At 45.4% G+C, this 114,491-nt stretch carries 120 protein-coding genes, 2 tRNA genes, 3 pseudogenes and 2 riboswitches (1 of these 127 running past the window's edge); of the genes and pseudogenes, 91 read left to right on the top strand and 34 right to left on the bottom strand.

Features of this window, described 5'->3' with window-relative positions:
• A protein-coding gene (locus tag LNN34_RS14355) for a peptide MFS transporter (RefSeq protein WP_044161897.1) crosses the window boundary here: on the bottom strand, positions 1–967 show its 5' portion. It extends 512 nt beyond the left edge of the window; only the first 967 of its 1,479 coding nucleotides appear in the window; the start codon lies at positions 965–967; its stop codon lies off the left edge, out of view.
• A gap of 279 nt (positions 968–1,246) precedes the next feature.
• On the opposite strand from LNN34_RS14355, the gene LNN34_RS14350 reads away from it, so the two are divergent.
• Entirely contained in the window at positions 1,247–3,001 is a 1,755-nt protein-coding gene (locus LNN34_RS14350) for a right-handed parallel beta-helix repeat-containing protein (protein WP_083244553.1), read from the top strand.
• 16 nt (positions 3,002–3,017) lie between these two features.
• On the opposite strand, the gene LNN34_RS14345 is transcribed toward LNN34_RS14350, so the two are convergent.
• Positions 3,018–3,239 carry a hypothetical protein gene (locus tag LNN34_RS14345; protein WP_044161896.1) on the bottom strand — a complete coding sequence of 74 codons (222 nt, stop codon included), beginning with the start codon at positions 3,237–3,239 and terminating at the stop codon, positions 3,018–3,020.
• Positions 3,240–3,365: 126 nt separating this feature from the next.
• On the opposite strand from LNN34_RS14345, the gene gerKA reads away from it, so the two are divergent.
• From gerKA to LNN34_RS14330, 3 genes are read left to right on the top strand one after another with little or no spacing between them, the layout of a single operon-like run.
• Complete coding sequence (gerKA, locus tag LNN34_RS14340) at positions 3,366–4,994, top strand: spore germination protein GerKA (RefSeq protein WP_059291965.1); 1,629 nt, start codon at positions 3,366–3,368, stop codon at positions 4,992–4,994.
• Positions 4,984–6,207, top strand: coding sequence for a Ger(x)C family spore germination protein (locus LNN34_RS14335; RefSeq protein WP_044161892.1), 1,224 nt, complete (start codon positions 4,984–4,986; stop codon positions 6,205–6,207). Before gerKA ends, LNN34_RS14335 begins: the two co-directional genes overlap by 11 nt.
• A gap of 22 nt (positions 6,208–6,229) precedes the next feature.
• A complete protein-coding gene (locus tag LNN34_RS14330; protein ID WP_059334486.1) occupies positions 6,230–7,354 on the top strand; it encodes a GerAB/ArcD/ProY family transporter in 1,125 nt (374 codons plus the stop codon).
• Positions 7,355–7,456: 102 nt separating this feature from the next.
• On the opposite strand, the gene LNN34_RS14325 is transcribed toward LNN34_RS14330, so the two are convergent.
• Together LNN34_RS14325 and LNN34_RS14320 are read right to left on the bottom strand one after the other, a co-directional pair.
• Complete coding sequence (locus LNN34_RS14325; protein WP_229043683.1) at positions 7,457–8,137, bottom strand: ABC transporter ATP-binding protein; 681 nt, start codon at positions 8,135–8,137, stop codon at positions 7,457–7,459.
• 15 nt (positions 8,138–8,152) lie between these two features.
• Positions 8,153–9,607 (bottom strand): ABC transporter permease, encoded by a 1,455-nt coding sequence (locus LNN34_RS14320; RefSeq protein WP_229043682.1) that lies wholly within the window; start codon positions 9,605–9,607, stop codon positions 8,153–8,155.
• Positions 9,608–9,819: 212 nt separating this feature from the next.
• On the opposite strand from LNN34_RS14320, the gene yclJ reads away from it, so the two are divergent.
• From yclJ to LNN34_RS14300, 4 genes are all read left to right on the top strand, one after another.
• Complete coding sequence (gene yclJ, locus LNN34_RS14315; protein ID WP_024120210.1) at positions 9,820–10,503, top strand: two-component system response regulator YclJ; 684 nt, start codon at positions 9,820–9,822, stop codon at positions 10,501–10,503.
• Positions 10,490–11,899 carry a sensor histidine kinase gene (locus LNN34_RS14310; RefSeq protein WP_082687805.1) on the top strand — a complete coding sequence of 470 codons (1,410 nt, stop codon included), beginning with the start codon at positions 10,490–10,492 and terminating at the stop codon, positions 11,897–11,899. The genes yclJ and LNN34_RS14310 overlap by 14 nt, the downstream gene beginning before the upstream one ends.
• A gap of 186 nt (positions 11,900–12,085) precedes the next feature.
• Positions 12,086–13,234, top strand: a complete 1,149-nt coding sequence (gene rapC, locus LNN34_RS14305) for a response regulator aspartate phosphatase RapC (protein ID WP_044161883.1) — start codon at positions 12,086–12,088, stop codon at positions 13,232–13,234.
• On the top strand, positions 13,218–13,340 hold the full coding sequence (locus LNN34_RS14300; protein ID WP_010333023.1) for a PhrC/PhrF family phosphatase-inhibitory pheromone: 123 nt from the start codon (positions 13,218–13,220) through the stop codon (positions 13,338–13,340). The genes rapC and LNN34_RS14300 overlap by 17 nt, the downstream gene beginning before the upstream one ends.
• 104 nt (positions 13,341–13,444) lie before the next feature.
• On the opposite strand, the gene LNN34_RS14295 is transcribed toward LNN34_RS14300, so the two are convergent.
• From LNN34_RS14295 to LNN34_RS14285, 3 genes are all read right to left on the bottom strand, one after another.
• Complete coding sequence (locus LNN34_RS14295) at positions 13,445–13,537, bottom strand: YjcZ family sporulation protein (RefSeq protein ID WP_024120214.1); 93 nt, start codon at positions 13,535–13,537, stop codon at positions 13,445–13,447.
• A 146-nt stretch (positions 13,538–13,683) separates the two neighbouring features.
• Positions 13,684–13,794, bottom strand: a complete 111-nt coding sequence (locus LNN34_RS14290) for a YjcZ family sporulation protein (protein WP_024120215.1) — start codon at positions 13,792–13,794, stop codon at positions 13,684–13,686.
• Between the two features lie 152 nt (positions 13,795–13,946).
• Complete coding sequence (locus LNN34_RS14285; RefSeq protein WP_069487496.1) at positions 13,947–15,311, bottom strand: aspartate kinase; 1,365 nt, start codon at positions 15,309–15,311, stop codon at positions 13,947–13,949.
• A 385-nt stretch (positions 15,312–15,696) separates the two neighbouring features.
• On the opposite strand from LNN34_RS14285, the gene yclN reads away from it, so the two are divergent.
• From yclN to LNN34_RS14265, 4 genes are read left to right on the top strand one after another with little or no spacing between them, the layout of a single operon-like run.
• Positions 15,697–16,647, top strand: coding sequence for a petrobactin ABC transporter permease YclN (gene yclN / locus LNN34_RS14280; protein WP_099043690.1), 951 nt, complete (start codon positions 15,697–15,699; stop codon positions 16,645–16,647).
• Positions 16,640–17,587 (top strand): petrobactin ABC transporter permease YclO, encoded by a 948-nt coding sequence (gene yclO, locus LNN34_RS14275; RefSeq protein WP_229043681.1) that lies wholly within the window; start codon positions 16,640–16,642, stop codon positions 17,585–17,587. The genes yclN and yclO overlap by 8 nt, the downstream gene beginning before the upstream one ends.
• On the top strand, positions 17,581–18,339 hold the full coding sequence (gene yclP / locus LNN34_RS14270) for a petrobactin ABC transporter ATP-binding protein YclP (protein WP_024120218.1): 759 nt from the start codon (positions 17,581–17,583) through the stop codon (positions 18,337–18,339). Before yclO ends, yclP begins: the two co-directional genes overlap by 7 nt.
• Positions 18,340–18,360: 21 nt before the next feature.
• Positions 18,361–19,314: a siderophore ABC transporter substrate-binding protein gene (locus LNN34_RS14265; protein ID WP_215510863.1), complete on the top strand. Its 954-nt coding sequence runs from the start codon at positions 18,361–18,363 to the stop codon at positions 19,312–19,314.
• A 48-nt stretch (positions 19,315–19,362) separates the two neighbouring features.
• Here LNN34_RS14265 and LNN34_RS14260 read toward each other — a convergent pair whose 3' ends face one another.
• From LNN34_RS14260 to LNN34_RS14245, 4 genes are all read right to left on the bottom strand, one after another.
• Positions 19,363–20,781: an MDR family MFS transporter gene (locus LNN34_RS14260; protein ID WP_044161878.1), complete on the bottom strand. Its 1,419-nt coding sequence runs from the start codon at positions 20,779–20,781 to the stop codon at positions 19,363–19,365.
• Positions 20,782–20,799: 18 nt separating this feature from the next.
• Entirely contained in the window at positions 20,800–21,678 is an 879-nt protein-coding gene (locus tag LNN34_RS14255) for a TetR/AcrR family transcriptional regulator (protein WP_069487498.1), read from the bottom strand.
• A gap of 162 nt (positions 21,679–21,840) precedes the next feature.
• Entirely contained in the window at positions 21,841–22,590 is a 750-nt protein-coding gene (locus LNN34_RS14250) for an NADPH-dependent oxidoreductase (RefSeq protein ID WP_044161874.1), read from the bottom strand.
• A gap of 16 nt (positions 22,591–22,606) precedes the next feature.
• Positions 22,607–22,894, bottom strand: a complete 288-nt coding sequence (locus tag LNN34_RS14245) for a putative quinol monooxygenase (RefSeq protein WP_044161872.1) — start codon at positions 22,892–22,894, stop codon at positions 22,607–22,609.
• A gap of 140 nt (positions 22,895–23,034) precedes the next feature.
• Between LNN34_RS14245 and LNN34_RS14240 the strand changes: the two genes are divergently transcribed.
• The gene (locus tag LNN34_RS14240; protein ID WP_069487499.1) at positions 23,035–23,349 is read left to right on the top strand and encodes an ArsR/SmtB family transcription factor; all 315 of its coding nucleotides are present in this window, start codon (positions 23,035–23,037) and stop codon (positions 23,347–23,349) included.
• A 1-nt stretch (position 23,350) separates the two neighbouring features.
• Here LNN34_RS14240 and LNN34_RS14235 read toward each other — a convergent pair whose 3' ends face one another.
• Positions 23,351–24,790, bottom strand: a complete 1,440-nt coding sequence (locus LNN34_RS14235; protein WP_229043680.1) for a PLP-dependent aminotransferase family protein — start codon at positions 24,788–24,790, stop codon at positions 23,351–23,353.
• 105 nt (positions 24,791–24,895) lie between these two features.
• Here LNN34_RS14235 and gabT point away from each other — a divergent pair, with 105 nt between their 5' ends.
• The 4 genes from gabT (at position 24,896) to gdh (ending at position 29,461) form a co-directional block, all read left to right on the top strand.
• Positions 24,896–26,209, top strand: a complete 1,314-nt coding sequence (gene gabT / locus LNN34_RS14230) for a 4-aminobutyrate--2-oxoglutarate transaminase (protein WP_099043695.1) — start codon at positions 24,896–24,898, stop codon at positions 26,207–26,209.
• A 70-nt stretch (positions 26,210–26,279) separates the two neighbouring features.
• Positions 26,280–27,668 carry a succinate-semialdehyde dehydrogenase gene (gene gabD / locus LNN34_RS14225; protein WP_229043679.1) on the top strand — a complete coding sequence of 463 codons (1,389 nt, stop codon included), beginning with the start codon at positions 26,280–26,282 and terminating at the stop codon, positions 27,666–27,668.
• 125 nt (positions 27,669–27,793) lie between these two features.
• A complete protein-coding gene (gene glcU / locus LNN34_RS14220; RefSeq protein WP_024120228.1) occupies positions 27,794–28,657 on the top strand; it encodes a glucose uptake protein GlcU in 864 nt (287 codons plus the stop codon).
• Positions 28,658–28,675: 18 nt separating this feature from the next.
• Entirely contained in the window at positions 28,676–29,461 is a 786-nt protein-coding gene (gene gdh, locus LNN34_RS14215; protein ID WP_044161863.1) for a glucose 1-dehydrogenase, read from the top strand.
• A gap of 42 nt (positions 29,462–29,503) precedes the next feature.
• Here the strand turns inward: gdh and LNN34_RS14210 are convergent, their stop codons facing one another.
• Genes LNN34_RS14210 through LNN34_RS14200 form a run of 3 tightly spaced genes read right to left on the bottom strand, consistent with a single transcriptional unit; the run spans position 29,504 to position 32,370 of the window.
• Positions 29,504–30,124, bottom strand: a complete 621-nt coding sequence (locus LNN34_RS14210; RefSeq protein ID WP_044161857.1) for a YcnI family protein — start codon at positions 30,122–30,124, stop codon at positions 29,504–29,506.
• Positions 30,125–30,137: 13 nt separating this feature from the next.
• Positions 30,138–31,763: a copper resistance CopC/CopD family protein gene (locus tag LNN34_RS14205; protein WP_229043678.1), complete on the bottom strand. Its 1,626-nt coding sequence runs from the start codon at positions 31,761–31,763 to the stop codon at positions 30,138–30,140.
• 34 nt (positions 31,764–31,797) lie between these two features.
• Complete coding sequence (locus tag LNN34_RS14200; protein WP_229043677.1) at positions 31,798–32,370, bottom strand: DeoR family transcriptional regulator; 573 nt, start codon at positions 32,368–32,370, stop codon at positions 31,798–31,800.
• Between the two features lie 162 nt (positions 32,371–32,532).
• Between LNN34_RS14200 and LNN34_RS14195 the strand changes: the two genes are divergently transcribed.
• The 5 genes from LNN34_RS14195 to LNN34_RS14175 all read left to right on the top strand — a co-directional run bounded on the left by LNN34_RS14195 (position 32,533) and on the right by LNN34_RS14175 (position 37,219).
• Positions 32,533–32,886: a hypothetical protein gene (locus tag LNN34_RS14195; protein WP_044161850.1), complete on the top strand. Its 354-nt coding sequence runs from the start codon at positions 32,533–32,535 to the stop codon at positions 32,884–32,886.
• Positions 32,887–33,053: 167 nt separating this feature from the next.
• Complete coding sequence (locus LNN34_RS14190) at positions 33,054–34,487, top strand: PTS mannitol transporter subunit IICB (protein ID WP_193660111.1); 1,434 nt, start codon at positions 33,054–33,056, stop codon at positions 34,485–34,487.
• A 24-nt stretch (positions 34,488–34,511) separates the two neighbouring features.
• Positions 34,512–34,943 carry a PTS sugar transporter subunit IIA gene (locus tag LNN34_RS14185; protein WP_229043676.1) on the top strand — a complete coding sequence of 144 codons (432 nt, stop codon included), beginning with the start codon at positions 34,512–34,514 and terminating at the stop codon, positions 34,941–34,943.
• 1 nt (position 34,944) lies between these two features.
• Complete coding sequence (locus LNN34_RS14180; protein WP_044161844.1) at positions 34,945–36,066, top strand: mannitol-1-phosphate 5-dehydrogenase; 1,122 nt, start codon at positions 34,945–34,947, stop codon at positions 36,064–36,066.
• Positions 36,067–36,154: 88 nt separating this feature from the next.
• Positions 36,155–37,219, top strand: a complete 1,065-nt coding sequence (locus LNN34_RS14175) for a tartrate dehydrogenase (RefSeq protein WP_082687806.1) — start codon at positions 36,155–36,157, stop codon at positions 37,217–37,219.
• Here LNN34_RS14175 and LNN34_RS14170 read toward each other — a convergent pair.
• Positions 37,205–37,813 carry a dienelactone hydrolase family protein gene (locus tag LNN34_RS14170; protein WP_229043675.1) on the bottom strand — a complete coding sequence of 203 codons (609 nt, stop codon included), beginning with the start codon at positions 37,811–37,813 and terminating at the stop codon, positions 37,205–37,207. The two genes, LNN34_RS14175 and LNN34_RS14170, sit on opposite strands and share 15 nt — an antisense overlap.
• Positions 37,814–37,898: 85 nt before the next feature.
• On the opposite strand from LNN34_RS14170, the gene LNN34_RS14165 reads away from it, so the two are divergent.
• A complete protein-coding gene (locus tag LNN34_RS14165) occupies positions 37,899–38,291 on the top strand; it encodes a 3-hydroxyacyl-ACP dehydratase FabZ family protein (protein WP_069487506.1) in 393 nt (130 codons plus the stop codon).
• A gap of 35 nt (positions 38,292–38,326) precedes the next feature.
• On the opposite strand, the gene LNN34_RS14160 is transcribed toward LNN34_RS14165, so the two are convergent.
• Positions 38,327–38,491: a hypothetical protein gene (locus tag LNN34_RS14160; RefSeq protein ID WP_024120240.1), complete on the bottom strand. Its 165-nt coding sequence runs from the start codon at positions 38,489–38,491 to the stop codon at positions 38,327–38,329.
• 131 nt (positions 38,492–38,622) lie between these two features.
• On the opposite strand from LNN34_RS14160, the gene LNN34_RS14155 reads away from it, so the two are divergent.
• The 9 genes from LNN34_RS14155 (at position 38,623) to LNN34_RS14115 (ending at position 46,045) form a co-directional block, all read left to right on the top strand.
• Positions 38,623–39,372: a Cof-type HAD-IIB family hydrolase gene (locus LNN34_RS14155; protein ID WP_024120241.1), complete on the top strand. Its 750-nt coding sequence runs from the start codon at positions 38,623–38,625 to the stop codon at positions 39,370–39,372.
• 206 nt (positions 39,373–39,578) lie between these two features.
• Positions 39,579–40,346: a 5-oxoprolinase subunit PxpA gene (locus LNN34_RS14150; RefSeq protein ID WP_059353108.1), complete on the top strand. Its 768-nt coding sequence runs from the start codon at positions 39,579–39,581 to the stop codon at positions 40,344–40,346.
• Between the two features lie 18 nt (positions 40,347–40,364).
• The gene (locus LNN34_RS14145; protein WP_044161836.1) at positions 40,365–41,579 is read left to right on the top strand and encodes an NRAMP family divalent metal transporter; all 1,215 of its coding nucleotides are present in this window, start codon (positions 40,365–40,367) and stop codon (positions 41,577–41,579) included.
• A gap of 5 nt (positions 41,580–41,584) precedes the next feature.
• Positions 41,585–42,376, top strand: a complete 792-nt coding sequence (locus LNN34_RS14140; protein WP_324251400.1) for a putative hydro-lyase — start codon at positions 41,585–41,587, stop codon at positions 42,374–42,376.
• Between the two features lie 44 nt (positions 42,377–42,420).
• Positions 42,421–43,143 carry a 5-oxoprolinase subunit PxpB gene (pxpB, locus tag LNN34_RS14135; protein WP_229043674.1) on the top strand — a complete coding sequence of 241 codons (723 nt, stop codon included), beginning with the start codon at positions 42,421–42,423 and terminating at the stop codon, positions 43,141–43,143.
• Between the two features lie 2 nt (positions 43,144–43,145).
• A complete protein-coding gene (locus LNN34_RS14130) occupies positions 43,146–44,153 on the top strand; it encodes a biotin-dependent carboxyltransferase family protein (RefSeq protein ID WP_229043745.1) in 1,008 nt (335 codons plus the stop codon).
• A gap of 16 nt (positions 44,154–44,169) precedes the next feature.
• Positions 44,170–44,922, top strand: coding sequence for an IclR family transcriptional regulator (locus LNN34_RS14125; protein WP_059334505.1), 753 nt, complete (start codon positions 44,170–44,172; stop codon positions 44,920–44,922).
• Positions 44,923–44,985: 63 nt separating this feature from the next.
• On the top strand, positions 44,986–45,627 hold the full coding sequence (locus LNN34_RS14120; RefSeq protein ID WP_202656681.1) for a GDSL-type esterase/lipase family protein: 642 nt from the start codon (positions 44,986–44,988) through the stop codon (positions 45,625–45,627).
• A 172-nt stretch (positions 45,628–45,799) separates the two neighbouring features.
• The gene (locus LNN34_RS14115; protein WP_010333057.1) at positions 45,800–46,045 is read left to right on the top strand and encodes a YczI family protein; all 246 of its coding nucleotides are present in this window, start codon (positions 45,800–45,802) and stop codon (positions 46,043–46,045) included.
• A 2-nt stretch (positions 46,046–46,047) separates the two neighbouring features.
• Here LNN34_RS14115 and LNN34_RS14110 read toward each other — a convergent pair whose 3' ends face one another.
• A complete protein-coding gene (locus tag LNN34_RS14110; protein ID WP_024120249.1) occupies positions 46,048–46,338 on the bottom strand; it encodes an antibiotic biosynthesis monooxygenase family protein in 291 nt (96 codons plus the stop codon).
• Positions 46,339–46,488: 150 nt separating this feature from the next.
• Here LNN34_RS14110 and LNN34_RS14105 point away from each other — a divergent pair, with 150 nt between their 5' ends.
• The 4 genes from LNN34_RS14105 to LNN34_RS14090 all read left to right on the top strand — a co-directional run bounded on the left by LNN34_RS14105 (position 46,489) and on the right by LNN34_RS14090 (position 53,492).
• Positions 46,489–48,495 carry a penicillin-binding transpeptidase domain-containing protein gene (locus LNN34_RS14105; protein WP_229043673.1) on the top strand — a complete coding sequence of 669 codons (2,007 nt, stop codon included), beginning with the start codon at positions 46,489–46,491 and terminating at the stop codon, positions 48,493–48,495.
• 97 nt (positions 48,496–48,592) lie between these two features.
• A complete protein-coding gene (locus LNN34_RS14100) occupies positions 48,593–49,495 on the top strand; it encodes an aldo/keto reductase (protein ID WP_044161818.1) in 903 nt (300 codons plus the stop codon).
• Between the two features lie 190 nt (positions 49,496–49,685).
• Positions 49,686–51,770: a BglG family transcription antiterminator gene (locus LNN34_RS14095; protein WP_199398648.1), complete on the top strand. Its 2,085-nt coding sequence runs from the start codon at positions 49,686–49,688 to the stop codon at positions 51,768–51,770.
• 210 nt (positions 51,771–51,980) lie between these two features.
• The gene (locus LNN34_RS14090) at positions 51,981–53,492 is read left to right on the top strand and encodes a class I adenylate-forming enzyme family protein (protein ID WP_044161813.1); all 1,512 of its coding nucleotides are present in this window, start codon (positions 51,981–51,983) and stop codon (positions 53,490–53,492) included.
• Between the two features lie 17 nt (positions 53,493–53,509).
• Here LNN34_RS14090 and LNN34_RS14085 read toward each other — a convergent pair whose 3' ends face one another.
• Complete coding sequence (locus tag LNN34_RS14085; RefSeq protein ID WP_229043672.1) at positions 53,510–54,106, bottom strand: class I SAM-dependent methyltransferase; 597 nt, start codon at positions 54,104–54,106, stop codon at positions 53,510–53,512.
• Between the two features lie 152 nt (positions 54,107–54,258).
• Here LNN34_RS14085 and LNN34_RS14080 point away from each other — a divergent pair, with 152 nt between their 5' ends.
• The 5 genes from LNN34_RS14080 to amj all read left to right on the top strand — a co-directional run bounded on the left by LNN34_RS14080 (position 54,259) and on the right by amj (position 58,100).
• Positions 54,259–55,119, top strand: a complete 861-nt coding sequence (locus LNN34_RS14080; RefSeq protein WP_215510851.1) for an SDR family oxidoreductase — start codon at positions 54,259–54,261, stop codon at positions 55,117–55,119.
• Positions 55,120–55,133: 14 nt separating this feature from the next.
• On the top strand, positions 55,134–55,637 hold the full coding sequence (gene lyxE / locus LNN34_RS14075) for a D-lyxose ketol-isomerase (RefSeq protein ID WP_044161808.1): 504 nt from the start codon (positions 55,134–55,136) through the stop codon (positions 55,635–55,637).
• Positions 55,638–55,727: 90 nt separating this feature from the next.
• Positions 55,728–56,279 carry a GNAT family N-acetyltransferase gene (locus tag LNN34_RS14070; RefSeq protein WP_229043671.1) on the top strand — a complete coding sequence of 184 codons (552 nt, stop codon included), beginning with the start codon at positions 55,728–55,730 and terminating at the stop codon, positions 56,277–56,279.
• A 77-nt stretch (positions 56,280–56,356) separates the two neighbouring features.
• Positions 56,357–56,779 (top strand): pyridoxamine 5'-phosphate oxidase family protein, encoded by a 423-nt coding sequence (locus tag LNN34_RS14065; protein WP_044161805.1) that lies wholly within the window; start codon positions 56,357–56,359, stop codon positions 56,777–56,779.
• Positions 56,780–57,290: 511 nt separating this feature from the next.
• The gene (amj, locus tag LNN34_RS14060; protein ID WP_024120260.1) at positions 57,291–58,100 is read left to right on the top strand and encodes a lipid II flippase Amj; all 810 of its coding nucleotides are present in this window, start codon (positions 57,291–57,293) and stop codon (positions 58,098–58,100) included.
• A 38-nt stretch (positions 58,101–58,138) separates the two neighbouring features.
• Here amj and LNN34_RS14055 read toward each other — a convergent pair.
• The 4 genes and pseudogenes from LNN34_RS14055 to LNN34_RS14040 form a co-directional block, all read right to left on the bottom strand.
• Positions 58,139–58,575 (bottom strand): annotated as a pseudogene (locus LNN34_RS14055) (carboxymuconolactone decarboxylase family protein).
• Positions 58,576–58,698: 123 nt separating this feature from the next.
• Positions 58,699–58,989, bottom strand: coding sequence for a DUF3817 domain-containing protein (locus LNN34_RS14050; RefSeq protein ID WP_229043670.1), 291 nt, complete (start codon positions 58,987–58,989; stop codon positions 58,699–58,701).
• Positions 58,990–59,091: 102 nt separating this feature from the next.
• Positions 59,092–59,556, bottom strand: coding sequence for a DUF6773 family protein (locus LNN34_RS14045; RefSeq protein WP_044161801.1), 465 nt, complete (start codon positions 59,554–59,556; stop codon positions 59,092–59,094).
• On the bottom strand, positions 59,553–59,753 hold the full coding sequence (locus LNN34_RS14040; RefSeq protein ID WP_044161799.1) for a helix-turn-helix transcriptional regulator: 201 nt from the start codon (positions 59,751–59,753) through the stop codon (positions 59,553–59,555). Before LNN34_RS14040 ends, LNN34_RS14045 begins: the two co-directional genes overlap by 4 nt.
• A gap of 150 nt (positions 59,754–59,903) precedes the next feature.
• Here LNN34_RS14040 and lrpC point away from each other — a divergent pair, with 150 nt between their 5' ends.
• The 10 genes from lrpC to LNN34_RS13990 all read left to right on the top strand — a co-directional run bounded on the left by lrpC (position 59,904) and on the right by LNN34_RS13990 (position 74,390).
• On the top strand, positions 59,904–60,338 hold the full coding sequence (gene lrpC / locus LNN34_RS14035; protein ID WP_044161797.1) for a transcriptional regulator LrpC: 435 nt from the start codon (positions 59,904–59,906) through the stop codon (positions 60,336–60,338).
• A gap of 64 nt (positions 60,339–60,402) precedes the next feature.
• A complete protein-coding gene (locus tag LNN34_RS14030) occupies positions 60,403–62,586 on the top strand; it encodes a DNA topoisomerase III (protein WP_229043669.1) in 2,184 nt (727 codons plus the stop codon).
• A 195-nt stretch (positions 62,587–62,781) separates the two neighbouring features.
• Positions 62,782–63,876 (top strand): lipoprotein YdaJ, encoded by a 1,095-nt coding sequence (locus LNN34_RS14025; RefSeq protein ID WP_059334512.1) that lies wholly within the window; start codon positions 62,782–62,784, stop codon positions 63,874–63,876.
• Complete coding sequence (locus tag LNN34_RS14020) at positions 63,857–64,708, top strand: diguanylate cyclase domain-containing protein (protein WP_069487517.1); 852 nt, start codon at positions 63,857–63,859, stop codon at positions 64,706–64,708. Before LNN34_RS14025 ends, LNN34_RS14020 begins: the two co-directional genes overlap by 20 nt.
• Positions 64,698–66,428, top strand: a complete 1,731-nt coding sequence (locus LNN34_RS14015) for a DUF2334 domain-containing protein (RefSeq protein ID WP_229043668.1) — start codon at positions 64,698–64,700, stop codon at positions 66,426–66,428. Before LNN34_RS14020 ends, LNN34_RS14015 begins: the two co-directional genes overlap by 11 nt.
• Positions 66,421–67,683 carry a glycosyltransferase family 2 protein gene (locus tag LNN34_RS14010; protein ID WP_103671946.1) on the top strand — a complete coding sequence of 421 codons (1,263 nt, stop codon included), beginning with the start codon at positions 66,421–66,423 and terminating at the stop codon, positions 67,681–67,683. The genes LNN34_RS14015 and LNN34_RS14010 overlap by 8 nt, the downstream gene beginning before the upstream one ends.
• Before the next feature lie 5 nt (positions 67,684–67,688).
• A complete protein-coding gene (locus LNN34_RS14005) occupies positions 67,689–69,800 on the top strand; it encodes a cellulose biosynthesis cyclic di-GMP-binding regulatory protein BcsB (RefSeq protein WP_229043667.1) in 2,112 nt (703 codons plus the stop codon).
• Positions 69,801–69,935: 135 nt separating this feature from the next.
• Positions 69,936–70,080: riboswitch (cyclic di-AMP (ydaO/yuaA leader) on the top strand.
• A gap of 189 nt (positions 70,081–70,269) precedes the next feature.
• Complete coding sequence (kimA, locus tag LNN34_RS14000; RefSeq protein WP_229043666.1) at positions 70,270–72,093, top strand: potassium transporter KimA; 1,824 nt, start codon at positions 70,270–70,272, stop codon at positions 72,091–72,093.
• A 56-nt stretch (positions 72,094–72,149) separates the two neighbouring features.
• Entirely contained in the window at positions 72,150–72,602 is a 453-nt protein-coding gene (locus LNN34_RS13995; RefSeq protein WP_044161780.1) for an NUDIX hydrolase, read from the top strand.
• Positions 72,603–72,665: 63 nt separating this feature from the next.
• Complete coding sequence (locus LNN34_RS13990) at positions 72,666–74,390, top strand: pyruvate oxidase (protein WP_202663608.1); 1,725 nt, start codon at positions 72,666–72,668, stop codon at positions 74,388–74,390.
• Between the two features lie 265 nt (positions 74,391–74,655).
• Here the strand turns inward: LNN34_RS13990 and LNN34_RS13985 are convergent, their stop codons facing one another.
• From LNN34_RS13985 to LNN34_RS13970, 4 genes are all read right to left on the bottom strand, one after another.
• Positions 74,656–74,925, bottom strand: a complete 270-nt coding sequence (locus LNN34_RS13985) for a hypothetical protein (protein WP_010333081.1) — start codon at positions 74,923–74,925, stop codon at positions 74,656–74,658.
• Positions 74,926–75,030: 105 nt separating this feature from the next.
• Positions 75,031–76,308 carry an Nramp family divalent metal transporter gene (locus LNN34_RS13980; protein ID WP_049809886.1) on the bottom strand — a complete coding sequence of 426 codons (1,278 nt, stop codon included), beginning with the start codon at positions 76,306–76,308 and terminating at the stop codon, positions 75,031–75,033.
• Between the two features lie 232 nt (positions 76,309–76,540).
• The gene (locus LNN34_RS13975) at positions 76,541–76,798 is read right to left on the bottom strand and encodes a GlsB/YeaQ/YmgE family stress response membrane protein (RefSeq protein WP_010333083.1); all 258 of its coding nucleotides are present in this window, start codon (positions 76,796–76,798) and stop codon (positions 76,541–76,543) included.
• A gap of 77 nt (positions 76,799–76,875) precedes the next feature.
• Positions 76,876–77,328, bottom strand: a complete 453-nt coding sequence (locus LNN34_RS13970; protein ID WP_229043665.1) for a DUF2188 domain-containing protein — start codon at positions 77,326–77,328, stop codon at positions 76,876–76,878.
• Positions 77,329–77,445: 117 nt separating this feature from the next.
• Between LNN34_RS13970 and LNN34_RS13965 the strand changes: the two genes are divergently transcribed.
• From LNN34_RS13965 to LNN34_RS13945, 5 genes are all read left to right on the top strand, one after another.
• Positions 77,446–78,264 carry an EcsC family protein gene (locus tag LNN34_RS13965; RefSeq protein ID WP_229043664.1) on the top strand — a complete coding sequence of 273 codons (819 nt, stop codon included), beginning with the start codon at positions 77,446–77,448 and terminating at the stop codon, positions 78,262–78,264.
• Positions 78,265–78,393: 129 nt separating this feature from the next.
• Entirely contained in the window at positions 78,394–78,765 is a 372-nt protein-coding gene (gene gsiB, locus LNN34_RS13960; protein WP_010333086.1) for a glucose starvation-inducible protein GsiB, read from the top strand.
• Between the two features lie 144 nt (positions 78,766–78,909).
• Positions 78,910–79,251, top strand: coding sequence for a cupin domain-containing protein (locus LNN34_RS13955; protein WP_059291923.1), 342 nt, complete (start codon positions 78,910–78,912; stop codon positions 79,249–79,251).
• Entirely contained in the window at positions 79,245–79,604 is a 360-nt protein-coding gene (locus LNN34_RS13950; RefSeq protein ID WP_229043663.1) for a YdbC family protein, read from the top strand. Before LNN34_RS13955 ends, LNN34_RS13950 begins: the two co-directional genes overlap by 7 nt.
• Positions 79,605–79,742: 138 nt before the next feature.
• Entirely contained in the window at positions 79,743–80,129 is a 387-nt protein-coding gene (locus LNN34_RS13945) for a VOC family protein (RefSeq protein ID WP_202656691.1), read from the top strand.
• 39 nt (positions 80,130–80,168) lie between these two features.
• Here the strand turns inward: LNN34_RS13945 and LNN34_RS13940 are convergent, their stop codons facing one another.
• Positions 80,169–80,990, bottom strand: a complete 822-nt coding sequence (locus LNN34_RS13940; protein ID WP_059334521.1) for a manganese catalase family protein — start codon at positions 80,988–80,990, stop codon at positions 80,169–80,171.
• Between the two features lie 85 nt (positions 80,991–81,075).
• Positions 81,076–82,128 (bottom strand): TRAP transporter substrate-binding protein, encoded by a 1,053-nt coding sequence (locus LNN34_RS13935; protein ID WP_044161763.1) that lies wholly within the window; start codon positions 82,126–82,128, stop codon positions 81,076–81,078.
• Between the two features lie 71 nt (positions 82,129–82,199).
• Between LNN34_RS13935 and dctS the strand changes: the two genes are divergently transcribed.
• The 9 genes from dctS to LNN34_RS13890 all read left to right on the top strand — a co-directional run bounded on the left by dctS (position 82,200) and on the right by LNN34_RS13890 (position 92,033).
• Positions 82,200–83,807, top strand: a complete 1,608-nt coding sequence (gene dctS, locus LNN34_RS13930) for a two-component system sensor histidine kinase DctS (RefSeq protein WP_229043662.1) — start codon at positions 82,200–82,202, stop codon at positions 83,805–83,807.
• A complete protein-coding gene (locus tag LNN34_RS13925; RefSeq protein WP_059291917.1) occupies positions 83,797–84,477 on the top strand; it encodes a response regulator in 681 nt (226 codons plus the stop codon). The genes dctS and LNN34_RS13925 overlap by 11 nt, the downstream gene beginning before the upstream one ends.
• A 119-nt stretch (positions 84,478–84,596) precedes the next feature.
• Entirely contained in the window at positions 84,597–85,862 is a 1,266-nt protein-coding gene (gene dctP / locus LNN34_RS13920) for a C4-dicarboxylate transporter DctP (protein WP_059353128.1), read from the top strand.
• A 149-nt stretch (positions 85,863–86,011) separates the two neighbouring features.
• Positions 86,012–87,064, top strand: coding sequence for an AI-2E family transporter (locus tag LNN34_RS13915; protein WP_229043661.1), 1,053 nt, complete (start codon positions 86,012–86,014; stop codon positions 87,062–87,064).
• A 48-nt stretch (positions 87,065–87,112) separates the two neighbouring features.
• Positions 87,113–87,243, top strand: a riboswitch (cyclic di-AMP (ydaO/yuaA leader).
• A 72-nt stretch (positions 87,244–87,315) separates the two neighbouring features.
• Positions 87,316–88,554: a dicarboxylate/amino acid:cation symporter gene (locus tag LNN34_RS13910; RefSeq protein ID WP_229043660.1), complete on the top strand. Its 1,239-nt coding sequence runs from the start codon at positions 87,316–87,318 to the stop codon at positions 88,552–88,554.
• A gap of 90 nt (positions 88,555–88,644) precedes the next feature.
• A complete protein-coding gene (locus LNN34_RS13905) occupies positions 88,645–89,571 on the top strand; it encodes an ABC transporter ATP-binding protein (protein WP_193660131.1) in 927 nt (308 codons plus the stop codon).
• A complete protein-coding gene (locus tag LNN34_RS13900; protein WP_059353130.1) occupies positions 89,564–90,331 on the top strand; it encodes an ABC transporter permease in 768 nt (255 codons plus the stop codon). Before LNN34_RS13905 ends, LNN34_RS13900 begins: the two co-directional genes overlap by 8 nt.
• A gap of 95 nt (positions 90,332–90,426) precedes the next feature.
• Entirely contained in the window at positions 90,427–90,762 is a 336-nt protein-coding gene (locus LNN34_RS13895) for a hypothetical protein (RefSeq protein WP_044161748.1), read from the top strand.
• Positions 90,763–90,890: 128 nt separating this feature from the next.
• Complete coding sequence (locus LNN34_RS13890; protein WP_059291913.1) at positions 90,891–92,033, top strand: acyl-CoA dehydrogenase family protein; 1,143 nt, start codon at positions 90,891–90,893, stop codon at positions 92,031–92,033.
• Positions 92,034–92,060: 27 nt separating this feature from the next.
• Here LNN34_RS13890 and fbpB read toward each other — a convergent pair whose 3' ends face one another.
• Both fbpB and LNN34_RS13880 read right to left on the bottom strand, forming a co-directional pair.
• The gene (gene fbpB / locus LNN34_RS13885; RefSeq protein WP_010333101.1) at positions 92,061–92,207 is read right to left on the bottom strand and encodes a Fur-regulated basic protein FbpB; all 147 of its coding nucleotides are present in this window, start codon (positions 92,205–92,207) and stop codon (positions 92,061–92,063) included.
• A pseudogene (locus LNN34_RS13880) lies at positions 92,194–92,359 on the bottom strand (Fur-regulated basic protein FbpA). The gene fbpB and the pseudogene LNN34_RS13880 overlap by 14 nt, the downstream one beginning before the upstream one ends.
• A 249-nt stretch (positions 92,360–92,608) precedes the next feature.
• On the opposite strand from LNN34_RS13880, the gene LNN34_RS13875 reads away from it, so the two are divergent.
• Positions 92,609–93,481 (top strand): cation diffusion facilitator family transporter, encoded by an 873-nt coding sequence (locus tag LNN34_RS13875; RefSeq protein WP_024120288.1) that lies wholly within the window; start codon positions 92,609–92,611, stop codon positions 93,479–93,481.
• A 14-nt stretch (positions 93,482–93,495) separates the two neighbouring features.
• Here the strand turns inward: LNN34_RS13875 and LNN34_RS13870 are convergent, their stop codons facing one another.
• Positions 93,496–93,816, bottom strand: coding sequence for a thioredoxin family protein (locus LNN34_RS13870; RefSeq protein WP_010333104.1), 321 nt, complete (start codon positions 93,814–93,816; stop codon positions 93,496–93,498).
• A gap of 153 nt (positions 93,817–93,969) precedes the next feature.
• Between LNN34_RS13870 and LNN34_RS13865 the strand changes: the two genes are divergently transcribed.
• The 5 genes from LNN34_RS13865 (at position 93,970) to LNN34_RS13845 (ending at position 100,545) form a co-directional block, all read left to right on the top strand.
• Positions 93,970–95,055, top strand: coding sequence for a D-alanine--D-alanine ligase (locus LNN34_RS13865; RefSeq protein ID WP_059334530.1), 1,086 nt, complete (start codon positions 93,970–93,972; stop codon positions 95,053–95,055).
• 74 nt (positions 95,056–95,129) lie between these two features.
• Positions 95,130–96,503, top strand: coding sequence for a UDP-N-acetylmuramoyl-tripeptide--D-alanyl-D-alanine ligase (locus tag LNN34_RS13860; protein WP_044161744.1), 1,374 nt, complete (start codon positions 95,130–95,132; stop codon positions 96,501–96,503).
• A 423-nt stretch (positions 96,504–96,926) separates the two neighbouring features.
• Positions 96,927–98,411: a degradosome RNA helicase CshA gene (gene cshA, locus LNN34_RS13855; RefSeq protein ID WP_229043659.1), complete on the top strand. Its 1,485-nt coding sequence runs from the start codon at positions 96,927–96,929 to the stop codon at positions 98,409–98,411.
• Positions 98,412–98,594: 183 nt separating this feature from the next.
• Positions 98,595–99,074 carry a PH domain-containing protein gene (locus tag LNN34_RS13850; RefSeq protein WP_044161741.1) on the top strand — a complete coding sequence of 160 codons (480 nt, stop codon included), beginning with the start codon at positions 98,595–98,597 and terminating at the stop codon, positions 99,072–99,074.
• The gene (locus LNN34_RS13845; protein ID WP_044161739.1) at positions 99,064–100,545 is read left to right on the top strand and encodes a PH domain-containing protein; all 1,482 of its coding nucleotides are present in this window, start codon (positions 99,064–99,066) and stop codon (positions 100,543–100,545) included. Before LNN34_RS13850 ends, LNN34_RS13845 begins: the two co-directional genes overlap by 11 nt.
• Here the strand turns inward: LNN34_RS13845 and LNN34_RS13840 are convergent.
• Positions 100,542–101,141 carry a rhomboid family intramembrane serine protease gene (locus LNN34_RS13840; RefSeq protein ID WP_044161737.1) on the bottom strand — a complete coding sequence of 200 codons (600 nt, stop codon included), beginning with the start codon at positions 101,139–101,141 and terminating at the stop codon, positions 100,542–100,544. The genes LNN34_RS13845 and LNN34_RS13840 overlap by 4 nt on opposite strands.
• 94 nt (positions 101,142–101,235) lie before the next feature.
• Between LNN34_RS13840 and acpS the strand changes: the two genes are divergently transcribed.
• The 17 genes and pseudogenes from acpS (at position 101,236) to LNN34_RS13755 (ending at position 113,436) form a co-directional block, all read left to right on the top strand.
• The gene (gene acpS / locus LNN34_RS13835) at positions 101,236–101,601 is read left to right on the top strand and encodes a holo-ACP synthase (RefSeq protein WP_229043658.1); all 366 of its coding nucleotides are present in this window, start codon (positions 101,236–101,238) and stop codon (positions 101,599–101,601) included.
• A 165-nt stretch (positions 101,602–101,766) separates the two neighbouring features.
• On the top strand, positions 101,767–102,783 hold the full coding sequence (locus tag LNN34_RS13830; protein WP_082687822.1) for a LolA family protein: 1,017 nt from the start codon (positions 101,767–101,769) through the stop codon (positions 102,781–102,783).
• A gap of 116 nt (positions 102,784–102,899) precedes the next feature.
• On the top strand, positions 102,900–104,069 hold the full coding sequence (alr, locus tag LNN34_RS13825; protein ID WP_229043657.1) for an alanine racemase: 1,170 nt from the start codon (positions 102,900–102,902) through the stop codon (positions 104,067–104,069).
• A gap of 115 nt (positions 104,070–104,184) precedes the next feature.
• Entirely contained in the window at positions 104,185–104,466 is a 282-nt protein-coding gene (gene endB / locus LNN34_RS13820; RefSeq protein ID WP_003225183.1) for a type II toxin-antitoxin system antitoxin EndoAI, read from the top strand.
• Positions 104,467–104,470: 4 nt separating this feature from the next.
• Positions 104,471–104,821, top strand: coding sequence for a type II toxin-antitoxin system endoribonuclease NdoA (ndoA, locus tag LNN34_RS13815; protein WP_003156187.1), 351 nt, complete (start codon positions 104,471–104,473; stop codon positions 104,819–104,821).
• Between the two features lie 115 nt (positions 104,822–104,936).
• Entirely contained in the window at positions 104,937–105,761 is an 825-nt protein-coding gene (rsbRA, locus tag LNN34_RS13810) for an RsbT co-antagonist protein RsbRA (protein ID WP_082687807.1), read from the top strand.
• 4 nt (positions 105,762–105,765) lie between these two features.
• Positions 105,766–106,131, top strand: coding sequence for an RsbT antagonist protein RsbS (gene rsbS / locus LNN34_RS13805; protein WP_003225190.1), 366 nt, complete (start codon positions 105,766–105,768; stop codon positions 106,129–106,131).
• 3 nt (positions 106,132–106,134) lie between these two features.
• Positions 106,135–106,536: a serine/threonine-protein kinase RsbT gene (rsbT, locus tag LNN34_RS13800; RefSeq protein ID WP_024714447.1), complete on the top strand. Its 402-nt coding sequence runs from the start codon at positions 106,135–106,137 to the stop codon at positions 106,534–106,536.
• An 11-nt stretch (positions 106,537–106,547) separates the two neighbouring features.
• Complete coding sequence (rsbU, locus tag LNN34_RS13795) at positions 106,548–107,555, top strand: phosphoserine phosphatase RsbU (RefSeq protein ID WP_229043656.1); 1,008 nt, start codon at positions 106,548–106,550, stop codon at positions 107,553–107,555.
• 60 nt (positions 107,556–107,615) lie between these two features.
• Positions 107,616–107,945, top strand: coding sequence for an anti-sigma factor antagonist RsbV (rsbV, locus tag LNN34_RS13790; RefSeq protein WP_024120301.1), 330 nt, complete (start codon positions 107,616–107,618; stop codon positions 107,943–107,945).
• Positions 107,942–108,424 carry an anti-sigma B factor RsbW gene (gene rsbW / locus LNN34_RS13785; RefSeq protein ID WP_024120302.1) on the top strand — a complete coding sequence of 161 codons (483 nt, stop codon included), beginning with the start codon at positions 107,942–107,944 and terminating at the stop codon, positions 108,422–108,424. The genes rsbV and rsbW overlap by 4 nt, the downstream gene beginning before the upstream one ends.
• Positions 108,390–109,178 (top strand): RNA polymerase sigma factor SigB, encoded by a 789-nt coding sequence (gene sigB / locus LNN34_RS13780; RefSeq protein WP_024120303.1) that lies wholly within the window; start codon positions 108,390–108,392, stop codon positions 109,176–109,178. The genes rsbW and sigB overlap by 35 nt, the downstream gene beginning before the upstream one ends.
• Positions 109,178–109,777 carry a phosphoserine phosphatase RsbX gene (gene rsbX / locus LNN34_RS13775; protein WP_044161719.1) on the top strand — a complete coding sequence of 200 codons (600 nt, stop codon included), beginning with the start codon at positions 109,178–109,180 and terminating at the stop codon, positions 109,775–109,777. The genes sigB and rsbX overlap by 1 nt, the downstream gene beginning before the upstream one ends.
• A 117-nt stretch (positions 109,778–109,894) precedes the next feature.
• Positions 109,895–110,320 (top strand): hypothetical protein, encoded by a 426-nt coding sequence (locus LNN34_RS13770; protein ID WP_199398634.1) that lies wholly within the window; start codon positions 109,895–109,897, stop codon positions 110,318–110,320.
• Positions 110,317–110,756: pseudogene (locus tag LNN34_RS13765) on the top strand (EVE domain-containing protein). Before LNN34_RS13770 ends, LNN34_RS13765 begins: the two are co-directional and overlap by 4 nt.
• Positions 110,740–111,183: a MarR family winged helix-turn-helix transcriptional regulator gene (locus LNN34_RS13760; protein ID WP_024120305.1), complete on the top strand. Its 444-nt coding sequence runs from the start codon at positions 110,740–110,742 to the stop codon at positions 111,181–111,183. The pseudogene LNN34_RS13765 and the gene LNN34_RS13760 overlap by 17 nt, the downstream one beginning before the upstream one ends.
• Positions 111,184–111,276: 93 nt before the next feature.
• Positions 111,277–113,436, top strand: a complete 2,160-nt coding sequence (locus LNN34_RS13755) for a Tex family protein (protein ID WP_229043655.1) — start codon at positions 111,277–111,279, stop codon at positions 113,434–113,436.
• Between the two features lie 9 nt (positions 113,437–113,445).
• Here LNN34_RS13755 and cmpA read toward each other — a convergent pair whose 3' ends face one another.
• Complete coding sequence (cmpA, locus tag LNN34_RS13750; protein ID WP_003225207.1) at positions 113,446–113,559, bottom strand: cortex morphogenetic protein CmpA; 114 nt, start codon at positions 113,557–113,559, stop codon at positions 113,446–113,448.
• A gap of 102 nt (positions 113,560–113,661) precedes the next feature.
• Here cmpA and LNN34_RS13745 point away from each other — a divergent pair, with 102 nt between their 5' ends.
• From LNN34_RS13745 to LNN34_RS13735, 3 genes are all read left to right on the top strand, one after another.
• A complete protein-coding gene (locus tag LNN34_RS13745) occupies positions 113,662–114,114 on the top strand; it encodes a SprT family protein (protein WP_059291906.1) in 453 nt (150 codons plus the stop codon).
• Between the two features lie 122 nt (positions 114,115–114,236).
• Positions 114,237–114,311, top strand: a tRNA-Asn gene (locus LNN34_RS13740).
• Positions 114,312–114,316: 5 nt separating this feature from the next.
• A tRNA-Ser gene (locus LNN34_RS13735) sits at positions 114,317–114,407 on the top strand.
• The last annotated feature ends 84 nt before the right edge of the window (positions 114,408–114,491 follow it).

Here is a 114,491-nt window from a genome sequence, read left to right as displayed (position 1 = left end):
AAAGTCTTATGCGTTCATCAGCGTATACCGCAAGAATGGTCGCTCCTTGTTCCTGAATGGCCCAGAACATGACAGCACCGATAAACAAAGGAACGTAAGCGGCAAGACGAGATTTTTCTGTTTTGTCCGCTTTTTTGCTTGTAAACATGATGATGAAATAAATAACAGGAATCAAAATACCGAGAATACTTACAAGGTCGATGAAACGGTTGATCGTCAGCACGCCTGTTTGTACAGAAATCATCACTGCGATCGCCACAATGATAACACCGATTCCGGTGCCGATTGCAGATTTTTTAGACAGCGGATTCGGCACATTTGAACCTGCAGGCCCGAGGTTTTTCTTTCTTGTCAAAGCAAATACGATAAGTCCAAGAAGCATTCCGACCGCGGCAGCTCCGAAGCCGAGATGATAGTTGTACTTCTGTCCGAGTGTTCCGACAATTAACGGCGCGAGTAAACCGCCGAGGTTAATCCCCATGTAGAAAATACTGAAACCTGAGTCGCGGCGCGGGTCTTCTTTCGTGTAAAGATCTCCAACGACGCTCGAAACGTTTGGTTTTAATAAGCCTGTTCCGATAATGATAAGCACCATGCTGATATAGAATGCTATCGCGCTGCCCGGATAGGCGAGTGCAATGTGGCCGAACATAATAAATATGCCGCCGTAAAACACGGTGTTTGCGGTTCCGAATACCCGATCAGCGAGCCATCCGCCAATAATAGTGGACATGTATACGAGTGATCCGTAAATCGACATAATGGCAACCGCAGTGCCTTTGTCAAAGCCAAGCCCTCCGTTTACCGTCTCTGTATACAAATAGTAAAGCAAGATTGCTCTCATTCCATAGTAAGAGAAACGCTCCCAAAATTCGGTGAAAAATAGTGTAAATAGTCCTCGCGGGTGACCAAAGAACCCTTTTTGCGGGACGCTTTTAATGATACTTTCGTTATCAATCGAAGCCATGTCAGCCAAACCCTTTCTTAAAAAAGTGTATTATAAAAATCATATTCTTATATAATACTTGTGTCAATATAAATTATACTCATTTCAAGAAGTTCCAGAATGGAAAAACTATAAAGGTAGAAAACAGTGAGTTTTTTCTGTTTCTTATGTCTCATATTGTTACATTTTCTAACGATAGTATTTCTTTATACTTTTTTAATAAAATTTTAGAGAAATGTACAAGCAGATCGGGCTGCCGCGAATATCATGGTAACAATCATGCGGGAGGAGGTTGGATCATTGGCTGAATTCATCTTGAATGCAGCAGATTTCGGTATTTCAGGGGACGGAAAAACGGATTCGACAGAACTGATTAATCAATGCCTCAGCGCGGCTGTTTCAAAGGGGTACCATACAGTCTGGTTCCCGAAAGGAACATATTTAATTGACGGGACGCTTGGAGGGGATGCGAATCAGGTGTTTCGCAACGCTGGGATTATTGTTCCTGGCAATCTTCATATTGTCATGGACTCTGAGTGTATCATCAAAGTCATTCCGAACAGCTCCTGGGGGTATTCTGCATTTTATGTAGGCAAGCAAGAGAATATAACCATTTCCGGTGGACAAATTATCGGCGAGCGCGACGAGCATACGTATGCGTCCGCGGGGATAAGGTCAACCCATGAATGGGGCTTCGGCATTTGTATTGAAGGGTGTTCAAATGTTGTCGTTGATGATGTCAACATTTCTGATTTTACCGGAGATGGGATCATTATCAGTCCGCGGGGCTTAAAGACAAATAACGATTATCGAACATCAGAGCACATTACCATCCGCCGCTGTAAGGTTCGGCGATCGAGGAGAAATAACATTTCGATTACCGGATGTGACACAGTTACGGTGGAGGGCTGCGTGATTGAAGATGCCGGAACGGGAAATGGAACAGCGCCGAAATTCGGAATTGACATTGAAGGATATGGTGAAGGAAATATTGATTATGAGGAACCGCTCAATGTCTCGATTCGAAATAACTATTTTAATGGAAACGTTTCAAGTTCTGTGACCAATTTTAACGGGTACGGCATTTCAATAGAAGGAAACCACTCAGACAATACGATCAGCTATGGGTACGGCACTCAAACGGTCATTAAGGGGAATATTCTTAGAAGGGCGGAAGACGCGGCTGCGGCGCCTAGAGTCGGGATTACCGGATTGGGTGTTTCACAGGGAAAAGAAAGCAGTGATGCAGTGATCGCCGGCAACCTCATTACCGGATTTTCAACCGGAATTGATGTCAGAGGAAAGAGCGTTCTTGTCACGAACAACAAAATCAGCAATTTTGAAAACACAGGGATATTGGTTTATCAGTCTTCCGACGTAAAGGTAGACGGCAACCAGATTGAAAACGGACTGTCTGAAACAAGGCGCAGTACCGGCCTTCGAGCGGTGCTGTCTGATGATACCGCATTTCTGAATAACTGTCTTATTCAAGTCATCGACGGGGTGAACATTTCAGGAGGCGATATGATCATTAAAGACAATGTGCTGAGAAAATTCAGCCGCGGCATTTGGATCGCTCAAGGAAGCGCGTTGATCGAAGGAAATACGCTTAACCCCGACGCGTTTGAAGCGGCCCTTGAATCGTATGCCGTTTCTGTCACAAACAATGCTGGCGCAATCATTAAAAACAATACATTTAAAAACTTTAAAAATTACCCGGTTTACTGTACGACAAGTGCAAAAACCTCTATTGTCGGAAACCATTTTGAAAGATCTCCTCTTCTAGTGACCATCTATATCAGCACCGGCGTTCATGACATTTTTGATAATACCATTTCAGTCAATAGAACAGCCGGCAGACCGATTGTGATTTATCTCAACGGCTCCTCAGGCTCTATCATTTCAGGAAACACCATCAATAACCTCTCCGCAAGCACGGCGGTGGCCATTCAAACGGACACCTCAACCAATTCCGCCATCATCGGAAATCGAATCATCAAAGGAACCATCACCAACAATAACGGAGATAAGGTAAACGGCAATATGATCGTCTGAACAAAAGCGCCTCGCTCTAGGGGCTCTTTTTGTTCGATTTATAGATCACGAATATCTCTCTCACCAATAGCAAAACAAAAAATAAAAGCATCATCCATTCCGCAAACGATGTCATCTTGAAGCTGGACATATTATTATAAATGGCTTTTCCTAAACTGAATCCTTGAAGCATGTCCATGAAAACTGAAATCACCAACAAACATATTAATAAAACAGCCGTCACGCCTAATATTTTCATCCTTCATCACCCTCCGCTTTTAGTGTCTATCTTTATGAGAGAGTTATACCCGCTCGCCAATCACATGCATAATCTTAAGGCTGACAGGAAGAATATGAGAAAACGATAAGGAAAGGTATTTTGTGTATGCCGTCATTTTTTAAGCAAAAGAAAAATACCGAAACGAAAGACAGCCAGAAACAAGAAGATAAGAATCAGCAGAAGAAAGAAGAAGGGCCGATTCTGGCTTCTTCAAGTTTGGCGAAAAATGTGGCGGACATGAAGAAGAAAGTCGGAAGCAGCTCTGATGTCATCATTCGGGAAGTGAAAGCAGGGGAACAGGATGATGTTCACCTGGCCATTATTTATATCGCGGGTCTGGTCGATAATAACACGATACATGAATCGTTAATCGAGCCTTTGATTCAGGACCAAACCATCCAAAACGCCCATGCGATAAAGCAGATCCTTGAAAAAACGCTTCCACTGGGCGGAGTAAAAGCTGAAAAGAGCTGGGACAAGCTGTTCACTGAATTGATGCTTGGAAATGCGCTGGTTTTTGCGGACGGTTCTGATGAGGCGCTTATCTGCAGCACCCAGGGGGGAGAGCACCGTTCCATACAAGAGCCGAGCACCCAGATGTCATTCCGGGGCCCGCGCCAAGGGTTTACAGAGTCTTTGCAAACCAATATTTCCATGATTCGGCGATACATTAAAAATCCCAATGTATGGGTCGAAAAAATGAAAATCGGTTCTGTAACAAATACGGATATCGCGCTGATGTACATTCACGGCATTTGTGATGAAAAGGTGCTGAAGGAAGTGAGGCAGCGCCTGAAAAAAATAGACATTGACAGTATTTTAGAATCCGGATACATCGAGCAGCTGATCGAAGACGAAACGTTTACGACGTTTCCGACCATGTATCACACGGAACGCCCTGACGTCGTCGCAGGAAATCTATTAGAAGGAAGATTTGCAATCGTTGTGGACGGAACACCGTTTGTTCTGATTGCCCCAGCCTTATTTATTCAATTTTTTCAGTCGGTTGAAGATTATTATTCACGCTTTGACATTGCGACAAGTATACGAATTCTGCGGATATTTATCTTTTTTATTTCACTTGTCGCACCTGCTGTTTATGTGGCAGCCACGACGTTTCATCAGGAAATGATTCCGACACAGCTGTTAATCGTCATTGCTGCCCAGCGGGAAATCGTTCCGTTTCCGGCCGTTGTTGAAGCCATCACAATGGAGGTTGCTTTTGAGATTCTCAGGGAAGCTGGGGTCAGACTGCCGAGGGTTGTAGGATCGGCTGTTTCGATTGTAGGCGCGCTAGTTATCGGCCAAGCTGCTGTTCAGGCTGGTATCGTGTCTCCGGCTATGGTCATCATCGTTGCCATAACGGCAATTGCCAGCTTTGCAACCCCGGCGTTTGCCATGGCGATATCTGCCCGCCTCATTCGGTTTATGTTTATCATTGCTTCTGCCGTAATGGGTTTTTACGGGCTGGTATTAGGGATTATTATGATGTTTGTTCATTTATGCAGTCTGCGTTCCTTTGGTGTTCCTTATATGTCGCCGCTTGCGCCCTTTTCTTCACAAGGCGTGAAGGACACGCTCTTCCGTGTTCCTTGGTGGGCCGACCAGAAAAGGCCCGAATCCATCAGCAAAAAAGATAAGGTCCGTCAGGGGAAAGACCAGCGTCCTCAGCCGGATGGTTCACGCGGAATGGTGAACAAAGAGTTGAGAGAAGGAGATCAAGATGATACGTAAACGTGTACTAGCCGTTATCATGCTTTTGAGCATCATTGTGCTGCCCGGCTGCTGGGATAAGCGTGAGCTGACAGATCTTGCGATTATTTCGGCAATCGGCATTGATCGGACAAATGAAGGGAATTACGTACTGCACTTTCAGATTATTAATCCCGGAAACGTCGCCGGAGGGCTTCAGGGCGGCGGTGCGGGAGACAGGCCGCCTGTATCCGTCTATTCCATAGTAGGCGACAACATGACGGAAGCGCTCAGAAAAGCCTCTATGAAAATATCCAGGCGGCTTTATTTTGCCCATACCAACCTGGTCGTGATCAGTGAAAAGCTGGCGAAAGAGGAAGGTTTGAATTTTGTGTTAGATAACCTTGACCGCGATACGGAATTCAGGACCACAGCAACGATTGTCATCGCCCATAAAACGAAAGCCGAAAATATCGTCAAAACGCTTACGCCGATTGATAAAATTCCTTCCAATAAAGTCAATAAAACACTCGACTTCACGCAAGCGCAATATGGGCGGGTGATTAAAACCAGTATCCAAGATGTCTTGAAAACACTTGCTATTACAACAGAAGCGCCGGTGATCCCCGGATACAGGATGATCGGGGATGATAAAAAAGGAGTCAGCCTGGAAAACACACAGGCGACTGACCCGCAAGCCATTCTTCAGGCGGACGGTTTGGCGGTATTCGATAAAAGAGGCCATTTAAAATATTGGATTGAAGATAAGGACAAAGTTGGGGTTGTCTGGCTTAAGAATCAAATCCAGCATACGTTTATTAATGCCGATTGGAAGAAGACAAAAGATGCGGTAAGCTTACAGGTCACGCATCAGACAACAAAGCTTAACCCGGAAATACGAAACGGCCGTCCCCGCATTCATGTTCACGTGACGGTTGAAGGCATAATAGACGCAGTAAAGTATCCATTTCATTTGTCTGACCCAAAGGTGTTAGCCGATATCGAAAAAGCACTCAATAAACAGCTGGAAAAGGAAATCAGCCATGCAGTTGAAAAGATAAAGGAACATAAAATCGACTTTATCGGATTCGGAGACACGATATACAGGAAGTATCCGAAGCAGTGGAAAAAAATGAGGGATACATGGGACAAAGAATATTTGCCTGATCTGCCTGTCGATATAAAGGCGGAGACGTATATCAGAAGAACGGGGCTGCGAAATAATCCGCTCAGAAACCAGCTTAATCATGAATAGGTCAAGAAAGGAGTAGTGACAGATGGAAAAAGCCAAAATCAGCATTAGGCAGCTGTTTGTCATGATGATCATTTTTGAGCTGGGCAGCTCCTTATTGATTACACCGGGAACGATGGCGGGCCGGGATGCCTGGATAGCAGTGCTGTTAGGCTGTGCAGTTGGTTTATTTCTTTTTTACTTGTATCAGGGGATCTATCAATGCTATCCGGAGTTCTCCCCGAAAGAATACATGGATGATATGCTCGGCAAAAAGCTGAGCTGGTTCTTTTCGTTTCTTTATATCTTATATTTTGCATATATTGCCGCCCGGGTGCTGCGTGATTTCGGAGAAATGCTGCTGACGTTTGCTTACCATGATACTCCGATTATCATCGTGAATGCTTTACTAATGGTGGTCAGCATATATGCCGTCAGAAAAGGAATTGAAGTGCTGGCGCGGGCGGGCGAGCTTCTCTTCGGGGCAATGTATCTATTGGGTGCGCTCGGTCTCGTGCTGATCATTGTATCGGGTTCCATAGATCTGAAAAATTTAAAACCGGTTTTAGCAGACGGGATTTTCCCTGTTATTCATTCTGTTTTTACACAAACCATGTACGTTCCGTTCGGTGAAATTGTTTTATTTGTAATGATTTTCCCTAATCTCAATGATCGCAAGAATGTCAAAAAAGTGGGGATGCTCGCTACGGTCATCAGCGGATTGATTGTGGCGCTTACCGTAGCGATTAATATCAGTGTGCTTGATGTTGATCTGACATTGCGATCGCAGTTTCCGCTTTTAAGTACGATTCAGACAATCAAAGTGGAAGAATTTCTGGATCGGCTTGATATCTTTTTTATGCTGGCACTGATTATCGGCGGCTTCTTCAAAGTCAGCCTCTATCTGTATGCGGTGGTGGTGGGTGCGTCCACTCTTTTTAAGGAAAAAAATCCTTCACAGTTGGCATATCCAATGGGACTGGGCATACTCATCCTCTCTATCGCAATTGCCACCAACTTTTCAGAGCATCTAAATGAAGGGCTGAAAGTAGTGCCGCTGTACATTCATTTGCCCTTTCAAGTGCTGTTTCCATTATTTCTGTTTATCCTCGCTGTTTGGAAAAAGAAGAGAAGAGAGAAGTCAAAGCAGGCTGAAAAACAGAAACAATAAAAAGAGCGGGGGGATGCAGCCGCCGCTCTTTTTACGTTCACTTCTATATAAAAGGGGGATATAGGTTGCGCCCCTGTCTGCACTGGCAGAGGCGCGTTTTTGTTAGACGACTGCGGCGTTTTCCGTCACAGTAAAGCTTCCTCGTGAAAGTCTGATGTTAGTGTCAGAGACCCTTGCAATTTGTTCATCATGCGTCACCATGATGATGCATTTATTTTCTTTGTGCGCCAAATCCTGAAAGAGCCGCACAATTTCTTTTGACGTATCCTCGTCAAGGTTTCCGGTCGGTTCATCGGCTACGATCAAGTCCGTGTCACAGCAAAACGCTCTTGTAATGGAAACACGCTGCTGCTGTCCGCCGCTTAATGTCAGCACCTTTTGCCGGGCTTGTTTTTCATTTATGCCGACCTTCTCCAGCATCTCCAACGCATATGCTTCTTTGTTCTTTTCCTTTGAACCTGTGATTTCCATGGCGGTTGTCACATTTTGCAGAGCTGTCATATATGGAAGCAGGTTGTACGCCTGAAAGACAATGGATACGTATTTATTTCTGAAATTCGTCAATCCGATTTTGGAAACAGCTTTTTCGTCATAAAGGATATGTCCTTCTTTAGGTGTGTCAAGTCCGCCTGCCAGAGACAGGAAGGTCGTTTTTCCTGTCCCTGATGTGCCGACAATTGTATAAAATTTACCTTTTTCAAAGCTGATATTGATATCCTGAAACAAGGGCTGGCTTTTGTCTTTATACCAGTAGCCGACTTGTTGAAATTCTAATAAGCTCATTCGTTTCGCCTCTTTCTATTCCTGTTTTGTCAATATCGTTTTCGGGTGGAGCCGCAGTACTGAAATAGACGGCAGCAGCGTTGCAATGACAGCGATTAACATTCCGATTCCGCCGAGAACAAGCATATCGTTCATCGAAACTGCCACATTCAGTGAATCAATGACGTCCGCGTTTGAAGAGCTTTGGCCGAACATTCCGTGGCCCATGCCGCCCCCGCCGCCGGGCATTTGGCCGCTTGCGGTTTGTGTTGAATCAGTTGATGAACTGATCTGCTGGGATAACAGCTGATTGCCGAGCTGGTTGGCGACCAGATTTCCAGTCACTGATGCAATGCCGATGGCCACAACAGCCACGATCAGAATCTCAGTTAAGAACTGGCCAATCAGCTTCCACCGTTTTTCACCGATCGCCATTAACACACCCATCTCATATTTGCGCTCTCTGATTGACATCATGACAATGAGGCCAAGAATGACAGCGCCTGCCACTGATACAAGGTACACAACGTTTTTAGAGAAAGAAGCTACATTTTCGATCGGACCGACCATTTGCTGGTAAAGCTGATCGTTTGTATTTAATGTAAACGTATCAAAGTCAATTGACGTTTTCTTCGCTGCTTTTACGAATGCATCAATATGTTCAGCATCGTCCATATCATAAACAGCTGAATCAATCGTGTTTTTATAATCGTCACCTTTCAGCGCCGCTGTTGCTGTGTAAGGCGTGTAAAGCTTATTGTAAGGATTTAAGAATGAGAAATTCTGGGCTTGGTCATCGCCTGAAGACGTTGTTTTATAAATACCGACAACCTTCAGTTTGACTGTTGTATCTTCGTCTGTTGCTGATTCAATTGTGATGGAATCCCCAACGCTTACATCATTTTCTTCTGCTAATGTTTCATTGATCACTGTGACGTTTTTGCCGACATCAGATTTTGTAATCGCGCGCCCGTCTGTGATTTTTGAATCTCCGTCAGAGAATTCCTCTAACAGCGACGTGCTGATGACGCCTTCAATCGAAAGATCGGCTTGAACCATTTGTTTTCCGCCTTGCATTGGAGCGCCTTTTGTATCGCTTGAGCTTGAGTCTGTGGTCGAATCACTAGAGCTTGAGCTTTCAATCGCATCGAAGTTTCCGGCGTTGGCTGAAGCTGATGTAATGAAGTTGTAGCTCTTCACATGATCAAGCGTTGTCAGCTTATTGGCATCAGACACTTTTATCGGTGTAGATTCGAAGCTGCGTTTTTCACCGCTGTCCTTCTGCTTCTCCATTTGTTTTTGCCGGTCAACTTGAAGCGTTACGGTTCCGCCCAGCTCCTGTCTGGCAAGGTCGCTGGATTTTTGAGCTGCTGACTGGATCGTGAGGCCAGACAGAACAAATATACAAATCACTGTAAACACAAATAACTGCAAAAACGTTTTTCCTTTTTTGGCCTTCATGTTCCAAAAAGCCCGTTTGATAAAATTCATTTATGTTCCCCCGTATAGGTATTTTTATGGATAACACCGCCTGTGAGACTGGCCCGCTTGTTGATAAATTTATAGTAGTCCAAAGGTATGAAAAAAATATGAACAATCTATTTCTAGTTGATGAAATAAAAACTAACAATTGTGAAACCTAAAATTCTCTGTATAAAATGGTGCTATTATATAGAAAAGCATCAAAACAATCGGAGGATCCAATGAAAATTTTAATGATAGAAGATAACGTTAGTGTTTGTACGATGACAGAGATGTTCTTTTTTAAGGAAGGTTTTGAAGCTGAATTTGTTCATGACGGTTTAGAGGGGTATCAGCGCTTTGCGGAAGAGAATTGGGATTTGGTGATTCTGGATATTATGCTTCCGTCTATGGACGGCGTAACCATCTGCAGAAAAATAAGAGAGACAAGCACGGTTCCGATTATCATGCTGACTGCCAGAGACACCGAATCAGATCAGGTGATCGGCTTTGAGATGGGTGCGGACGATTATGTGACGAAGCCATTCAGCCCGCTGACATTGGTTGCCCGCATCAAAGCCGTGAACAGAAGATATCAGGCGACGGGCAAGGCGGCAGCGGAAGAAGATACGATTGAATCGGAATGCTTTAAAATTAATAAAAAGACGAGAGAAGTATTTTTAAACGGGGAGCCTGTTGAAAACCTCACGCCTAAGGAATTTGACCTGCTTTATTACCTTGTGCAGAACCCGCGGCAGGTGTTTTCCAGAGAGCAGCTGCTTGAGCAGGTATGGGGCTATCAGTTTTACGGAGACGAACGGACTGTCGATGTTCATATTAAACGGCTGCGGAAAAAGCTTGCAAGTGAGGACAGGCCTTTCCTATATACTGTATGGGGAGTAGGGTATAAATTTGATGAGGATTAAATATTTGTATCAGCTGCTGCTGAGCCATGTCAGCATATTAATTTTAGCATTTGTTATCATTATTTCTCTTTTTTCTCACTTCGTGAAAGAGTTTGCCTACCAAAATAAAGTAGAGGAACTGACGTCATATGCGGTGCAGATTGCAAGCGAATTTCAAACCGGCCAGGTTGATATGCGCCGGCTGTACCCATATCAGGATATATTACGCACAAGAAAGACACAGTTTATTATCTTTAATGAAGCACAGCAGCCTTATTTTCACCCTGAAGACTTTCACCCACGGGAAAAGCTGAAGAAAGCGGAGTGGGAGAAGCTGAAAAAAGGGCAGGTGGTCATGAACAGAGCGGATGGCCGTTTTAACGATGAGGTTTCCCTTGTTGCACAGCCGATTTTTGTTAACAATGAATTTAAAGGCGCGGTACTGCTGATTTCTCCAATCAGCGGCGTAGAGCAAATGATTAACCAGGTCAACCTCTATATGTTTTACGCGATAATCAGCACGCTTGTCATTACCATTCTCGTCAGCTGGCTGCTTTCCAAATTCCATGTGAAACGCATTCAAAAGCTGAGAGAAGCAACGGATAAAGTAGCTTCCGGCGACTATGACATCCACTTGGAAAACGGCTACCGGGATGAAATCGGGGTGCTGGCGTCTGACTTTAATATCATGGCGAAAAAATTAAAGCAGTCGAGGGATGAAATCGATCGGCTTGAGAAGCGGAGAAGGCAGTTTATTGCCGATGTATCTCATGAATTAAGAACGCCGCTGACAACCATTAACGGTTTGGTTGAAGGGCTGGACAGCAATACGATTCCAGAGGAGAATAAAGAAAAATGCTTCTCGCTCATCAGTGAGGAAACGAAGCGAATGCTGCGGCTTGTAAAAGAAAATCTCGATTACGAAAAAATCAGATCACAGCAAATCACCCTGAACAAGCTTGACGTTCCGCTGATTGAGGTATTCGAAATCATGAAAGAGCACCTTGAACAGCAGGCGGAAGAAAAGCAAAATAAGCTGATGATTCAGGTGGAGGACAGCGTGATCGTTCATGCCGACTATGACCGGTTAATTCAAATCCTCGTGAACATTACAAAAAACAGCATCCAATTTACGCAGCACGGTGACATTTGGCTGCGGGGAACAGAAGGATATAAAGAGACCATTATCGAAATTGAAGATACGGGAATCGGCATTTCAAAAGAGGATATCGAGCATATTTGGGAGCGGTTCTACAAAGCTGATATTTCAAGAACGAACACGGCGTACGGAGAATACGGCCTCGGCCTCTCCATCGTCAAGCAGCTGGTAGAAATGCATCAAGGTACAATAGACATTAAGAGTGAACAAGGGAAAGGCACAACATTCATTATCCGCCTTCCTTTACCTGCAAAATAGCAATCAATCATGTAAGGCGGCGGAATATCGTCAGATGCTGCCGCCTTCTTCTTTCTAACATCGCTTCGGTATTCCTTTTTTTATTGCGTGCTCCCGAAATAAAGATTGCGTGTTTTTCGGGTTAGGACAGTCTTTAAACATGATAAAATATGACATAAACAGTTTTTGATGGGAGAGGGTGAAGGAATGAAGAGCGGGGTAATTCCTTCTTCAGCGGTCGGTCAAAAAATTAACGAGTGGTACAAATATATCCGGACCTTCAGCGTGCCGGATGCCGAGGTGCTAAAAGCTGAAATCCAGCAGGAACTGAAACACATGCAGCATGATTCCAACTTGCTGTTATATTACTCACTAATGGAATTTCGCCACCAGCTTATGCTTGATTATCTCGAGCCGCTGGAGAAATTAAATATCGAAGACCAGCCAAGCCTGTCAGAATTATCACGAAATATAGACAGCAACCAAGCTGATCTGAAAGGGCTTCTCGATTATTATGTGAATTTTTTCCGCGGAATGTATGAGTTTGATAAGCGGGAATTTATTTCTGCCATTACATATTATAAACAGGCGGAGAAAAAACTTTCTTTTGTTTCCGATCATATTGAACGGGCTGAATTTTATTTTAAAATCGCGGAAGCTTATTATTATATGAAGCAAACGTACTTTTCATTGATTCATATCAAAAATGCATATGAAATTTATGTAGAGCAGGAAACCTATAATGTTCGGATTATCCAATGCCATTTTGTGTTCGGGGTTAACCTCATGGATGAGAGAAATTTTGAACAAGCCGCACGGCATTTCAAATTGGCGCTGGAGATGGCGGAAGCGGAACAAAAAGCCCAATTGGTCGGAAGAGCATTTTATAATTTAGGGCTGTGTTATTACAATCAAGACCTCCTCGACCCTGCCATTGAACATTTTGAGAAAGCGGTTTCCACTTTTGAAAACAGCAGAATCACCAATTCTCTGCCTCAAGCATATTTTTTAATAACACTTATTTATTATAAACGCGGAAAACATGAGAAGGCCTCGGAATATCACAAGAGGGGCTATGAATATGCTAAAGAAACAGACGATACAGATTACGCGGTAAAATTTGAGTTTTTACAATCCCTATATCAGGCACAGCCCAATACAGAAGGAATCGAACGATGTTTCCGATATTTAAAAAATAAAAATATGTATGCTGATATAGAGGATTTAGGCCTAGAAGTAGCAAAATATTACTATGAACAAAAATGGTTTGAACTGTCTGCTTCCTACTTTCTTAGAGTTGAAGAGGCAAGAAAACAAATACAAAGGAGTGAAGGTTTGTATGAAATTGAAATCTAAGTTATTTGTTATTTGTTTGGCTGCAGCAGCTGTTTTTACAGCGGTTGGCGTCTCTGCACATGCTGAAGCATCCGACTTTCATGTCACAGAAAGAGGAATGACGTAAGAACCAGGCCCCTTCTCAATAAGAGAAGGGGTTTTCTTTTAAAGATACAGCAACGCAGGATATGGACCTTACGGCGCCGCCTGATTCATGGAGATTCCTTTTTCTTAGTAGCCTCCGTTAAAAAATGCAGTTCCCACGATAATTAAGAGGATAAATAACACAACAATCAAAGCAAAAGAGTTTCCGTAACCAGACATCTGTGCCACCTCCTTGTGAGATTACTTTATGATATGCTGCATAAACGCGGTGGACAGGGCTTTCAGGATATAGATTGAAAAATAAAGAAAACAACTAAAAAACGCCGCATGACAATGGTATTGTCTTACGGCGCTGTACTGCAGACTTAGAAGCCTCTTGTAAATGCAGTACCGACGATAATTAATAGAATAAACAATACAACGATCAAAGCGAAAGAACCGATGCCGTAACCGCCGCCGTTAGCGTATCCTGACATAAGGCTTCACCTCCCTATGATGGATACTGCAAAATATGCGGACATGGCCGGATTGATAGGGATAATAGTGGACAAGGCAAAAAAATGAACAATTCGGCTATCGCGGCGGGCAATATAAAAAGCGGGCCCTGCCGCCCGCTTTTATGTATAGATTAAGAGACCAGCACACCCGCGAAAAACTCCCGGTATAATGCTTGGACGGCTTTTCTTTCTTCGGCTTCCTTTACGCCGAACATCATGCTCACTTCAGAAGATCCTTGGTTAATCATTTCGATATTCACTTTCGCCTCTGATAAGGCTTTGGCCGCTCTTGCCGTTGTGCCGACATTATGGCGCATTGCTTCTCCTACAACCATAATCAGCGCCAGATTGTGCTCGACAATGACTTCATCGGCATGAAGGTTCTCTTTAATCTGCTTCATTACGCTTCGTTCGGCCGAAGCATCCATTTGGCCCTGTCTTAAGATGATCGTCATGTCATCAATTCCCGATGGAACATGCTCATACGTCAAACCGTGTTCTTCTAGGATTTGAAGGGCTCTGCGGCCAAACCCGATTTCTCTGTTCATTAAATACTTGCTGATGTAAATGCTGCAAAAGCCGGTATCGCTGGCAATGCCGACGACAGGACCGTTAGTGTTATCGCGTTTGCTGACGACACGAGTCCCGTTCGCCGACGGGTTGTTCGTATTTTTGATCTGCACGGGAATGCCCGCTCTGAAGGCCGGAATGAGCGCCTCATCGTGAAACACTGAAAAGCCTGCGTACGACAGCTCGCGCATCTCTCTATATGTCAGCTCGCTGATTTCCTTTGGATTCTCAACAAAAGACGGATTGACAGAGTACACAGCATCCACGTCCGTAAAGTTTTCGTACAAATCGGCTTGAAGTCCGTTGGCAAGAATCGAGCCTGTAATATCAGAACCGCTCCGTGAGAAAGTCATCACATCGCCATCCTTGCTGAACCCGAAAAAGCCGGGGAATATGATGAGGCCTTCACGCTCTCTCAGCTGAAAGAGATTTTGATACGATTCAGGCAGCACCTGCGCGTTGCCGGGTTCGTTTGTTACAAAAAGGCCGGCATCCTTTGGGTTCACATATTCCGCTTTCACGCCTTTGTGGCGGAAATAGGCGGCAATCAGCTTAGCGTTGTTATCCTCACCGCTTGCTTTGACTGCGTCCAAATATTGTACGGCATTGCTTTTATCTCCTTCTAAAAGCGTAAACAAATCATCACGGATTTTTTCTATAATACACGGCTCAAGCTGAAGCTCATTTGCGATCAGAGCATACCGTTCAATGACCGCTTCCGCCAGTTCAGGGGCGCTGCCGGATGATAAATACTGTTCAGCACATGCGATTAAGAGGTCAGTCACTTTCGTATCCTCGGAATAGCGTTTGCCCGGAGCCGAAACCACGACAGCTTTGCGCGCGGGATCTGAGGTTACGATTTGAAACACCTTTTCAAGCTGTGCGCCTGAAGCGAGTGAGCTGCCTCCGAATTTAACGACCTTCATGTTTACATCTCCTAATGTTTAAAATTTTCACACAAATTTAGTATTTATTATCCCTCTTTCAGTTCTGTAAATCAAGGAGAAATTTCTTTGTGGAATGAACATTTGTATTTATAGGGAGGAATTATGTCAGGTCTGATGACGAACTTGAAGCATAGTGAAGATAAATATGGTAAACAGACTAACGATTTGTGATGGAAAAGGGTTTGAATGATTAGTAAAATTGAATAGATAATGAAGTTAATATTTTTAAAGAATATTGACTAACACTAGAAAAATGGTAATATGTAAATGATAATGATAATCAATTACTATATGGCCATATCGTTTTGAGTCCTTGCGGAGTAGGAGATACGTTCTTTTTGCTGTGAGGATGTAAGGAGGCAGCATGAAGCTACGTTACTTATTTTTTCTGCTTATCATATTAGCAGTCACTTCTGTATTTATCGGCGTAGAAGATTTGTCGCCGCTTGATCTCTTTGATTTAAGCAAAGAAGAGGCGTCAACGCTCTTTGCCAGCCGTTTGCCGCGGCTGATCAGCATTCTGATCGCGGGCATGAGCATGAGCATCTGCGGCCTGATTATGCAGCAGATCACCAGAAACAAATTCGTGTCACCGACAACGGCCGGCACGATGGACTGGGCGAGGCTGGGAATCTTAATATCCTTGCTTCTGTTTACATCGGCAAGTCCTTTAATGAAAATGATGATTGCTTTTGTCTTTGCTTTAGTCGGCAATTTTCTGTTTATGAAAATTCTTGAAAAAATCAAGTTTAACGACACCATCTTTATTCCGCTTGTCGGTTTAATGCTCGGGAATATCGTCAGCTCAATCGCGACGTTTATCGCGTATAAATATGACCTGATCCAGAACGTGTCATCATGGCTTCAGGGGGATTTCTCCTTAGTTGTGAAAGGGAGATACGAGCTTCTTTATCTGAGTATTCCGCTTGTCATCATTGCCTATGTTTATGCGGATAAATTTACAGTGGCGGGTATGGGAGAAAGCTTTTCTGTCAACCTCGGCCTCAAGTATAAACGGGTTGTGAACATCGGGCTCATTATCGTATCCCTGATTACGTCACTTGTCATTTTGACTGTCGGTATGCTTCCGTTTCTCGGTTTAATCATCCCGAACATTGTATCGATTTACAGAGGAGACAACCTGAAAAACAGCCTGCCGCACACTGCGCTGCTGGGAGCGGTTTTTGTTCTGTTTTGCGATATATTGGGCAGAGTCATTATCTTCCCATATGAAATCTCGATTGGTCTGATGGTCGGAATCATCGGCAGCGGCATTTTCCTGTTTATGCTGTTAAGGAGAAAAGCGTATGCGTAACCAGATAAAAATTGCGTTGCTCGTTGGTATAGCCGTTGTATGTATCGGTTTGTTTCTGTTTTATGACTTAGGCAATTGGGATTACACACTGCCGAGAAGAATCAAAAAAGTCGCTGCCATTATGCTGACAGGCGGAGCGATTGCGTTTTCGACGATGATCTTCCAAACTATCTCGAATAACCGCATCCTGACGCCCAGCATTTTAGGCCTTGACTCTCTCTATATGCTGATTCAGACCGTCATCATCTTTTTGTTCGGTTCTATGAATATCGTAATCATGAATAAAAACATCAACTTCATCATCTCTGTTTTGCTGATGGTTCTGTTTTCTTTTGTTCTCTATCAGATCATGTTCAAAGGTGAGGGGAAAAATATCTTCTTTCTTCTGCTCATCGGAATCGTGTTCGGCACGCTGTTCAGCAGCCTGTCTTCCTTTATGCAGATGCTGATTGATCCGAATGAGTTTCAGGTTGTGCAGGACAAAATGTTTGCCAGCTTTAACAACATCAACACTGATTTGTTATGGCTCGCCTTCATCATCTTTCTGCTGACCGGTATCTATGTCTGGCGTTTCACGAAATTTTTTGACGTGCTGTCACTCGGCCGTGAACACGCCGTCAATTTGGGCATTAACTACGACAAAGTTGTCAAACAGATGCTGATCGTGATCGCGATCCTTGTTTCTGTTTCTACCGCGCTTGTCGGCCCGATTATGTTCTTGGGGCTTCTCGTCGTCAACCTGGCGAGAGAATTTCTGAAAACATATAAGCATTCATACTTAATCGCAGGTTCTGTTTTAATCAGCATTATTGCGTTAGTCGGGGGACAGTTTGTGGTTGAGAAAGTATTCACCTTCTCAACGACGCTGAGCGTTATTATTAATTTTGCCGGCGGGATTTATTTTATCTACTTGCTGTTAAAGGAGAATAAATCATGGTAGAGGTCAAAAATGTAAGCAAACAATATGGAGGCAAAGTTGTTCTTGAAGAGACGTCAGTCACGATTCAAAAAGGCAAAATCACCTCGTTTATCGGTCCTAACGGCGCCGGCAAAAGTACGCTGCTGTCTATTATGAGCCGCCTGACCAAAAAGGATTCCGGTGAGATTTTCATAGACGGAGAAGAGATCGGAACCTGCGACAGCAAAGAGCTTGCCAAAAAAATGAGTATATTAAAGCAGGCGAACCAAATCAATATCAGACTGACCATCAAAGACCTTGTCAGTTTTGGCAGATTCCCTTATTCACAGGGCCGGCTGACAGAGGAAGACTGGGTTCATATCAACCAGGCGCTCAGTTATATGAAGCTGGAGGAGATTCAGGATAAGTACTTGGATCAGCTGAGCGGCGGACAGTGCCAAAGGGCTTTTATCGCAATGGTCATTGCCCAGGACACGGATTACATTTTTCTGGATGAGCCGCTGAACAACCTGGATATGAAACATTCAGTTGAAATTATGAAACTGTTGAAACGGCTGGTAGAGGAGCTTGGAAAAACAATCGTGATCGTGATTCACGATATCAACTTTGCTTCCGTCTATTCCGATCATATCGTTGCTTTGAAAAACGGCCGAATCGTAAAAGAGGGGCCGCCGGAGGAGATGATTGAAACCTCTGTGCTCGAAGAAATCTACGATATGACCATCCCGATTCAGACGATTGATAACCAAAGAATAGGTGTTTATTTTTCTTAATATACAGAAGAGGTGAAGAGCATGAAAAAGTTTGCAATTCTATTCATCGCATTGGTGACGGCTGTTGTCATTTCCGCTTGCGGAAACCAAAGCTCAAGCAGCAAAGGTTCTGACACGAAGAAAGAACAAATGACGGTGAAACACCAGCTGGACAAAAACGGCACAAAAGTGACAAAGAACCCTAAAAAAGTCGTTGTATTTGATTTAGGAAGCTTAGACACATTAGATAAATTAGGTCTTGATGATAAAGTAGCGGGCCTGCCGAAACAAGCCCTTCCTAAATATCTGTCCAAATTCAAAGATGACAAATATGCTGATGTCGGAAGCTTAAAAGAGCCAGACTTTGAAAAAGTAGCGGAGTTAGACCCTGACCTGATCATTATCTCTGGCAGACAATCTGAGTCCTACAAAGAATTCTCTAATATTGCACCGACCATTTACCTTGGCGTAGATACAGCGAACTACATGGAATCATTTAAATCAGATGCAGAAACAATCGGTAAAATCTTTGATAAAGAAGATGAAGTAAAAGACGAGCTCGAAACAATTGATAACTCAATTGCGGATCTTAAGAAAACAGCTGAAAAGAAAAACAAAAACGGCCTTGTGATGATGGCGAACGACGGAAAAATCAGCGCCTTTGGTTCTAAATCAAGATACGGGCTGATCCACGACGTATTCGGCGTGACACCGGCTGATAAAAATATCAAAGCATCTACTCACGGACAAAGCGTTTCATATGAGTACATTTCAAAAACAAACCCTGATTACCTGTTTGTTATTGACCGCGGTACAGCAATCGGAGAAACATCATCTACAAAACAAGTCGTTGAAAACGACTATGTGAAAAACGTAAACGCCGTGAAAAATAATCATGTCGTTTACCTTGATTCAGCTACTTGGTACTTATCAGGAGGCGGACTTGAGTCAATGACGCAAATGATTAAAGAAGTGAAAGACGGGTTAGAGAAGTAAAACCAAAAAGAGCCTCCGCTCTCAAAGCGGGGCTCTTTTTTTATAGGATCAGCGTGCCGGCTGCTGTTCGGCAGGGCGCTGAGGTTTCTTTAATGTAAAGGATAGAAGTAAGCCGGCAAGCGCGATGCAGGCTGCCACAATAAAAGCGGCGTTCATGCCGTGCAGAGCGGCGTGTTTTACATTTGCGGTTCCTGCATGTGCTGCCTGGTTGCTCATCACGGATACCAGGAGAGCAGTTCCGATGGAGCCGCCGACTTGGCGAACCGTATTGTTCATCGCTGTTCCGTGCGGAATCAGGTGGCGCGGCAGCGCATTGATTCCGGCTGTTGTCACCGGCATCATAATCATCGCTGTCCCTAAGAGACGAACGGTATATAAAACGACAATCCAAGCCAGTGACGTATGGTCAGTCAGCTGCATAAACGGAAGTGACGTCAGGAAGATGATACAGAAACCTGCAATCGCCAGACCTCTTCCGCCGACACGGTCAAAAATTCTTCCGATAATCGGTGACATGAAGCCCATCACAATGGCTCCCGGCAGAAGCATAAGCCCTGTATCAAAGGCTGTGACGTCTCTGACGTTTTGTGTATACAGCGGCAGAATGGTTTCCGTACCAATTAATAAAGCAAAGACAAGGGTTCCCAGCAGGGTTGTTAAGCTGAAGATACCAAACGTAAATACGCGGAATTCCAGCATCGGTTTTTCGAGCTTCATCTGTCTTGTAATAAATAAGAGCAGCGCGATCACGCCCACAAGCAGTGAAATCAGAACCGTTGAGCTGGTCCATCCGTAAGAGCCGACGCTTGAGAAGCCATAGAGCAGCCCGCCAAATCCAAATGTCGACAGGATCACTGATAAAATATCAATCTGTGTTTTTCTTAATGTCGTCACGTTTTTCATAAGAATGATAGCGAGAAGCAAATCGATCACGGCAAACGGAAGAATGATATAAAACAATGATCTCCACGAGAAAGCTTCTACTGCCCATCCTGAAAGAGTCGGTCCGATCGCAGGCGCGAAGGAGATGACCAATCCGACCATACCCATAGCCTGGCCGCGCTTTTCAATCGGAAAGATCGTTAAAAATACTGTCTGCATGAGCGGCATCATAATACCGGCTCCGGCCGCCTGAATGATACGGGCCGTCAGCAGAACCGGAAAGTTCGGGGCAAACGTGCCGACGATTGTTCCAGCAGTGAAAATACTCATCGCCGTAATGAGAAGCGTACGGCTCGTGAATTTTTCAATTAAAAACGCAGTAATCGGAATTAAAATACCGTTCGTTAACATAAATGAAGTCGTCAGCCATTGGGCTTGGTTTGCATCTATATGAAAATCCCTCATGATATGGGGGAGAGCGGTAATTAACAGTGTCTGGTTCAAAATGGCGACAAACGCCCCGGCTAACAAAATGCCGACAATGACAGAACGGTTAAACGGTTTTTTTTCAATACTTGTGTCCAATAAGATCCCTTCTTTTCTTTAAGTAATTAACAGTGTTTTTAACATAGAAATTTGCTGTGTTAAAACACCGGTTTGTTCCAGATAGCCAATCAGTGATTTCAGTAAAAAGGCGCGGGGCTCTTCCTTTTTTGCTTCCTCTTCCAGCATGGCTGCAGCGGATGCCAACTCATCGATATCATAATCCGCGGCGGGCAGGGAAGAGATGCCTTTATGTAATTCTTTCAGGCTTTCTGATAACAGGAGTGATTTATCCTTTGGCTGGTAGGAGGACGCCGATTGGATATAAAGCTCGATGGTCTCAGGCGGAAGCAGGGACTGCCGTGTTTCTTTGTTTTTGACAATCTGATTGAGGGTGCTGATGATAAACGCTGCGATCGGGTCAAGATCAAGCGGTTTTTCCTCTATTTTGATCAGCATTAAAAACTCACGCATCATGCCGTGAAGAATGATCACCAAATCCCATACAAACGGGAGAATGGTTTCTCCATACGCCTGGATCAGCGAATCGCGGTGCCAGCAGATAATCGTTGATCTGGTCTGATGGATATGCTGTTTTACACGGTCATTGTGCAGCTTGGGGTTTCCGTAGGTCAGCATATTAAAAAACTGCTGATTCCGCCTGAATCCTTCCAGCTCCATTTTGACCTTTTGAATCAAACGCTCCTCCGGTGTCAGCGCGGTATTTTCCTGCAGTCTTGACGCCGCGGCCACCATTTGCTTCTGGTTAAACGTCAGCAGCTCCAAAAGCAAATCTTCCTTCGATTGAAACAGCTTATATATCGAAGCTTTTGATATCTTACATTCTTCTGCGATTGCCTGCATGGAAACCGACGTAAAATCCTTTTCAGAAAAAAGCTTCCGCGCGGCTAACAAGATCTCTGTTTTTTTATCAAGCATCTCTTGGCTTCCTTCTTTCTTGAACAATAGAAAACCCATTGGTTCACAGAAAACCAATGAGTAACATTGATAAAATTTTACCAAATAAACAAAATGAAAGTCAATGGATTTTATCCGGACAATAAAAGGGGCCTGCCGGAATTCCGACAGGCCGGGTGTGGCTTATTTTTCAACTTTAAATCCTTGTGTTTCGAGCATTTCACGAATATGCGGATAGTACAGGCGCTCATAGTATGAGGCGATGCCTTGTGACCAGTTTCGTGTTTCTTTTCCGTTGGTCCGGTTTTTCATGTATTCGGACATTTGTTCATCATATGACTGAATGTGTGATGTCAGCTCGTCCTGCTGCAGATACGTTTCTTTGTGATAAACCGCTGCCTTTGGAAGACGAGGTTTTTTCGCTGAACGATCGGCAGGATGGCCGATGACAAGACCCGATACAGGGAACACGTATTTCGGAAGCTGAAGCAGCTCGATCAGTTCATTTGGATTTCCGCGAACCGCGCCGATCGGAACAGTGCCAAGTCCGAGTGATTCAGCCGCTGCCGTCGCTGTGCCAAGTGCGATGCCGGCATCAACTGCGCCGACAAGAACGGATTCTAGCCCGTTTGTGATTTCCATGTTGAAGTCATGCAGATCTTCAAGCGCAATTTTTGCCCGATTGAAGTCTGCGCAGAAAAGCAAGAAAACCGGAGCTTGGTCAATCCAAGGCTGTCCGCCCGCCAGCTCGGAGATTTTCTTTTTGCGCTCTTTATCCTGAATCGCGATGACGGTTACTTGCTGCCCGTTGATAGAAGAAGGGGCTGATTGCACCGCTTGTATAATGTGGTCCAGCTGCTCTTCTGGCACCGGCTCGTCCGTATAGCTGCGGATGGAGCGGTGATCTGTTAATGATTTGATTACTTCGTTCATGTGAGACATCCTTTCCTTACTCGCTGAGCTCTGTGCGTACAACATCAAGAGGAGCGCTCAGCAGTTCTTTGGCATTTGCTACAAATGCTTGGAAATGCGCAGTGTCATTGTGTGATTTCATCGCCGCTTCATCTTTCCATTGTTCAAGCATCACGAATGTATTTTCTTCGCCTACTTTTTCAAAAAGGTCGTATTGGGCGTTGCCTTCCTCGGCTCTTGAATGTTGAACGAGCGATTGTGCCTCGCTCAAGAATTCTTCGCGTTTTTCGGGTTTTACTTTCATATAAGCTTGTAATACGATCATGTAAATCTCCTCCATTTGCCTTTAAAATTTATTGTTCGAATTTGATCGAACTAAATGTACCATGTAATCAAAATCAGGTAAAGGAAAAACCCTCAAATAGTAAAATTGTCATTCTAATTGTTGTGTGATACATTTGTGTCATGAACATTCCAAACCATCCACAAATAGAAACGTTGCAGCTGACAAAGGTTCTTCACGCACTGAGTGATCCGCTTCGTTTAGAGCTGGTGAAGCAATTGGCCGAAGCAAAAGAGAAAACGTGCAGCACCTGTGCTGATGTACAGGTTGCAAAGTCGACCTTGTCCCACCATTTTAAAGTATTAAGAGAATCGGGCATCGCTCAAGTACGCATAGAAGGAAAGCGCCGTTATTATTCGCTTCGCACAGAAGATCTTGAAAGGGCATTTCCGGGCCTGCTTGAAGCAGTGCTGAACGTGGACCAGGAGCGCTGGTAAATCAATCCCCTGAACCGGGGATTTTTTTATGTCCATAAACAGCGCGGCGAAGTCTTTGTACACCTTCCTGAATGTCCTCTTCCCTCAGCCGTGCAAAGCCGATAATAAGCGCGGGTTTGTCCGGCTGCGGACGGCTTTCTTTTAAGCGAAACCGGCTCATCCCGAAGATTTCAAGCTGCTGGGCGGCGGCATGCGCGAGGATCTCTTGTTCCGTGCGGCAGGTGTAAAATTCAGTGACGAAATGCAGTCCCGCATTTGCCCCTTTTACCGTAATCTCCCCTCCAAACTCTGATTCTAATGCGCGGATGAGGCGTTCTCTCTTTTCTTTATAATGCTGCTTCATTTTTTTTATATGCTTCTGATATTCTCCGGACTCGATAAATTCCTGCAGGGCGAGCTGGGTGAGCGACGAGCAGGTCTGCAGGTCATAGCCCCGCTTTTTGTATACCCGTAACAGCTTCGGCGGCAGCACCATGTAGCTGATCCGCAATCCGGGGAGAAGTGATTTTGAAAAGGTGCCCATATAGATGACGTTTTGAAAGCGGTCGAGGCTTTGGAGCGCCGGGATACTGTCTACATCATATTTAAATTCGCTGTCATAATCATCCTCAATAATATAGCGGCTCGGCTGCTCCGCTGCCCAGTTCAGCAGCTGAATTCTCCGGGACACAGGCATAATTGTCCCGGCCGGGAATTGATGCGAAGGGGTAGTGATTAATACATCAGGCTTCTGTCTGATGATTTCAGAAATGGATATCCCTTTTTCATCAAGCATAATCGTCTTCACTTGTTTTCCGGCATGTTGCAAAAACTGGTACATTCGCCTGTAACCAGGCTCCTCCATCGCATACACTGCATCCTGGGGCAAAAGCTCAGTCAGCAGCTGCATCAGCACCTGGGTGCCCGCCCCGATGACGATTTGTTCCGGCCGGCATTTCACGCCCCGCGTTAGAGAGATGAGCCTTGTAATGGCGGCTCTTACCTCATATATGCCTTGCGGATGAGACATGTCGCCGAGCGTGCGGTATGAGCGGGCAGCCGCTTTTTGCTCACAGCGAAACCAGCTTTTCATTGGAAAATGATCTGTATCGGCACTCATATGTGAAAAAGATATCCAATCGCTTTGATCGATATGAACCTCTTTCAGGTCATCCGGCAGTGAAAATGAGGGCTGTTCCTCAGTAGAAAATGTGTCCAGCTGTTCCACGAAAAAACCCTTTCTTTCTTCAGCGTACAAATACCCTTCGGCGAGCAGCTGCTGATAGGCTGAATTCACAGAGTTTACGCTGACCTTCAGCTTTTCAGCCAGCTCTCGTTTGGAGGGAACCTTCGAGTGGGGCAGCAGATTACGGCTGAGGATTTCGTTTTTCAGCTTTTGATAAATCTGCTGATAGATATAATCCGCTTTTTCTGAGCGATCGAGAGTGATTGTGATGTCCATTGCGGTGTCTCCTTCTGGTACCATCAAAAAGTTATAATTGGTACTTTTCATCATACCAAAAAGAAGTCAGAATGGTAAGAAAATAATGACATTGGGGGAATTCACATGAGCCAAACAACGGCATCAACTTTCACTACAGCAGAGTGGCAGCAAAAACGGGACCGATTTGTCTCAAAAGGTGTGAGCAACGGAAACCGCAGCCTGGCGGTAAAAGGAGAGGGAGCAGAGCTGTATGATTTGGACGGCCGGAGATTTATTGATTTTGCTGGCGCTATTGGAACTTTAAACGTCGGACACTCGCATCCGAAGGTGGTAGAAGCTGTGAAGCGGCAGGCGGAGGAGCTGATCCATCCGGGCTTTAACGTCATGATGTATCCGTCTTATATTGAATTAGCTGAAAAGCTTTGCGGCATTGCGCCGGGCACTCATGAGAAAAAAGCGATTTTCCTCAATTCCGGAGCGGAAGCGGTGGAAAACGCTGTGAAAATCGCCAGAAAGTATACCAAACGCCAAGGCGTTGTCTCGTTTACACGCGGGTTCCACGGACGCACGAATATGACAATGAGCATGACAAGCAAGGTAAAGCCGTACAAATTCGGTTTCGGCCCATTTGCATCAGAGGTATATCAGGCGCCGTTTCCGTATTATTATCAGAAGCCTGACGGACTGAGTGATGATGCATATGACGATATGGTCATTCAAGCGTTCAATGACTTCTTTATCGCAGCAGTTGCTCCTGAAACGGTAGCGTGTGTTGTGATGGAGCCGGTGCAGGGAGAAGGCGGATTCATTATTCCTTCTAAACGGTTTGTGCAGCACGTCGCTTCCTTCTGTAAAGAACACGGCATCGTCTTTGTAGCCGATGAAATTCAAACCGGATTTGCCAGAACGGGCACTTATTTCGCGATCGAGCACTTTGATGTCGTGCCAGACCTGATCACGGTTTCGAAATCTCTTGCGGCTGGGCTGCCGTTAAGCGGTGTGATCGGACGCGCGGAAATGCTTGATGCGGCGGCGCCCGGAGAGCTCGGCGGCACGTATGCGGGAAGTCCGCTTGGGTGCGCGGCGGCATTGGCTGTTTTGGACATTATTGAAGAAGAAGGCTTGAATGAACGTTCTGAGGAAATCGGCAGGATCATTGAAGAAAAAGCGCTTGAATGGCAAACAGAATACCCGTTTATCGGTGACATCCGCAGACTTGGGGCGATGGCAGCAATCGAGATCGTCAAAGACCCTGAAACACGTGAACCTGATAAAGCGAAAGCGGCAGCCATCGCAGCGTACGCGAATCAAAACGGATTGCTGCTGCTGACTGCCGGTATCAACGGCAATATCATCCGCTTCCTGACGCCGCTGGTTATTTCAGATGACCTTCTGAATGAAGGGCTCCACATTGTGGAAGCAGGTCTGCGAGCTTAATCATTGGAAAGAGAACACACGGGTCTGCTATCATTTTAAGTAAATCCAAGAATAGAAAGGAATGTTCAATATGCCAGATCAATTAACGGTCTACAACCCGGCTACAGGCGAGGCGATCAAAACGATTCCTCAGCAATCAGCCAAAGAAGTAGAAGAAGCCATTGAACGTTCACATCAAGCGTTTACATCATGGTCTAAAACATCAGCGAACGAAAGAGCGTCTCTTTTGAAAAAGTGGTATGAGCTAATCGTTGAACATAAAGAAGAACTTGCAGATTTAATTACGAAGGAAAACGGAAAACCGTACCAGGAAGCTGTCGGGGAGGTGCTGTACGGCGCCGGTTATATCGAATGGTTCGCGGAGGAAGCGAAGCGTGTGTACGGAAGAACCGTTCCGGCTCCGACAACCGGAAAACGAATTGTCGTGACGCGCCAGGCAGTCGGCCCAGTTGCCGCGATTACGCCTTGGAATTTCCCAAATGCGATGATTACACGTAAAGCGGCGCCTGCTCTTGCTGCCGGCTGTACGTTTATCATCAAGCCGGCGCCTGATACACCGCTGTCAGCTTATGAACTTGCACGCCTCGCATACGAAGCGGGTATTCCAAAAGACGTGCTTCAGGTTGTCATCGGTGATGGCGAGGAGATCGGAAACGTTTTTACAAGCAGTCCGAAAATCCGCAAAATCACCTTTACAGGATCAACACCTGTAGGGAAAATCCTGATGAAAAACAGCGCTGATACTGTGAAACACGTATCCATGGAGCTCGGCGGACATGCCCCGCTGATTGTGGATGAAGATGCAAACATTGATCTTGCTGTTGAACAGGCAATGGTGTCTAAATACCGAAACGCGGGCCAAACATGTGTATGCGCCAATCGGCTCATCGTCCATGAATCCATCAAAGATGAATTTGCTGCGAAACTGAGCGAGCAAGTATCGAAGCTGAAGGTTGGAAATGGACTTGAGGAAGGCATAAACGTCGGTCCGATTATCAACAAAAGGGGCTTTGAAAAAATCGTCAGCCAAATTGATGATGCGGTTGAAAAAGGAGCGAAGGTTGTCGCTGGGGGCACTTATGAACGAAACGATGATAAAGGCTGCTACTTTGTCAATCCGACAGTGCTCGCTGACGTCGATACGTCTATGAATATCATGCACGAGGAAACATTCGGCCCTGTTGCGCCAATCGTCACTTTTACAGATATTGATGAAGCAATTGAGCTCGCCAACGATACACCGTACGGCTTGGCTGCTTATTTCTTCACAGAAAATTACCGCCGCGGCATTTATATTTCCGAGAACCTTGATTACGGAATTATCGGCTGGAATGACGGAGGACCGTCCGCGGTTCAAGCTCCTTTCGGCGGAATGAAAGAAAGCGGAATCGGCCGTGAAGGCGGTTCAGAAGGTATTGAACCATACCTTGAAACAAAATATATGTCCATCGGTTTATAAACGAAACAATTTGCTCCTGAAGAGCTGCCGGAAGATCCGGCAGCTCTTTTTTTGTTTCAGCGAATAAACACATCAATTCCAGCCAAAATAACAGCAAATACATTTTGAAAGAAGGTTCCCCAACAATGGATTTATTTCTGGCTCTTCTCCCGGCTTTGTTTTGGGGGAGCATTGTTCTCTTCAATGTTAAATTAGGCGGCGGGCCGTACAGCCAAACACTGGGAACGACGATCGGGGCGTTAATTGTTTCTATCGTTATTTATTTGTTTGTCCAACCCGTCTTGTCCATGCGCATTTTTATCGTTGGAATTATATCCGGCTTATTTTGGTCACTTGGGCAGAGCAACCAGCTCAAAAGCATTCAGTTAATGGGTGTGTCCAAAACGATGCCGATTTCCACAGGGATGCAGCTTGTTTCCACCTCACTGTTCGGCGTCATTGTTTTCCGAGAGTGGTCAACACCGATTTCGATTACACTTGGAGTCCTCGCTCTTATCTTTATTATTGTCGGTATCGTTCTCACGTCATTAGAAGATAAGAAAGACAAAAAAGATGGAGAGCCGAGCAACTTAAAAAAGGGCATTTTAATCCTTCTGGTCTCGACATTAGGTTATTTGATTTATGTCGTTGTCGCAAGACTATTTAATGTATCTGGATGGTCCGCCCTGTTGCCGCAGGCGATCGGGATGGTCATTGGAGGGGTCATTTTAACCTATAAGCACAAGCCCTTCAACAAGTATGCCATCAGAAATATTCTCCCGGGCTTAATCTGGGCAGGGGGAAATATGTTTTTGTTTATTTCTCAACCGAAAGTCGGCGTTGCCACAAGCTTTTCTCTCTCTCAAATGGGAATTGTCATCTCGACGCTTGGCGGTATTTTCATCCTGCGTGAAAAGAAATCAAAACGCCAGCTGATTGCGATTGCGATCGGGATTGCACTGATTATTGCGGCTGCCGTATTTTTAGGAATCGCCAAAACGAATTCATAACAGCTAAGGAGGATGAATATGTATCCGGATTTAAAAGGAAAAGTCGTCGCTATCACAGGAGCTGCTTCAGGATTAGGAAAGGCAATGGCCATTCGCTTCGGCAAGGAGCAGGCGAAAGTGGTCATCAACTATTACAGTAATAAACAGGATCCAAACGAGGTAAAAGAAGAGGTCATCAAGGCGGGCGGTGAAGCCATTGTCGTCCAAGGAGACGTAACGAAAGAGGAAGATGTGAAAAATATCGTTCAAACAGCGATTAAAGAGTTCGGCACACTCGATATTATGATTAATAATGCCGGTCTTGAAAATCCCGTGCCGTCTCATGAAATGCCGCTCAAGGATTGGGAAAAAGTCATCAGCACGAACTTAACGGGCGCCTTTTTAGGAAGTCGTGAAGCGATTAAATATTTTGTTGAAAACGATATAAAAGGAAATGTCATTAATATGTCGAGCGTACATGAAGTGATTCCGTGGCCATTATTTGTTCACTATGCGGCAAGTAAAGGCGGAATCAAGCTGATGACGGAAACATTGGCATTGGAATATGCGCCGAAAGGCATTCGTGTCAACAATATCGGGCCAGGCGCGATCAACACGCCAATCAATGCTGAAAAATTTGCTGATCCTAAGCAGAGAGCAGATGTAGAAAGCATGATTCCGATGGGATATATCGGTGAACCGGAGGAAATTGCGGCAGTGGCAGCCTGGCTTGCTTCGAAGGAAGCCAGCTACGTCACAGGCATTACGTTATTCGCGGACGGCGGTATGACACAATACCCTTCCTTCCAGGCAGGACGCGGATAAAACAAAAAAAGCGACCCAGAACTCATCTGGATCGCTTTTTCTTTAGGCACGCTTTTTCTTTACTAGAGCTGCAACAGATAAAATAATGGCTGCCGCAGACAGCACAATCGCTGTGATATCAAGAGCCGATGAACCTGAGTCTGCAGAAGCAGAATCATCTTTCGTTTGAGTGGCGCCATGCTCATCTGTTACTTCTTTGGCTGCGGTGATTTTTGTAATGGCATGAGGCGTATCCGCATCTTCATCGCCTGTCCATTCAACTATGCTGCCGTCTTTGTAATATTGATAGGCATCCCAAGCGGCTTCCTCCGCTTTATCAGGGTTTTTGGCAACAAAGGTAAACTGCTGGAACTGGCCTTCCTGAATGCCTCCGTCAGTGGCCTCCCACGTCACGGACACTGATTTGTCGTCGTGTTTGGCAGTAGACACCTTCCAGCCAGGAACCGGTTCGTATTGCTGGAACTCAACATTCTTTGGCATTTTTAAAACAACCTTTGTTGTCGGCTGATTTTTTTCGGAAGGAACTTTCATTGTGTAGGTCTCCCATGATCCTGTGGCGGATTCAGCCGGTTTTACAGACACGTGCGCGCTGGCAGGCGCCGTAAAGAATAAAAGAGAGCCGATAACAGCTGGACATAGTGTGAATGCGATTTTTTTCAACAACTCAAACACTCCTTTAATTTGTCTTTGTAAACATGATATTGATTTCGTTAAAGTCGCCGGTCAGTCCGTGGACTTTGATCTTCCAGTTTCCCTTTTCATTAATGGACAGGTTTTCAGTCTGGAAGATGCCATCTGTTTTTTCCTTCAATTGAAACGTGCTTTTGTTTTTATTGCCTGACAGTCCCGTTTTATAAACGGCCAAGGTGATTTGCTGAATGTTTTTTACTGGGTCTCCGTTATGATCGGTAACCCTGAGTTCAAACTCGTTTTTGCCGGGCTGGTTCGGGCTGATGCTGAGAGAAACACTTTGCCCGTTTTCAATCGCTTTGGTTTGATAAAACGGTTCCGGTGCAGGCTCAGGCGGACTTGGCAGACTTGTAAATACGGCAGCTGTGATCAGGACAGCGATGCCGATTGCCCATTCCGCTTTTAGCGTGCGGGTGATTTTGGACCCCTGCCGTTTTCTGGTGAGCAGAAAATGAATACCGCCCAGAATCAGCATCAAAACAAACAGTCCGCTTTTGACTAACAAGGCTTGGCCATACGCCGTATGGAACAGTGAGTCCATTGACCGAATGATGAAAAATCCATTGAGCAAGCCCGAGAACAAAATGACACCGACTGCTGTGAGCGCCCATGGAGAGAACCGTTTCACCGTCTCCCAAGCAAGTGTTTTGTCCGGCTGTCTCCACTCCTGTGACAGCAGTAAAACGATGGCCGCTATTCCGCCGACCCAGATGGAGGCGGCCGATAAATGAAGGAAATCCATCAGGATACCGACTGTCTTTTCTTCAACAACAGCGGCATGTCCGGTAAACGCTTTGGCAAGCAGGAGGCCGAAAAAGAAAAGGAGCGGCGCCGTCCAATATGCGAAGGACGCAAAACGCTTTTTGCGTAACACTGGGACGGCAGACAGGACAAGCAGTACATACAGCACGGCCTGAATCATCCAAATTGTGCCTCCCGCGGTTTCAAACAGCGTCTCCTTCATGTACCCCGGCTGAAAGGCATTGCCCCAGCCGCCGCCTGCATTCGCTTTTGTCTGTATCGGAAGCTGAAGCAGGAGCGCCAGCCCCAGCACAGTGACTGAGATGACAAGCAAACGCTTTGTCCGTTTGGCGAGTTTTTTTCCGTCCCCTTTATACCAAAAGAGATGGAAGAAAATGGTCCCGATAAACAGAGAAAAGGCTGTATACAGAATGGCGCGGTCTGCAGCTGTTCCCGGATTCAGGGTTGAGCCTGATGTTTTCTGGCTGCTGAATCCTCCATCCGCTTTTCCGATGCTGAACGGGATGACGCCGGAAACAGGATGCCCGTCTGCCGAAACGGCATTCCATTCCGCTCTGTACACGTCATGAGGCAGATTCTTTTTCAGCTTCACGGTCATAATGTGATTGTTGTCTTTTTTGATTTCTGTTTTGTCCGTATCCACCCGGTCGCCGTCTGAATTATAGACTTTAATGTAGTGAAAGCCCTCTTCAACCGGTTCATTAAATTCAATTTCCACCTGTGCGGGAGCGCTTTTTAATTCACTGTTTTCTCCGGGTGAAGATTTGACAATATAGGCGTGAGCAAAGCTTGTTTTCGGCAGGAAAACAAGAAAAAGCAGAAGTATGATCCACCATCTGTTTCGTTGCATTACTCAGACACCACCTTCCGCTAATTATATTGTGTTATTTCTTGGTGCAGGTGCAGTGCTTTTTTCTGTCTCTCAGCATGTCTTCCAGCGCTTGATCGAAGGTGCGGACGGTTCCGCCAAAGCCTTTTTGAAAACGTTCAGCATGGTCAAGAGTCGCAAACGGTATGGCCTGCGGCTGGCAGCAGTGCAGATTTAATTCAGCGTTTACAACAAAATAAGCCGAAGCGGCACTGACCGTAGTTTGTAACAGAAAGTCTTTGCAAATCAAATGAGAAACCTCTTCCGTTTTATCTGCATACCGCAAAAACGCGCAATGCGCGCAGCACAGCTGTTCAATGTCTTGTGTCACCGTGATCAGCTGGACCGAATAAGCCTGATTGGCCGGCTTTAGGCAATAGCTGCACGTGTGATCAGCCTGAGGCGCACGGACTGGGAGCGTGATGCCGCCGGCCGTTTTTATCACCTGGTTTGATTGGACAAGCTGATTCACATCTCTGTATACTGTCATTTCTGACACACCGAACCGTTGACTGATATCAGAAATTCTGAGCGTGCCTTCTTTTTTCAGCCACTCAAGTATGTGCTGCTGTCTATTAATCGGAAGCATTCATACATCCCCTTCATTAAGATCTTCTTAAGCGTAGAGGATTTCAAAGACCGAGACAAGTATGCTGGTGATAAAAAATGTGAAAATGTGTTGAACAGTAACAAAACGAAACAGAAGGGTCTCTGGTATAATGGACATATGAATGGAGAGTGAAAATACCATATGAAAGAAACAGTATGCCCGAACTGCGGCAAACCTTTGACAGGCGACATGGTCAGATCGTCAAATGTCCCGTGCCAATTTCGCTGCGGTCACTGCCGGGAACGGCTTTACGAATATAAAGTATCAGCTCCGATTATGATTGTGTCTTTGGCACTCATCGTGCTGCTTATTTATCTTTTGATGCTCCTTCGCAATGCGGCAGGCTCAATGATTCCGGCCGTTCAGCATGTGCCGATGGCTGTTTTTGCGCTTGTGTGCGCCTATCCTGTATTTATTGTGAGTGAACGGATGATCGCGAAGTATGTGATTCAAAACGGAAAGATTATTTATAGAGGAAAGAGAAAAGGCTCCTAAAACAGGAGCCTTTTTATTTTTAAAAAATTGTCACACCCATGTGCCAAAGTCCTCTTTACTTTCAATTGTGCACATACTGTAAGCGTTTTAATATAGAGTCAAAGGGAAGCATCATTCTCTGACATTATCATTCTTTTAGCGACAAACAAAACAGGGAGGGTTTATATATGCAGCAAGAACAGCAGCAAGGCGGCATGAAAGTGAAAGTTCAGCGCTTTGGCAGTTATTTGAGCGGAATGATCATGCCGAATATCGGCGCGTTTATCGCGTGGGGCATCATTACCGCTTTGTTTATTCCGGCGGGATGGTTTCCGAATGAGCAGCTGAATACGCTGGTCAGCCCGATGATTACGTATTTACTGCCGCTTTTGATAGCGTATACAGGCGGAAAAATGATTTACGACCACCGCGGCGGAGTCGTCGGTGCGACGGCGGCAATCGGAGTAATTGTCGGGTCTGATATTCCGATGTTTCTAGGCGCGATGATAATGGGGCCGCTGGGCGGATATCTCATTAAGCAAACTGATAAATTATTCAAGGACAAAGTAAAACAAGGCTTTGAGATGCTGATTAACAACTTTACGGCAGGAATTGTCGGCGCGGCTTTAACGATTCTCGCGTTTTATGCGATCGGCCCAGTCGTTCTGACGTTAAATCAATTACTGGCGGCCGGTGTAGAGGTCATTGTACACGCTAACTTGCTGCCTGTTGCAAGCGTTTTCGTGGAACCGGCGAAGGTCTTGTTCTTAAATAACGCGATCAACCACGGTATCTTAAGCCCGATTGGAATCGAGCAGGCAGCCAATACCGGAAAGTCAATTCTGTTTTTAGTTGAAGCAAACCCTGGACCGGGGCTCGGCATTTTGCTCGCGTATATGTTCTTTGGAAAAGGATCTTCAAAATCAACGGCTCCTGGAGCGGCAATTATTCATTTCTTCGGGGGGATTCACGAAATTTACTTCCCGTACATTTTAATGAAGCCGGCATTGATTTTGGCAGCGATTGCAGGCGGAGCAAGCGGACTCCTAACGTTCTCTATCTTTAACGCCGGTCTGGTCGCAGCATCGTCACCAGGCAGCATTATCGCATTGATGGCTATGACGCCAAGAGGCGGATACTTCGGCGTATTGGCAGGCGTATTGGTTGCCGCAGCCGTTTCGTTCATCGTGTCAGCTGTGATCCTGAAGTCTTCGAAAGCAAGCGAAGAAGATCTCGCAGCGGCAACAGAAAAAATGCAGTCCATGAAGGGGAAGAAAAGCCAAGCTGCAGCTGCTTTAGAGGCAGAACAAGCAAAAGCTGAGGAAGCGTCTGAGCTGTCTCCTGAAAGCGTCAATAACATTATTTTCGCATGTGACGCCGGAATGGGCTCGAGCGCGATGGGGGCTTCGATTTTAAGAAACAAAGTCAAAAAAGCAGACCTGGATATCAGCGTGACCAACACGGCGATTAACAATCTGCCGAGCGATGCGGATATTGTCATTACCCACAAAGACTTAACAGATCGAGCAAAGGCAAAGCTGCCGAATGCGACGCACTTATCAGTGGATAACTTCTTAAACAGTCCGAAATATGACGAGCTTATTGAAAAGCTAAAAAAGTAATCTCATAGAAAGAGAGTGATACTCATGCAAGTACTCGCAAAAGAAAACATCAAACTCAATCAAACGGTTGCAACAAAAGAAGAAGCGATCAGATTGGCGGGCCAAACGCTGATTGACAACGGCTACGTGACAGACGATTATATTGAAAAAATTTTTGAACGGGAAGAAACATCTTCTACCTTTATGGGGAATTTTATTGCCATCCCCCATGGCACAGAAGATGCCAAAAGCGAAGTGCTTCACTCAGGGATTTCAATCATTCAAATTCCTGGCGGAGTAGAGTATGGAGAAGGAAACACAGCCAAAGTCGTATTCGGCATTGCCGGAAAAAATAACGAGCATTTAGACATTTTGTCTAGCATCGCCATCATCTGCTCAGAAGAAGAAAACATTGAACGCCTGATTTCTGCGAAAAGCGAAGAAGATTTGATCGCGATTTTCAACGAGGTGAACTAGCATGATTGCCTTACATTTCGGTGCGGGAAATATCGGGAGGGGCTTTATCGGTGCGCTGCTTCACCACTCCGGCTATGAAGTGGTGTTTGCGGATGTAAATGACACGATGGTCGGCCTCCTTAATGAAAAACGGGCATACACTGTTGAACTCGCAGAAGAAGGGCGTTCATCAGAGGTGATCGGCCCGGTCAGCGCCATCAACAGCGGCAGCCAGCCGGAGGAGCTGTATCGGCTGATCAATGAGGCGGCGCTCATCACGACGGCTGTCGGCCCGAATGTATTGAAGCTGATTGCCCCGTCTATCGCAGAAGGCTTAAGACGAAGAAGCTCTGCCGACACAATGAATATCATTGCCTGTGAAAATATGATTGGCGGAAGCAGCTTCTTAAAAAAAGAAGTATACAGCCACTTAACAGAGGCGGAGCAGGAGGCTGTCGGCAACACTGTCGGATTCCCGAATTCCGCGGTTGACCGGATCGTGCCGATTCAGCATCATGAAGATCCGCTCAAAGTGTCGGTTGAGCCGTTCTTTGAATGGGTCATCGACGAATCAGGCTTTATAGGGGAAACACCGGCAATAAAAGGGGCGCTGTTTGTTGATGATTTAACGCCGTACATCGAACGAAAGCTGTTTACCGTTAATACCGGCCATGCTGTAACGGCCTATGTCGGCTATCAGCGCGGATTAAAAACGATAAAAGAAGCGATCGATCATCCGGAAATCCGCCGTGTTGTTCACTCGGCGCTGCTTGAAACCGGTGATTATCTCATTAAAACGTATGGATTTAAGCAATCAGAACACGAGCAATATATTAAAAAGATCATCGGCCGCTTTGAAAATGAATTTATCACCGACGATGTGACCCGTGTGGCGAGATCGCCGCTCAGAAAGCTTGGAGAAAATGACAGGCTTGTAGGTCCGGCGAAGAAAATCAAAGAGCCGAATGCGCTGGCAGAAGGCATTGCTGCGGCGCTGCGATTCGACTTTGCCGGTGATCCGGAAGCGGTCGAGCTGCAAGCGCTGATCGCGGAAAAAGGATACAGCGGAGTGCTTCACGAGGTGTGCGGTATTCCGTCTCATGAACCGCTGCATGCCATCGTTTTAAAGAAATTGAATCAATAACCGGACCCGTGACTATACGTCACGGGCTTTTTTTACCATCTCGCAATCTAGTATAATAGAAAACGCTTACGATAACAGGGGGAGGAGAATGACGATGAAACAATTCGAGATTGCGGCAATACCGGGAGACGGAGTAGGAAAAGAGGTTGTAGCCGCTGCTGAGAAAGTGCTTCACACAGCAGCTGAGGTTCACGGAGGTTTGTCATTCTCATTTACGTCATTTCCATGGAGCTGTGACTATTATATGGAGCACGGCGAAATGATGCCTGAGAACGGAATACATACGCTCACTCAATTTGAAGCGGTTTTCTTGGGAGCGGTCGGAAATCCGAAACTGGTTCCCGACCATATTTCCTTATGGGGTCTGCTGCTGAAGATCAGGAGAGAGCTTGAGCTTTCCATTAATATGAGACCAGCCAAACAAATGGCCGGCATCACGTCGCCGCTGCGGCATCCGAACGATTTTGATCTAGTGGTGATTCGCGAGAACAGTGAAGGTGAATACAGTGAAGTCGGCGGACGCATTCACAGGGGTGACGATGAAATCGCCATCCAGAATGCCGTGTTTACGAGAAAAGCGACAGAACGTGTCATGCGTTTTGCCTTTGAATTGGCGAAAAAACGGCGCGGCCATGTGACAAGCGCGACAAAATCTAATGGCATTTATCACGCGATGCCGTTTTGGGATGAAGTCTTTCAGCAGACTGCGGCTGATTACAGCGGAATCGAAACGTCATCCCAGCATATTGATGCGTTGGCCGCTTTTTTTGTGACGCGTCCGGAAACGTTTGATGTCATTGTGGCAAGCAACCTGTTCGGTGATATTTTAACCGACATCAGCTCAAGCCTGATGGGAAGCATTGGCATTGCGCCGTCTGCGAACATTAACCCGTCCGGCAAGTACCCATCCATGTTCGAACCGGTTCATGGCTCAGCTCCGGATATTGCCGGCAAAGGCCTTGCCAACCCAATCGGCCAGATTTGGACAGCGAAGCTGATGCTTGACCATTTCGGAGAGGAAGAACTGGGGGCAAAGATCCTCAATGTGATGGAACGAGTCACGGCTGACGGCATTAAAACACGCGACATTGGCGGACAAAGCACGACGGAAGAGGTCACTGACGAAATTTGTGTGCGTTTAAGAAAACTTTGATAGAACAGAGCGGGGCAGACTTTCTGCCTCGTTTTTTATGATGGAAAGCGTTTTGAAGAAGATTGCCCTGTCAAAATAAACCGAATCAGGATTGGCAAAGCCGTGAAGAGCATCAAATTGATAAATCTCCAAATCGTGATGCTGTTTTTCCCGCAGTTTTTTGACGAGAAGAGCAACATCAAACGACGGTTCATATGAAGGGAAAAACAATAGAACCGGGCAGGAAGGAATGTGATCAAGGCAATCGCGTATCCGGGAACCGTAATAACATACAGCTCCGCTCACCTCAGGCATACTGCTGCATTTCCATGCGATCGTTGCACCTGCGCTGAACCCGATCACAAAAATGCGTCGTCCCGCGTTTTGCCTAATCAAGTTTTGAATGATGATTTCTCCTGTTTTCAGCCGTTCAAGTTTTGTAAACTGTTCGTATGCGGTTTTTTCCTCTTGCGGTCTGTAAACTTCACCATCACCGAGCAGGTTAGGTGTCATCACATCATATCCAGCCATTTTGATCAGGCGGACGATTTTTTTCATATGGCTGTTTACACCGTATATTTCGTGTGCGAGAATGACGAGCGGTTTTTGGGGCATAACGGTCTCCTTTTGTATTTTTTCCATTATATCCTATCGTTCAGCTTTAGGCTGATATATAATGGTCAAAAAAAGGAGAAATAGAATGAACTTATTATCTTTGCCTCACCGCTACCCATTTTTATTAATTGACGGCGTGACGGAAAGCGAGCCCGGCAAGCATGCAGCTGCTTATAAGCTGGTCAGTGAGAACGACTGGTTTATCACTGACACGCAAACAGAAATGCCTTTTTCACTTGTGATTGAAGCGCTTGCGCAAACCGCAGCTTTTACAGGGATTACAGATGAGAACAGCTTGGGCTTATTGTCATCCGTGAAGAAAGCGGAAAAGCTGGGCGCGGCCATACCCGGTGACCGGCTTGATCTTACGTTTGAAGTCACGCGCAACCGGCGCGGGTTTGTGTTTGGACATGCCAAGGCGTCAGTGGGCGGGCAGCCTATTGCTGAAGCTGAAATCGGCATCTATATTGAAAAATGAAAAAAACCCTTCACTACGATTTGTGAGGGGTTCTATTATTTCGTATCGTAATCCCGTTCGCTTTGTGAGTCATCTCGTTGCTGCCGCTTTTGTTTTTCATCATTCATGTTTTCCTTCAGCTCTTCATTCGGTATCGGATCGGTCAAGTCATTATGTTCGGGGTTTTCATTAGGGCGGTTCTGCTGTTTTCTCTCTTTCATATTTTTATCACCTCACCATTTGTTTTCCTCTAATGTCTCCACTTGAAACATGTAAATGGCTGTTTTGTTCCGCTGGGTATAATGTATTAGAATAGAACCAGAACAACTAAAAGATAAAGAGAGGTACATATATGTCTGTTCAAAGAGAAGATGTGAATATCAAGCTGATTGCTATTGATATGGACGGAACACTGCTGAATGACGAGCAGCTGATTTCAGACGAAAACCGCAACGCGATTCGTGAGGCGGAGGATAAAGGCGTCTACGTGGTCATCAGTACGGGCCGGACGCTGATGACGTGCCGGGAGCTGGCTGAGTCGCTGAAGCTGTCGTCTTTTTTAATCACGGCTAACGGAAGCGAAATCTGGGACTCCAATTTTAATTTAGTGGAACGCAAGCTCCTCCACACGGATCACATCAAAATGATGTGGGATTTGCGGAATAAGCACAACACTAATTTCTGGGCTTCAACTGTTAACAAAGTGTGGAGAGGCGAGTTCCCGGAAAACATCACTGATCATGAATGGCTTAAATTCGGATTTGACATAGAAGATGACGACATCCGAAACGAAGTGCTGGCGGAGCTCAGAAAAAATAAAGAGCTTGAAATCACAAACTCAAGCCCGACAAACATCGAGGTCAACGCGCTCGGCATCAACAAAGCCGCAGCCCTTGCGAAGGTTTCTGAAAAACTCGGCTTTACGATGGAAAATGTCATGGCGATGGGCGACAGCCTGAATGATATCGCGATGATCAAAGAAGCCGGGCTGGGCGTAGCGATGGGCAATGCCCAAGACGTCGTGAAGGAAACGGCTGATTGGATCACTGATACAAATATAGAAGATGGCGTCGCTAAAGCGATACGCCATTGGGTACTATAAGAAAAAAGAGTCCTGAGATAAGGACTCTTTTCTTTTTTATCAGGGAGATTTTCTTCTAGGACCATGGTAGGTTTTCTAACAAAGTTATTTCACAAACTGATATGATTGAATATAATGAAATAAAGTTCAAAAATTCGGAATAGTTGTTCCGAATTTCGGAACAATAAAATACATAAAGCAATCGTTTGCTTGGCAGGAGGGATTCTGTGTTTCAAGTTGATTTAAATTGTGATTTAGGGGAAAGCTTCGGAGCCTATACGATAGGTCTTGATCAAGATATTTTAGAGTTTGTCACTTCAGCGAATGTCGCATGCGGATTTCATGCAGGGGATCCAAGTGTCATGCGGAAAACAGTTGCCCTTGCTGCTGAAAAAGGCGTGAAAATCGGCGCTCACCCGGGACTCCCGGATTTGCTCGGCTTCGGCCGCCGAAATATAGCGATTTCTCCAGAGGAAGCATATGATCTTGTGGTTTATCAAATTGGCGCCTTGTCAGGGTTTTTAAAAGCGGAAGGACTTCACATGCAGCACGTCAAGCCGCACGGCGCTTTGTACAATATGGCCGCAGTCGATCAGAAGCTATCGGACGCCATTGCAAAAGCTGTCTGCAAGGTAGATCCAGGACTGATTCTTTTCGGCCTTGCTGAGAGCGAGCTTGTAAAAGCGGGAGAACGGATCGGGCTTCAAACAGCAAGTGAAGTGTTCGCCGACAGAACATACCAAGCGGACGGCACACTGACACCGCGTTCTCAGCCTGATGCGCTGATTGAAAGCGATAATGCCGCTGTCAGCCAGGTGATCAAAATGGTAAAAGAGGGAGCGGTCAAATCCCAGCAAGGGCATGATGTGTCCTTAAAAGCAGATACGGTTTGCATTCACGGAGACGGTGCCCATGCGCTGACGTTTGCGCAAAAAATACGAAAAGAGCTTAAAGCGTCCGGAATCGAAGTGACTGCTATTTCAGCGCAGAAGTAATCAGAAGGAGGAAAATAGATGGAGCAGCAGAAAAAAACAGCAGGGAAAAAAACGGGCAGCTGGTCGTTGCTGATGGGGGCCGCCTTTTTAATGGCGACATCAGCAATCGGCCCGGGATTCCTGACACAAACCGCAACATTCACAAACACACTCGCAGCAAGCTTCGGTTTTGTTATTTTCATTTCTATTATTTTGGATATCTTTGCTCAAACCAACGTATGGCGCATCATTGCGGTCTCAGGAAAAAGGGGCCAGGAGATTGCGAATATGGTGCTTCCCGGACTGGGATATTTTATCGCCATTCTCGTCGTGCTTGGCGGACTTGCCTTTAATATCGGGAATATCGGAGGGGCTGGGCTCGGACTTCAAGTCTTGTTCGGTATTACACCAGAAACAGGCGCCTTAATCAGCGCCGTCATCGCCATTCTGATTTTTGTCATCAAGGAAGCAGGAAAAGCGATGGACCGTTTTACGCAAATCGCGGGTTTTGTCATGATTATTTTAACTGTCTTTGTTGCGGTCACCACAGCGCCGCCGGTCGGACAGGCTGTGGCTAACACGTTTGTCCCTGAACATATCAGTATATTTGCAATTGTCACATTAGTCGGCGGAACCGTCGGGGGATATATCACATTTGCCGGCGGACATCGTTTGCTTGATGCAGGGATTAAAGGCAAGGAATCCATCCCCCAGGTGACAAAAAGCTCAGTTATCGGCATTTTAATTACATCTATCATGCGGATCGCCCTTTTCTTAGCTGTGCTCGGCGTTGTTTCAAAAGGCCTGCACATTGACGAAAGCAACCCGGCGGCCTCTGTGTTCCAGCTGGCAGCGGGAAATGTCGGTTATAAAATCTTCGGATTGATCATGTGGTCAGCGGCCATTACGTCTGTTATCGGGGCCGCTTATACATCTGTTTCGTTTTTTAAAACCTTTTCTCCAAAAATTGAAAAGAATTCACGCGGCATTATTATCGGATTTATTGTCGTTTCTACATTAGCCTTCGTCACCATCGGCCAGCCGGCGAAAATTCTCGTGCTTGTCGGATCTCTGAACGGTTTGATTCTGCCGATCGCGCTTGGAACGCTGCTTATTGCCGCGCATAAGAAAAACATTGTCGGTGATTATAAGCATCCGCTTTGGCTGACAGGCTCAGGTGCACTGGTTGTCATCGTCATGGCGATTATGGGCGTCTACACGTTATTTACACAACTTCCTCAATTGTGGGGCTGATAAGAGTGGATCATTTGAACAAGATGGCGCCAAGAGATGTGCGCGCCTTTATACGAGAGGGACAAATAAACGGGCCGACCGCCGGAATGTCCGGCGGCTATGCTCAAGCGAACCTTGTGATTTTGAAAAAAGATTTGGCATTTGACTTTCTGCTGTTTTGCCAGCGGAATCCAAAACCCTGTCCGGTGCTGGATGTGACGGAATCCGGTTCGCCTGTGGCGTCGCTTGCAGCGCCGGATGCGGATATCAGAACAGATTTTCCAAAATACCGTGTATACAGGCACGGTGTTTTGACAGATGAGGTATCTGATATTACGCCATACTGGGAGGACGATTTTGTCGGCTTTCTGATCGGATGCAGTTTCTCTTTTGAACAAGCGCTGATCAATAATGGAATACCCGTCAGACATATCGAAGAGGGGACGAACGTTCCGATGTACAAAACGAATATAGATTGTGTTCCGGCGGGGCCGTTTCATGGACAGATGGTTGTCAGTATGAGACCGGTTCCTGAACGGCTCGCTGTACGCGCCGCACAGGTGACATCGCGTTTTCCGGCTGTGCACGGAGGACCGATTCATATCGGCAATCCAAAAGCGATCGGCATACAGGATTTGAGCAATCCAGATTTCGGAGATGCCGTTTCTGTTCGTGAAGGCGAGGTTCCTCTATTTTGGGCATGCGGGGTAACTCCGCAAGCTGTGGCTATGAATGTAAAACCTGAAATAGTCATCACACATGCGCCGGGGCATATGCTCATCACAGATATTCGAGACGAGTCGCTTGCGGTGCTGTAACCTCTCGTCCTCCAGATGAACGAGAAATAAACGAGGTGAGAAAGATGACTGAACGATTACAAATCGAACAGCTCGGTGATTCTGCAATGATGATCCGATTTGGAGAAGAAATAAGCGAGAAAGTAAACGGTCTTGTCCATGCCGCTGCCGCTTATATAGAAGAACAGCCGTTTCCGGGATTCATTGAATGTATCCCGGCTTTTACGAGTCTTACCGTATTTTATGATATGTATGAAGTGTATAAGCATTTGCCTCAAGGCATCAGCTCGCCTTTTGAGAAGGTGAAACGTTATGTTCATGAGCGGCTCGGAGAATTAACGGCTGATTATGAAAGCAGCCGCCGCGTCGTTGAAATTCCCGTCTGCTATGGCGGTGAATTCGGGCCTGATTTAGAAGAGGTGGCGAAGATCAATCATCTGACACCCGAAGAGGTCATTGAGATTCATACAGGCGGTGAATATGCGGTGTATATGCTGGGCTTTGCACCAGGGTTTCCTTTCTTAGGCGGGATGTCCAAACGCATTGCAGCTCCAAGGAAATCATCGCCAAGACCATCGATTCCCGCCGGTTCAGTCGGAATTGCGGGACTGCAAACAGGCGTTTATCCGATTTCGACACCGGGCGGCTGGCAGCTGATCGGCAAAACGCCGCTGGCTCTATTCCGGCCGCAGGAAAACCCGCCAACGTTATTAAGAGCAGGAGATATTGTTACATTCGTCCGCATCTCAGAGGATGACTATCACGCCTATAAGGAGGAGTCCAATTGAGCATGAAAGTGTTAAAACCCGGACTGCTCACAACGGTTCAGGATATAGGCAGAACGGGGTATCAAAAATACGGCGTGCTGGCAAGCGGCGCCATGGACACGGTGTCGCTTCGAATTGCCAATCTGCTGATCGGTAACAGCGAAAAAGAAGCCGGCCTTGAAATTACGCTGATGGGTCCCGGCCCGTCGCTTTATGTGTCAGAACCAATGCTGATTGCCGTAACAGGAGCGGACTTTACCCTGCGTGTGAATGATGAGGAAGCGCCTCTTTGGAAACCTGTGCTCGTTAAGGGAAACAGCACGGTCACCTTCGGCCCCTGCAAACTCGGCAGCCGCGCTTATATAGCGACAGCCGGCGGCTTCAATGTACCTGCTGTGATGGGAAGCAAAAGCACGTATGTCAGAGCGGGCATCGGCGGATTTCGCGGAAGAGCGCTTCAGAAGGAAGATGAACTGCCGATCGGAGAGATGTCATCTCTTTCGAAAACCATCGTCTCCCGCTTGAGCCAGCACCTTGGTCAGCGAGGGTTTGCGGCGCCGAATTGGTCAGTCAGCCGATACAGATTTCTGCCGTTAAAAAAGAATCCGGTGATCCGAGTGCTGGAAGGAAAACAATTCTCTTTTTTCACAGAAGAATCGAAAACGCGGTTTTATGAAGAAACGTTTCGTGTCACTCCGCAGTCCGATCGTATGGGCTACAGGCTCAAAGGAGAACCGCTTGAATTGAAGGCGCCGCTTGAGATGGTGTCAGAGGCGGTTACATTTGGAACAGTTCAGGTGCCGCCTGACGGCAATCCGATTATCCTGCTTGCAGACCGGCAGACGACGGGAGGCTATCCGAGGATCGCTCACATCATTTCAGCTGATCTTCCGATTGCCTCGCAAATTATGCCGGGTGAGCACGTCCAATTTGAGCCTGTATCCCTTCAAGAAGCGGAAGCGCTTTTCATTGAACGGGAAGCGTATCTAAAAGAACTGAAAACAAGAATGAAAATGGAATGGCTGATATAACAAAGGGGGTGGAATGATGCAGAATAAAAACAAAACCGTAGTGAAATCTATGGCGCTGCTCAATTTGTTTTTGCATGAACCAAGCCTTACTTTAAGCGAACTCGTTTCCCTGTCAGGAATGCCGAAAACCTCTGTTCACCGAATGGTCAGCTCACTGGAAGAAATGGGATTCCTCAATCGAGACCCATACGGCGTTTATACGCTTGGCCTGGTGTTTTTGGAATTCGGACAGCTTGTCGCGGACAGACTCGATATCAGAAAAATAGCCAAGCCTGTGATGGAAGAGCTTTGCCGTGAAGTAGATGAAGCCGTTCATTTGATCATGAGGGACGGAAATGAAGCGATCTACGTGGAGAAGATTGAAGGGACACAGACCGTTCGCCTGTACACTGCAATCGGCCGGCGTTCTCCTCTGTATGCCGGGGCATGTGCCCGGAGTATTTTATCTTTTCTGCCCCGTGAAGAAATTGAAGCGTACATCAAACAGACAGAGCTCATTCCGATCGGTTCAGGGACCATTACAGAACCGTCAAAGCTTCTTGAGGCGATTGAGACCTCGGTGCAAAATGGCTATACCGTCAGCTATTCAGAACTCGAAAACTATACGGCCGCTATTGGCGCGCCGATTTTTAACCATCATCACCAGGTGGCGGCCGGCATCAGTATTGCAGGGTTTGAAGCGAGATTTACAGAAGACAGGCTGCCGTACTTAACGGAAAAGGTAAAACAAGCCGCTTTACAGATTTCCAGAAAAATAGGGTATCCATAAGTAGCCGATCTTTTCTCTGCTGCGTACATTAACGTATCGACGTTCATGAGTGGAGGAAAAATCATGGTGCTTCAGTATACAGCGCTCGGAGATTCTTTAACGACGGGGAGAGGCTCAGGGCTGTTTTCTGCAGGATTTGTCCAGCGCTTCAGAGACATGATGGAAGCCGATCTGAAATCAAAAACAGCCGTATCGGTTTTCGCCAAATCCGGCCTTGATACAGAGGAAATCCTCGGGCTCCTGTCATATCCTTATGTGCAAAAACAAATTCAAGCCGCTGATATGATTACGATCACAGGGTGCGGAAATGATCTCATTGAATCTGTATTATCCTATCAATCTTCTCAGGATGAAACGATTTTCAGACGTGCGTCCGCGCATTGTCATGAGAATTTTGAAAAGATGATTGCCCAAATCGCCAACATCAAAGGGTCAGATCCATCACCTTACGCCATCCGTGTTTTTAATTTATACAACCCGTTTCCCAGCATTGGCATTGCTGATCAATGGATTACTTCATTTAATTCACATTTGAAAACGCTGGCATCAGCGCCTCATGTGAAAATCGCTGACGTTTACAGTGTCTTTAAAGGGAAAGAGCAGGAATACCTGTCTTTCGACGGTGTCCATCCGAATAGCAATGGCTATCAGGCAATGGCCGAAGTGCTCCGAGGAATAGGTTATCGAGAATTATCAGTTTCATAGAAAACGCGCCTGATCACTGGCGCGTTTTTTTATATGAATTCAAATATTAAAAGAAACTTAAATTTCCCCGTCTCATGTTCTATATACAAAAAAAGTGCGCTAGAATAATGGAGGGCAAAGGCAAATATAGGCATAACGCTCAATATTTCGTATATAAGGAAGGATGGTCCTTTTGTTTCGCATTTTTAAAATGTCTTTTGCGGTTATCATTATCATACTGGCGCTTATCGCTTTTAACTATACGGAACACACCTCTGTTATCCAATCGGTCATGCTCGTTTTTCTGGGAGCTGTCATGTTTATTCAGGGGCTTGAAGAACGCAAAAAAGAAAACGACAGCTCAGGAGCATTTAACATCTATACTGCCGTTTTCGTTTGGTCTGTTTCTCTCATCGGTTTTACGCTTTATATGATATAAATCTATGATACATCCAGAAAATGCTCAACCGTCGGGAACGGCGTATAGAACCGATGCAGCAAGGCTTTCCACTCTTTGTACTCGGAAGACCCGCGAAAGCCTTCAGTGTGGTCCTCAAGCGTTTCCCACTCTACGAGCAGCAGGTACTTATGTGTTTCTTCCATACATTTTGATAAAGAATGTGTGATATAGCCCTTCATTCCGGCAATGATAGGCGCCGCCAGCCGGAACGCATCCTCAAATTCTTGTTCAAGCCCCTCTTTAATATGAAGCATAGCTGCTTCTCTGACCATGCGATCCCTTCTTTCCTCTTTTCAAATAGTTTACAGGAAACGAAAGGAGATTTCTGCAAAATCGATGAACCTTTTCCTTCATTTTCAAAAAAATCTTGCGCGTACTAATTCATTTAAGAGAAAATAACAAGTGGAAGGCAGGGGAAAGTCATGTGTAAAAAGTGTATTCTACTATTATTTCTATGTATCGGGCTGATCGGATTAATCGGATGCTCCAAAACAGATTCACCAGAGGATCGAATGGAAGCATTCGTAAAACAGTGGAACGATCAGCAATTCGATGACATGTATCAAAGCCTGACCAAAGATGTAAAAAAAGAAATCTCCAAAAAGGATTTCGTCAGCAGATATAAAACCATCTATGAGCAGGCAGGCGTAAAAAATCTGAAAATTACTGCGGGAAAAGTGGACGAGGATGATAAAGACAATAAAACGATGAAGCACATCCCATACAAAGTCAGCATGGACACAAATGCGGGCAAAGTCAGCTTTAAAAATACCGCTGTGCTGAAAAAAGAAAAAACAGATAACGAGGAGTCATGGAATATAGATTGGGACCCATCGTTTATTTTCAAGCAGCTGGCTGATGACAAAACCGTTCAAATCGCCAGCATTGAACCGAAACGCGGCCAAATCTACGATAAAAACGGGAAAGGCTTAGCCGTCAACACAGATGTTCCAGAAATCGGAATTATTCCCGGAGAACTTGGCGATAAAAAAGAAAAAGTCATAAAAGAGCTCGCGAAAAAACTGGATGTAACTGAAGATGACATCAACCAGAAGCTGAAACAAAGCTGGGTCAAAGATGATTCATTCGTGCCGGTCAAAAAAGTAAAACCGGACGAAGAAAAGTTAGTGTCTGAAGTGACGTCATTAAAAGGCGTCACAAGAACAAATGTCAGCTCGCGCTATTATCCGTATGGCGAAAAAACAGCCCATCTGACAGGCTACGTTCGCGCGATTACGGCGGAAGAACTGAAGAAAAAGAAAGACGGAACATACAGCGATACGTCAAACATCGGAATCGCAGGTCTTGAAAATGTGTATGAAGACAAGCTCAGAGGCACGACAGGATGGAAAATCTACGTTCCGCAAACCGGCGAAGTCATCGCTGAAACGAAAGCGAAAGACGGTGAGGATTTACATCTCACAATTGATATCAAAACGCAAACAAAGCTTTATGACGAACTGAGGGATGACAGCGGGGCGGCAGTCGCACTGCAGCCGCAGACAGGTGAAACACTGGCTCTTGTCAGCGCGCCTTCTTATGATCCAAACGGATTTATCTTCGGATGGAGCGATAAAGAATGGAAAAAACTAAACGAAGACAAAAACAACCCGTTTTCTGCGAAATTCAACAAAACATATGCACCAGGATCTACGATTAAACCGATCGCTGCTGCTATCGGCCTGAAAAACGGCACGCTTAAAGCCGCAGAGAAGAAAACAATCAAAGGGAAACAGTGGCAGAAAGATTCAAGCTGGGGTGGCTATTCTGTTACACGAGTGTCTGACAGCTTAGAGCAAGTGGATTTAGAACATGCCCTGATCACATCAGACAATATTTACTTTGCGCAAAACGCGCTCGATATGGGAGCGGACACCTTTACAAAAGGCATGAAAACATTTGGGTTTGCAGAGGATATCCCATTTGAATTCCCAGTCCAGCAATCGTCAATCGCAAACGACAAGCTTGACTCAGACATTTTGCTTGCGGATACAGGCTACGGACAGGGACAAATGCAAATGTCTCCGCTTCACTTAGCGGCAGCTTACACGCCATTTGTCGATAATGGAGACCTTGTGAAACCGACGCTTATCAAGAAAGACTCACAAACCGCTGATGTCTGGCACAAACAAGTGCTCACGAAAGAAGGAGCCGCCGATATTACAAAAGGATTGAAAGGTGTAGTCGAAGATGAGCGCGGGTCAGCGTATCAGCCTGTCGTAAAAGGAATTACTGTGGCTGGAAAAACGGGAACAGCCGAGCTGAAAAAATCAAAGGATGATAAAGACGGCACCGAAAATGGCTGGTTCGTCGGCTATGACTATAAAAACAAAGACCTGCTTGTCGCGATGATGATTCAAAATGTTCAAGATCACGGCGGCAGCCACTACGTAGTCGAAAAAGCAAAAAAGCAATTTCAATCGAAATAAAACCTTTTTAACGGGAGTGAAAGGGAAAAGAGCGTCTGAGGCCGAATGATCTAGTAAGGGGCAAAAACCCGGTTTATAAAGAAAAGAGGGATTTTGCATGCAGCGTATTCATTTGGCGGAGGATCTTCAATTTTCAAGAGTGATACACGGGCTTTGGCGTCTGAATGAATGGAACTATTCAGACGCTGAGCTGCTCAGTCTCATTGAGTGGTGTGTCGATCAAGGCATCACCACCTTTGATCATGCGGATATTTACGGGGGCTACACGTGCGAAAAAGGGTTTGGAAATGCTCTTGCCCTTTCACCCGGATTAAGGGAAAATATAGAGCTGGTCACAAAATGCGGCATCGTTCTTGAATCACCTGAACGCCCTGCCCACAGATCGCACCATTATAATACAAGCAAAACACACATTCTCGCGTCTGTTGAACAGTCGCTTTTGAATCTCAGAACGGATTATATCGATGTGCTGCTGATTCACAGACCGGACCCGCTCATGGACCCGGAAGGAGTGGCTGAGGCGTTTCATGCGCTGAAAAGCTCCGGCAAGGTCAGATATTTCGGTGTGTCGAACTTTAAAGGCCATCAATATCGGATGCTGGAATCGTATCTGCCTGAAAAGCTTGTCACCAATCAGATTGAGCTTTCCGCATATGAACTAGAAAATATTCAGGACGGCACATTGAACCTGTGTCAGGAAAAACGGATTTCTCCGATGGCCTGGTCGCCGCTTGCAGGCGGTAAAGTATTCGCCGGAAACACGGAAAAAGATCGGCGCATTCGCACGGCGCTTGAAACTGTTCAGGCTGAAATCGGTGCCGCCTCATTGGACGAGGTGATGTACGCATGGCTGTTCACGCATCCGGCCGGCATCATGCCGATTGTCGGAAGCGGAAAACGAGAGCGTATTTCCGCCGCGGTAAACGCCTTGGCGTATAAGCTTGATCAGGATCAGTGGTTCCGTATTTATACAGCCGTACAAGGCCGCGATATACCATAAAGAAAAAGCATCAGCATAACGGCTGATGCTTTTTCAATATTGTCACACCGCTTAGTGCCAAATTCCCATTTATAAGTGATTGAATCCTGTTTGAAAGCGTTTTATATTAATAAAGAAAACCTCTTTTTTTCCTCTTCCTATATCTCCATGCGACTTCATCCGCACATCACGAATGTCTGGAGGCCTTTTTATGTATATGACTGCAAGAGAACAAAAGCTTTTAAAGCATTTATTATTACTGAACCGGTATGTAACCGTAACGGAGCTGGCTGAGCTGATGGAAGTGAGCACCAGAACCATTCACAGGGAGCTGAAATCAATCAAGCCGCTGATGGAGACTATGGGGCTCAAGCTCGATAAACAGCCCGGCAAAGGTTTGAAGGCGGTAGGAAATCCCGAAGATAAACAAAAGCTGCTCACCGAGCTGTCACATGAACAGCATGAATACAGCGCCGACGAACGAAAACTGCTGATTCTCTGTTCGCTATTGGAGTCCCAAGAACCAGTGAAGCTGTACACGCTGGCTCATGATCTGCAAGTCACCAATGCTACGGTCAGCTACGATTTAGATGAGCTGGAGAAATGGATTTCTCCGTTCGGGTTGACACTGATCCGAAAAAGAGGCTTTGGCATCCAGCTGATGGGGCCGGAGAACGCGAAACGAAAGATTGTCGGCAATCTGATTGTGAACCGCCTCGATATCCAAATGTTTTTGGAAGCGGTTGAATTAAACATTAAAGGAAAAGCCGATTCCTCCGAGAAGATGTTCGGGGTTGTCAGCAAAGGCGAGCTGTTAAAAATGGAGCGGATTTTATTCCAGCTGAAAGAAAAAATCGCATTTTCTCTATCTGACAGCTCCTATATAGCGCTTGTCGTTCATCTGACGTTTGCGATCGAACGCATTAAACTGGGCGAAACGATCAGCATGGAAGAGAGCGATCTTGGTGAACTCAAGAGTGCAAAAGAATACAGCTCTGCTCTGGAAATCGCGGGCGAGCTTGAACGTGCTTTCGGCGTGACGATCCCGGAAGCGGAGGTCGGCTATATTACGATCCACCTGCGAAGCGCCAACCGCAAATACAAAACAGAATACAGAGCGCAGGAAATAGAGCTCGAAACAGCCTTGCAAACAAAACGGCTGATCGCTTTTATTTCAGAAAAAATCAGAATGGATCTGACGAAAAACTACTCTTTATATGAAGGATTGATTGCCCATTTGGAGCCGGCCATCAGCCGCATGAAAGAAAACATCGACATCTATAATCCAATGAAGGAACAGATCAAGCGAGATTATTTTCTGCTGTATATGGCGATAGAAGAGGGCGTAGAAAAATTCTTCCCGGACATGTCCTTTTCTGATGATGAAATCGCCTTTATCGTTCTTCACTTCGGTTCAGCGCTTGAAATCAAAAAAGAAGAAGCAAAAGTGAAAGCGCTTGTTGTCTGCTCAAGCGGAATCGGTTCTTCGAAAATGCTTGCTTCGAGATTGAAGAAAGAGCTGCCTGAAATTGAATCGTTTGATATGTCATCACTGATCGAGCTGAAGGACCGCGACACTCATGCCTATGATATGATTGTGTCCACTGTGCCGATCCCTTATCAAAACATCGATTATATTATGGTCAGCCCGCTTTTAAATGAGGAAGACGCAAACCAGGTGAAGCAGTATATCAAGCGGAAAATCCCGCTCATTCTTGAGAAAAAAAGAAGCCCGAAGGAAGAAACGCGGCAAGCCGACATCCCTGACATGCTGGCAGCGGCGGAGAGCGTGGGACGATACATGGCGGTGATTCAAGACGTCTTGCGCCATTTTTCACTCACTAAAATGAAAACAAAGCCGGATCACGGCATGCTGCTGTTTGAGCTTTTTCAACAGCTGAAAAAGGATGGCCTCATCCGAGATCCGAAAAAAGCGGCGGATTGCCTTGCAGAACGCGAAAAACAAGGGGGATTGGGCATACCGGGTACAAACATGGCGCTGTATCATCTCAAAAATGATCATATCGTCCTGCCTTTTTTCAAAATGTATGACCTCAGCACATCTTTTGAAGTCAATGGCATGGACGGAAATACCCTCGATATGACAAGAATTCTCGTCATGATGGCGCCGGCCACATTATCAGCTGAAGGATCAGAGATTTTGAGTGCGATCAGCTCTGCCATTATTGAAAGCGGAGAAAGCATGGCGGGCTTTCAGGAGGAAGGGGAACGAGAACTGTATCAGCGATTAAACCGCATCTTTTTCACATGGATGAAAGAAAAAAACATCCCGTAATCACCCATTTCACACGCCAAAAAAAGGCGTGTGTTTTTGTATGGATGCAGCACAAAATAAAAAAATGCGGGACTATTTTATCATTCTGTAATGGAATAATTCCAAAATGAAATAGTTTTACAAGTTATCTTTTTTGGGTTAAAATGGGTGAGGTAAGGAAGACAATCTAACAAATTATTGAAGATTCAAGAGAATATAGGAGATGACAATATGGAAACATTACAGCATCTGATTCTGCATGACATGCCGGATAGCGAAGATATAGAAGCTGTAAAAAGCGGAGCCCACACACTGACATATGCAGCATATCACAAACGGATCAATCAGCTGGCGAATGCTCTGCTTCAAAAAGGAATTCAAAAAGGCGACCGTGTGGCTTTGCTTTGCAAAAATGGCCACCCCGCATCAACCATTATGTTTGCCGCACTTGAAATCGGGGCCGTTGTAGTGCCCGTCAGCTGGCAGCTGAAACCATACGAGATGACAGGCATTTTAAAAGCAAGTGAACCGAAAGCATTGTTTTACGGAACGGAATTTAAAGAGATAATGGATGAAGTGCTGCCTGAGCTGTCTTCTGTGCGTTTGATCATGGAAACAGGAACAGCGTATGAGACGTCTCCAGTGTTTGAGGCGCTTTTTGCAGGCCCTGATCATTTGCCGGAAGCAGAAACGGTTTCTCCGGATGATACAGCGCTTCTGATGTTTACGTCAGGGACAACAGGAAATCCGAAAAGATGCATGATCACCCATGGCGGTATATACAATTACGTATCAAAGTCAAATAGCTCAAGCGCACGAATGAAAAATCTGCGTTTTCTTGCGTGCCACCCGATTTATCATACGAGCGCGCTTATTTGTATCATGCTTGGAACGTTTGCGGGAACCACGTTTATTTTTACAAAGGATCAAGATCCCGTTCGTATGCTGAAGGTTATTGAAGAAGAAAAAATTCAAACGATTATGGCCCTTCCTGTGTTTTACACTTATTTGCTTGAGGCGTGGGAAGAACATCAAACCGATCTGTCCTCGCTCATCATTTTAATGACAGGCGGAACAAAAGTGCCTAGCAGCCTGATTCAGCGGTATCTAGATATCGGAATCCAGCTCGCTCACGGTTACGGAAGCACAGAAGCTTGGGGGATCAGCACATGGGTTCCTGAAATGGGAATGGATAAAGCGGCCTCTGCCGGTAAACCCGTTGCTGATGTTCAAGTCAAGGTAGAAAATCCTGAGACGAGAGAAGAGCTGCCGCAAGGTGAAATCGGAGAAATCGTTGTCCACAGCCCATTCTTATTTAAAGGCTATGAGGAAAACCCTGAAGCGACAGCAAAAGTGCTGCAAAACGGCTGGTTCAGAACCGGAGATTCCGGCTACTTGGATGAGGACGGCTTTATCTTCATCACCGGACGCTACAAGGATGTCATTATTTACGGAGGCGACAATGTCTATCCTGATCAGGTGGAAGAAGTCATCCAGCAGATCCCGGGCATCCTTGAAACAGCAGTGGTCGGGATACCGGATCAGCTGTACGGAGAAAAACCAAAAGCCTTTATCGTCACTAACGGCACTCAGGAAATAACTGAAGCGGATGTCATTGCATTTTGTAAAGAACGCTTGTCCGCTTACAAAATTCCTGAAATCGAATTCGTAAAGGAACTTCCGAAAAATAATCTCGGCAAAGTGAAAAAAGACGTTTTGCGCAAGCAAGCCGTACATTCATAACAGAAAAAGCCCGTCATTTATGTGACGGGCTTTTTTGCGGTTGCACAGACTGAAAGCTCAGGTTTAATGTCTTTATATTGGATATCAATGTCTTTGAAGCCTGCCGCTTTCAGGTCAGCAAGCATCTGTTTTCCGAACGATTCAGTTTTCTCGGGACCGGCATCTGCTTCCCGGGGCTGCATCGTAATAGCTGCTTTGCCGCCGGATTTTAATGCTTGAAAAATCTGTTTGATGCCTTCTTGCTGGTCTTTCCAAATCGTGTAGTTGTTAACGGAAATGACTTTATCGTAATACGCGGCGGGGAGGGGGAACGTTTCAATGCTGCCCTGTATCAGGCTAACACGGTCTGTTTTTAATCTGTGTGCAGCCAGCTTCAGCATAGCCTCTGATACATCAATCCCATGAATATGAACGCTCTTTTCGCGTTTCAGCATCTGCTTTATGCAGTATCCCGGTCCAAAACCGACTTCTAGAATGCGGTCTCCACGTGTTAAGCCAAGCTGATCTATTGTCCACTGATTCAGTGTTTTATTTTCAGCAGCCATGATGTATCCGGCAAGTATGCCGAACATCCCCTTCGGTCTGCTGAATTTTTTAGAAAGCATGTTAATCATTCAGCAACCTCCTTTTCACATCATTTTCCTCCTTGCGTTTCATGTGAAACATTTTTCTGATAAAGCATTCCGAAGGTGCTCATCCATGTTTACCCAGAGTATGCACGAGGTACACAACAAATAGACATGAAAAACAAAGGAGGAGAATCATCATGGCAAACTATCCGAAAGATCTGCCGGCACAAACCCAAAATCGCCAGCCGGGAATCGAAAGCGAAATGAATCCAAGTCCGGTATATGAGTACGAACATTATAAAGGTGCGGATAAATTAAAAGGAAAAGTCGCACTCATTACAGGCGGTGACAGCGGAATCGGACGTGCGGTATCTGTCGCTTACGCAAAGGAAGGCGCTGACATCGCCATTGTATACAAGGATGAGCAGGGAGATGCTGAAGATACAAAAAAACGCGTGGAACAAGAAGGCGTGAAATGTCTCTTAATCTCCGGAGATGTAGGCGAAGAGGAGTTCTGTAATGAAGCGGTTGAAAAAACAGTCAATGAACTCGGCCGTCTGGATATCCTTGTGAACAATGCCGGTGAGCAGCATCCGAAGGAAAGCATCAAAGATATTTCAAGCGAACAGCTTCACCGCACATTCAAAACAAACTTTTATTCACAATTTTATTTGACTAAAAAAGCAATTGATTATATGAAACCAGGCAGCGCGATCATCAATACGACATCCATCAACCCGTACGTAGGGAACCCGACACTGATTGATTATACAGCGACAAAAGGGGCGATCAACGCCTTTACAAGAACAATGGCGCAGGCGCTTGTCAAAGACGGCATCCGTGTAAATGCGGTAGCGCCGGGACCAATCTGGACGCCGTTAATTCCGTCTACATTCTCAGAAGATACAGTCGCTCAATTTGGGCAAAATACGCCGATGGGCCGTCCGGGTCAGCCTGTTGAGCATGTCGGCTGCTATGTGCTGCTGGCATCAGATGAATCATCCTATATGACAGGACAAACGCTGCATGTAAACGGCGGAGGCTTTGTGACGACGTAAAAGGGAGTGAGGAAATGAGCATCACGAAAGAAGAAGTAAACAGCTACTATCAAAAAGCCGGTATTGTCTTAACGGATGATGAAGTAGAACAAATTCAGCTCATGGACTACGGCTTGGGAAAAGAACGAAAAGCCGGGCTCCAGCTCTTTGTCTATGTGAATACAGACCGTTATTGTTCAAAGGAACTGGTGCTGTTTCCGGGGCAGACTTGCCCGGAGCATCGCCATCCGCCGGTTGACGGGCAGGAAGGCAAGCAGGAGACCTTCCGCTGCCGCTACGGAAAAGTGTATCTATATGTTGAAGGAGAAAACACGCAGCTTCCAAAGGTTCTTCCTCCTCAAGAGGATAAAGAATACTATACAGTCTGGCATGAGATCGAGCTTGAACCCGGCGGGCAATATACAATTCCGCCGAACACGAAGCATTGGTTCCAGGCCGGGGAGGAAGGCGCTGTCGTAACGGAAATGTCTTCGACTAGCACAGACAAACATGACATCTTTACCGACCCTAGAATTTAAGGATGAGGCTTAAAAAGCCCATCCTTTTTTTATATTGAAAAAAACGGAAACACCGTTATAATGGGTAAAAAAGGAAAGAGGGCGAGGGAGATGTTCACCTGCAGTGTAAACGAGCACATTACCATCCGGTTATTGGAGCCAAAGGATGCGGATCGGCTGGCAGCGATCATTCATGAGAACCAACAGCGAATCAGCCAATGGCTATTCTGGGCTGAAAATCCAAGTGATGCCGAAACGTACAGGGAAACCCTTATTCCCGATTGGCGGCGTCAGTATGCTGACCTGAACGGAATCGAAGCGGGGATTCTGTATGACGGCAGCTTGTGCGGCATGATTGGCCTGCATAACCTTGACCAAGTGAATAAAAAAGCGGAAATTGGCTATTGGATTGACGGGGAATACGAAGGAAAAGGCATTATCACTGCCGCCTGCCGGGCACTCATCACATATGCTTTTCAGGACCTGGAATTGAATCGGGTTGCGATCTGCGCGGCTGCCGGAAATCACAAAAGCAGAGCGATCCCGGAGCGCCTCGGCTTTCAAGAGGAAAGAATAGCAAGGGAAGGCATATTCATTAAAGGCAAGTTCCACGATCTCGTCTATTACAGTCTGTTAAAGCGTGAATGGGAAGCAGAAAAATAAAGAGCGCATTTTCTTGTTTAAATCGTTCCCGGATGTGGAAAAGTAACAGCGGAGACGTTAAAAAGGAGTGATTCAAGATGAATCAGCAAGATATTAAACAAAAAGTGCTTGATGTTCTAGATCACCATAAAGTAGGTTCGCTCGCAACGGTTCAAAAGGGCAAACCGCATTCCCGCTACATGACTTTCTTCCATGACGGGCTGACGATTTATACACCGACAAGCAAAGAAACTCATAAAGCTGAAGAAATTGAGAATAACCCTAATGTGCACATTTTATTAGGTTATGATTGTGAAGGCTTTGGCGATGCGTATGTCGAAGTCACAGGAAAAGCAAAAATAAACAATTCATCAGAATTGAAAGACAAAATCTGGAGTTCTAAATTGGAGCGCTGGTTCGACGGCAAGGAAGACCCGAACCTGGTGATTCTTGAAATCGAACCGGAAGATATCAGACTAATGAATGCGGGAGAGAAAACACCAGTCTCACTCGAATTATAATAAAAGTTTGTATTTGCAGGGGCGATATGTTATCATGAATAGCTAAGCAAGAAAAATAAGCAAATAAAAAAGAAAGTAAACTTCTTTTTTCTGTTTTGAGAGAGAAGCTTTTACCGCTTCACAAGCAGCAAACCAGCTGCCCTTATTCTTTTCCTTCATAACAAATCGCCCCTAACGATGAGATGGAAAAAAGACTTTTTTGTTTTACAATTCACACCGGCGCGGCTTCGGAGCCGCAGTGACGATTGAGAGGTAGGGCTTTCGTTGTCTTGTGTTCAAGAAATTTCCATGGTGTTTACTTTCCAGAATGATTCTTCGGAACAATGCTACATGAATCGAACCCGCCCGAATCGGCGGATCATATAATCTTTATTTGCGTATAGAAAAGAATAAGACAAACCGCTCGGCGTAAGCCGGCGGTTTTTTATTGTGAAAAAAACAAATCACACATGAAACTTCTGGTTGTTTCCTTCAGTCTTATCACTAGGATGAAACTGGAGGAAAGAATACCGTGCATGTCATTACAACACAAGTCGTTTTTATTTTCTGTTTTTTGTTATTGATTCACTCAATAGAGACCCTTGCCTATGCCACAAGGCTTTCAGGGGCCCGGGTAGGGTTTATCGCGTCCGCGCTTTCCTTGTTTAATGTCATGGTAATCGTGTCAAGAATGTCAAACATGGTGCAGCAGCCCTTCACGGGGCGCTTAATTGACGATGCCGGAAAAAACGCGCTGGCACTCGTGGGCGAGCAATTCCGGTTCCTGATCTTTGGCTCGACGGTTGGGACTATTGTGGGCATTATCCTGCTCCCGTCGTTTGTCGCCCTGTTTTCACGTGCGATCATCCACTTGGCGGGCGGGGGCGGCTCCGTTTTACAAGTTTTTCGGAAAGGATTTTCTAAGAATGGATTTAAAAATGCCTGCTCCTATTTGCGTCTGCCGTCTGCTTCGTATTTGAAGGGATTTCACATGCGCTTGATTCCAAAACGGCTGTTTGTCATCAACATGCTGATCACGTCCATTTATACAATTGGCGTGCTCTCCGCATTGTACGCAGGGCTGCTAGCACCCGAGCGAAGCACGACGGCGGTTATGGCATCAGGCTTAATCAACGGGATTGCGACGATGCTGCTGGCCATTTTTGTTGACCCGAAAGTGTCAGTTCTTGCCGATGATGTGGCAAAAGGAAAACGAAGCTACGTTTATTTGAAATGGACCTCTGTGACAATGGTGACGTCAAGGGTGGCGGGCACGCTTCTTGCCCAGCTTATGTTTATCCCTGGCGCATATTATATCGCGTGGCTGACAAAATGGTTTTGATAGCGAAAAGCTGACCTGGTAAAAGGTCAGCTTTTTATTTATTCGGCGATGTTGCCCATAGAGATGGCGATTCGGTTCCAGCTGTTAATCTGATTAATGATGAGGATGAGATCAACATATTCTTTTTCATTATAAATTTACGCACCTCTTGATAAACATCATCAGGCACACGCTTGTTAGAAATAAAAGTGACATGCTCCGTCAGCAATAATGCTGCTTTTTCTTCAGGTGTATAAAAACTGCACTCTTCCCAAGCGTTTAATCCGTAAATGCGCTGTTCGGTTTCTCCCATTTTTCGGGCATCCTTCGTATGAATGTTAATGCAGTAGGCGCAGCCGTTTAATGGTGATGCTCTTATTTTCATTAGCTCTCTTGTTGTCCGGTTAATACCGGATGTTTTCGTGTATGCCTCCATATTCATCATGATATGTAATCCATCAGGTGCTATTTGGTCGTAGGGAATCCTCTTCGTCATCATTCCATCTCCTTTCACTACTGTATATTTTTTCATGATGATTGGGTTAAAAAAGAAAACAGCCTGAAGCAGATCCAAGCTGTTTTTCTTAACAGTGCGGCGCACAACATGCCGCTTTATCGTTTATTTAAAGTTTCTTAATCCGCGGTCGTACAAAAAGTTTCCGAATGGGACGAATGCGGCGACGAAACCGGCGGCTGACCATTTCAGCGACCATTTCACAGAGAATGTCACATAGGCCAACACAAGCAAATACAAAATAAACAATCCGCCGTGAACAGAACCGACAATTGTTACCGCAAGCGAAAGGCCTGCCCAATATTTGAGCGGCATGGCGATGAAAAGCAGGATTAAGAGTGACATTCCTTCAATAAAACCCATCGTGCGAAGTCTTCCGATCGGCGTTTGCAGCATAAATCGCCCTCCTTGTGGACACGTTTTCATCTATACTATAAACAATCCTACGGGCATATATGACAAGATTCAGAAAATGTTCGGAAAACATTCATATTTGGCTTACTCATCATCCAGCTCTTTGTTTTTTAGAAAAGATCTTCGGAGACTTAAAAAGTTGATGATAAAATAAAAGAAGAAAAACAGAATTGCGAACGTCAATGCGTCCAGCCACTCATGAAGAGTATGTGGACAGCCTGTAAACAGTATACTAATAATAAAAAACATTACACCTGTTGTAAGGCTCGCTGCCAATATTTCTTTTCTTTTTTTTCGGTAGGTCACTTCAGTCGCAATCTCAGGGTGCTCAAGACCTGATAGTAAATAGCGAATGAGGATATATCCTGCGAAAACAGCAAATCCCACACCGCTTACCATGTACTCCATAGGATCTCGTTGAAGAACAAAACCTCTAATAATGAGATCTATCAGCATTAAGGCAGCAAGTATAAATCCTGCTTCCCCATAAAACTGTTTCATTTTCTTTTCGACATATTCATCTTTAAAAACAAAAAATAAATGCTTCATTGGCAGTCCCCTTCCCAAAATAATTCATCCAGTGTCTTATCCAGCGCCTTCGCAATCGCGATGCATAGCTGCAGCGTTGGATTGTACCTGCCTTTTTCAATCAATCCGATAGTTTGCCTAGTCACTTGAACATATTGTGCCAATTGAGATTGGGTCCACCCCTTTTCCACCCGTGCGAGTTTTACGCGATTCGTCATGTTTGCACCTCTATGTAATTTATATATTGCATAATGTTAAATATATATTACTTTCCATCTGTTCGAAAGTCAATGAAATCTAAATCTTTACCTTGTCATTTACACAAATTCCCGAGATAATGTGAACAAAAATAAAAGAAGGATTCTGATATGAAACTTGACCAAATTGATTTGAATATCATTGCGGAATTGAAAAAAGACAGCCGTTTGTCCATGAGAGAGTTAGGAAGGAAAATTAAGCTGTCCCCGCCATCGGTCACCGAACGGGTGAGACAGCTGGAATCGTTTGGCATCATTAAGCAATATACGCTGGAGGTTGATCAGAAAAAAATTGGCCTTCCAGTTTCCTGTATTGTCGAAGCAACCGTCAAAAACGGGGATTACGATCGATTCAAAAGCTACATTCAAACGCTGCCTAATATTGAATTTTGCTATCGGATTGCAGGAGCGGCCTGCTATATACTGAAAATCAACGCGGAGAGCCTTGAAGCAGTAGAAGCTTTCATCAACAAAACAACGCCTTACGCCCAAACCGTCACTCACGTCATTTTCTCAGAAATTGACACGAAAAACGGGCGCGGTTAGAGAGTGATTGTTCAAGTCTGTTATAATAAAAGGATGAGCGTGAAAGAAAGAGAAGTGATCAAGCATGTCAAAAACAGTTGTATTAGCTGAAAAACCTTCAGTCGGCCGCGATTTGGCCCGGGTGCTGAAGTGCCATAAAAAAGGGAACGGTTATCTCGAAGGAGATCAATATATTGTCACATGGGCTTTAGGCCATTTGGTGACACTTGCTGATCCGGAAGGCTACGGAAAAGAATTTCAATCATGGCGGCTTGAGGATCTGCCGATTATCCCCGAACCGCTAAAGCTTGTTGTTATCAAAAAAACCGGAAAGCAGTTCAATGCAGTGAAAGCGCAGCTTACCCGCAAAGATGTCAATCAGATCGTCATCGCCACTGATGCCGGCCGGGAAGGTGAGCTCGTCGCACGCTGGATCATTGAAAAAGCGAACGTCCGCAAACCGATCAAGCGGCTGTGGATTTCATCTGTGACGGATAAAGCGATCAAGGAAGGTTTTCAAAAGCTGCGCAGCGGCAAAGAGTATGAAAATCTGTACCACTCAGCCGTTGCCAGAGCAGAAGCGGATTGGATTGTCGGCATTAACGCGACCCGTGCGCTCACCACAAAATTCAATGCCCAGCTTTCATGCGGACGTGTGCAGACGCCGACGCTAGCCATGATTGCCAAGCGCGAGGCGGACATCCAAGCCTTTAAGCCTGTTCCGTATTACGGCATTCGCGCAGCAGTCGATGGAATGACGCTGACGTGGCAGGACAAAAAATCGAAGCAGACGAGAACATTCGATCAAGGCGTGACAAGCCGTTTGTTAAAAGAACTTGATGGAAAACAGGCGGTGATCGCTGAACTGAAAAAAACAGCGAAAAAAAGCTTTGCTCCTGCGCTTTACGACTTGACGGAACTCCAGCGGGACGCCCACAAACGTTTCGGATTTTCCGCCAAAGAAACGCTCTCAGTTCTGCAGAAGCTGTATGAGCAGCACAAGCTTGTCACATATCCGCGGACAGACTCACGGTTTTTATCCAGTGACATTGTCCCAACCTTAAAAGACCGGCTGGAGGGCATGGAAGTGAAACCGTATGCCCAATATGTCACTCAAATTAAAAAGCGCGGCATCAAATCGCACAAAGGCTACGTCAATGATGCTAAGGTGTCAGACCACCATGCGATTATCCCGACTGAAGAGCCGCTTGTTCTCAGCAGTCTCAGCGATAAAGAACGCAAGCTGTATGACCTGATTGCCAAACGTTTCTTAGCTGTGCTGATGCCGGCTTTCGAATATGAAGAAACAAAGGTCATGGCAGAAATCGGCGGAGAAACCTTTACGGCGAAGGGAAAAACCGTACAGTCACAAGGCTGGAAAGCTGTTTATGATATGGCTGACGAGGATGACGAGCAGGAGGACGACAGAGATCAGACGCTGCCGGCTCTGCAAAAAGGCGCCTCGCTCACTGTCCGCACATTAACTGAAACAAGCGGCCAAACCAAACCGCCGGCCCGTTTTAATGAAGGGACGCTGCTGTCAGCGATGGAGAACCCAAGCGCCTTTATGCAGGGAGAAGAAAAAGACCTTGTGAAAACGCTCGGCGAAACAGGCGGTCTCGGCACGGTTGCAACGCGTGCCGATATTATTGAAAAACTGTTCAACAGCTTTTTAATTGAGAAAAAAGACAAAGACATTTTTATCACCTCAAAAGGAAAACAGCTCCTGCAGCTCGTTCCAGAGGATTTGAAATCACCTGCCTTAACGGCAGAGTGGGAACAAAAGCTGTCCGCCATTGCGGCCGGAAAATTAAAATCCGCTGTCTTTATTAAAGACATGAAGGCTTATGCTAAGCAAACAGTAACAGAAATCAAAAACAGCAGCCAAACCTTCAGACATGATAACATCACGGGAACGGCATGTCCGGAGTGCGGCAAAATGATGCTGAAGGTCAACGGCAAGCGCGGCACCATGCTCGTGTGCCAGGACCGGGAATGCGGAAGCAGAAAAACGATCGCCAGAAAAACAAACGCGCGCTGCCCGAACTGCCATAAAAGAATGGAGCTTCGCGGCCAAGGAGAAGGCCAGACCTTCGCGTGCGTTTGCGGGCACCGTGAGAAGCTTTCTGTATTTGAAAAACGGAAAAACAAAGACAAAGGGCGCGCTACAAAGCGGGACGTCTCTTCTTATATGAAAAAACAAAATAAGGACGAACCGATTAACAATGCGCTGGCGGAACAGCTGAAGAAACTCGGTTTGGATCAATAAAAAGAAACCTGTGCGATTCGCACAGGTTTTTTATTGGACTTAGGTCCTGTTTTTTAAAAGTTCAAAAAGGGGAAAAAAAGCTAGCAATCTTCGTTTTTTTCTTCTATAGTTAATATAATTTGTAACATGGCAGTAATAATTTCGTAATATATTGGTGCGTCTGATTCGCTTCGGACGACAAAGGGGGACTTGCCTGTGCGGCATGTGTTGGTCGCTGCTATCTTATTTTGCTTATCTATCGGACTTTCCGCAGGGTGTGCTGAAGCTGGGAATAAAACCCTATATCAGTCTGAGGCAGACATGAATACCCGCCCGCTTCAGCCGGCGGAGTATTTCATCTATCACAATCTTATGAATGAACAAGGGCTTATCAAAACAGATTTCTCAGATCAGCCCTCCTATTTATCAGAATCGATTGGCCTGTGGATGGAGTTTTTGGTCAGCAGACAAGACGCCTCGCATTTTCAGGAGCAATATCAGCATCTGTCGGATTCTTTTCTACTGAATCATCAGTTGGTGACATGGAAGATACAAAACGGTCAAGCGAGCGGGACAAACGCGCTCATTGATGATATGAGAATCATGGTGTCTCTCGATCAGGCAGCTGCTCTTTGGGGGAGCAGCCAATATGAAAAAACAGCCCGTGAGATCGGCACGGCTTTAAAGACATACAACATGTACAACGGGATGTTTACAGACTTTTACGATTCAGCCTCTCATGCCGCTTCAAAGGACGTGACGCTTTCGTATGTCATGCCCGATGCACTAGCTGTTTTGAAAAAGTATGGAATCATAGACGAAGAAACAGAACAGCGAAATGCCGATGTTCTCTATCTAGCCCCTTTAAAGAATGGTTTCCTGCCAAAGACGTACAGCGCAGAGTCGAAGCAGTACAAATATGACAGTGAAGTAAACGTCATCGACCAGCTGTACGCCGCATGGCATTTGCCGGAAAGGAATGAAACAGCCGCTGTGATAGCAGAGTGGGTCAAAAAGGAATTTCAGGCAAACGGAAAGCTGTACGGACGATATTCGGCAGATACGAAGGAGCCTGCCGTCCAATATGAGTCGCCGTCCGTATACGCGTTAGCTGCTTTATTTTTAACAAAACAGCATGAAGACAGCTCGGTCATCAAAGCGATTTATGATAGAATGAATGACTTTGAAATTCTTGATCCGGCGAAACCGTATTATGGGGGTTACATGAGCGGCTCCGACACGCACTCGTTCGACAATCTGCTGCCGCTGTTAGCCGAAAGGAAGCTTTTTAATGAAACGATCATTCAATGAATCACAAAAATTATATGCTTATCTTTCAGGGCTCATCGCAGCCCTGTCTCTGTTTATTTTTTATGTGTCCGCCGAGCACTCGGAGGGCTTTCTGATCATTTGCATCACATTTGTCGTGATCGGGGCCGGCATTTGGTTCGGTCCGATTTACGCGCTGGCGGTCACCTTAATCGTTCTCTTTGTTCTCGGCACGCTCATGATGTTTTTTCAGACTGGACAGGCTGTGATGTTTTCGGCTGAAGACGGGCTGCGCATGCTTATCGTGTGGGGAATTGCGCTTTTGCTGTTTTCCTTTATATCAGGAAGAATCCATGATATCGCAGCAGAGCTGCGCCGTTCAGTCAAACGTCTTCAATCTGAAATCAAAAGCTTCGTGGCTGTCGATAGAGTGACGGGCTTTGATAATAAGCAAAGAATGAAACTGGAACTGTCAGAGGAAATCAAACGGGCGGAGCGCTACGGCAATTCCTTTGTCTTTTTGCTGCTTCATATGCATTATTTCAAGGAATTTAAGTCTCTGTACGGGGAGAAAGAGACCGACCTTCTCTTTCAATTCGTCAGCCGGCAAATCAGGTCAAGCGTCCGGGAAACGGATAAAAAATTCCGCCCCTCTGACGAGCGCTTCGGCATTGTGCTGACACACACGCCGGCTGAACATATGCCGGCCGTCCTGACAAAGCTGAAAAAACAGCTGGACACGTATCAGCTGACAAACGGAAAGTATGTGTCGCTTACGTTCCATGTCTGTTATTTACCTTATCGAAGAGATATAAGGACGGCTGATCAATTTTTAGAAGAACTGGAAAACGAGATGATGATGAATGAACTTTAAAAGAATAACGCTACTCTGCGTGTCCGTTGTGATGCTGACAGCTATTGGTTCTATGCCTATTTCTGCCCAAGCGAAGGGGGAGGATTCCGGCATTCTCATCATCTATTCAACCTTGGACGGCAAAGAGTCGCCTCAAGTCAAAATGCTCGATTTATTGGCTGGCCATTTTTCAACTCATGTCACGGTCAGAAAAGATTCGGATGTTACAGCATCTGATGTGAAAGGCAAAGAACATGTCATCTATTACGGGCAAACGAAAAGAAAGCTCAGCAAAAAACTGGTGTCTCTTATCAGCGGCGTAAAAAAACCTGTCGTCGCCATCGGCTATAACGCCGGACAAATCAGCCAATTTTCCGGTCTTTCCTTAACCCGCAAAGAACATGTCTATCAGATTCACAGCAGCACGGAAAAAAACGATGTCTCCTTAGAGAGCGGGCTTAACGTGCTGAGCGTATCAGGCCTGAAAGGAAAGGGGCTGTATACCTTTAAATCTGATGACGGCAAAACGAGTCCGTTTATATGGAAAACGGATAAATCAAATGTGTACATCGGCTTAACCAATCTGTTAAATGACAATCTGATTGTGGCGAAAGAGCTTCGAGAAGCATTTGGAGAGAAGGCCGGAACCGCGCTTTTATATTTGCGGCTGGAGGATATCAGCCCGATGTCTGATGAAACATTGTTGCTTCAAGCCGGTACATATCTGTACAAGAGACATGTGCCTTTTATTCTGTCAGTCATTCCGGTGTATCTGAATCCGGAAACAGGCGATAAAGTGTATTTTTCTGATAAACCGAAGATGGTGAAGGTATTGAAAAAACTGCAAAGCATGGGCGGCAGTATCATTGTTCACGGCTACACACACGCCTATCGCCACAGTGAAACAGGAGAGGGCTTCGAATTTTGGGATGCCAAGGCGGACCAGCCGATCACTTCCGAAAATGCCGATGACACTCCGTCCATTTTGGAAAAGGAACAGGCTTTTCCGAACGAACAGGCCTACAAGAGCTATTTGAAGCCGTTTCAGGAAAAGGAAGAAACATATACAAGGCAAAAGCTGACGCACGCCATTGAGGATTTAACCTCGGCAGGGCTTTATCCGCTGGCATTTGAAGCCCCGCACTATACGATGTCTGAGTACGGCTATCAAATGGCTTCACAGTATTTCTCAAGCATTTTCGGGCAGGTGCAGCTCAGCGATACAACATGGAAAACTTCCGGCGCATCCCCTTTTTTGACCAAACCAGCTATGCTGCATGGGATGACGCTGTATCCGGAAACAATCGGTTTTGTCGATACATCAAAGCAAAACCCGCTCGGCGATATGGAGGAACACATTTCTCAAATGATTGATTTTGAAGGCGGAGTGGCCGGAGGGTTTTATCACCCGTATCTCGGGATGAAATATTTGCCGGAGCTCGTTGACCAGATGGAACGCATTCCGGACAGTGAATGGCTTGATTTGAAGAAAACGCAGCAAACCGTCAAAACGGACAAAGTGGAAATCCATACAAGCGGTGACGGAACGGTTCACGTAAAAAACAATGTAAGTGCCATTGGCGAGTTTTTCGACCACCATCGGCAAACCCCGCTGGAAAAGGCGTTATGGATTCTCTCCGCCGTTGTGCTCTTGTTTGTCGTGATGTTTGTCAGCTATACGTTTTACTTGAGAGCCACATTGAAAAAACGAATGTTTAAGGAGAGAAGAAGCCTTGGGTAATATGCTGTTCTTTATCTCGCTGAGTTTAATATGGGTCATGCTTCTCTATCACATGTTTCTCATGCAGGGCGGATTCCGCCACTACATGACCTTCGAGCGGAACATTCCGAAGTGGAGAGAAAACATGAAGGAATTGCCGAAGGTCAGTGTGCTCATCCCGGCCCATAATGAAGAAGTTGTCATTCGGCAGACGCTGAAGGCTATGGTGAATCTTTATTATCCGAAGGACCGGCTGGAGATTATTGTGGTAAACGATAATTCTTCAGACCGGACGGGTGATATCGTCAATGAATTTTCCGAGAAATACGATTTTATCAAAATGGTGATCACAAAACCGCCTAACGCCGGAAAAGGCAAATCCTCGGCGCTCAACTCCGGTTTTGCTGAATCGAACGGCGATGTCATTTGTGTATATGACGCCGACAACACGCCTGAAAAAATGGCCGTGTATTATCTTGTTCTCGGTCTGATGAATGACGAGAAGGCAGGCGCAGTGGTAGGGAAATTCCGCGTCATCAATGCGGCAAAAACGCTGCTGACGAAGTTTATCAATATTGAAACGATCTGTTTTCAGTGGATGGCCCAGGGGGGCAGATGGAAGTGGTTCAAAATCGCTACCATTCCCGGAACCAATTTCGCGATCCGCAGAAGCATTATTGAAAAGCTCGGGGGCTGGGATGATAAAGCGCTGGCTGAAGATACCGAGCTGACCATCCGGGTGTATAACCTCGGCTATCACATCCGCTTTTTCCCGGCAGCTATTACTTGGGAGCAGGAGCCGGAAACGTGGAAGGTGTGGTGGCGCCAGCGGACGAGATGGGCGCGCGGCAACCAATATGTCGTCCTGAAGTTTTTGGCGCAGTTTTTCAAACTGAAACGAAAACGGATTATCTTTGACTTGTTTTACTTTTTCTTTACGTATTTCCTGTTTTTCTTTGGCGTCATCATGTCAAACACGATATTTGTGGTCAATCTGTTTTATGATTTGCATTTGTCGGTCGGGTTTTTGGCTATGATCCTTTGGATTTTGGCGTTTTTCTTATTTATGACGGAGGTCATGATTACGTTAAGCATCGAAAAAACAGAAATGAACAGGCAAAACTTCTTTATCGTATTTCTTATGTACTTTACGTACTCGCAGGCATGGATTGTGCTCGTGATCTATTCTTTATTCGTAGAAATCAAGCACCGTTTATTCAAGCAAGAGGTCAAATGGTACAAAACAGAACGATACAATCAACATAAAAGCGGGTGACCTTTTTGAAACAACTACTTATTTTTCTTACAAGCTTTCTGCTCCTGGCAATGACCGGACAAGCGGCCTTCGCCCAAGAGATGCAGGTCGATGGCTCGCTTCTGGGCAAAAGCAGCCGTGAACAAGCCAAACAGCAGGTGCTGACAAACGATCTTATGACATTGTACGGATCAAAAGACAGCGCGGAACTGACGTATCAGATTCCGGCAGGCGCCTCTTCCGGCAGCCAGCAATTGGTGATTGAATATGAGGCATCAGATCTTTTAATTTCTCCTTCATCGTTAACGGCTGTAATTGACAATGAACCGGTAAAAACGTTAAAGCTAAACGGCGATCCAAAACGGAAAACACTGAAGCTGAACTTGAACAAAAGCCAGTCCGCCCCAGGCTATCACAGCGTATCACTGAAATTTTACGGCGTCTTGAAAGAGGGCGTCTGCGTCAGACAGGATACGTCCGGCAACTGGATCAAAATTTATCCGGACAGCCGCCTGACAATGGCGGACAGCAGCGAAGCGAAGGGAATGTCACTTGAACATTACCCATACCCATTTGCCCAATCGGGAAATACAGCGGAAGAGACTGCTATTGTCATTCCGGATAACCCGAGTTCGGCAGAAATTGAAGCGGCTGTCAAAACAGAAGATTACCTGAAAACTGCCGACAGCAGTGTCAGCATTTCATTTGTGAAGGAATCTGAAGTGAAGCAAATCGACAAGCCGACCATTTTCATCGGAGTGGATAAGCATTGGAACGGCAAGGTGAAGAAGCTGATCAAACAAGCCGGCTTACAGGCAAAAGGAGAAAAACTTCTGCTTGCGGAGCGCGTGCTGAAAGCACAGGGCAAGCAGCAGCCGGTTCTGTTTGCACAAGCGGCATCTGATGATGTGCTCTCAGAAAAAATCAGCGTCATCGCCGATCAGACTTACACCGGCCAGGTAAGCGGGGAAACACTTTCAATTGGCAAGCTTCTGAAGGCTGCAAAGCAGGAAAGCAATAAGCTGACCCTTGAGAAATTCGGGGCAGAAGATATGACAATCGGAGCTGACAAAACATCTTCAGCACATTATTTTTATCCGGCTTCTGCGGTGATAGATCAAAATCAATCAGCCAAGCTGTCGCTTAAACTAAAGAAATCGGAAACGATTCAAGCAGCCGCGGCAGAAAGCGGTTCAGCCTCTCAAGCAGCAGAGCTGAAGGTCCTCATCAACGGTCAGCCGCATTCAGTTCGCCTTGATGAATTAGGAAAAGAAGATAAAAACGGATACTATCATGTCACGCTGAAAGTAGACCCTGAGCTGCTGCAGAAAAACCGCTACATTGATATACAGTTTATCACCACGGGCTTAAAGGAAAACAACCCTTGCAACACAACGGACGAAGAGAAATGGGTCTTCATTGATAAAAGCAGCACATTGTCTTACACGATCAAAGGCACATCTCCGTCAGCCGATTTTCAAGAATGGCCGCTTCCATACGCCGGAAATCAGGAACAGGCAACATTGATTGTGCTCCCTGACAGCGTGAGCAAATCCAAGCTTAAGGAGCTTTCTCTCGTTACTGATTCCTTTGGAAGCGAAGCCCAGCAATCTTTCACAGTAAGGAAAGCATCTGAAGTTAAAGCTGAGGACGCAAAAGGCCGGAACTTAATTTTCATCGGCGGCATCAGCCAATTCTCTCTTTTGAAAGAGAAATCTTCTGATCTGCTCGTGCCTCAAGCGAAAAACGGCTCGTTTGACGTGTCGGGCTTTAAAATGCTGAACGAGACGACGAAACAAGTGGCATTTACCCAAGCGTCTTTATGGGATTCACATTATACGATGGCTGTTTTTGCGCCGCTGAAAGGAAATGGCGCGGCCGTCACAAAAGAAATCATCAGCTTTTTGAACAGCAATGATGACACGGCGACCGTCATCAATGAAACAAACAGCCAGCAGGTGTTTACAAACCACCAGCAGCTCAAATCGGAAACAAGCAATTCTGAAACAGAAAAAACAGCACAAGATCATGGGCAAAAACTGCTGTATATCGGCGTGCTGGCTCTCATGATGGTAATTGCGGCAGCCTTCATTTGGGTAACCGTTAGACGAAGAAAGAGAAAGACAGACAGAGAATAAGACAGAGGCTGATATCAGCCTCTGTTTTTTGTTTTTGGTTTAAATTTTCCATTTGTGGAACCTGTCATTTTATTTTTTTCTCCCGGCCGATAAGCCTCTTTACAACATACGTAAACGGGAGTATGATCTCTTTTAGAAAACAAATCGCTTAATCTGTAAACAGAGCGGGGGACCCATTTTGGCGGCATTTTGCCGCTTGGGGTGAATCCTTTTTAGGTAGGGCAAACTCTCATATGCCCGAATCCGTCAGCTAACCTCGTAAGCGTTCATGAGAGGAGATGAATGAAACCTGTGTTCGATGTTAAGGCACAGGGGCATCCGTTTGCCTCTGTGTTTTTTGCTGTTCAATTTTCAGGATGTAAATCGCATACAGAGACATCATAGCAGAAAGGACTATTACAAAATGTGAGAGCAGATGCGGATGTTTTATTGTTTTCATGAAAAATGAAATTAAAAGGGGAAGACATCGATGTATCATTCAATCAAACGTTTTTTGATTGGGAAACCGTTAAAATCACAAGCAGCAGGAGAACAAAAACTGACGAAATTAAAGGCGCTTGCCATGCTTTCCTCAGATGCTTTATCATCTGTCGCTTACGGAACGGAACAAATTCTTATCATATTGGCGGCGGTAAGCGCTGCGGCATTTTGGTATTCCATTCCGATAGCGATCGGCGTACTCATTTTGCTGCTCGCGCTGATTCTCTCATACAGGCAAATTATTTACGCTTATCCGCAGGGCGGCGGGGCGTATGTTGTATCAAAAGAAAACCTCGGCGAAAAGCCCGGGCTGATTGCAGGCGGTTCATTGCTTGTCGATTATATATTAACTGTAGCAGTAAGTATTTCCGCAGGGACGGACGCCATCACGTCGGCGTTCCCGGCACTGCATGATTATCATATACCCATTGCTGTTTTACTTGTTTTAGTGATTATGATTTTAAATCTGCGGGGGCTGTCAGAATCAGCATCGATTCTTGCCTACCCGGTCTACCTTTTTGTGGCGGCGCTTTTCATCCTGATTGCCGTCGGTCTTTTTAAGCTTATGACAGGACAAATTGATCAGCCTGTCCATCATACATCGATCGGCACTCCGGTAGCCGGCATTACGCTGTTTTTGCTGCTTAAGGCTTTTTCATCCGGCTGCTCCGCGCTCACCGGAGTTGAAGCGATCTCCAACGCGATTCCAGCCTTCAAAAACCCGCCTGCGCGAAACGCGGCGAGAACGTTGGCTATGATGGGGATCTTGCTTGCGGTTCTGTTTGCCGGCATTACGGTACTTGCATACGGTTACGGGACGGCTCCGAAACCGAATGAAACGGTCATTTCACAAATCGCGTCGGATACCTTCGGAAGAAATGTGTTTTACTATGTCATTCAGGGTGTGACATCGTTAATTTTGGTCCTTGCGGCGAATACGGGCTTTTCAGCCTTCCCGCAGCTTGCCTTCAACTTGGCGAGAGACCAATACATGCCGCGCATGTTTACAGTAAGAGGCGACCGCTTAGGCTTCTCAAACGGGATTATCTTTTTAGGCGTTGCCTCAATTGTGCTGATTCTGTTATTTGGAGGGCAGACGGAGCATCTAATCCCGCTGTACGCGGTCGGTGTGTTTATTCCATTTACCCTTTCACAAACAGGGATGTGCATCAAATGGATCAAACAAAAACCAAAAGGCTGGATTGGAAAAATGCTGATCAACGCCTGCGGCGCATTGATATCGTTTATGGTTCTGTCCATCCTGTTTGTCACGAAGTTTAATGTCGTATGGCCTGTTTTAATCTTTATGCCTATCGTCGTTTTTTTGTTTTTTGCGATTAAAAATCACTATACGGCTGTCGGTGAACAGCTTCGCATCGTAAACAAACAGCCGGAAGAAATCAAAGGTACGGTCGTGATTGTGCCTGTAGCCGGCGTCACAACCGTCGTGCAAAAATCCATTCAATATGCGAAATCACTGTCAGATCAGGTCATTGCCGTTCACGTGTCGTTTGACAGAGAACAGGAAAAGAAAGTGGAAAAACGCTGGGAAGAGCTGAATAATGGAGTGCGTCTCGTCACGCTTCACTCTTCGTACAGAAGCCTGGTCCATCCGTTTGATAAGTTTTTGGAAACTGTTGAAGCAAAAGCGAAGAAGAAACAGTTTTCTGTCATGGTGCTGTTCCCGCAATTTATCACAAAAAAACGCTGGCACACCATTCTGCACAACCAGTCAGCCTTCCTGCTCAGAGTCCGGCTGTTCTGGAAGAAGGACATAATCGTTGCCACATTGCCATATCATTTTAAAAAGTAAGCAGCTAAGACCAAGGGACATCTCCTTGGTCTTTTTTAATAAAGGGGAAATGGGCGATGTATACGGAAGGGGCATTTGTCATAGTGACAAACACAAAACGGCAGATTCTGCTGGTCAAACGAAAAGACGTTCCTTTATGGGATTTGCCGGGCGGACGGGTTGAATCAGGAGAGACCCCGGAGGCAGCGGCGGTCCGGGAGGTAATGGAAGAAACGGGATATCTGATAGAGCTTTCCGGGAAATTGGGTGTCTATCAAAGACCTAAGTTTCAAGACGAACAGCATGTGTATGCAGGAAACATAACAGGCGGACAAGCGATAGAAAACGGCATGGAAACGGCCGGGCTGAAGTGGTTTTCGCCGGAGCGATTGCCGCTTTTGATGGTGCCAAACCGGAAAATGCAAATCAGAGATTTTCTAAACGGCGCTGCGGGCATCCGGATAACCGTCAAGGACAATAGCTTTTTGGCGGCCTTAGACCTGTTCAGAAGGAAATACAGCAAGCGATAGTTGCCTCCGGGTTTTAAACGGCTCCCCCTGTGGTATTGAAAAAAGGAAAAAGGAGGATACGGCATGGCACACAAAACAGCAGGACAAGCAATGACAGAACTGCTTGAACAATGGGGAGTTGATCATGTTTACGGCATCCCCGGAGACAGCATTAACGAATTTATTGAGGAACTGAGACACGACAGAAATCAATTGGAATTCATCCAAACCCGCCATGAAGAGGTGGCAGCGCTGGCAGCCGCGGCTGAGGCAAAACTCACCGGCAAGATCGGTGTCTGCCTGTCAATTGCAGGGCCGGGTGCGGTGCACTTATTGAACGGTTTATACGATGCAAAAGCGGACGGCGCTCCTGTGCTTGCGATTGCAGGTCAGGTTTCTACAGGCGAAGTCGGACGGGACTACTTTCAGGAGATTAAGCTTGAGCAAATGTTTGAAGACGTGGCAGTGTTCAACAGGGAGGTACATAGTGCGGAATCACTGCCGGATCTGTTGAATCAGGCGATCCGCACCGCCTACAGCAAAAAAGGCGTTGCGGTATTAAGCGTGTCAGATGACTTGTTTGCGGAGAAAATCAAACGGGAACCCGTTTACACATCACCGGTATATATTGAAGGAAATCTTGAACCGAAGAAAGAACAGCTTGTGACATGCGCGCAATACATTAACAATGCGAAGAAGCCGATCATTTTGGCGGGACAGGGAATGAAAAAGGCGAAGCGGGAGCTGCTGGAATTTGCGGATAAAGCAGCGGCGCCGATCGTCGTCACGCTCCCCGCAAAAGGCGTTGTTCCCGATAGGCACCCGCACTTTCTCGGCAACCTTGGGCAGATTGGGACAAAGCCGGCCTATGAGGCAATGGAAGAATGCGATTTGTTAATTATGCTCGGCACCTCGTTCCCGTATCGTGATTACTTGCCGGAAGACACACCGGCAATCCAGCTTGATTCAGACCCGGCGAAAATCGGCAAACGCTATCCGGTAACAGCGGGGCTTGTCTGTGACTCGGCTCTCGGTCTGCGCGAATTGACGGAGTATATTGAACGGAAGGAAGACAGAAGATTCCTGAATGCCTGCACTGAACATATGCAGCATTGGTGGAACGAAATCGAAAAAGATGAAACTGAGGCGGCAACACCTCTAAAACCTCAGCAGGTCATCGCGCGTCTTCAGGAGGCAGCAGCCGAAGATGCGGTGCTGTCTGTAGATGTCGGCACTGTCACCGTCTGGATGGCGCGGCATTTCAAAATGAACGCGAACCAGGATTTCATCGTTTCCAGCTGGCTTGCGACAATGGGCTGCGGCCTGCCGGGAGCTATAGCGGCGAGCTTATCTGAACCGGAGCGCCAAGCCATCGCAGTCTGCGGTGACGGGGGCTTTTCCATGGTCATGCAGGATCTCCCGACCGCAGTCAAATATAAGCTCCCGATTACTGTTGTCATTTTAAACAATGAAAATCTCGGCATGATTGAATATGAACAGCAGGTCAAAGGGAACATCGACTATGTCACAAAACTTCAGAATGTCGACTATGCCGCATTTGCAGAAAGCTGCGGAGCAAAAGGCATCAAGGTGACGAGAGCGGAAGAACTTGCACCGGCTTTCCATGAGGCGCTTCACTCCAATCAGCCGGTCGTTGTCGACGTCATGATCGGAAACGAACCGCCGCTGCCCGGCAAAATCACCTACGGACAGGCAAAAGGCTTCAGCAAATATATGCTGAAAAACTTCTTCGAAAACCAAAAAATTGAAATGCCGTCATTGAAGAAAAGCTTAAAACGTTTATTCTAAAAAAACAGGGGCCCGTGAAGGCTCCTGTTTTTTGATTTTACGGGGTTGAGTCATAAAATCGGTTGTTTGAACCTTTAAAATGACTCGTATATTTATTGGGATCAGCAGGAATGATCTATGCAGCCTGTTATGATTTTCGCCGTGCCCAAAACAGACACAAGGACAAATGCATCTTCTTTCAAAGCAGAAAGATCAGCGCATTTGTCCTTGTCTGTTTCATCTGTTTAATCTTATCAAATCTTACAAAATGAATGTCTTTATAAGCTTATTTCCCTTTTTTCGAAAGGCCGAAAAAGAAAGGAAAAGCAGATCCAACTAATAAAGTGCCGAATAAAAACATTCCGCCGATAAACACGTGAAAATTAGCGCCTCCGGCCGTAAAAGCGGTAATCAAGGAAATGATACTGAGCACCACCATGGCGATGCCGGGCGCGATTCGCATTTTTTTACCTGTTGATTTATAAGCGATAACAGAACATAAAATTCCGATAACAATAGGGACAATCCATAAATAAAACAGAATAAATACTGACATTATCAAAACTCCGATTTTTCTACTATCATAACAAATTTCTGTAAAAAATGATATCAATGAGCTTTTAAGCCAAAATAAAAAACCGGCTCTTTCAGCCGGTTTTTTCTAACGGAACGTATCGACGATCAAAAACACATTCAAAGCAACAATCAGCACAGCGATCAGCCAAGAAACCACTGTTACCCATTTGGCATTGATCAGCGAACCCATAATCCGCTTGTTGCTTGTGAACATAATAAGCGGGATTAAAGCAAAGGCAATGCCGAAGGAAAGAACCACCTGGCTCAGCACAAGAGCCGACGTCGGATTGACTCCTGATGCGATGATCAAGATCGGCGGAATGATGGTGATGAACCGCCGTACATACAGCGGGATGCGGTAGTTGATAAATCCCTGCATAATCACATCGCCTGAAAGTGTTCCGACAGACGAGCTGGACAGACCCGCTACCAGCAGGCCGATTCCGAATAACGCGGCTGAAACAGGACTGACAAGATGACCGAACTGCTGAAACGCGACATCAAGGTCCTCGACAAACAGCCCGTTTTTGAAGAATAATGCGGCAGCCACAATCAGCATACTCGCATTAATAGCCCCTGCAATCAGCATCGCTATTAAAATATCAATAAATTCGAATCTGAAGATTTTCTTCCGTTCAGCATCTGTTTTGCCGACCACCCGCCGCTGTGTGAGGGCAGAGTGTAAATAAATGGCGTGCGGCATAACGGTTGCGCCGAGAATACCTGCTGCTAGAAGCACGCTGTCGGTGCCATGAAATGTCGGAACGAAAAGTCCTTTCATCACTGAGACGGCATCCGGCTTTGCAAAAAAGGTCTGCAGCGCAAAGGCGATGACCACTACAAACAGCATGCCGGCAATACCGGCTTCAAGTGATCGATAACCGCGGCGCTGAAGCTCCAAAATCGCGAAAGAGCCGATCGCCGCAATAATAGACGCTTCGAGCATCGGGATGCCGAACAGCAAATACAGTCCCAATGCCGCTCCGATAAATTCCGCCAGATCAGTCGCGATAATGACGAGCTCGCCTTGAATCCATAAGCCGATAGAGACGGGCTTAGGAAATTCCTCACGAGCGACCTCAGGCAGGTTTTTGCCGGTCGCGATACCGAGTTTGGCGGAGAGTGACTGGATCAAGAGCGCCATGATATTAGAAAATAAAATCACCCATAGCAGCATATATCCATATTTAGAGCCAGCTGATATATTTGTTGCGAAGTTACCGGGATCGATATAGGCAATGGCTGCAATAAACGCCGGGCCTAAAAAAGGCAGCAGTCCTCTGAATCCTCTGCTTTTCCCGTCAAGCGCATCTTGGACTGCTTTGGAACGGGGAGATTGTGCTGTGATGTCCTTATTCATCATGTACTCACCTGAATTCTAATTGTTTTTTGCCATACAACAAAGAGTTTCCTTAAACCAAATTATTTTATCTACATCATATGACCATCCTGATTTCTTGTCAACCAATGATGGTCAAAAATGACACTCAAATTTTTCCCTGTTATGTAACATGATATGTAGGGCATCTGATAAGGTCCATACATAAAAAGACATCGTTTCTGTATGAAACGATGCCTCCTGAATCATCTAATATCTAGGCTTCCTTGCGCAGTCCGCGGAATACGAGGCTCAGTAAGAATACGAAGATCGCTGCCCCGATAATTGCCGGAATAATGGCAAATCCTGCGAGGCTCGGTCCCCAAGTTCCGAGTAAGCCATGCCCGATCCATGCGCCGATCAGCCCTGCAATCATCGAACCGAAGATTCCTCCCGGCATGCGGTTGCCGACGATGGCGCTTCCGATTAGTCCAATTAAGATAGCAATAACTAATGAAACCAAAAAGCTAAGCATCATATTCACCTCTCCTTAATGATTTATATATCAATAACCGTTCCAGCCAGTCCCGAAACGTACAAAAGCATATTTGCTTATGATTCTGTTTTTATCTTTCTCTGCACACTGCCGTCAGCCAAATGAACAATGACGTCTGTGCCTTTATGTTCCGCAATTTCCTTCGCCCGTTCAATCGCTTCCTTTTTCGTCTCCTTGATTTCAGATACACGTTTGGCATCCTCAGCTTTGACGGCCCAGCCACTTTTATGCTTGATGACATGCTCCGCTTTATTCATTAGCTCCGGTCTGGCGTCATCGTTTGCCTCCTCATCGCGTTCTGTTTCATCATCATGTGTGAGAAAGTCGTCAATTTCCTTTTTTGAGGCGTTTTCCGCCCATTCCTTTGCTTTGCTCGTCGCAATCGGAATGGCGCGTCCGTCCTCATAGCCTTCATCAATCATGGCATTCGCAATGTCAATCGCCTTTTTCTTCACAGGCTTCTCGAGATTTTTCAGTGAAGCGGGGTAATCCTTCATAGACCAAGGCATTTCCATCACTCCTTCTGCTTTTATAAAAAGGGTACCCGCAGGTGAAAAATAAAAACGTTTTAGAGAAAAATGAAGGTATACTATATAGTAGAAAAACGGAAGGGAAGTGCGAGTTGGGTGACAGCAGAACTTAAAGAAGACTTACATCAGCAATTAAAAGAAATAGAAAAATGGGAAAAAGAGCAGCAAAAAGTCTGGTTTTGGGAAAAGCTCAGCCGTCTCCCGTTTCAGCTGCTGGACAAGCTGACGCCGGAATTCATTCAGAAAAAGATCGGCAAGCTTTTGGATGAGGTGGGCAGCTTTGTTCAAACTGGAGGACAGTACCTGACATCGGAAAAACAGATTATCAAAACATTTCAAAAGAAACTGCCCGAGCAAACCATTGAATCACTGGAGGACGTACAAAAAGCGCCTCTGGCTGTTATGGATGATGTTGCTGAAGCGATGGGCAAAAACCGAATCAACGCTGCAACCGTTCAGGGAGCGACCACGGGTGTGGGCGGCGTATTTACACTGGCGGCAGACATTCCGGCTGTGCTCGGTTTATCATTAAAAACACTGCAGGATATCGCAGTGGCCTATGGCTATGATCCAAAGGAGAAAAAAGAGCGGGTCTTTATCGTAAAATGTTTGCAGCTTACTTCAGCAGATGTTGTCGGTAAAAAATCCATTCTGAAAGAATTAAAAGATTATGATCAGGACCGTACATATAAGAATGTCGCTTCCCAAATCCAAGGCTGGAGGGAAGTGGTTTTAGGCTACCGTGACACCTTTGGCTGGAAAAAGCTTTTTCAAATGGTGCCGGTCGCGGGAATGGTCTTTGGCGCGGCGGCTAATCGCTCGACCTTAAATGACATTACCGAAACAGGCATGATGCTCTATAAAAAGCGCCGCATCCTTGAGCGGCTCATAGAAACAGAACAGAATCATGAATAGAAGAAAAGCAGACGGGCACCGCATTCCGTCTGCTTTTTTCAGTCAAAACACACTCAATGTGTTTTGTTTGTTTAAAAGAAATGACAGCGGGAATACAACAACCAACACCAATTAAAGGAGGAATTCAAAATGGCACAAGATAACAAAATGAGCAGAGAAGAAGCAGGTAGAAAAGGCGGAGAAACGACTAGCAAAAACCATGATAAAGAATTCTATCAAGAGATTGGTCAAAAAGGCGGAGAAGCCACTAGCAAAAACCATGACAAAGAATTCTATCAGGAAATCGGCGAAAAAGGCGGAGAAGCCACTAGCAAGAACCATGACAAAGAGTTCTATCAAGAAATCGGTGAAAAAGGCGGAGAAGCCACTAGCGAAAATCATGATAAAGAATTCTATCAAGAAATCGGCCGTAAAGGCGGAGAAGCGACAAGCAAAAATCATGATAAGGAATTCTATCAAGAAATCGGCTCAAAAGGCGGAAACGCCCGCGACAACGACTAACTAAGTAAAGCATAAAAGGCAGACAACCTGTAGATAAAAAGCGATCCGGCGCAGCAGCTGGATTGCTTTTTATGATGAAATGGAAAAAGTATACCTTCCAATGACGCTGCTGCGGTAGAATAGGTGAAAAAGGAGTTTTCACTTATGCCTGAGATGCAAAACCTGCTCGCCATTGCAAATGAAGTCAAAGAAAAGCACGCTAATTTCTCCATTTCAGAGGTCAATGACCATTGTGTACGGCTCGCTGTGTTTACAGGAGAATACGACTGGCACCATCACCCTGACACAGATGAATTATTTATCGTTCTTGAGGGAGAGCTGCTTATTGATTTTGAGGATCAAGAAACCGCGGTGTTAAAAGCGAATGACAGCCTGCTTGTCCCAAAAGGCACCATACACCGCACACGCTCTTACGTCAGGACCGTGAATCTCTGCGTCGAGCACATTCATGCGGAAACGGTTATAACAGAGGAATCAAAATGCTGATCAAAAAGATTGTATGTGGGGTGGACGCGGCAAACGCTGAAGCATTTTCGAAGGCGCAGTCACAGTGGGGAGCACTATCACATGTAAGTGGCTTCATCAAACAGGCCGGCGGATGGCGGAAAACAGCAGATGAGCTGTTCACCGCAGAAATCTTCAGCGTTTGGGAGAACAGAGCAGCTTATGATGCTTTCATGGAGAACGAACATGACGTTATCTATGAAGAAATCGGGCAAAAGGCTACGTTATCTTCAATAGAAGTGGCTATTACTCAGGTTGATGCAGAGGGGGCCGCTTGCTTATTAGAGAACCGGGAAATTGAATACGAGCCTGGATGGACCGTGACAAAAGCTTAGTTATGGGAAGTCGTCCTAAAAAAGATGATAAGCTGATTTTATCGCTCATAATAACAATAAAGATAGTCTCCTGTTATTTCGATTGAATTAGAATGAAGAAAATGGCATTCAGATGTGAAATCAGGGGGATTGATTCGGATGACTTTTCATTTTAATGAAATTGATCATATTCAGCTTGCGGCTCCTAAAGGCTGTGAAACTATTGCAAGACAATTTTACGGCGGGATATTAGGCTTTCGGGAAATTGAAAAACCTGATGATTTAAAAGCCCGGGGCGGGGTCTGGTTCACTTTTGGGAATAAACAATTGCATATCGGGATAGAAGAACCTTTTGTTCCCGCTAAAAAAGCACACCCTGCCTTTGAGGTTATGAATATAGAAGGTTTAAAAGAACATTTGAAATGCAATGGAATTGGAATAGTTGAGGACAATAAACTTCTGGGAGCGGACAGATTCTATATTTCAGATCCATTTGGCAATCGTCTGGAGATGCTTGAGCGGCAGAAAACGCACAAAAAAAGATAGATCACAGCTGGAGTGATCTATCTTTTTTATGATAGCCTCTTACTCACGCCCAGGAAGCGTATTATGAACAAAAGGAGGAGCTGGCTTCAATTCTGGCTTTTCTCCAAAAGCTTTCGCTTCGCTCACATATTCAAACGCTTCTCCGTCCGGGGCTTTCTCCTTCAGCCAGTTTTGCTCGGCGCTTTCTTCACCTTCAGAGAAATTGATTAGCTGATGAGAGAATTCCTGTTTCTCAAGTGCTTTCGGGAATGTACCCGGCACAACCGGACCTTCCTGTGCTTCTAATTCTTTAATGGCGGCCAGCCATTGGTTTTGGTGCATTGTGTCACGCGCCAGCAGGAAGCTGAGCATGTCCTTGACGCCTTTGTCATCCGTCATTTCAAACAGGCGTGCAACCTGTAGACGGCCTTGTGATTCTGCATTCAGATTGGCGCGGAAGTCTGCCAGCAGGTTTCCGCTCGCTACGATGTAGCCTCCGCTCCATGGTACGCCTGTACTGCTTTCGGGCATGGCGCCTAGTCCTGATACAATGGCATGGTGAGGATTCATGCCTCCCATGATGGAACCGATGACTGGATCATCAGCCGCTTTTTCCTGTTCATCAAGCGGGGCATCCTCAAGAAGTCTGGCGATCATGGTAGCGATCATTTCAACGTGCCCAATTTCTTCAGTTGCCGTATCCATCAGCAAATCCTTGTATTTTTCATTTCCTCTTGTATTCCAGCCTTGAAATAAGTACTGCATGGCAACAGAAATTTCTCCGAATTGCCCGCCTAAAATTTCTTGCATTTTTTTAGCGAATAATGGATCTGGACGATCTGGCTTAGCAGGATGCTGCAGCATTTTCGTATGTTTAAACATGTTCCCATCTCCTTTTTTCGTGTCTCTCTTTCTATATTTCCGATGGGAACAAAGATAAACGAAAAGCAGCGTATTGGGATGGGGGCTACGAATCCTTGCGCAGCTCCAGAAGCTCCTGAATCAGCTTCCGGCCGAAGATTGGCTCGTACTTCCGGTAAACAGGATCAAGGCGCTTCATCCATTCTTTTTTCTCTTTATCTGACAGCTCGTAGATTTTAATAGAAGAATGTTTTTTGATTTCTTCCAGCTGCTCCTTGTTCATTTCTTCGGCATACGTTTCATTCCACTCCGTTGTTTCCTTCATCGCTTCAGTCAGAATGCGTCTTGTTTCCGGGGTTTGCGCGTTCCAGAAATGCTCATCTGTCATCACAGCGTAGCCGAGGTAACCGTGGCTGCTTATTGTCAAATAGTCTTGAACATTATAAAATTTTTTAGAATAGATGTTTGAGATTGTATTTTCCTCGCCGTCTACTATATTGTTTTCTAACAGCTGAAAAGTAGAATTGAAAGATTCCTGGTGGGGTGCTGCACCAAGCAGCTTGAACTGGTCCTCTATTACATTACTTTGCATAATGCGCAGGTCTTGTCCCTTTAAATCATCCGGGGTTTTGACCGGGCCTTGATTCGTGGTGATTTGCTTAAAGCCGTTTGTCCAGTACGCCAGGCCCTTTAATTGGTTTTTCTTTAAAGAATCAAACAGCTGTGTTCCAATTGTTCCGTGCAGCCCTTTTTTAACCGCATCATAGTCTGTAAATGCATACGGAAGATCAAGAACTCCCCATTCAGGAGAGAGCATACCGAGCTTCGATGTGGAGGGGGCGATAAATTGCACGTCGCCATTTTGCAATGCTTCGATTTCTTCAATGTCCGAATACAGGCTTCCATTCGGGAACACTTCAATTTTCATTTTCCCGCCTGATTTCTCGTTTACGAGCTCGGCAAATTTGTTGGCGGCCAGCCCTTTTGGCGTGTTTTCAGCAACAACGTGGCTGAATTTGAATACGATTTGATCCTGTAAGCCTTCCTGATCGTCATCATACACAATCTCTTCGCCGTTTGAACGGTCATGGAATCCGATAAATAAAGCGGTTGCAATTCCGGCGATCATCAGACCGAGACATGCAAGCAAACTCTTCATGAAAAGCCCCCTCCCTTATGTTAAGAATAATGGGGCAGATGTGATTCGTAAAGACCTGAAAGGAGAAGCTGATGAACAAAAAAAAGCTCTCAATCCGCTGGAAAATCACGATCCTTTCCTACATACTCGTCATTTTCTCCTTTTTGATCGGCGGCATTGTGCTCATAGGCAATATTCAGCATACAGAGGAAAGGGAGCTGAAAAAACGGCTGATGAATACGGCTCGGACGGTGTCGGAGATGACCGAGGTGAAAGAGGCGTTATCGCGAAAAGAACAAACAGAAGCCGTCCGGCATGCGGTTGAGGAGATCCGGATGATCAATGAAGCAGACTACATTGTCGTCATGGACATGGATCACATTCGCTATACTCATCCTGTCACCACAAACATCGGAAAAAAGTCAAAGGGTGCAGATGAAGAAGCGGCGTTTGCGGAGCACATTTATTTCTCAGAAGCAGCGGGCGAGATCGGGACGGCTGTCCGGGCCTTTTATCCGGTAAAGGATCAGGATTTGAACCAGATCGGAGTAGTACTCGTCGGAAAAACACTGCCGGGGATGGCTGATATATTGTTTCATTTAAGAAGGGATATCGCCTTCATCGTCGTGCTGACACTCGGGTTCGGCCTGGCGGGTTCGTTCCTGCTTGCCCGCCATATCAAAAAACAAATGTTTCAGCTCGAGCCTCATGAGATTGTCAGAATGTATGAAGAGCGAACCGCTACCTTTCACTCTATGAACGAAGGCGTGATCGCCATTGACAGCCGGCATATCATCACAATATTTAATGAAAAAGCCAAACAGATTTTTGAGGTGCAGGGCGATCTGGTCGGAAAGGTGATTTGGGATGTACTCAAGGATTCGCGCCTGCCTGAAATCGTGGAACGGAACAAGGCGGTTTATAATGAAGAAATTCGTGTGAGCGGAAAGGTCATCATGAGCAGCAGGATTCCGATCGTCATGAAGAAAAAAGTCATCGGCGCCGTCGCGATTTTTCAGGACAGAACGGAAGCGGCCAAGATGGCAGAGGAATTGACGGGTGTCAAAAACTTTGTCGAAGCGCTCCGCGTCCAAAATCATGAGCATATGAACAAGCTCCATACCATCGCAGGCCTGATCCAGCTCGGGAAATCTGAAAAAGCGCTGCAGCTGGCGTTTCAGACTTCAACTGAGCAGGAAAACGTCACTGAGTTTCTGCATCGCTCCATTCAAAATGACGCCGCGGCGGGGCTTTTGTTAAGTAAAATCAGAAGGGGAAAAGAGCTCGGCATTGCTGTGCATATTGATGAAAACAGCAGCCTGCAGCAATTTCCCGAGCATGTCGACCAGCATGATATCGTTGTGCTTCTCGGCAACCTGATTGAAAATGCCTTCGGCTCGTTTGAAACCGTTCAGTCTGATGACAAACGAATTGACATCAGCATTGAACAAACGGAGGATATCCTTGCGATTTTAATAGAAGACAACGGATGCGGGATTCAACACACACATATGCCGTACCTTTACGAAAAAGGATTTACAGTGAATAAAACAGGCGGCACAGGCTATGGCCTCTATTTAGTCAAGCAAATAACAGACAAAGGATCGGGTGCGATAGAGGTTGATTCACACCCGGGACAGGGAACGTCTTTTTCAATCGTTTTTCCGATGAAGGGGGAGGAAGCGCAGCATGGCTCGTAAAGAAATCAAGGTTCTGCTCATTGAAGACGATCCGATGGTTCAGGAAGTCAATAAGGATTTCATAACAACCGTTAATGGCTTTACCGTCTGCGCGCAAGCGGGGAACGGGGACGAAGGCATCAAGCTGATCAAAGAAAATCAGCCCGAACTCGTGATTCTGGATGTGTACATGCCGAAAAAAGACGGGATCAAAACCTTGCAGGAGATCAGAAAGCAAAAGCTTGAGGTTGATGCCATCGTCGTATCCGCTGCAAAAGACAAGGAAACAATTGCTCTTATGCTGCAAAACGGGGCAGTTGACTATATTTTAAAACCGTTTAAGCTCGAACGCATGAGACAGGCGCTTGAAAAATATAAGCGGTATAAACAAAAAATAGAGGAAAACGACACGCTGTCCCAGGATCAGCTTGATGCCATCCTCAATATCCCGCAGCAGGCCGTACAGGATCTGCCGAAGGGGTTGAATCATTTTACGATGAATGAGCTCATTGCTTTTTTGAAGCAGCAAACGTCGCCTCTTTCTGCTGAAGAGGTAGCCAAGGCTCTCGGCATTGCCAGAGTGACAGCGAGACGCTATCTTGATTATCTCGAAAAGAACGGAACGATTCAGCTTGATGTTCAGTACGGAGGAGTCGGACGCCCCGTCAACCGCTACATATTTAAAGTGTAAACCCGAGACCAAAAAGACCAAAATGTCCGTTATGAACATAAACTTCCCCACCCCTAATGAAAACGCTATCATTCTAGTAAGAAAGACACAAAGGCGACTAGGACAGGGGGAGGAAGAATATGAAACTGTTTAAAAATTTAACAGTTCAAGTCATAACCGCGGTCATCATCGGGGTCATTGTCGGATTGGTTTGGCCGGATGTCGGCAAAGAAATGAAACCGCTTGGCGATACCTTTATCAACGCTGTGAAAATGGTGATCGCTCCAATCATTTTCTTCACAATCGTTCTCGGGATTGCAAAAATGGGCGATATGAAGAAGGTTGGAAAAGTAGGGGGAAAAGCATTTATTTATTTCGAGGTTGTTACGACCCTTGCACTCATTATCGGTTTATTTGTCGTCAATATTATGAAGCCGGGTGCGGGCCTCGATTACAGCAAGCTTGAAAAGGGAGATGTCTCACAATACACCCAAAATGGCGGTCAGGGGATCGACTGGGTTGAATTTGTCACACACATTGTACCGTCCAACATGGTTGATGCCTTCGCAAAAGGGGATATTTTGCAGGTCTTATTCTTTTCCATTCTTTTTGGAGTCGGTCTAGCGGCATTAGGTGAAAAAGGGAAAAGCGTCATTGATTTCTTTGATAAAGTTTCACATGTCTTTTTCAAAATTATCGGCTACGTTATGCGTGCCGCTCCAATCGGCGCATTCGGAGCGATGGCGTATACGATCGGGCACTTCGGACTCGATTCCATCAAACCGCTTGCCAGCTTAATGCTGTCCGTGTATATCACAATGTTCCTGTTCGTGTTTGTTGTTCTAAATATCATCTGCAAGCTATACGGATTCAGCCTGTGGAATTATCTGCGCTTCATCAAAGATGAGCTTCTCATCGTGCTCGGCACAAGCTCTTCAGAATCGGTTCTTCCGAGAATGATGGATAAAATGGAACGCTACGGCTGTTCAAAATCAGTCGTCGGGCTTGTTATTCCGACCGGCTATTCGTTTAACCTTGACGGAACATCCATTTATTTATCAATGGCGACTGTCTTTCTGGCTCAAGTGTTTGGAGTGGATCTCAGCATCGGCCAGCAAATTACGATTATCCTCGTTCTGATGCTGACTTCGAAGGGGGCAGCCGGTGTGACAGGAAGCGGATTTATCGTTCTTGCGTCAACGCTGTCAGCACTTCAGGTCATTCCGCTTGAGGGTCTTGCGCTTCTGCTTGGTGTCGACCGTTTCATGAGTGAAGGAAGAGCGATTGTGAACCTGATCGGAAACGGAATCGCCACAATCATCGTTGCAAAAAGCGAAAAAGAATTCGATGAAGCAAAAAGCGTGGAGGCTGTTGAAGGCATGAAAAAAATGAAAACAGCAGTCTGAAAAAAAGAACGGCCCATCCATGGGGCCGTTTTTTTAATTGTTTAAGAATAATTAAGGTGAGGACAGAGACCTCAGCATTTTTTTGTTATATAATTTACAAATGGATACTATATTGAATGAAGGACGTTTGTCCTAACAGGAGTGTATAAATGGCCGCTTTAGTAAAATTTTTTCAGCACCCGGGAGTAAGGCGTTTTTCCATCTTTGTCGTGTTAACTGGTGTGTTATATCTATTTAAGAGCATGATCAACTTAATATTGCTGACCTTCATTTTCACATTTCTTATGGATCGTTTGGAGCTTGTCGTCCGGCAGTTTTTAAGCCGGTTCTTCCGCGTGAGCCAGCGGGTTGTCATTACGTTTCTCTACATTTTGCTGGCCGTGCTGCTTACAGTCGGAGGGTTTGTGTTTTATCCGGTCGTTGCCGCACAGATTCAGCAACTGATCAAGCAGATTAAACATATTGCGTATCATCCAAGCAGCATTCCTTTCTTTGATGAGATCACAAGTGTTTTCGGAGATATTAATATCAGTTCGTATGTCAAAGAGGGTTTCAATGTACTTTATACGTATCTGGCCGATATCAGCACATTCGGCTTGCAGATCGTGATGGCGCTCATTCTCAGCATGTTCTTCTTATTCGAGAAAAAACGGCTGTCTGAATTTATGGAGCAGTTTAAAACGAGCAAGCTTGCTGTTTTTTATAATGAGATTGCTTTTTTCGGAGGTAAATTCGCGAGAACGTTCGGCAAGGTGCTCGAGGCACAATTTATCATCGCGCTCGTGAACTGCGTACTGACTTTTATTGCGCTCTGGATTATGCACTTCCCTCAGCTGTTGGGGCTGTCCATCATGGTTTTCTTTCTCGGATTGATCCCGGTAGCAGGCGTTGTCATCTCCCTGATTCCGCTTAGCATTATTGCATACAGCACAGGCGGCGGAATGTATGTGCTTTACATTGTGCTTGTCATTTTCGCCATTCATGCGATTGAGACATATTTCCTCAATCCGAAGCTGATGTCAGCGAAAACAGAGCTGCCGATCTTTTTCACATTTACAGTCCTGATTTTTTCTGAACACTTTCTCGGCATTTGGGGCTTAATTATCGGGATTCCGATCTTTGTATTTCTCCTTGATATTCTTGATGTAACCAACAAGGAAAATAGGCCTAAAAGACCTCGAGAGAAAAGTAACAAAAAATAGTTTACAAAATTGGATCTTTTCTGTATAAATAAAATAGATCATATAATAGTAAGCCACACGCTTAATCCTATAACAAGGAGTGGGGGACCCGATCTTTTGGGGTTCATTTTTCATCTGAAAAACGGACATCTCTTCGTCCGAACCCGGCAGCTAACCTCATCAGCGTGAAGAGAGAATCCTGTGGTTTTATGATACAGCCAAAGCCCGCGGGAGTCTCTCGCGGGCTTTTTTCAAAAGAGGGAGGAATGCGGATGAAGCTGGCTACAAAGATTATCATTGCATTGGTGCTGGGTGCTGTGACGGGGATTATTCTTAACGTAACATCACCTGAATTATTTGAAAATTTAAATAAGTTTGTATTTGGTCCTCTTGGCACCATCTTTTTAAACCTCATTAAAATGCTTGTCGTTCCGATTGTCTTTTTCTCACTGACGCTGGGAGTAGCCGGGCTGGGTGATCCTAAGAAGCTTGGCAGAATCGGCGTGAAAGCCATTTCTTATTTTCTCATCACGACTGCAGTCGCTATTACGATTGCCATCATTTTAGCTCTTGTCATCAAACCGGGAGAGTTCGGAACGTATGATACTTCATCTGCCGAATTCACTGCTGAAAAAGCCCCAAGCATTGCAGACACTCTGTTAAACATTATTCCGGCCAATCCTGTTCAAGCGATGACGGAAGGGAATATGCTTCAAATTATTGCTTTTGCCATTTTTGTCGGACTAGGGATTACAATGCTCGGAAAAAAAGCGGATATGCTTCTAAAAGTCGTTGAACAAGGAAATGAATTGATGATGTACTTGGTGAATCTTGTCATGAAGTTCGCTCCGTATGGTACATTCGGTCTGATTGCGACAGCTATCGGCAGCCAGGGATTCAGTGCAATAAAAGCGATGGGGCTGTACATGATTGTTGTTACGCTGTCTCTTGTCATACATGCAATCGTCACATACGGTTCAACAGTGGCTCTTTTAGCAAAAAGAAATCCGATTACGTTCTTTAAAGATTTCTCAGAAGTTATGGTCGTTGCGTTCAGTACCTCAAGCAGCAATGCAACGCTTCCGGTATCAATGGATGTAGCCCAGAAAAAACTAAAAGTGCCTGAGCCGATCAGCAGCTTCGTTCAGCCGCTCGGGGCGACGATTAACATGGACGGGACAGCCATTATGCAAGGGGTGGCCACCATCTTCATTGCACAGGTATTCGGACATGATCTTACATTTACGCAATTGCTGATGGTGATATTGACGGCTGTATTAGCAAGTGTGGGAACTGCGGGTGTTCCGGGAGTCGGTTTGATTATGCTCGCCATGGTGCTTCAATCAGTCGGCCTGCCTGTTGAGGGGATCGGATTGATCCTCGGAATAGACCGCTTGCTTGATATGCTTCGCACAGTGGTCAACACAACAGGAGACGCGGCCTGTGCCGTCATCATTACAGAAACAGAAAAGAACAAACAGCCGGAGCAAGCACCGACTCTATCGGTTTAACCAAACATTTGGAAACAACAAATGCTATAATACAAACAGTGCCTATTTTTAGGCACTGTTTATTTTTGTCGAAAAAAGGAGGAAGGCTTTATGGCTGAGCCGATTTTACATATTGAAGGCCTTGATAAAAAAATAGGGTCTAAACAGATTTTAAAACAGATCAGCATGGACGTCAGGCAGGGAGAGATTATCGGTCTTCTCGGTCCGAATGGTTCCGGAAAAACGACACTCATCCGCATCATCGTCGGACTGTTAAAACAAAACAGCGGAAGCGTGGCCATCAACGGATTCAAGCATGACACTGAGTTCGAACAAGCGATGGAAGCTGTCGGCGCGATCGTGGAAAACCCTGAGTTTTACCCGTACCTGTCAGGCTGGGAAAACCTCAAACACTTTGCAAATATGCACAAAAAAATAGATGATGAAAGACTGGACGAAGTGGTGGAACGAGTCGGGCTGACGTCAGCAATTGATGATAAGGTGAAAACCTACTCACTCGGCATGCGCCAGCGTCTCGGCATTGCTCAGGCGATTCTTCACCGGCCGAAGCTTCTCATTTTAGATGAGCCGACAAACGGTCTTGATCCTGCCGGTATGAAGGATTTTCGCGATCATATTAAGGAGCTCGCCAAAGAGGAAGGAACAGCGGTTTTATTCGCCACACATTTATTGCGTGAAGTTGAAGACCTGTGTGACCGTGTGATCATCATACAAAAAGGCGAGATCAAAGCAGAAGTAAGCCTGAATGGAGCCGGTCAGAAAACGGAGAAAGCCGTTATTGAAGTGCAGCCGGCGCAAAAAGCGCTCGATTGGCTGAGAGGCAACGGGTACACAGCTGAACGTAAAGACGGCTCCATCGTGGTGGATATAGCGAAAGAAAATATACCAGAGCTGAACCGCTCACTAGTCGGACAAGGACTGAACGTATTTTCAATTATGCCTTATACGCAGTCACTGGAAGACGAATTTATAAAAGCGACAACCGCTCATCAAGAGGAGGGAGAAGAGCTTGTCTAAATTAATATGGAATGAACATATGAAACTCTTTAATCGAAAAGTCACATTTGTTTCGCTTATATTGATGGCCGTTTTTCAATTTTTCATGGCGCTGATCATTAAACGGATCGTCATCAGTGCCGGAACTGACGAAAACTTCATCGGCTACTTTTCCTATACACCGACCCTGAATATCTTGCTGCAGGCGTTAACCATTGTCATTGCAGCGACGATTATTTCTAATGAATTTGATAAAAAGACAATCAAATTTCTGCTTATTCGCCCGGTCAAGCGGCAAAAGGTCTTTTGGTCGAAACTTATGACAGTTGTAATGGTCAGCTTCTATCTTTATCTGGCATACTACATTCTGGCTTTATTATTCGGTCTTGTCTTTTTTGGCACGTCCGTGACATCTGAATCAAAAACATTGTTCATCAACACATTGGAGCTAATCGGCACAAACTGGCTAGAAGCGGTGCTGATGGGATTATTCGGTTTGCTTTGTTCATCACTGTTCCGCAACAGTGCCATTTCAGTTGTTGTTTCTTTTGTCGTTTTATATGGAGCAAGTTCACTTGTGCAAATCATGAAGCTGTTTGAAAACAAATGGGGAAGCTTTTTGCTTTTTGCAAACACGGACTTCACTCAGTACAAAAGCGGACAAACGGCTCTGTTTTCAGGCATGACGCCATTGTTCTCTGTAGGGATTATTGTGATTCATGCTGTTTTCTTCATTGCCGTTGCCTGGTGGAGTTTCTGCAAACGGGATGTTCGAATCTAAAGGCAAGGAATGACATTTTTGTGAAAAAGCTCACGTAAATCAATATCATTCGATGTTTTGGTTTATACTAAAGGTACTGACGGAGGTGTCTCGAATTGAGGAACTTTATTACCGCTTTACCGATTGTATTGCTGCTTGGATTCTCATTTGTGTCATTCATGTTTCAGTTTGAACATCTTGTATATTTCAGGCTCGCGCTGGGATTGTTTTCTCTCGTGGGGCTGTACATGATATATAAAATGAAGACGGGTATCCGTTATTTTATCATTTATCTGTATGCAAGCTGGATTGTGCTTGCGGCAGTTACTGCCTTTGAAGAGCCGATTTTCTCAAGCTTTTTCTTCGGCGGATTGGTCATGACAATGGGTTACCTGACTTATATGCTCATTTATCTCGGTATGAAACAAGACCGGGATACAAATCCGGTTTAAACACGCTGTTCCCTCGGGAACGGCGTGTTTTTCTATCGTGAACAAATTGTTAACAGTTGCGGAATCATGGCTGGAAATCTATAATACATATTAAATTTATCGGAATTGAAAAAATGGGGGGCTGCCGGATGTCATTATTTGTACGGAACGAAAAACAGCGGCAATGGATAGAGAAAATAGGACAGCTAGCGGATGAATTTCAGCAAACAGCCGCTGAGGATGATGAACAGGGACGATTTCCTGCCGAAAAAATACAAAAACTGCGTGATTCGGGATATACGGCGATAACCGTGCCAAAATCCCATGGGGGAGCAGGAATGTCTGTTTACGACATGCTGCTTTTTCAAGAGCGGCTTGCACGGGGAGATGCTCCTGCAGCTCTGAGCATCGGCTGGCATTTAAGCGTGATGGGAGAGCTCGGAGAAGGAAACAGCTGGGATGAAGATGTGTTTGCGTTCATCGCAAAGGAAGTTCAAAACGGCGCCGTGATCAATAGAGCAGCGACAGAAGCGAAAACCGGGAGCCCGACCAGGGGAGGACGCCCCGGGACTGCCGCCGTCAAAAAGGACGGCAAATGGGTGGTGAATGGAAGGAAAACGTTTACGACAATGTCGCAAGCGCTTGATTATTTTTTAGTGACGGCATGGATTGAAGAAAAACAAACTACTGGTGTCGTGTTGGTTCATAAAAATGATCCTGGTGTATCAATTGAAGAAACATGGGATATGATGGCGATGCGGGCTACGGGCAGCCATGATCTTGTATTAAACGAGGTAACGCTCGAGGACAATAAACTGGTGGAGCTGCTTCAAGGGCCGCGGGGAGCTAAGCAAAATGGCTGGCTGCTCCATATTCCGGCGGTTTATCTTGGCGTGGCTCAAGCTGCTAGAGACTATGCGGTACGCTTTGCCTCCGAGTATTCTCCAAATAGTTTGAAGGGGCCGATCAAGGATGTCCCGGCCGTTCAGCAAAGAACAGGCGAAATGGAGCTTGAACTGCTGAATGCCAGACACTTTCTTTTTCATGCGGCTGAATTGTATGACGATCCGGAGCGCCGCCCTTACTTGAAGAGTGAGCTCGGTGCGGCAAAACATATCGTCACAAACGCCGCACTTTCTGTTGTAGACAAAGCGATGAGAATTGCAGGGGCCAAAAGCCTCGAACGCACCAATCCGCTTCAGCGCTATTACCGGGATGTGCGCGCCGGTCTCCATAACCCGCCGATGGACGACGCGGTCATTCAAAAGCTGGCCGCAGAAGCCTTTCATTAAATAAAAAAGAGCCTTTGCCGGCTCTTTTTATGTATTGTTTTGTTCCTGAAGATTCTTCTGATGCTTGCGGTCAATTCTGTCGTAAATGACGTTCATCAGCTTTGGATTGCCCATGATCGCCTCTTTGTTTTCCTGGATCAGCTGTTGGTAGGTTTTTATTTTACGCTTTGGCATGCCCTGGCGCCTCCTGACAATGTTTTGTATTCTCTTTCCAGCTCCATCAGCGACAATTCATACAAATGACGCTTTGCCTTTTTGTATATACCATTCTGTATTAACAGATGAATGAGATGCTTTTTTCTGATTTCTGCAGACTGAGGTGTCATTGTGTCACCAACCTCCAATCAAACGATATTGATAATCATTATCAATTAACCCCAGTATACAATGTCCGCCACAGCCTGTAAAGGTGAAAACAGTCCTATTCTTTCGTAAGTAAGCAAACCTTCAACATATCGACAAAAAGTTTCCCGGGCAATAATTTGCTGTCGAAATTTCCCTCCCCGTTGAGAACCGCTGCTGCTATTTTTCATGTTTTTAACCATACTATGTAATAGAATGGAGGCTGGTATTCAATGGGGAGGACAGATAATCTTAAAAAGGGAGAAAAAGGAGCACTCCTCAATATTTTGGCATATATCATTCTTGCTGCTGTGAAGCTGACAATCGGAATACTGTATCATTCTGAAGCGCTGAGAGCAGACGGGTTAAACAATGGGACAGATATTGTGGCGTCGATCGCGGTGCTGATCGGACTGCGTATTTCCCAAAGGCCGGCTGACAGTGACCACCCATATGGCCATTATCGGGCTGAAACAATTTCGTCCCTTATTGCGTCTTTTATTATGATGGCTGTTGGAATTGAAGTGTTAATTGGCGGAGGAAAAGCGATTGCGGGCGGCACATCAGAAACGCCAAGCCTTATCGCGGCGTGGACGGCTTTAGGCAGCGCAGTGTTTATGTACGGCATCTATTTATATAACAAAAGGCTCGCAGCATCCATTAAAAGCTCTGCACTTATGGCGGCGGCGAAGGACAGCAGGTCAGACGCATTTGTCAGTGCCGGAGCGTTTATCGGTGTTTTTTCGTCCCAGCTGCAGCTGGCCTGGATAGATCCGGTTACGGCTTTTATTATCGGAATCATCATTTGCAAGACAGCCTGGGATATCTTCAAAGACGCTTCGCATTCATTAACGGACGGGTTTCACTTGAAAGATCTTGAACCTTATAAACAGACTGTCGGCCGGATAGAAAATGTGCATCGTCTTAAGGACGTGAAAGCGCGATACTTGGGCAGCACAGTACATATAGAGATGGTCATTACAGTGGATCCGAAGCTGACAGTAGAGGAAGGCCATGGAGTCGCAGATGAGGTAGAAAACAAAATAAAACATGAACACGATGTCACTCATGTTCATGTTCACGTAGAGCCAGACGACATAAAATAGGGCTGCTTATCGAATTAGCTTATATGTTCTGATAAGAATTCAGTCACTTCTTCAGGCGTTTTGGCATTGGCGCTGTGAAGATGGCCTGTTTTTTCTCCGTTTTTGAAAATGAGCAGGCTTGGAATACCCATTACCTGATATGTTTCAGCCAGTTCAGGAAGCTCGTCCTTATTCAGTTCGTACCAATCGTTTTGATTGTACGTTTCCAAAATATCGCCGATGAACATATTCATGCGTGTGCAGTCAGGGCACCAATCAGCATAAAATTTTACAATGATTTCTTTATCAGATTGAATCAATTCATTAAATTGTTCTTTTGTTGTGATTTTTTTCATCTGTCACATCTCCTTTTCAATGCCATTTTAATATAAAATAAAAAGGAATTACATACAAATGCATTCAGCTTCAGCATGCCCAAAAATAATTAGATCATTTTCTTGTGAAAGTGATAAGATAGTAAAGATGAAATGTAGTGGGGGGAGTATCCATTGAAAACAAGTCTAGGATTAGTGTACGGCGGTAAGTCAGCCGAACATAATGTTTCGCTTCAGACAGCTCTGGCTGTAACAAAAGCGCTAAATACTGAGAAGTTTGATATACATCCAATTTATATAACTGAAAAAGGCGAATGGATAAGAGGCACACGTTTAACAGAGCCTGTTTCCAACGTAAAAATGCTTCAGCTTGAGCAGGGCGGAACTGCTTTTTCTCCATCTGCTCTCAACCAGGAGATGTTTCCGCAGGAAGTGTCACAGCAAAATGAAGCAATTGATGTCGTCTTCCCGCTCCTGCACGGCCCGAACGGAGAGGACGGAACGATCCAGGGAATGCTTGAACTTTTAAATATTCCTTATGTCGGCAACGGCGTGCTCGCTTCCTCAGCTGGCATGGATAAAGTTGTCATGAAGCATTTGTTTGCGCAAGCCGGCCTTGCACAGGCGAAATACACAGCCTTCCTTAAAAAAGACTGGACTCGTTCTCCGGAAGAAAGCTGCGAGCAAGTAGAACAAGAACTGGGCTACCCTTGCTTCGTGAAGCCGGCCAACCTTGGCTCAAGCGTCGGAATCAGCAAATGCCGAAACCGTGAAGAACTGCAAAAAGCGTTTGAGCTGGCGTTCCAATATGACCGGAAAGTCGTAGTCGAAGAAGGCATCAACGGCCGCGAAATTGAAATCGGCGTTCTCGGAAATGATGATCCTAAATGCTCTGCAGTTGGAGAAATCGCACCTAAGACAGATTTCTACGATTACAAAGCAAAATACGAGGATGGAGACACTGACCTGATTATTCCTGCGACTGTAACAGATGAGGAATACGCGAAAATCAGTGACATGGCGATCAGAGCGTTTAAATCAATTGACGGTTCAGGACTTGTCAGAGCGGACTTTTTCCTGACAGCTGACGGCGAAGTGCTGATCAATGAAGTAAACACGATGCCTGGTTTTACACCGTTCAGCATGTTCCCGCTTCTCTGGAAAGAAGCCGGAGTTGAATACGCTGACCTCATTGAACAGCTTGTAGAGCTGGCTAAAGAACGCCACGCTGAAAAACAATTGATCAAACATACATTCTAAATGAAGACGGACACTGCCGGTAAAAGGGCAGTGTCTTTTCCCGTATATCACCAAAAGAAAGAGAGGGACCTTACTTGATTAAGCGAACCGTAAAGAAAATTGCCGAAATGGTCAAAGGCACACTGACAAACCCGCAATATGAAAATACAGTCATTCATGGAGTTGCTACAGATACAAGAAAGCTGGAAAGCAATCAGCTTTTCATCCCGCTGAAAGGGGAGCATTTTAACGGCCACACTTTTGTGCCGCAGGCTTTTGAAGCTGGTGTGTCTGCCGTTCTGTGGAACCGCTCTGAACCAAATCCGCCCGAGAATCAAGCTGTGATTCTGGTGGAAGATACATTGTCTGCGCTCCAGCAGCTTGCAAAAGCTTATTTACAGGAGCTCGGCACACGTGTCATCGGAGTAACAGGAAGCAACGGCAAAACGACGACCAAAGACATGATTCACACTGTCCTGCAAACGCGGTACCGCGTCCATAAAACAGGAGGAAACTTCAACAACCATATCGGGCTGCCGCTTACAGTGTTAGCGATGCCAGAAGATACAGAAATTGCCGTACTGGAAATGGGAATGAGCGCAAAAGGAGAAATTGACCTCCTGAGCCGCCTGGCAAATCCGGATGCGGCAGTGATAACGAATATCGGCGAATCCCACATGCAGGATCTTGGTTCAAGAGAAGGCATTGCGGAAGCGAAACTGGAAATTATCAACGGCCTGAAAGAAGACGGTGTGCTGATTTATATCGGAGACGAACCGCTCTTGCAAAAAGACTACAGCTGCCAAACAAAAACGTATGGTACTGGGGCGCAAAACGATTATCAGCTGCAGGATGTCAGCCAGAGTGAAGCGGGAACCTATTTTACGATCAAAGGCATAGAAAAAACGTTTTTTATCCCTATTCTGGGCAAACATAATGTGATGAACGCCATGGCGGCAATCGCCGCAGGGGCTTATTTCGGCATCACGCCGGAGGATGCGGCAAAAGGATTAAGCGGCCTGAAGGTCACCGGCATGAGACTTGAATTGATGAAAACAGACAGCGGCATTTCTATTATTAATGACGCTTATAACGCGAGCCCGACGTCGATGAAGGCTGCAATCCAACTGACAGAAAGCCTTGAAGGATACGGGAAGAAAATAGTCGTGCTCGGAGACATGCTTGAACTCGGAGATCTTGAAGAAACGTTTCATAAAGAATGCGGCGCTGTGATCAGCCCGGACAAAATTGACCACGTCTTTACGTATGGAAAACTGGGGGCATTTATCGCCGAAGGTGCGATGGAACATTTTAGAGAAGAACGCATCAGCCACTTCAGCGACAAAAAAGATCTCACTCAAGCCCTGAAGAATAAAGCCTCAAAAGGAGATTTGGTTTTATTCAAGGCGTCAAGAGGTATGAAGCTTGAAGAAATCGTTAAAGATTTAATGGAGAGCCCGTTTTCTTAAAAAATCCTGCGAAAAAAAGCAGATTGCAATCATAAAATAAAAATGATGTGCAGACACTAATGTATGCCGGCCCGAAATAATTTATGTATGACCGGCTGAGGCTATGGTACAATAATGACAGGTTTATTTCGCGATACGAAAATATGTGTACGGACCGCCATCCGCTGACCTTAGGTTTTCCGCGGACACAAGGAGCGGGATTGGGCATCGTCCGGCATATTTGGTTAGCAGGTCAGCGAGCGCATTCAAAATGCTGATCTGCTTACCGCGTTATTGAAAAACAAGTAGTGTAATGGTAAGATAAAACTTAAAGTAATTCGGGCTTTGTATACGTAAGGATCCTGTCCTTTTTCCATGGAGGGCAGTTTTTAAGTGGTAAATCACGACATTACTGAAACAGCAATTAGAAGGAGTTTGAATAATTTGACTATAACGTTTCAAGATTTTCAATTAAGTTCTGATCTCATGAAGGCAATTAACCGTATGGGATTTGAAGAAGCAACGCCGATTCAGGCACAAACGATTCCGCTCGGACTTTCAAATAAAGATGTCATTGGACAAGCGCAAACAGGTACAGGTAAAACAGCTGCGTTTGGTATACCCCTTGTTGAGAAAATTAACCCCGAGTCTCCTAATATTCAAGCAATCGTAATCGCACCAACCCGTGAATTAGCCATTCAAGTATCTGAAGAATTATATAAAATCGGACAAGATAAACGTGCGAAAGTTCTTCCTATTTACGGTGGGCAGGATATTGGACGACAAATCCGGGCGTTAAAGAAAAATCCGCATATCATTGTCGGAACACCGGGACGTCTTCTTGACCACATTAACCGCCGCACGATTCGTTTAAACAATGTAAATACAGTTGTAATGGATGAAGCGGATGAAATGCTGAATATGGGATTCATCGACGACATCGAATCTATTCTTTCAAATGTGCCGAGCGAGCATCAGACGCTTCTGTTCTCAGCTACAATGCCAGCGCCGATCAAACGCATTGCAGAGCGTTTTATGACTGAGCCTGAACACGTAAAAGTAAAAGCAAAAGAAATGACTGTTTCTAACATTCAGCAGTTCTATTTGGAAGTGCAGGAGCGTAAAAAGTTCGACACATTGACTCGTCTTCTTGACATTCAGTCTCCTGAGCTTGCGATTGTATTCGGACGTACAAAACGCCGTGTTGATGAACTGGCAGAAGCCCTGAACCTTCGCGGATATGCAGCTGAAGGAATTCATGGTGATTTAACGCAGGCGAAACGTATGGTTGCGCTTCGCAAATTTAAAGAAGGTGCAATCGAAGTACTTGTTGCAACTGATGTTGCAGCTCGCGGACTCGATATCTCAGGTGTTACACACGTGTACAACTTCGACGTGCCTCAAGATCCTGAAAGCTATGTTCACCGTATCGGAAGAACAGGCCGCGCAGGTAAAACAGGTATGGCGATGACGTTTATCACACCGCGTGAGATAAGCATGCTTCGCGCAATTGAACAAACAACGAAACGCAAAATGGACCGCATGAAAGAGCCGACACTTGATGAAGCGTTAGAAGGCCAGCAGCAGGTTACAGTTGATCGTCTTCGTACGACAATCAGCGAAAACAACTTGAACTTCTACATGACAGCGGCAGCTGAGCTGCTTGAAGATCATGATGCAGTGACAGTGGTTGCAGCGGCTATCAAAATGGCTACAAAAGAGCCGGATAGCACACCAGTTCGCTTAACAGACGAAGCGCCGATGATCGGCAAACGCTACAAAAACCAACGCACTTCCAAACGCAGAGACGGACAAGGCGGCGGCTACCGCGGCGGTAAAGGGAAAAGCAGCAACCGTTCTTCCTATGATAAAAAGCGTTCAAACGATCGCCGTTCTTCAGGTGACAGACGCCAGAAAAAATCATACTAATTCTGTAAAGAATTTAAGAGCCTAAAACATGAGTTGTTTTGGGCTTTTTTTATGTTCAAAAATTCATGGCCATTAAGCAAACTTTCAGCTGACGGCACCGTTTTTTCTATGTATGCTTAAAGATGAAACTTTTTCTGCATAAGCGCGTATAAGTAACGATGAGAAAAACGGGAGGTAGGTATTTTGAGAAAGCAGCCCAAAAACCAAATCAGTCCAGACGGATTAAAGGTTTGGCGACTTCAAGAGATAATCATATCCGCTGTCTGCTTGCTTATTGTCATAGCAGTTGCAGTGTTAAGTTATTTTTTCCATTGGCCGTACTGGATTAGCGGCGTGCTCGGCGCAGTTTGGCTGCTGGGTTCGGTTGTGACGATTTATCTGATTCCAAAGATCCGGCACAAAGTGTGGCGTTATGAAGTTCATGAAAACGAAATAGATATTCAATCAGGTATCTTTGTTGTGACACGCGTGATCGTGCCGATGGTCAGGGTTCAGCACGTAGACACCTCGCAAGGGCCGTTATTAAGAAAATACAATCTGGCAACAGTGAAAATCTTCACGGCGGCAACTGTGCATTCGATTCCTGCTTTAGAGATAGAGGAAGCGGATCAGCTGAGAGACTCCATTTCGCGCCTGGCAAGGGTGACTGACGATGATGTCTGAACCGAAACGCCTTCACCCGGCGGCAGTCATTTTGAATTTATCCCATACCATTATTCAAACGATAAAAAATATTATTCTGCCATTCTTTTTTGTGTATATCGTTAACTCAAATCATACTGTCCGTTTTTACGGAGCCATCGCGCTCGGCGTTTTGTTCATCTGGCTCGTAGCGGCAAGCATCATCAAATGGAGAAAGTTTTCCTATCGAATCGAAGATGATGAATTCAGAATCGAGGAAGGCTTGTTTGTGACGAAAAAGAGGTATATATCGATTGATCGGATTCAATCGATGAATACGAGTGCGGGTGTGGTCCAGCAAATTTTCAAGCTTGTCAAACTGCAAATTGAAACGGCTGGCGGCGGCAAAGAGGCGGAAGCGGTATTGTCGGCTATTTCAGTTGAAGAAGCTGAGAGAATCAAAGAAGCCGTATTTAAGAAAAAAGCAGAAAGAAATCCAATCGATACCGATGAAGGCCTGTCAGGAGATAAAGAGGCGCTCCCGGATGCAGGGCCGCAGGTGAAATACAGCATGAATGCAAAAGAATTACTTATGGCCGCTTCAACTTCCGGAGGAATCGGCGTGATTATTTCTGCTGTATTTGCGCTCATTTCTCAGCTGGATGAGGTGCTGCCGATGGATTGGCTCTTCAAAAAATTCTCCTTTCTGCAGCACGCCAACATAGGCATATACGCCGTGCTTATATTTATTGGTTTGTTTATCACCTGGATTCTCAGCATAGCCGGCATGATGTTTAAATATGCTAACTTTCAAATCGTTAAAAAAGAGCAGGAATTGGTGATTTCAAGGGGTATTATTGAAAAACACCAAGTCACCATACCGCTTCGCAAAATACAAGCCATCAAAATAAAAGAAAACATCATCCGCCAGCTTTTCGGTTTTGCGACGGTGTCAATCGTCAGCGCGGGCGGAGGAGGAGACCCGGAAAAAGCAGAGGGCGCTTCGACCATTCTGTTTCCGATGATTCACAAAAAAAAGCTTCCCGGCATGCTGCGTACTTTTACGCCGGAATACACGCTGGAAGAAAATCGCCGCCATCTGCCGCGGCGCGCATTGAAGCGGTACTTATTCCGCTCAACCATTTTCTCCATCTTTTTCATCATTCCGCTGTGTATTTTCTTTCAGCCATGGGGTTATCTCTCGATTGTTCTGCTGCCGATTGAATTGTTTTTCGGGTATCTTGCTTATAAAGATGCGGCATGGGTAATCAGCGGAGACCGTCTCCAACTGACATCGAGATTTATCGGCAGAACGACTGCAATTGTGTTGAGAAAGCGAATGCAGGTATGTAAAGCGAGCCAATCTTATTTTCAAAAGAAGGGGAAGCTGTATACCATTTCCACCTCGGTAAAATCGTCAAGCCATATGGAAGAATTAACGGTGAGAGATGTGGGAGAAGAGGATGCAGATTTCATTTTAAACTGGTACTCATATGAAAAAGCGGACGGTTAATACCGCCGCTCTTTTTTTTGCACACATAAAAAAGACAGGAGAAACCCGCCGCAAAGTCCAAACAGGTGGGCCATCATGTTAATATTGGAGTTGATAAACGACATGAGAACGGCAAAGGCAAGCAATGTGATAATCATTTTGGAGTTGTCCTGCCCGATCAGCTCTTTACGATAAAGAACCATAAACAGATAAACGCCGAACAGCCCGAAGATCGCGCCGGAAGCTCCGACATGCACATAATCAAGCGGTTCTGTAAAATACGTGCCGATGTTTCCGATCATTCCGGATCCTGCATACACAAGAAGGAAACGCGCTTTTCCGAGCATTCGTTCCAGAGCCGGCGCAAATAAAAAGATGGACATTGAATTAAACAGCAGATGGGTAAACCCTGCGTGAAGGAAAATCGGCGTGACCAGCCGCCACCATTCACCGTTAGCGACGCCAAGGTTATAGCCTGTGACAGCGTCTCTCCACAACACGACTGAAGGAACAGGAAGTGAAAAGAACAGCCAGAGAGCGGCTTGAGCAGCCAATATAAAGGTGACAACGGGATAAAGCCTGATAAAGGTTTGAAAGTTTTCAGTCCGTATAAACATGCCGAGCCCCATTTCATCATTTTGGTATTTCTATAGTAACACGTTTATGAGACAAACCATTCAAATAGTACAAGCGCAAAGGAGGGTGTAAAACATGATTTACGGTATAGGATTAGACATCGTGGAGCTTAAGCGGATCGCTGCAATGGCCGACCGCCAGAAACGATTTGCCGAGCGTATTTTAACAGGCGGCGAACTTGCTCAGTATCATGAGCTTTCTGAGAAAAGAAAAATTGAATTTCTCGCAGGAAGATTTGCGGCAAAAGAAGCTTTTTCGAAAGCATTCGGCACAGGAATAGGCAAGAATCTAAGTTTTCAAGACATTGAAGTGACAAAAGATTCGAATGGCAAGCCTTTTATTGTTTGCGCAAAGCTGATCCAAGCCGCTGTTCATGTGTCAATCACTCATACGAAGGAATATGCGGCTGCACAGGTTGTCATTGAAAGGTTGTCAAGCTAGTCTGCATATTAGGGACACCCCTCTCATATATTTGATAATGCATTAAGGGAGACGAGTTGTTTGAGGCTTTTATGGTACGCCTCTGTTCTGTTTAACCGTGTACCGAGCGTACCGTTAAAGTCAAACAAGCGATTTCTTCCTTTTACATCAATTGAGAAAAAGGGGTTGAAAAAGGTGAGAAAAAGCTTTGTTTTGCTTTTAACGGGACTGCTGGCTGTCCTTATTCTTTCTGCCTGCGGACAAAAATCACAGGAAGATGTCGTTACCGGGCTGGACGAGAAGGCGAAAGAATATACCTCGTACAAAGCAAAAGCAAAAATGACCATTGAGACAGGGAGTGACCCGCAAGTATACAATGTGGAAATCTGGCATAAAAAACCGTCTCTGTACCGGGTCTATCTGGAAAATCCGAAAAAGGACCAAAACCAAGTCATTTTACGAAATGAAAACGGAGTATTTGTTCTCACACCGTCTTTAAATAAGAGCTTCAGGTTTCAAAGCGACTGGCCAAACAACAGCAGCCAAGTCTATTTGTTTGAATCGCTTGTAAAGGATATTCAAAACGATTCGGATGCAGTCTTCACTTCAAAAGAATCAGAATACGTATTTGAAACAAAAACGAACTATCAGCATAACAAAATGCTTCCGACACAAGAAATCACATTTAACAAGAAGGACATGAGCCCGCTATCTGTCAAAGTCATGGATACCGACCGAAAAGTGATGGTGAAAGTAGAGTTCAGCAGCTTCCAATTCAATAAGCAATTCGACAAAGAGTCCTTTGATGAAAAGAAAAATATGACCCTTTCTCAAATGGATGTCGCCACTAGCGCGAAGCCTTCCGACTCTTTTGCCGTCAAAACGCCGCTTGAACTGCCGCTAGGCGTAAAACTGCTTGAGGAAAAAGATATTTCAACGGAAGATGGCAAGCGTGTCATCATGACTTACGGCGGAGAAAAATCGTTCACCTTAATTCAGGAAAAAGCCCAGGTTGCGAAAGCGTCCTCCTCAGTCACGCTGAACGCGGAACCGGTTAATCTCGGCTACACAATCGGCGCTTTGTCAGATGCTTCGCTAACATGGACTTACGAAGGCGTGGATTATCTTCTGTCATCTAAAGATCTTTCACAAGAGGAGATGGTGACAGTCGCCAAAAGCATGAAGGGACAATCATCCAAATAATCTCCTAAAGGCCGAATCAAATTTGGCCTTTTTTTCGTCAGGCAGAATTTCACTTTGCTCTATAATTTTAGTATGATATGTAAATGATATTGAATAAACGCTAGGAAGTGTCATAAATGAGCACAAAACCTTTTTACAGAGACACGTGGGCGGAAATTGACCTGTCCGCGATTAAAGAAAATGTCAGTAATATGAAAAAACACATCGGTGAACATGTCCACCTGATGGCGGTTGTGAAAGCAAATGCCTACGGACATGGGGATGCAGAAGTAGCGAAGGCGGCTCTTGAGTCAGGTGCTTCATGCTTAGCCGTGGCGATCTTGGATGAAGCGATTTCTCTTCGCCAGCGGGGCCTGAAAGCGCCTATATTGGTGCTCGGCGCGGTTCCTCCGGAGTATGTGAGAATCGCGGCGGAATACGACGTGACGTTAACGGGTTATTCTGTTGAATGGCTTCAGGAAGCCGCGCGCCACCTCAAGAAAGCTTCCCTTCATTTTCATCTGAAAGTCGATACGGGAATGAACAGGCTCGGTGTGAAAACAGAAGAAGAGATTCATCACGTGATGAAAATTCTGGAGCGCAACCCATGCTTAAAATGCAAAGGGGTCTTCACTCATTTTGCGACTGCCGATGAAAAACAAAGAGACTACTTTCTGACGCAGTTTGAACGCTTTAAAGAATTGATTGCTCCTCTGCCTTTAAAGAAACTGATGGTTCACTGCGCCAACAGCGCCGCCGGCCTGCGTCTGAAAAAAGGCTTTTTTAACGCGGTCAGATTTGGCATCGGCATGTACGGATTGCGTCCGTCAGCGGAAATTACCGATGAAATCCCGTTTAAACTGCGTCCCGCATTCACCCTGCATTCGACCCTGTCGCATGTCAAAAAGGTACATAAAGGGGAAAGTGTCAGCTACGGGGCGGAATACACAGCGGGAAAAGACACATGGATCGGAACGGTGCCCGTTGGCTATGCGGACGGCTGGCTCCGCCAATTGAAGGGAACAGAGATACTCGTGAAAGGAAAACGGCTGAAAATCGCCGGCCGAATCTGCATGGACCAATTTATGGTGGAGCTGGATCAGGAATATCCGCCGGGCTCAAAAGTCACATTGATCGGCTGCCAGGGGGATGAATATATTTCCATGGATGAGGTCGCAGGCAGGCTCGAAACCATTAACTACGAGGTGGCTTGTACAATAAGTTCCCGCGTTCCCCGTATGTTTTTGGAAAATGGGAGTATAATGGAAGTAAGAAACCCTTTATTGCAGGGGAATGCAAGCGAATAGCTCATATCACGATAGAATTTTTAAAACAGCTTTGCTTGAAGAGTGAATAATGGTATCATTATCACTGGATGGATAAAAGAGTCGTATCCGTAAGTTTGGTGGAGGTGTATGTTTTTTGTCTGAATCCAGCGCAAGAACCGAAATGAAAATCAGCTTGCCCGAAAACCTAGTAGCTGAATTGGATGGTGTAGCGATGCGGGAGAAACGAAGCAGAAACGAACTGATATCACAAGCAGTGAGAGCCTATGTCAGCGAACGAACAACTCGTCACAACCGTGATTTGATGAGACGCGGCTATATGGAAATGGCGAAAATCAACCTGAACATTTCTTCCGAGGCTCACTTTGCGGAGTGCGAGGCTGAAACGACAGTTGAGCGCTTAGTCAGCGGAGGATAATCATTTGATTGTGAAACGCGGCGATGTTTATTTTGCTGATTTATCTCCTGTTGTTGGCTCAGAGCAAGGCGGGGTGCGCCCGGTTTTAGTGATCCAAAATGACATCGGAAATCGCTTCAGCCCAACTGCTATTGTTGCAGCCATAACAGCCCAAATACAGAAAGCGAAATTACCAACCCACGTCGAAATTGATGCAAAACGCTACGGTTTTGAAAGAGATTCCGTTATTTTGCTGGAGCAAATTCGGACGATTGACAAGCAAAGGTTAACGGATAAGATTACTCATCTGGATGATGAAATGATGGATAAGGTTGATGAAGCCTTACAGATCAGTTTGGCACTCATTGATTTTTAGTAATATTTACCTAGTTGCTCAAATAGAGCAACTTTTTTTGTTTTCAAAAAACATTAACGATATAATAGTGGAATAACGAAAAAATATGTTGTTTTTTATCGGGAGGTAAGCGAATTTGATGTCGAATCAGACTGTCTATCAGTTCATAGCCGAGAATCAAAATGAACTGCTTCAATTGTGGACTGACACACTAAAAGAATTAAGTGAACAAGAATCATATCAGCTGACTGACCAAGTTTATGAAAATATATCTAAAGAATATATCGACATTCTGCTTTCATTTGTTAATGATGAAAGCGCTGCTGAAAGCCAAATCAGCGAACTGGCGCTGAGAGCCGTCCAAATCGGACTTTCTATGAAGTTTCTGGCTACGGCGCTTGCTGAATTCTGGAAGCGTCTCTACACGAAGATGAACGATAAGAGATTGCCAGATCAAGAGAGTACGGAATTAATCTGGCAGATTGACCGCTTCTTCAGTCCGATTAATACAGAAATTTTTAATCAGTACTCCATCTCATGGGAAAAAACAGTATCCCTGCAAAAAATCGCACTGCAGGAGCTTTCTGCGCCGCTGATCCCGGTTTTTGAAAATATAACGGTCATGCCGCTGGTCGGAACGATCGATACGGAACGCGCAAAACGAATTATGGAGAATCTGCTTAACGGCGTTGTCAAACACCGTTCCCAAGTCGTACTGATCGATATTACCGGTGTGCCTGTCGTCGATACGATGGTTGCCCATCATATTATTCAGGCGTCTGAAGCGGTAAGGCTTGTCGGAGCGAAATGCCTGCTCGCCGGAATCCGTCCGGAAATTGCTCAGACCATCGTCAATCTGGGCATTGATTTATCCCAAGTTATTACTAAGAATACCCTGCAAAAAGGAATTCAAACAGCATTGGAAATGACGGATCGAAAAATCGTTTCATTGGGGGAATAACATTGTGAGACATCCAAAAATCCCGATCTTGAAACTGTATAATTGCTTATTAGTGTCCATTCAATGGGAACTTGATGACCAGACAGCATTAACCTTTCAAGAAGATTTATTAAATAAAATATACGAAACAGGTGCCAACGGGGTCGTCATTGACCTGACATCTGTGGACATGATTGATTCATTTATCGCCAAAGTGCTGGGCGATGTCATCACAATGTCTAAGTTAATGGGCGCAAAAGTTGTCTTAACAGGCATCCAGCCCGCCGTTGCCGTGACGCTGATTGAACTTGGAATCGCGCTTGAGGAAATCGAAACGGCGCTCGACTTAGAGCAAGGGCTTGAGACATTGAAGCGGGAATTGGGGGAATAGCGAATGAACGACCAATCCTGTGTAAAGATCATGACAGAATGGGATATCGTGGCCGCCAGACAGCTGGGACGAAACGTTGCAAAAGAGCTGGGTTTCGGCACTGTAGACCAGGCAAGGATCACAACGGCTATATCAGAATTAGCCAGGAACATTTATTTATATGCCGGCAAAGGGCAGATTGGAATTGAACAGGTCGCAGACAGAGGAAAAAAGGGCCTGAAAATTATAGCGGAAGACAAAGGGCCGGGAATTCCTGATATCCGAAAAGTCATGGAAGACGGGTTTTCAACGTCAGGCGGACTGGGAGCGGGACTTCCCGGCGTGAAAAGGCTGATGGATGAATTTAGCTTAAATTCCGTAACGGGGGAAGGAACAGAGATACAAGCCATAAAATGGCTTCGGTAGGAGGTTAGAAAGTGGATTTTAGGGAGGTTATTGAGCAGCGGTACCATCAGCTGCTTAGCCGATATATAGCCGAATTAACAGAAACATCTTTATATCAAGCCCAAAAATTCAGCCGAAAAACAATCGAGCATCAAATTCCTCCGGAAGAAATCATCAGTATTCACCGAAAAGTGCTGAAGGAGCTGTATCCGAGTCTCCCGGAAGATGTTTTTCATTCGCTGGATTTTTTAATAGAAGTCATGATTGGATATGGAATGGCTTATCAAGAGCATCAAACCCTCAGGGGGATACAGCAGGAAATTAAATCAGAAATTGAAATCGCAGCTAATGTACAGCAGACGCTTCTGGGAACAAAAATTCCGGAGGAAGAAGCGCTGGACATTGGCGCGATCAGTGTGCCCGCCAAACAGATGAGCGGTGATTATTACCATTTTGTTAAAGACAAAGAGTCCATTAATATTGCCATTGCTGATGTCATCGGCAAAGGAATTCCGGCAGCTTTATGTATGTCTATGATTAAATACGCGATGGATTCTTTGCCGGAAACGGGCATTCACCCTTCACAGGTGCTGAAAAACTTGAATCGCGTTGTTGAACAAAACGTTGATGCCAGTATGTTTATTACGATGTTTTATGCCAATTACAATACGGACAATCATCGATTTACATACGCTTCAGCGGGACATGAACCGGGATTCTACTATTCTCAAAAAGACAATGCATTTTACGATTTAGAAGCTAAAGGGCTGGTTCTCGGGATCTCGCAGGATTATGACTACAGGCAATTTGACCAATATCTCAAAAAAGGAGATATGATTGTTTTATTTTCTGACGGCGTTACAGAATGCAGGACGGAAAACGGTTTCTTGGAGCGTCTCGATATACAGAAGCTCATTGAGGAACATATGTGTTGCTCTGCGCAGGAAATGGTCAAAAACATATATGACAGCCTCCTCAAATTGCAGGATTTTCAGCTTCACGATGATTTTACGTTAATTGTTTTAAGAAGAAAGGTTTAGCGATTGCCAGCCGAGGGTATACAACAACTATGATTTAAAGGATACTTTGAGGTGATATGAATGAATATAAATGTTGATGTGCGACAGAATGTGAATGATATACAAGTAAACATTGCAGGAGAAATTGATGTGTATTCAGCTCCGGTTCTCAGAGAAAAACTCGTTCCTCTGGCAGAACAAGGTGCTGATTTAAGGATTTGCCTGAAGGATGTCAGCTACATGGACAGTACCGGGCTTGGCGTCTTTGTAGGTGTATTTAAAACAGTGAAAAAACAAGGCGGTTCGCTCAAGCTTGAAAATCTGTCTGACCGCCTGATCCGTCTGTTTGAAATTACAGGTCTAAAGGACATCATTGATATTTCTGCAAAGTCAGAAGGTGGAGTGCAATGAAGAACAAAGCTGATTACATCGAAATGAAAGTGCCGGCTCAGCCTGAATACGTAGGAATTATACGGCTGACTCTGTCAGGCGTCGCAAGCAGAATGGGCTATACGTATGATGAAATTGAAGATTTGAAAATCGCAGTGAGCGAAGCGTGTACAAATGCGGTTCAGCACGCATATAAAGAAGACAAAAACGGGGAAGTGTCAATCCGATTCGGTGTGTTCGAGGATCGTTTAGAGGTCATTGTGGCGGATGAAGGCGACAGCTTTGATTTTGATGAAAAGCAGCAGGATCTTGGGCCGTACACACCTTCACACACAGTCGATCAATTATCAGAAGGAGGGCTCGGTCTATATTTAATGGAAACGCTCATGGATGAAGTCAGAGTGCAAAACAACTCCGGCGTCACCGTAGCGATGACAAAGTATTTAAATGGGGAGCGAGTTGATCATGACACAACCATCAAAAACTACGAAACTAACTAAGGATGAAGTCGATCGGCTCATAAGCGATTACCAAACAAAACAAGATGAACAGGCGCAAGAAACGCTTGTGCAGGTGTATACAAATCTGGTTGATATGCTTGCGAAGAAATACTCAAAGGGCAAAAGCTTCCACGAAGATCTCCGCCAGGTCGGCATGATCGGGCTTCTCGGCGCAATAAAACGCTACGATCCCGTGGTGGGCAAATCGTTTGAAGCTTTTGCGATCCCGACAATTATCGGGGAGATTAAACGTTTCCTTAGAGATAAGACGTGGAGCGTTCATGTTCCGAGACGAATCAAAGAACTGGGGCCGAGAATCAAAATGGCGGTCGATCAGCTGACGACAGAAACACAAAGGTCGCCGAAAGTGGAAGAGATTGCTGAATTCCTCGATGTATCAGAGGAAGAGGTTCTTGAAACCATGGAGATGGGCAAAAGCTATCAAGCCTTATCTGTCGATCACAGCATTGAAGCAGATGCGGACGGAAGCACTGTTACCATTCTCGATATCGTCGGATCACAGGAGGATGGATATGAACGGGTGAACCAGCAAATGATGCTGCAAAGCGTGCTTCATGTCCTTTCAGACCGTGAAAAACAAATCATAGACCTAACGTACATTCAAAACAAAAGCCAAAAAGAAACTGGGGACATTCTCGGTATATCTCAAATGCACGTCTCGCGTCTGCAGCGCAAAGCTGTGAAGAAGCTCAGAGAGGCCTTGATTGAAGATCCCTCCATGGAGTTAATGTAATGATCCAGGTTGAAGAAAACCAGCATATTCAAACCCTTGTATACCAATTGAATAAAGAAGGAAAATCCATTTGCGGCGACAGCTTTTTTATGAAAGCTGATGATAAAGAATTAATTTGTGCGGTAGCCGACGGACTTGGAAGCGGATCGCTTGCCAACGAATCTTCTTCAGCAATCAAAGACTTAGTGGAAAACTATGCGAACGAAGACGTACAAAGCATTATCGAACGCTGTAATCAGGCGATGAGAAACAAAAGAGGGGCGACAGCTTCTATCTTAAAAATCAACTTTGAACAAAGGCAGTTTACGTACTGCTCCGTCGGAAATGTACGTTTTATCCTTCATTCCCCGTCTGGTGAAAGCTTTTATCCTCTGCCGATTTCAGGCTATTTATCAGGCAAGCCGCAAAAATACAAAACGCACACCGCTACCTATGAAAAGGGTTCTAAGTTCATTATACATACTGATGGACTCAACGTACCCGATATCCGCTCCCACTTAAAAAAAGGCCAATCGGTAGAAGAGATATCTAATTCACTGAAAATGTATACGACATCAAGAAAAGACGATCTGACATATATTCTTGGGCAGCTGTCCTAGAAGAGCAGAAAAAAGAAGCTGGGAAAGCCGGCTTCTTTTTTTGTGATTGACTATTAGTAAGTACACTTATTATACTTGATAAGTGCACTTATTATTTATTATTTAGGGGGATTACAAATGTGGAAATATGAATACACTGCAATATCAGATGCGGCACCAGAAGAAATCTGGAAATATTATCAGCACCCAGAATCCTGGAAACAGTGGGATGCGGGCATTACATCAGCTTCTCTGAAAGGGCCGTTTCAGAATGAAACGGAAGGAGCATTGCTTTTGCGAGGAAATACAGTTCCATTTTGGCTTGAACATGTGGAGAAACATCAATCATTTTCTGTCATATCCCACCTTCCGAATACAAATGTAAAAATGGAATTTTATCATGTACTGCAAAAGCGACGAGAGGGTCTAAACATCACTCATGGGGTTGTATTGGAAGGTGCAGAAGCAAAAAAATGGGGAGAAAAAATCGGGCAGGAACTGTCTAAAGACATCCCAGAGTCAGTCAACTGCCTTGTCCGTCTTTGCAAAGGAATGCTAAAATGAACACAAAATATTGGATTGGCGTCGTGTCAGAGCAGCATGTTTTAAAAGGGACCGCCGGCGGATTTGCCCAAGTATGCCACGGTAAAAAAGCGCCTCTTGCCAGGATGAAAGAGAATGATTGGCTTATTTATTATTCTCCGCGAGATGCATATCCGGACGGCAGGCTGCTACGATGTTTTACCGCTATCGGAAAAGTGAAGAGCGGAAACGTCTATCAATATCAAATGGCTCCGGACTTTATCCCATACCGGTTAGACATTGATTACTTTCCGTGTGAAAAAATAGGTTTTTACGATATTAAATCTCAGTTGGAATTTGTTCAGGAAACAAATCATCTCGGGCTTTTATTTCGAAGAGGGCACTTTGAAATCAGCAAAAATGATTTTTTGACAATATCACAAGCGATGGGAGTAATATAAGTGAAATGGCACTCTGAATTTAGCGGACCGAACACAAGTCCAGGTTTTTTATTATGGCAGGTCACACAAAGCTGGCAGCGGAAAGTAGGGAAAGCATTGGCTGAGCATGACCTTACCCACGTTCAATTTGTTCTCCTGACCTCATGCAAGTATATGATTGCTCATGGAGAAACCGTCACGCAAAAAAAACTCGCAGGCTTCAGTCAGACCAATATCATGATGGTATCAGAGGTTGTGAGGACGCTTGAGAAAAAGGGATTTATCCAAAGAAGCAAAAATCCTCAGGATAAAAGGGAAGTTCTTCTGTCATTAACAGAAACAGGAGAGGAAAGAGTAACCTCTGCTCTGCCGATTGTCGAGCGGATTGACCAATCTTTTTTTGAAGCAGCCATGATAAAAGAGAACTTTCTAAGCGGCTTACAGGAACTCTTGAAAAATGAATAAAAATACGGGCAGCGGCAGCTGTCTTTTTTTATGTGTTTTTTTCTGTTTTTGATACACTAGAGAAAGAACGACAAAATTGGAGGCTATGGTTACATGGAAACGTCAGCCCTTTTGAAACAGCAAATTGCGAAAGAAATAGGTTTATCACAAAAACATGTTGAAAGCGTCATCCGCCTGCTAGAGGACGGCAACACAGTTCCGTTCATTGCCAGATATCGAAAAGAGCAGACGGGTTCAATGGACGAGGTTCAGATTCAGACCATTTCTGAACGATGGCAATACATACAAAACCTGAATCAGCGAAAAGAAGAAGTGATCAGGCTAATCACCGAGCAGGATAAACTAACAGATGAATTAAAACGCAAAATTGACCAATCCGTAAAACTTCAGGAAGTAGAAGACCTCTACCGTCCGTATAAACAAAAGCGCAAAACGAAAGCGACAGTCGCCAAAAGCAAAGGTCTTGAGCCGCTTGCTGACTATATCATGACACTTCCGCAAGATGACCGCCTTGCAGAAACAGCAGACCAATATATCAGTGAAGAACAAGAAGTGTTTACCAGAGAAGAAGCCATTGAAGGCGCCAAGCACATTATTGCGGAACAAATCTCAGACGAACCGAATTTCAGAAAATGGATTCGCCAGGAAACCTTTAAAAAAGGAACGATCAAGTCAGCTGCCGGAAAATCAGCAGAAACAGATGAAAAAAACGTGTACGAAATGTACTACGAGTATGAAGAGCCAATCGCAAAGGTCGTTCCGCACAGAGTGCTTGCCATGAACCGCGGCGAAAAAGAAGACATTTTAAAGGTGTCTATCGAACCGCCAGCAGATCACATTAAGGCTTATTTAGAAAAGCAAATCATCAAAAACCGTTCAACGTCTGTAAAAGAAATCTTGCAGGAAACGATTGAAGACAGCTACAAAAGACTGATTCAGCCTGCCATTGAACGTGAAATCAGAAAAGAGCTGTCGGAAAAAGCGGATGAACAGGCGATTCATATTTTCTCTGAGAACCTCAGAAAGCTTCTCCTTCAGCCGCCGATGAAAGGCAAGACGGTTCTCGGTGTAGATCCGGCTTTCCGAACAGGCTGTAAGCTGGCAGTGTCAGATGAAACCGGGAAAGTCTTAAAAATTGATGTGATTTACCCGCATGCACCTGTCAAAAAAACGAAAGAAGCTCATGAGAAAGTGAAAGCGATTCTTGAAGAGTATCAAGTGGAAATGGTGGCGATTGGAAACGGCACGGCCTCCAGGGAGACAGAGCAATTCATTGTGGAAGTGCTGAAGGAAACGCCGCGTGATATTTATTATGTGATTGTCAATGAAGCAGGGGCAAGCGTCTATTCGGCTTCTGAGCTTGCAAGAGAAGAATTCCCTGAGCTTCAGGTCGAGGAACGCAGTGCAGTATCCATCGCACGGAGACTTCAAGATCCGCTTGCGGAACTCGTCAAAATTGACCCGAAATCTGTAGGAGTAGGGCAGTATCAGCATGACGTCAGCCAAAAACGCTTAAATGAATCCCTGCGCTTTGTCGTCGAGACAGTCGTAAACCAGGTGGGAGTAAATGTCAACACAGCTTCCGCCGCGCTGCTTCAGTATGTAGCGGGATTATCGAAATCCGTAGCGGGCAATATCGTTAAAAAGCGGGAAAAGCTCGGTAAATTTTCGAATCGAAAAGAACTGAAGGATATTCCAAGGCTCGGCGCGAAAACCTATGAACAATGTATCGGCTTTTTAAGAGTGCAGGAAGGGACAGAGCCTCTGGACAGAACAGGAATCCACCCGGAAAGCTATAAAGAAACAAAAACGCTTTTGAAAAAGCTTGGTGTTTCAACAGAGCAGATCGGTACGGCGGAATTGAAGGATAAAATCAACAAACTTGAGCTTTCTGAAACAGCAAAAGAGCTGGGAATCGGTGAAATTACGCTGAAAGACATTTGTGAACAGCTGACAAGACCTGAACGTGATCCGCGTGATGAGGTGCCTAAGCCTCTGCTGAAAACAGACGTTCTTCAGCTGGAGGATCTGAAAGAAGGAATGGAGCTGCAGGGCACCGTGCGCAATGTAGTGGACTTCGGAGCGTTTGTTGATATCGGAGTCAAACAGGACGGGCTTGTGCACATTTCAAAACTCAGCAATCAATTCGTCAAGCATCCGCTTGATGTTGTATCAGTCGGTGACATCGTGACGGTTTGGGTTGACGGTGTCGATGTACAAAAAGGCAGAGTGTCACTGTCTATGGTAAAATAAAAGCACTGCTTACGAGCAGTGTTTTTTCCTATAAAAATACCAGCATTGATTCAGCAGTTTAATTTGGTAATTATCTTTTTCAAGGAATGCTTTTTGCATCTGCTTTTTCAGCCAATTTGGCATAGGCTCATTCCTCCTCAGCTTTTATCATAAGAGGGCGGTGATTACCCTATTGTATGCGAACAGTGAATTGTCCCGTTCAATGTTTTTTTAGTGAGGTGCACCATGGATAACAAAGAGCTGCAAAAGCTTACAGAGGATATTTCTAACACATACTTCAAAAAGCCGTTTCGCCATCAGGCTGTTTTCAACGACAGACTCAAAACGACCGGCGGAAGATACCTGTTAACCTCTCATAACATCGAATTGAACAGAAAGTATTTGATTGAGCATGGGAGGGAGGAACTGATCGGCATTATTAAGCACGAGCTCTGCCATTATCATCTTCACCTTGAAGGAAAAGGATACAAGCACAGGGACAAAGATTTCAGAGCGCTTCTCCAGCAAGTCAATGCGCCCCGCTTTTGTACGCCTCTAAAGAAAAAAACAGAAAGCAAAAAAACATATAGGTATATATGTACGGCTTGCGGCCAACAGTATATAAAGAGACGCGCTATGAATCCTGACAGATACAGATGCGGAAAATGCCGCGGGAAAATAAAAAGAATTTTTTCGTAAAAAATGTTGACGAAACTGGCAAGCCTATGTTACATTATAAAAGTCGTCACGAGAGATAATAAAAAACATTTACCTCTTGACTCTTAATGACAAGTCTGATACAATGAATCTTGTCTCATTATTCCACAGTAGCTCAGTGGTAGAGCTATCGGCTGTTAACCGATCGGTCGCAGGTTCGAATCCTGCCTGTGGAGCCATATTTGGAGAAGTACTCAAGTGGCTGAAGAGGCGCCCCTGCTAAGGGTGTAGGTCGCGTAAGCGGCGCGAGGGTTCAAATCCCTCCTTCTCCGCCATAAGATTGCGATATAAGTTCTCAACCATCGGCCCGTTGGTCAAGCGGTTAAGACACCGCCCTTTCACGGCGGTAACACGGGTTC

The organism is Bacillus sp. AF23, from assembly GCF_020861455.1.
GTDB lineage: Bacteria > Bacillota > Bacilli > Bacillales > Bacillaceae > Bacillus > Bacillus halotolerans.
Note: the sequence above shows the minus strand (reverse complement) of the source record. Positions and strands in the feature narration are given on the sequence as shown.

Excerpts from the sequence above, each read along its gene's own strand:
- LNN34_RS14345 (WP_044161896.1), bottom strand. The coding sequence starts at position 3,239 with ATGAAAATATTAGGCGTGACGGCTGTTTTATTAATATGTTTGTTGGTG.
- gerKA (WP_059291965.1), top strand. The coding sequence starts at position 3,366 with ATGCCGTCATTTTTTAAGCAAAAGAAAAATACCGAAACGAAAGACAGC.
- LNN34_RS14335 (WP_044161892.1), top strand. The coding sequence starts at position 4,984 with ATGATACGTAAACGTGTACTAGCCGTTATCATGCTTTTGAGCATCATT.
- LNN34_RS14330 (WP_059334486.1), top strand. The coding sequence starts at position 6,230 with ATGGAAAAAGCCAAAATCAGCATTAGGCAGCTGTTTGTCATGATGATC.
- LNN34_RS14325 (WP_229043683.1), bottom strand. The coding sequence starts at position 8,137 with ATGAGCTTATTAGAATTTCAACAAGTCGGCTACTGGTATAAAGACAAA.
- LNN34_RS14320 (WP_229043682.1), bottom strand. The coding sequence starts at position 9,607 with ATGAATTTTATCAAACGGGCTTTTTGGAACATGAAGGCCAAAAAAGGA.
- yclJ (WP_024120210.1), top strand. The coding sequence starts at position 9,820 with ATGAAAATTTTAATGATAGAAGATAACGTTAGTGTTTGTACGATGACA.
- rapC (WP_044161883.1), top strand. The coding sequence starts at position 12,086 with ATGAAGAGCGGGGTAATTCCTTCTTCAGCGGTCGGTCAAAAAATTAAC.
- LNN34_RS14300 (WP_010333023.1), top strand. The coding sequence starts at position 13,218 with ATGAAATTGAAATCTAAGTTATTTGTTATTTGTTTGGCTGCAGCAGCT.
- LNN34_RS14295 (WP_024120214.1), bottom strand. The coding sequence starts at position 13,537 with ATGTCTGGTTACGGAAACTCTTTTGCTTTGATTGTTGTGTTATTTATC.
- LNN34_RS14290 (WP_024120215.1), bottom strand. The coding sequence starts at position 13,794 with ATGTCAGGATACGCTAACGGCGGCGGTTACGGCATCGGTTCTTTCGCT.
- LNN34_RS14285 (WP_069487496.1), bottom strand. The coding sequence starts at position 15,311 with ATGAAGGTCGTTAAATTCGGAGGCAGCTCACTCGCTTCAGGCGCACAG.
- yclN (WP_099043690.1), top strand. The coding sequence starts at position 15,697 with ATGAAGCTACGTTACTTATTTTTTCTGCTTATCATATTAGCAGTCACT.
- yclO (WP_229043681.1), top strand. The coding sequence starts at position 16,640 with ATGCGTAACCAGATAAAAATTGCGTTGCTCGTTGGTATAGCCGTTGTA.
- yclP (WP_024120218.1), top strand. The coding sequence starts at position 17,581 with ATGGTAGAGGTCAAAAATGTAAGCAAACAATATGGAGGCAAAGTTGTT.
- LNN34_RS14265 (WP_215510863.1), top strand. The coding sequence starts at position 18,361 with ATGAAAAAGTTTGCAATTCTATTCATCGCATTGGTGACGGCTGTTGTC.
- LNN34_RS14255 (WP_069487498.1), bottom strand. The coding sequence starts at position 21,678 with ATGCTTGATAAAAAAACAGAGATCTTGTTAGCCGCGCGGAAGCTTTTT.
- LNN34_RS14250 (WP_044161874.1), bottom strand. The coding sequence starts at position 22,590 with ATGAACGAAGTAATCAAATCATTAACAGATCACCGCTCCATCCGCAGC.
- LNN34_RS14245 (WP_044161872.1), bottom strand. The coding sequence starts at position 22,894 with ATGATCGTATTACAAGCTTATATGAAAGTAAAACCCGAAAAACGCGAA.
- LNN34_RS14240 (WP_069487499.1), top strand. The coding sequence starts at position 23,035 with ATGAACATTCCAAACCATCCACAAATAGAAACGTTGCAGCTGACAAAG.
- LNN34_RS14235 (WP_229043680.1), bottom strand. The coding sequence starts at position 24,790 with ATGGACATCACAATCACTCTCGATCGCTCAGAAAAAGCGGATTATATC.
- gabT (WP_099043695.1), top strand. The coding sequence starts at position 24,896 with ATGAGCCAAACAACGGCATCAACTTTCACTACAGCAGAGTGGCAGCAA.
- gabD (WP_229043679.1), top strand. The coding sequence starts at position 26,280 with ATGCCAGATCAATTAACGGTCTACAACCCGGCTACAGGCGAGGCGATC.
- glcU (WP_024120228.1), top strand. The coding sequence starts at position 27,794 with ATGGATTTATTTCTGGCTCTTCTCCCGGCTTTGTTTTGGGGGAGCATT.
- gdh (WP_044161863.1), top strand. The coding sequence starts at position 28,676 with ATGTATCCGGATTTAAAAGGAAAAGTCGTCGCTATCACAGGAGCTGCT.
- LNN34_RS14205 (WP_229043678.1), bottom strand. The coding sequence starts at position 31,763 with ATGCAACGAAACAGATGGTGGATCATACTTCTGCTTTTTCTTGTTTTC.
- LNN34_RS14200 (WP_229043677.1), bottom strand. The coding sequence starts at position 32,370 with ATGCTTCCGATTAATAGACAGCAGCACATACTTGAGTGGCTGAAAAAA.
- LNN34_RS14195 (WP_044161850.1), top strand. The coding sequence starts at position 32,533 with ATGAAAGAAACAGTATGCCCGAACTGCGGCAAACCTTTGACAGGCGAC.
- LNN34_RS14190 (WP_193660111.1), top strand. The coding sequence starts at position 33,054 with ATGCAGCAAGAACAGCAGCAAGGCGGCATGAAAGTGAAAGTTCAGCGC.
- LNN34_RS14185 (WP_229043676.1), top strand. The coding sequence starts at position 34,512 with ATGCAAGTACTCGCAAAAGAAAACATCAAACTCAATCAAACGGTTGCA.
- LNN34_RS14180 (WP_044161844.1), top strand. The coding sequence starts at position 34,945 with ATGATTGCCTTACATTTCGGTGCGGGAAATATCGGGAGGGGCTTTATC.
- LNN34_RS14175 (WP_082687806.1), top strand. The coding sequence starts at position 36,155 with ATGACGATGAAACAATTCGAGATTGCGGCAATACCGGGAGACGGAGTA.
- LNN34_RS14170 (WP_229043675.1), bottom strand. The coding sequence starts at position 37,813 with ATGCCCCAAAAACCGCTCGTCATTCTCGCACACGAAATATACGGTGTA.
- LNN34_RS14165 (WP_069487506.1), top strand. The coding sequence starts at position 37,899 with ATGAACTTATTATCTTTGCCTCACCGCTACCCATTTTTATTAATTGAC.
- LNN34_RS14160 (WP_024120240.1), bottom strand. The coding sequence starts at position 38,491 with ATGAAAGAGAGAAAACAGCAGAACCGCCCTAATGAAAACCCCGAACAT.
- LNN34_RS14155 (WP_024120241.1), top strand. The coding sequence starts at position 38,623 with ATGTCTGTTCAAAGAGAAGATGTGAATATCAAGCTGATTGCTATTGAT.
- LNN34_RS14145 (WP_044161836.1), top strand. The coding sequence starts at position 40,365 with ATGGAGCAGCAGAAAAAAACAGCAGGGAAAAAAACGGGCAGCTGGTCG.
- pxpB (WP_229043674.1), top strand. The coding sequence starts at position 42,421 with ATGACTGAACGATTACAAATCGAACAGCTCGGTGATTCTGCAATGATG.
- LNN34_RS14130 (WP_229043745.1), top strand. The coding sequence starts at position 43,146 with ATGAAAGTGTTAAAACCCGGACTGCTCACAACGGTTCAGGATATAGGC.
- LNN34_RS14125 (WP_059334505.1), top strand. The coding sequence starts at position 44,170 with ATGCAGAATAAAAACAAAACCGTAGTGAAATCTATGGCGCTGCTCAAT.
- LNN34_RS14120 (WP_202656681.1), top strand. The coding sequence starts at position 44,986 with ATGGTGCTTCAGTATACAGCGCTCGGAGATTCTTTAACGACGGGGAGA.
- LNN34_RS14110 (WP_024120249.1), bottom strand. The coding sequence starts at position 46,338 with ATGGTCAGAGAAGCAGCTATGCTTCATATTAAAGAGGGGCTTGAACAA.
- LNN34_RS14105 (WP_229043673.1), top strand. The coding sequence starts at position 46,489 with ATGTGTAAAAAGTGTATTCTACTATTATTTCTATGTATCGGGCTGATC.
- LNN34_RS14100 (WP_044161818.1), top strand. The coding sequence starts at position 48,593 with ATGCAGCGTATTCATTTGGCGGAGGATCTTCAATTTTCAAGAGTGATA.
- LNN34_RS14095 (WP_199398648.1), top strand. The coding sequence starts at position 49,686 with ATGTATATGACTGCAAGAGAACAAAAGCTTTTAAAGCATTTATTATTA.
- LNN34_RS14090 (WP_044161813.1), top strand. The coding sequence starts at position 51,981 with ATGGAAACATTACAGCATCTGATTCTGCATGACATGCCGGATAGCGAA.
- LNN34_RS14085 (WP_229043672.1), bottom strand. The coding sequence starts at position 54,106 with ATGATTAACATGCTTTCTAAAAAATTCAGCAGACCGAAGGGGATGTTC.
- LNN34_RS14080 (WP_215510851.1), top strand. The coding sequence starts at position 54,259 with ATGGCAAACTATCCGAAAGATCTGCCGGCACAAACCCAAAATCGCCAG.
- lyxE (WP_044161808.1), top strand. The coding sequence starts at position 55,134 with ATGAGCATCACGAAAGAAGAAGTAAACAGCTACTATCAAAAAGCCGGT.
- LNN34_RS14070 (WP_229043671.1), top strand. The coding sequence starts at position 55,728 with ATGTTCACCTGCAGTGTAAACGAGCACATTACCATCCGGTTATTGGAG.
- LNN34_RS14065 (WP_044161805.1), top strand. The coding sequence starts at position 56,357 with ATGAATCAGCAAGATATTAAACAAAAAGTGCTTGATGTTCTAGATCAC.
- LNN34_RS14050 (WP_229043670.1), bottom strand. The coding sequence starts at position 58,989 with ATGCTGCAAACGCCGATCGGAAGACTTCGCACGATGGGTTTTATTGAA.
- LNN34_RS14045 (WP_044161801.1), bottom strand. The coding sequence starts at position 59,556 with ATGAAGCATTTATTTTTTGTTTTTAAAGATGAATATGTCGAAAAGAAA.
- LNN34_RS14040 (WP_044161799.1), bottom strand. The coding sequence starts at position 59,753 with ATGACGAATCGCGTAAAACTCGCACGGGTGGAAAAGGGGTGGACCCAA.
- lrpC (WP_044161797.1), top strand. The coding sequence starts at position 59,904 with ATGAAACTTGACCAAATTGATTTGAATATCATTGCGGAATTGAAAAAA.
- LNN34_RS14030 (WP_229043669.1), top strand. The coding sequence starts at position 60,403 with ATGTCAAAAACAGTTGTATTAGCTGAAAAACCTTCAGTCGGCCGCGAT.
- LNN34_RS14020 (WP_069487517.1), top strand. The coding sequence starts at position 63,857 with ATGAAACGATCATTCAATGAATCACAAAAATTATATGCTTATCTTTCA.
- LNN34_RS14015 (WP_229043668.1), top strand. The coding sequence starts at position 64,698 with ATGAACTTTAAAAGAATAACGCTACTCTGCGTGTCCGTTGTGATGCTG.
- kimA (WP_229043666.1), top strand. The coding sequence starts at position 70,270 with ATGTATCATTCAATCAAACGTTTTTTGATTGGGAAACCGTTAAAATCA.
- LNN34_RS13995 (WP_044161780.1), top strand. The coding sequence starts at position 72,150 with ATGTATACGGAAGGGGCATTTGTCATAGTGACAAACACAAAACGGCAG.
- LNN34_RS13990 (WP_202663608.1), top strand. The coding sequence starts at position 72,666 with ATGGCACACAAAACAGCAGGACAAGCAATGACAGAACTGCTTGAACAA.
- LNN34_RS13985 (WP_010333081.1), bottom strand. The coding sequence starts at position 74,925 with ATGTCAGTATTTATTCTGTTTTATTTATGGATTGTCCCTATTGTTATC.
- LNN34_RS13980 (WP_049809886.1), bottom strand. The coding sequence starts at position 76,308 with ATGATGAATAAGGACATCACAGCACAATCTCCCCGTTCCAAAGCAGTC.
- LNN34_RS13975 (WP_010333083.1), bottom strand. The coding sequence starts at position 76,798 with ATGCTTAGCTTTTTGGTTTCATTAGTTATTGCTATCTTAATTGGACTA.
- LNN34_RS13970 (WP_229043665.1), bottom strand. The coding sequence starts at position 77,328 with ATGCCTTGGTCTATGAAGGATTACCCCGCTTCACTGAAAAATCTCGAG.
- gsiB (WP_010333086.1), top strand. The coding sequence starts at position 78,394 with ATGGCACAAGATAACAAAATGAGCAGAGAAGAAGCAGGTAGAAAAGGC.
- LNN34_RS13955 (WP_059291923.1), top strand. The coding sequence starts at position 78,910 with ATGCCTGAGATGCAAAACCTGCTCGCCATTGCAAATGAAGTCAAAGAA.
- LNN34_RS13950 (WP_229043663.1), top strand. The coding sequence starts at position 79,245 with ATGCTGATCAAAAAGATTGTATGTGGGGTGGACGCGGCAAACGCTGAA.
- LNN34_RS13945 (WP_202656691.1), top strand. The coding sequence starts at position 79,743 with ATGACTTTTCATTTTAATGAAATTGATCATATTCAGCTTGCGGCTCCT.
- LNN34_RS13940 (WP_059334521.1), bottom strand. The coding sequence starts at position 80,990 with ATGTTTAAACATACGAAAATGCTGCAGCATCCTGCTAAGCCAGATCGT.
- LNN34_RS13935 (WP_044161763.1), bottom strand. The coding sequence starts at position 82,128 with ATGAAGAGTTTGCTTGCATGTCTCGGTCTGATGATCGCCGGAATTGCA.
- dctS (WP_229043662.1), top strand. The coding sequence starts at position 82,200 with ATGAACAAAAAAAAGCTCTCAATCCGCTGGAAAATCACGATCCTTTCC.
- LNN34_RS13925 (WP_059291917.1), top strand. The coding sequence starts at position 83,797 with ATGGCTCGTAAAGAAATCAAGGTTCTGCTCATTGAAGACGATCCGATG.
- dctP (WP_059353128.1), top strand. The coding sequence starts at position 84,597 with ATGAAACTGTTTAAAAATTTAACAGTTCAAGTCATAACCGCGGTCATC.
- LNN34_RS13915 (WP_229043661.1), top strand. The coding sequence starts at position 86,012 with ATGGCCGCTTTAGTAAAATTTTTTCAGCACCCGGGAGTAAGGCGTTTT.
- LNN34_RS13910 (WP_229043660.1), top strand. The coding sequence starts at position 87,316 with ATGAAGCTGGCTACAAAGATTATCATTGCATTGGTGCTGGGTGCTGTG.
- LNN34_RS13905 (WP_193660131.1), top strand. The coding sequence starts at position 88,645 with ATGGCTGAGCCGATTTTACATATTGAAGGCCTTGATAAAAAAATAGGG.
- LNN34_RS13890 (WP_059291913.1), top strand. The coding sequence starts at position 90,891 with ATGTCATTATTTGTACGGAACGAAAAACAGCGGCAATGGATAGAGAAA.
- fbpB (WP_010333101.1), bottom strand. The coding sequence starts at position 92,207 with ATGCCAAAGCGTAAAATAAAAACCTACCAACAGCTGATCCAGGAAAAC.
- LNN34_RS13875 (WP_024120288.1), top strand. The coding sequence starts at position 92,609 with ATGGGGAGGACAGATAATCTTAAAAAGGGAGAAAAAGGAGCACTCCTC.
- LNN34_RS13870 (WP_010333104.1), bottom strand. The coding sequence starts at position 93,816 with ATGAAAAAAATCACAACAAAAGAACAATTTAATGAATTGATTCAATCT.
- LNN34_RS13845 (WP_044161739.1), top strand. The coding sequence starts at position 99,064 with ATGATGTCTGAACCGAAACGCCTTCACCCGGCGGCAGTCATTTTGAAT.
- LNN34_RS13840 (WP_044161737.1), bottom strand. The coding sequence starts at position 101,141 with ATGTTTATACGGACTGAAAACTTTCAAACCTTTATCAGGCTTTATCCC.
- acpS (WP_229043658.1), top strand. The coding sequence starts at position 101,236 with ATGATTTACGGTATAGGATTAGACATCGTGGAGCTTAAGCGGATCGCT.
- alr (WP_229043657.1), top strand. The coding sequence starts at position 102,900 with ATGAGCACAAAACCTTTTTACAGAGACACGTGGGCGGAAATTGACCTG.
- rsbT (WP_024714447.1), top strand. The coding sequence starts at position 106,135 with ATGAACGACCAATCCTGTGTAAAGATCATGACAGAATGGGATATCGTG.
- rsbV (WP_024120301.1), top strand. The coding sequence starts at position 107,616 with ATGAATATAAATGTTGATGTGCGACAGAATGTGAATGATATACAAGTA.
- rsbW (WP_024120302.1), top strand. The coding sequence starts at position 107,942 with ATGAAGAACAAAGCTGATTACATCGAAATGAAAGTGCCGGCTCAGCCT.
- sigB (WP_024120303.1), top strand. The coding sequence starts at position 108,390 with ATGACACAACCATCAAAAACTACGAAACTAACTAAGGATGAAGTCGAT.
- rsbX (WP_044161719.1), top strand. The coding sequence starts at position 109,178 with ATGATCCAGGTTGAAGAAAACCAGCATATTCAAACCCTTGTATACCAA.
- LNN34_RS13770 (WP_199398634.1), top strand. The coding sequence starts at position 109,895 with ATGTGGAAATATGAATACACTGCAATATCAGATGCGGCACCAGAAGAA.
- LNN34_RS13755 (WP_229043655.1), top strand. The coding sequence starts at position 111,277 with ATGGAAACGTCAGCCCTTTTGAAACAGCAAATTGCGAAAGAAATAGGT.
- cmpA (WP_003225207.1), bottom strand. The coding sequence starts at position 113,559 with ATGCCAAATTGGCTGAAAAAGCAGATGCAAAAAGCATTCCTTGAAAAA.
- LNN34_RS13745 (WP_059291906.1), top strand. The coding sequence starts at position 113,662 with ATGGATAACAAAGAGCTGCAAAAGCTTACAGAGGATATTTCTAACACA.